The sequence below is a fragment of the Ralstonia sp. R-29 genome (assembly GCF_049913345.1).
Taxonomy (GTDB): Bacteria; Pseudomonadota; Gammaproteobacteria; order Burkholderiales; family Burkholderiaceae; genus Ralstonia.
Genome location: NZ_CP184377.1, coordinates 3,183,696 through 3,295,673, shown reverse-complemented (window position 1 = coordinate 3,295,673; position 111,978 = coordinate 3,183,696). Strand labels below are relative to the sequence as shown.

Sequence of the window (111,978 nt, the reverse complement as noted above, 5' to 3'; positions counted from 1 at the left end):
ACGTGGATGTGGGCGAGGGCGGGCGGGCGCTGATCAACCTGTTTCGTGGCCAGCCGCGCGCGCTGCCGTTCGAGGTGAAGATGCTGGAGCGCCACCCGCGTGGCAGCCAGGCGTTCATTCCGCTGAACGACAAGCCGTACCTCGTGGTGGTGGCGCCTGCCGGTGAGTTGGATCCGTCCAAGCTGCGCGCATTTGTCTCGCGCGGCTGGCAGGGCGTGAACTACGCGCGCGGCGTGTGGCACCACCCGCTGCTGGCGCTGGGCGAGGTGAGCGATTTCATCGTCGTCGACCGTGGCGGCGAAGGCCATAACTGCGATGAGCAGGACTTGCCCGAATCGGTGTGGTTGACCGACGAGGCCATGCAAGCCGCCAAGTAACCCGACACTTCATCGGTGCCAACCCTGGGCCCCCGCACAACGGGGGCTCAGTCACTTTCGAACCCCTTCCAACAACAACCCGGGAGACATCGACATGACGCAGGCTCAACTCACCACCGCCGGCATCGACGCAGACATCCGCGCGTTTGTCGCGGCCGTGCATCCGCAGCAAATCGCGTTTCTGCGCGAGCTGGTGAAGGTGCCGTCGGACAACCCGTCTGGCGACTGCGCCCCGCATGCGGCACGTGCCAAGGCGCTGCTGGAAGCGCTGGGCCTGACGGTTGAGGCGCACGTCGTACCGGAAGCGCAGGTGCGTGCTGCCGGCATGATCAGCGCCACCAACCTGATCGTGCGCCACACGTTCGGCAGCGGCGGCCCGACCGTGGCCATGAATGCGCACGGCGATGTGGTTCCGCCCGGCCTGGGCTGGACGCACGACCCATACGGCGGCGAGATCGTCGAGACCGAACACGGCCCCACCATGTTTGGCCGTGGCGTGGCGGTCTCCAAGTCGGACTTCGCAACGTACACGTGGGCGCTGCTCGCGTTGATCGACGCTGAAAAGCGCGGCGCCAAGCTCAACGGCACGGTCGAACTGCACTTCACGTACGACGAGGAAACCGGCGGCGACATCGGCCCGAAGTGGCTGCTGGATCAAGGCCTGAGCAAGCCGGATTACGCCATCTCGGCGGGGTTTGCGTACGGCATCACCTCGGCGCACAACGGTTGTCTGCACGTGCAGGCGACGGTGCGCGGTAAGCAGGGGCACGCTGCGATGCCTCACACCGGCATCGACGCGATTGAAGCGGCCACGCATATCCTGCAGGCCGTGTATGCGTATCGCGCAGAACTGGCGACGCGCAAATCGGCAGTGCCGGGCATCGACCATGCGACGTTGAACGTCGGTTTGATCCAGGGTGGCATCAACACCAACGTGGTGCCTGATCTAGCGACTTTCCGCATCGACCGCCGGATGATTCCCGAAGAAGCGGGGCGTGATGCCGAAGGCGAGCTGCGCGCCGTGATCGAACGCGCTGCCGCCGAACGGCCGGGCATTGCCGTGTCGGTCGAGCGCATTCTGCTGGCCGAGCCGTTGGCCGAGTTGCCAGGTGTGCAGACGCTGATCGGCGCACTGCGTCGCAACGCGTTGGCCGTGTTTGGCGGCGAGGTGCCCGTGCACGGCGTGCCGCTGTATACCGATGCGCGCCATTACACGGCGAAGGGCGTGCCCACGGTGCTGTACGGGGCCGGCCCGCGCACGTTGATGGAAGCGCGCGGCCACAACACCGATGAGAACCTGCGCCTGAACGATCTGCGCGGTGCCACGGTGGTGGTGGGTTGTGCCGTGGCGGAGTTGCTCGGCGGCGCTTGAACCTCGTCGTCAATGCATGGGAAAGGGCTGGCGTTGCCGGCCCTTTTGCGTCTGCAGTTGCAGTGCCATTGCGACGAATCCCCTCTTAGCGAGAGGCGAAATCCTCCACCGCACCAACCCATTAAGATGGCACCCCCAAGCACCCGTCAGCCATCTCGACCATGCAGATCTATCACAACCCACGCTGCTCCAAATCGCGCACCGCGCTTGAACAGGCTGAGGCCTTTGCGGCAAAGCAGGGCGAATCGCTCGAAGTCATCGAGTACCTGAAGACGCCGCCCACGCTGGCCGAGTTGAAGACCCTCGCCAAGCAGCTCGACACCCCGTTGCGCAGTCTGGTGCGTGAAAACGAAGACGAATACGCGCAACTCAACCTGGCCGCCGCCTCGGATGACGCGCTGCTCAAGGCGATTGCCGAGCACCCGAAGCTGCTGCAGCGCCCGGTGCTCGTGCGCGATGGCAAGGCCACCATCGGCCGGTCGCCCGAAGCGCTCGACGCGTTCCTGAAGTAACGCAAACACCCGCGCCCCAAAAGTTGAACGGCCTGCCGATTTCCATCGGACAGGCCGTTCAGGGTTGGCCGTGTCGCCTTGCGCGAGGGCCGGGGCTGCGTCCGTCAAGACGCGCACGGGCACTGGTCTATTCCAGGCCCATCAATCGGGCCATTTCTGACCCGAATCCGATTGCCAGCAGGGCGGCAAGCACCACTGCCAGCGCCACCGCAGTCGACACCACGGTGACTTTCATCACTTCCGCCTCGTCGCTCTCGCTGCTGTGCGGACGATGCAACTGCGCGCGCATGCTCAGCGGAACGGCCTTCGCGGACGATTTGCGATGCCAATGCAAGCGCTCCGTCATCGCTCGCAAGTGTTGCGTATCAAACGCGTCACGGGAAAAGCGCATCGCGGTACCTCCCGTCGTTGGCTAGCGAATAGCCGACGCCGGCACGCACCGGCGTCGGGGGTACGTGCGGCCCGAAAACGATACGGCAAGCAAATGGCGTATGCGAGTGGCTTTGCTTGTCGGCGCCGGGTGGCGCAGTCGTCTGGTCGCCTCGCACAAGCCCAGCGTAGACGCGGGTTTGCAGTGCCGCAAGTTGCGTTGCGTCATGGTGCGCGGATCACGCGGGCAAGACGCAAACGGTATGCGGCTCTTCGCGAAATGCGTGATGCCTTCGACGCCCCACCAGACGTCCAATCCGGCGCTCAATCCTGAGCGGTTTGGTCGGACACTTGCGCGGCGCGCGCGGCGGCCTGTTGCGCTTCGCGCTCAGTTGCCCGTTTATGCAACTCGGCGAGCATGTTGCAGAAGAGGGCGCCCTGCTCCTTCGCGTCATCCAGGGCGATGTGCGTGTGGGGCAGCGGGTCGTGCCATTGCGCAGGGAAGGCCGCCTTGACGTTGCGTCGATACGGCAAGCCCGTCAGCGCAAAGGCCAGCGTCTTGATGTCGAGCGCCGCCCAGCCAAACGGCGAGCGCCCGGCAAACCGCATCATGTACCAGAACATGTACGTGAAATCGAACCCCGCCGGAAATGCCACGAACACCGGCTTGCCCGGCAGGCTCTCAACCCACTCCACGTAGCGCGGCAAGGCCACTTCCGGGGCTTCGAGGTTGCTGCGGCACGCGGCCCAGGCTTCGGGCTGCGTTTGCCACCATTGCATCTGGACGGGGTGGCCCTCTGCGCCGGGCAGCGTTTCCAGGTTCGCTTCAAAGGTGCCGACGAGGGTCTTGTCCGCCAGATACGCCGCGCTCGCAAAGCTCAGCATCGAATGCGGGCCCGGGATGGGGCCGTCGGCTTCGACGTCGGTGCTGACGTAGATTTCGGGCCGTGTGTCCGGCGGCTGGTTACCGCGTTTGCGGCGCGGTTTGTCTGCCGGTGCGGGCGCGGTAGGTGCGGTGTCGGCGAAGGGGTCGTCGCTGTCGCTCGTATCGCTGGGGGTGTCGCTCATGATGTGCCTTCGTTGGCGAACAGCCGATCGGCAACGTACGGATTGGTCGCGCGCTCATCGCCGAAGGTCGACACGGGCCCGTGCCCCGGCACAAACGTGACATCGTCGCCGAGCGGCCACAGCTTGGTGCGGATCGCGTGGATCAGGTCCGCATGGTTGCCACGCGGGAAATCCGTGCGGCCAATCGAGCCGGCAAACAGCACATCGCCGACGATCGCCACGCGGTCTTCCGCGCTGAAGAAGACGACGTGGCCGGGCGTGTGGCCAGGGCAGTGAAAGACCTGCAGCGTACGGCCGGCAGCCTCCACGGTGTCGCCATCTTCCAGCCAACGGTCGGGCACGAACGCCTTGGCCGGCGGAAAACCGAAGCGCTGACTTTGCGTGGGCAGTTGGTCGATCCAGAACGCCTCATCCTTCTGCGGGCCCTCGATCGGCACGCCGAGCTGCGTGCGCAGCGCATCGGCGGCGGCGCAGTGGTCGACATGGCCATGCGTGAGGAGGATTTTTTCGATGCGCGCGCCGTGTTGCTCGGCAGCCGCCAGGATGCGATCGATATCGCCGCCCGGATCGGTGACGGCGGCCGCGCCATCGTCGCCGATCAGCAGTGTGCAGTTCTGTTCAAACGGCGTAACGGGAATGACGACGACTTTCATGTGATGTTTCGCGCATGTATCGCGTAAGAGAGGATGGGCAATTGTATCGGCCCAAGCCCGCGCCAGCATTGGGCTGGCGGCGTTTGCCGTTACACCAGAAAGAAAATATTACAAAAATGACGCCAGATGCCCGCATGATGCGGTCGTTTTAATAGGAAATGTAAATAGTCGGCGGAATCTTGCGTGGTAGACTCGCGCCCATGCCAAAGTTGACCCACCCGTTCTCCCGCCTGCCGGCTGGCCGCACGCTGCGTGCCTGGCTGGCGCACGGCACCGCTCTGCTGGTGCTGGCGGGCTGTGCCGCCGTCCCCGGCGAGCCGCCCACGACGGGGCACACTGGCCCGCAGGCCAACAAGCCCACCGCCAAGCTGGCGGACCCGCGCGACAACCCCGATGCCTGGGGCACGCTGTCGTTCCGCGGCGTACCGGAATCCAGCGGCCTGAAGCTGGAAGACGCCAATACCGAGCCCGGCCTGCGCGCCGATCTCGGCACGTTCGAGCAGCGCGGCGTCGCCTCGTGGTACGGCCGTGGGTTCCATGGCCGCCGCACCGCCAGCGGCGAGCGCTTCGATATGAACGCCTTCACCGTGGCGCACCCCTCGCTGCCGCTGCAGAGCTGGGTGCTGGTGCGCAATCTGTCCAACGACCGCGTCGTCGTCGCCAAGGTGACGGATCGCGGCCCGTACCACGGCAAGCGCATCCTCGATATGTCGTATGCCGCTGCCAAGCGGCTCGACTTCGTCAAGCGCGGCTCGACGCAGGTGGAGATCCGCCGACTGTCGCGCGCAGAGGTCGATGCCCTGCGCCCGGAACTCACGCAAACGGATCTCGCCAGCAATGACGGCGACGCCGACGTAGGCGCCGACGAACCGGCACCGGTCAAGAAAAAAGCCGTCAAGCGCCGCGCCAAAGCCCGCCGCTAATCCTTCCCCTCGTTCTTGAGCGCCAGCGCGCTTTGATACAGCGCGTCGACGGGTGCCCCCGTAATGGCCCCGGCCAGCTTGGCCGCCCGCTTGGCGGGCAACTCGGCCAGCAGTAGGCGCAACACCTGGTCAGCCGCCATAGCGGTCGGCGCTGCATCCTGTGCACCCGCGCCTTCCACCACCAGCACAAACTCGCCCTTGGCGTGCGTTGCATCGGCAGCCAGCCACGCAGGCGCCTCGGCGGCCGGCAACACGACGATCTGCTCAAACAGCTTGGTCAGCTCGCGGCCGATCAGAATGCGCCGCGCGGGCAAGTGTTCGGCCAGTGCCGCCAGCGTGGCATCGATCCGATGCGGCGCTTCGTACAGCACCCATGCCGGCCCATGTGCGGCCCACTGGCGGATGGCCGTATCGCGCGCGCCCGCCTTGGGGGGCAGAAAGCCGACAAAGGTGAATTGCCCATCGGACGTCGCGAGCAGCTCGCCGGCAGCGGAGAGCGCCGTCACCACCGCGCTCGCCCCCGGCAGCGGGATCACGCGATGGCCCGCCGCACGCACGGCCTCGACAATGCGCGCGCCCGGGTCCGACACGCCCGGCGTGCCCGCATCAGACACATAGGCGATACGCTCGCCCTGCGCCAGACGCGCGACGATGCGCTCGGCAGCTTCGCGCTCGTTGTGTTCGTGCGCGGCCAGCATCGGCCGAGACAGGCCCAGGCGATTGAGCAACTGCCCGGTGTTGCGCGTGTCTTCGCAGGCCACCGCATCGACCAGGCCGAGCACATGGCGCGCGCGCAGGGACACGTCGGCGGCGTTCCCGATGGGGGTGGCCACCACATATAATGCGCCGGCGGGATAGTGCTGGTCGTGCGCCAGCAGGGTCCAGTCAGGATCACTCACGAGAACTTCTCTTAGTCAGTCGGTTCAAACCGCCAATGCACGCGCCGCAGCCCGTACCTCCCCAGCCCACCACCGCCGCCGCCACTGGCGAGGCCGGTGAAGACCGCGCGCTGCGGTATCTGCAGGCACGGGGGTTGGGTCTGGTCAGCCGCAATTATCGCTGCAAGGGCGGCGAGATCGATCTGGTAATGCGCGACACCGCCGGCGTGCTGGTGTTCATTGAGGTGCGTGCCCGCGTGGCGCGCTCCACGCAACGCTTCGGTGGTGCCGCCGCCAGTGTCACGCCCGCCAAGCAGCGCCGCCTGATTGCCGCGGCCGAAGATTTTCTTGCACGGCAGGCCGACGATGTGCCTGCCTGCCGTTTTGACGTCATCGCCATCGACGGCAACCGCATCGAATGGATGCGCGATGCCTTCGGTGTCGAAGCATGAACTTGGCATGAGCGCGGCATGAACCTCGCTCTTCGCTCTTCTCTCTTCCGGACTTCATTGAAGGACAGCATGAAACTCTCGTCCCCCACGTCTGCCCGTATCAAGCGCACCGTTGTGCTGGCCGCCCTGGCTAGCATCACCGCCACGCAGTTGACCGCGTGCTTCCCGCTGTTTGCCGGCGCCGTGGCCGGCGGCGTGGCACTGGCCACCGACCGCCGCCCGACCGCCACGCAGACCATCGACCGCGGCTTGCAGATGGAAGCCGAAAACACGCTGATCTCGCGCTACGACGGTCGCGCGCACGTCAACGTGACGGTCTACAACCGCAAGGTGCTGCTGACCGGCGAAGCCGGCACCGAGCAGACCAAGCAGGAGATCGGCCAGTACGCGCAGAAACTGCAGAACGCGCGTGAGGTCGTCAACGAGATCGTGGTGACGCCGATGTCGAGCACCTTCGGCTCGCGCACCAACGACACCTACATCACCACCAAGGTGAAGAGCGTGCTGGCCGGCACGGAGGGCGTGCCCTGGAACTCCATCAAGGTGACGACCGAAGCGCAGACCGTCTTCCTGATGGGCGTGGTGACCGAGGCCGAAGGCAACAAGGCCACCGAAGCGGTGCGTACCGTGGGCGGCGTGAACAAGGTGGTGAAGGTGTTCGACTACGTGAGCGAAGACGAACGCAAACGCCTGGACACCAACGCCACGTCGACCAACCCCTCGACGGCGACCGATGCATCGCAAGGTACGCCGGCGCCGGTACAAGGTACGCCGACAGCCACGCAGGCACCCGCCCCCGTGACCTCGGCGTCGCCAGGCGTAACGGTGTCGCCGACGACCTCGCCGGCGCTACCGCCGGGCAAGCAACTGCCCTGAGTCAGCGGCACAACGACGCAAAGAACGCAGCCACCGCGCTGCGTTTTTTGTTGGCCGCGCGGGCGTGGTAGCGTATGCCGCTCTCACGACTTCGCAGCCCCCCAATGCCCGTCGTCCATCGTTTGATTGCCGCCGCCTGGCTTGCGGCGTTCTCCATCGCCCATGTGGCGCATGCCGCCGAGGCACCCCCGTCCAACGCGCAAGCGCGCACCTGGGCCGCATCCTGCGCGAGCTGCCACCACGCAGACACGGCGCCCGGCACCAAGCTCACTGCGCAGACCTTGCCCCCGCTCGCGGGCCGCTCCCAGGCGGAGCTGATCGACACGCTGCAAGCCTTCCGCAACGGCACGCGCCCCTCCACGGTGATGGGGCAGATCGCACGCGGTTACGACGACGCGCAGATCGCCGCCATTGCCGGCTGGCTGTCGCGCCAACCGCAGGAGGCGCCATGAGCGAATCGCAACTGCACACGAATCGGCGCGCGATGCTGCGCGCGCTGGGCGCCACCGCGCTGGTGGGCCCGCTGGCCGCATGCGCATCGCTCTCCGGCGTGCGCAATGCGCGTGTGGTGGTGGTCGGCGGTGGTTATGGAGGCGCAACGGCGGCGAAATACGTGCGGGTGTTTTCCGGCGGCCGTGTCGACGTGACGCTGGTCGAGCCCAACGCGGCGTTCGTCTCGTGCCCGCTGTCGAATCTCGTGCTGTCGGGCGACCGTGATATGGCGTCGATCACCGTGCCGTATGACGCGCTGGTCGAACGCCACGGCGTGCGCTGGGTGCGTGACCGCGCCTCGGCCATCGACCTCGACGCCAAGCAGGTGCGACTGGCCGGCGGCGGCACGCTGGAGTACGACCGGCTGATCCTCTCGCCCGGCATTGATGTTGTGCCGGGGGCGATTCCCGGTCTCTCCAACGCGGCCACCGCCGCGCAGGCGCCGCACGCCTGGAAGGCCGGCGCACAGACGCTCGCGCTGCGCCATCGGCTTGAAGCCATGCCCAATGGCGGCACGGTGGCGATCAGCATTCCGCTGGCGCCGTACCGCTGCCCACCCGCGCCGTACGAGCGCGCGTGCCTGATCGCCCACTGGCTGCAACACGCCAAGCCGGATTCACGCGTGCTGATCCTCGATGCGAATGACGACGTGACCTCCAAGGGCGCGCTGTTCAAGCGCGTGTGGGCGGAACGTTATCCACAGCACATCGAATATCGCCCGCAATACAACGCCGTCGATATCGACGCCACGGGCCGCGTGCTCAAGTTCGACGTGCAGGACGACGTGCAGGCGGATGTGGTCAACCTGATTCCGCCGCAGCGCGCCGGGGCCATTGCCGTGCAGGCCGGGTTGGCGACGGCCAATGGTCGCTGGTGCGAGGTGGATTTCCTGTCATTCGAATCGAAGGTGGCGCCCGGCGTGCATGTGATTGGCGATGCCATCCAGACCGCGCCGCTGATGCCCAAATCCGGCCACATGGCCAACCAGCACGGCAAGGTGGCCGCCGCCGCCGTGGTGACGATGCTTGCCGGCCACGCGCCCGATGCCTCGCCGCTGTACGCCAACACCTGCTACAGCTTCACCACGCCCGACGAGGCGATGCATGTAGCGACCGTCCACCGCTACGACGCGGCCGAGCACACCATGGTGACCGTGCCGGGTGCCGGCGGGCTCTCCGATGCGCCTTCCGCGGCCGAGGGCGCGCTGGCACAGGGCTGGAGCCGGGCGATCTGGTCGGACATGCTGGGCTAGGCACACGGTCCTGCGCGGCACGAACAATGCGCAAGATTGTGCAAGTCGTGCGGCCCGCACGCGCCTAGAGTGCATCACAAGGCCGCGCGGGCGGCCGCCTGACTTTGCCAATCATCATGTCTCCCAAGGATCTGCTGCTGGCCCTGACCGTCGTGCTGGTGTGGGGCGTCAACTTCGTCGTCATCAAGGTGGGCCTGCATGGCGTGCCACCCATGCTGCTGGGTGCGCTGCGCTTTGCGCTGGTCGCGTTCCCGGCGGTGCTGTTCGTGCCGCGCCCGAAGATTCCGCTCAAGTGGCTGCTGGCTTACGGCGCCACGATCAGCTTTGGGCAGTTCGCGTTCCTGTTCTCGGCCATGTACGTGGGCATGCCGGCGGGGCTGGCGTCGCTGGTGCTGCAGTCGCAGGCGTTCTTTACGCTGGCGATCGCGGCCATCGTGCTGCGCGAGCCGATCCGCTGGTTCCACCTGGCGGGCATGGCGGTGGCGGCCTGCGGGCTGGGCGTCATCGGCATGGCCGGCAATGCTTCGGCCACGGGCATGACCACGGCCGGCTTCCTGCTGACGCTGTGCGCGGCACTCTCGTGGGCCAGCGGCAACATCGTCACCAAACGCGTGGGGCCGGTGAATGTGGTGAGCCTGGTGGTGTGGGGCGCGGTCATCCCGCCGATTCCGTTTGCGTTGCTGTCGCTCTGGCTGGAGGGGCCGGAGCAGATCGCGCATAGCCTGGCGAACATCAGCGCGTCGAGTATCGGGGCGATCGTCTACCTGTCGTTTGGCGCCACCATCTTCGGCTACAGCCTGTGGAGCAAGTTGCTGGCGCGCTATGCGGCCAGCCGGGTGGCGCCGCTGTCGCTGCTGGTGCCCGTGGTGGGGCTGGTGTCGGCCGCCGTGCTGTTGGGCGAGCGGCTGGCACCCGCGCAGTGGCTGGGCGGCGTCGTGGTGATGGCCGGCCTGCTGCTGAACGTCTTCGGCGGCCGGCTGGCGGTGCGCCGGGCAATGGCCTGAGTCAAAGCGCCAGCGTTGGACCTAAAAGGTCCAGCGATGTCCCTCAAAGGTCCGCCGTCGAACCTAAAACCTCCGGCGTTGGACCTAAAACACGCAACGTTGACCCTCGCAGGGTTCATGTATGCCCCAAATAGGGGCATCGTTGATGAAAAAAGCATCAACGTCGGAGCACAAAGACGCATTGATGAGTCCCTCGGGCTTCAACGCTGCTGCTTTTTTCAGCAGCGATGCCGCTTTTTTATGCACCCACGACTGTCCAAGCCTCGGCGTTGATGCTTTTTGCCTCAACGCCGGGGCTTTTTGCTTGGCACGTGACTGGCTGACCGGCACAGGCGCGCCTAGCCGAAGCGCTTCGGGCACAATATCGGCGCAAGCGGCCCGCAACGACATGCGGGCCGCCCCTTTTTCCGGAGACCCCATGAAGTTCGCCCCCACGCTCGCCGCCGGCGCGGTGCTGGCCGGCCTGGCGCTGTCCGCCGTGCCTGCACAGGCCGCCGTTGATGCCGCCCGCGCGCAATCCCTCGCCAACCAGAACGCCTGCATGGGCTGTCACGCCGTCGACCGCAAGCTCGTCGGCCCGGCGTACCAGGATGTCGCCGCCAAGTACAAGGGCGATGCCGGCGCGCAAGCCAAGCTCATCAAGAAAGTGCGCGAAGGCGGCATGGGCAACTGGGGCCAGATCCCGATGCCGGCCAACCCGAAGATCGCCGATGCCGATCTGAAAACCGTGATCGACTGGGTGCTCGCGGGCGCCCCGGCCAAGTGAGGGATGCGATGACGGATGCCGTGAACCTTTCCCGCCGGGATGTGCTGCGCGCGGGCGCGATGATGGCGCTGCTGGTGTCCGCCGGCATTGCCACGCCCGCCCAGGCCGCCGAGTGGAACAAGACCGCCTTCAGCATCAAGGGCGTGAACGACGTGCTCAAGCAACTGGGCGGCGGCGCGGTCGACAAGGGTGGCGCAGGCGTGCACCTGACCGCCCCGGACATCGCCGAGAACGGTGCCGTGGTGCCGTTGGTGGTGACCAGCACGCTGCCGGGCACCGACATGATCGCCATCCTGGTGGAGAAGAACCCGAACACGCTGGCCGCGTCGTTCGGCATTCCCGCCGGCACGGAGCCCTTCGTGAGCACGCGCGTGAAGATGGGCGAGACCTCGGTGGTCTACGCGGCCGTGCGCGCCAACGGCAAGTGGGTGCTGGCGAGCAAGGAAGTGAAGGTCACCCTCGGCGGCTGCGGCGGTTGAACATCAGGATCGGATAAGGAGCACACCATGGCAGACCCGATGCGCATTCGCGCAATGGAAAACGGCGGCACGACCGACGTGAAGATCCTGATGAAGCACGACATGGAAACCGGCCAGCGCAAGGATGCGTCCGGCAAGCTGGTGCCGGCCTGGCACATCACCAACGTGACGGTGCAGCACAACGGCAAGACGGTGTTGGACGCGCAGTTCGGCACCGCTGTGTCGAAGGATCCGTTCCTCAATTTCAAGTTCAAGGGCGCCGCCAAGGGCGACAAGGTGAGCGTCACCTGGGTCGACAACCACGGCGACAAGCGCACCGACGAAACCACGATTCAATAAGCCCCGGAGGCCGAAATGCGACGCAGCTTCTTCCGCGTGACCGCCGCGCTGGCGGCACTGGGCGTGGCCGGCAAGGCCGCTGCACAGAACGCCCCCCGCGCTGGCGGCGCCGGTGCTCGCTACAAAGTCGTCTATCAGTTGAGCGAGGGCATCGACCAGGCCGTGCGCGCCATCGGCAACCTGCGCAACCACCTCAACGGTGCTCCCGGCACGAAGATCGTGGTGGTGGCGTTCGGGCATGGCATCGACTTCCTCGTCGAAGGGGCCAAGGACGCGCAGGGCCGTACGTTTGATGCGCCGGTGGCTGCGCTGGCCAGCATGGGCGTGGAGTTTCGCGTGTGCCACAACTCGCTGATGGCCTTCAAGGTGCCGGAAGACAAGCTACTGCTCGAAGCCAAGGTGGTGCCGGCCGGCGTGGTGGAAGTCACCCGCTTGCAGCAGGAAGAAGGTTTCGCTTACCTCAAACCGTAAGCGGCCCACGGAGGGGATGGTGAAACGTACCAAACGAATCGTCGCGCTGGCCTCGGCACTCCTTGCCGGAGTCGCCCTGGTAGCCAATGCGCAAGACGCCAAGGATCAGAAGGACAGCACCGCCGCCGGTATCGCGCAGTACCGCGAAATGCTGGCCGATGGCAACCCGGCCGAGCTCTGGGAAGCCGCCGGCGAAGAACTCTGGAAGAAGCCCGCCGGCCCGAAGCAGGCGTCGCTCGAAGCGTGCGACCTGGGCCTCGGCCCCGGCGTGGTGAAGGGCGCGTACGCCAAGCTGCCGCGCTTCTTCAAAGACACCGGCCGCGTGATGGACGCAGAACAGCGCCTCATGTATTGCCGTATGACCCTGCAGGGGCTGACGAAGGAACAGGCCTCGGCCAATCCGTTCTCGTCGCCGGGCAAGCCGTCGGACATTGAACGGCTGATGGCGTACATCACCTCGGAATCGCGCGGTGCGGCCATTGATATTCCGCTCGCCCATCCCGAAGAAAAGCGCACGTACGAACTCGGCCGCCGTATGTTCTTCTACCGAGGCGGCGCGTACGACTTTGCGTGTGCCACGTGCCACGCGCAGCCGGGCCAACGCATCCGCTTGCAGGAACTGCCCGACTTGCTGACGGCCGACGGTGCGCGCTTTGCGTATTCCACGTGGCCCGGCTATCGCGTTTCGCAAGGCGAGGTGCGCACCATGCAGCACCGCCTGTACGACTGCCTGCGCCAGCAACGCTTTCCGGAACCGCTCTATGGCAGCGAGGTGATCACCGCGCTGGAGCTGTTCCTCGCCCGCAACGCCAACGGCGGCAAGATGGACGCGCCGTCGATCAAACGCTGAGGTCAACCGACCATGCCACACATGATCCGACTGACCCTCATTGCGTTGGCACTCATTGCCGGCACCGCACACGCTGCGGATGCCGCCAAGGCCATCACCGCACCCAAGCCCGAGGCGAAGGCCGACGCCGCACTCGCCAAGGTCATTCACGAGAGCTTCGTCTCTAAGGGCCCGGCCACCGTGGAAGGTGTGACCGAGCGCGACGACGTGCAGAAGACCTGCAGCCAGTACGCCGACCGCAACGCCGTGCCCGCCGCCATCGCCAAGCCGCTGGAAGATGCGCAGATGAAGACCATTCGTTATCCACAGGATGGCAAATGGTTGGGCGACTGGAAGGAAGGCGAGAAGACCGCGCAGAGCGGCCGCGGCATGCAGTTCTCCGATCCGGCGGGCGGGGCCAACGGTGCTAATTGCTATGCGTGCCACCGCTTGTCGAAAGACGAGGTGTCGTACGGCACCATCGGCCCGTCGCTGTATCAGTACGGCAAGCTGCGCGGCGATTCCGAGGCGATCCTGCGTTACACGTGGGGCAAGATCTATAACTCCAACGCGTATGCCGCGTGCTCGAACATGCCGCGCTTTGGGCACAAGGGCATCCTCACCGAGCAGCAGATCCGCGATGTGATGGCGCTGTTGTTGGACCCGGCCTCACCAGTCAATCAATAACGCCATGCATACGATTCGACGGTTCCTGATGTGGGCAGCAGCGGCGATGGTGCTCGCTGCAGCGCAGTTCACCAATCAGGCACAGGCCGTCGAAGTCGGCGATGTGGTGACAATGCCCGATGTGCAACTGCTCGACGGCACCCGCGTGCCAGGCGAGTCGTGGCGCGGGCATCCGGCCATCATCGCGACGTGGGCATCGTGGTGCCCGTTCTGCGCGCTGCAGAACCCGCGCCTGCAAAAGCTGGTCGACGCCACGCGCGGCACCGACTTGCGCATCCTCACCATCAGCATCGACGCCAACCCGCAGCTCGCCCGCGACTACGTCGCCAAGCGCGGCTTCACCTTCCCGGTGACGATGGAATCTGACGCCCTGTGCGCCGCCACCGGCCCGCGCAAGGGTTTGCCGGAACTGCTCGTGCTCGACGCCAATGGCCGTGTGGTGCGCAAGGAAGTCGGCGAAATGCTCGAAGACGACGTGGCGGACTTGGCTCAGTACGCCCACCCGGCCCACCGCACCAAACCATGAACCGCCGCGAATTCGTCCAAGCCCTGGCGATTGCCGCAGCCGCCGGCCTGCGCCTGACCGACGCCCACGCCGAGTCCATCGCCTACAACGTGCCGCATTTCGGCAACGTCCACCTGCTGCATTTCACCGACTGCCACGCGCAGTTGCTGCCCATCGAATACCGCGAGCCCAACGTCAACCTGGGCGTGGGGCAATGGGCCGGGCAGCCGCCGCATCTGGTGGGCAACGCGCTGCTCAAGCGTTACGGCATCGCACCGGGCTCGCGCACGGCGCACGCGTTCACCTCACTCGACTTCACCGAAGCCGCGCGCCGCTACGGCCGCATGGGCGGCTTTGCGCATCTGGCCACACTCATCAAGCACCTGCGCGCCACGCGCCCGAACGCGTTGCTGCTCGACGGCGGCGACACGTGGCAGGGCTCGGCCACATCGTTGTGGACCAACGGGCAGGACATGGTCGACGCGGCTCTCACGCTCGGCGTCGATGTGATGACCCCGCACTGGGAGATGACCTACGGCGCCGACCGCGTGCGTCACGTGGTCGACCACGACTTCAAGAACAAGGTCGCCTTCGTCGCGCAGAACATCCAGACGGCGGATTTCGGTGACCCGGTGTTCGACCCTTACGTGCTGCGCGAGTTGAACGGCGTGCCGGTCGCCATCATCGGCCAGGCGTTTCCGTACACGCCCGTCGCGCACCCGGCGGACTTCACGCCGGATTGGACCTTCGGCATTCAGGAAGAGCGGCTGCAGAAGATGATCGACGAGGCGCGCGGCAAGGGCGCCAAGGTGGTCGTGCTGCTGTCGCACAACGGCATGGATGTCGACCTGAAGCTGGCCTCGCGCGTGCGCGGGTTGGATGCCATCCTCGGCGGCCACACGCACGATGCGGTGCCGGCACCGATCAAGGTCAGCAACCCGGGCGGCGTGACGCTCGTCACCAACGCGGGCGCCAACGGCAAGTTCGTCGGCGTGCTGGACCTGGACGTACGCGGCGGCACCGTGCAGGACATCCGCTACACGCTGCTGCCCGTGTTCGCCGATCTGCTGCCGCCTGACCCGACCATGACCGCGCTCATCGAACGTACGCGCGCGCCGTACAGAGACAGGCTCGGCGAGGCGCTCGCCACGAACCGTGGCCTGCTGTACCGGCGCGGCAACTTCAACGGCACGTTCGACCAGCTCATCGTCGATGGTCTGATGCAGGCGCAGGGCGCCGAGATCGCGTTCTCGCCCGGCTTCCGCTGGGGCACCACGCTGCTGCCTGGCGAGGCCGTCACCATGGAAGCGCTGATGGCGCAAACCGCCATCACGTACCCGGCCACCACGCTCACCGAGATGACCGGGGCGACCATCAAGACCGTGCTCGAAGACGTGGCCGACAACCTGTTCAATCCCGACCCGTACTACCAGCAAGGCGGCGACATGGTGCGCACCGGCGGCCTGCGTTACACCATCGACCCGATGAAACCGATGGGCCAGCGCATCACCGACATGCGCCTGGGCGACAAACCGATCGACGCCGATCGACGCTACAAGGTAGCCGGCTGGGCCGCCGTGTCGCCCGAGGCACGCAAGGCCGGCGGCCGCCCGGTGTGGGATGTGCTGGCCGACTGGCTGCGCGACCAGCGCGAAGTGACCGCGCGGCCGCTGAATACCCCGCGCATCGTGGGCATGGCGGACAACCCCGGCATGGAGTTGGGGCCGGGTTGACCCGCGATTGAAGACGCGCCGGGACTTCGGGTAGACTTATTTTTCACGGGCCGATAGCTCAGCTGGGAGAGCGCCGCGTTCGCAATGCGGAGGTCGGGAGTTCGATCCTCCTTCGGTCCACCAACTTACCGGCAAAGCTTGTCCAGCGATGCCAAAAAAACCCGCGATGCTGCAAAGCCTCGCGGGTTTTTTATTGCCGGCATTGCCCTGGTTTTACCGTTGACCCCGAGGCACCTCCCGCTCGGAGAACCGTGTCACATCAAGTGCGAGTCATGGAGACGCCACCCTCGACGAGCAGCGTCGTACCCGTCACGAAGCTCGACAGATCGGACGCAAGATACAGCGCCGACTTGGCGATCTCTTCTGGATGGGCCATCCGTTTTAGCGCGTGGATGCTTTCGACAAATGCTTTCTGCTCGGGCGTGCTGGTTGCCTCACGCCCCATCTCGGTGTCGGTACCGCCCGGCATCAGCACGTTGACGCGCAAACCGGACGGACCGTACTCGGCGGCGAGCGTGCGCGTCAGGCCCACGAGGGCAGCCTTGCTTGCGGAATACGCAGCCATCCCGGGAAAGCCAACCGTGTAGCCGACGAACGACGACGTGAAAATCAGCGAGCCGTGCTGGCGCGCGAGCAGCGCTGGAATCTGATATTTCGCACCGAGGAAAGCGCTCGTCAGGTTGGTCTCGAGCGTGTCGCGCCAGCCGTCCAGCGTGATGTCGGTGACGCTACCGAGCGCTCCCATCGTCGCGGCGTTGTTGAACGCCACGTCAAGCCCGCCGAAACGGCCGACGGCCAACTCAACAGCATTCTTCGCGCAACGCTCGTCCCGCACGTCGCCTGCGAGTGCCACCGCCTTGCCACCGCAGTCGGCAATCTCGTCGACCAGCGTGTCGAGCAGCGCCGCACGGCGCGCAACTAGAACGACGCTCGCGCCTTCCTTCGCAAACATCTTTGCCACCTCACGGCCGATGCCTGAGCTGGCGCCCGTCACGATCGCAGTCTTGTCAGTGAGAAGAGCCATGTCCATTTCATTTTGATGATCCGAGCGGCAGCGTAGGCGTCGGTGCGCCGTCCAACACTCCGATTCTTGCGACTCAAATCCATGCGGTGCGTTGGCGTTGACGGCGCGAAGGCAAGGAGAGCGCGGCACGCCATGGAACGTGCCGCAGCCGATCAAACCGTCACGACGATCTTGCCGAACTGCGTGTTCGATTCAAGAAAGCGGTGCGCGTCGACGATCTCGTCAAACGCAAATGTCCTGGCGATTACCGGTCGCAGCGCTCCCGACGCCAGTCCATCGAGGATGAACGCCTTCGCAGCCTCGAGCTTGACTGGGTTGCCGGTGATCTCGTGCACGAGATAGCCACGCAGCGTCAGGGTCTTGCTCAGCACAGCAAACAAGGGGAAAGGCGTCGGCTCCGGGCTCAGGCCACCGTATTCGATGAGGATTCCGCCACGCGACATGGCTGCCGTGAGCGGCTCGAAGATCGGGCCGCCGATCGAGTCCAGCACCACCCGCACACCTGCCGCCCCTGCAATCTGCTGCAGCCGGGCCGCGAGATCCACCTCCTCGGTCGCAACCACGTGGGCGGCACCCGCAGCGAGCAGGGCGGGGGCCTTTGCCGACGTCCGGGTGATGGCAATGGGTGTCGCGCCGACGGTGTTCGCGATCTGGATTGCAGCCAATCCGACACTGCTGGATGCCGCCGTCACAGCCACAAAGTCGCCTGGGCCAAGCTTGGCGATGCCGATCAGCGCACCGTAGGCAGTGAGATACGGCATCCAGACCGCAGCCGCTGCCTCCCAACTGAGCAACGGTGGATGCTTGACGACCAGCGCGGCAGGAAACGTGACCAGCTCGCCGTATGCAGGCCAGCGGACCATCGACTGCGGCGGCACGATGCTGACGGCATCGCCCGGCGCAAACGCCGTCACACCGGCACCCACCGCCTCGACAACACCCGCTGCCTCCAACCCAAGCCCGGAAGGGAACGTCGGCTTCTCGATATACGCCCCCGCGCGCAGCAGCGCTTCGGCCCGATTGAGCCCCAGCGCCTTGACGCGCATCTGCACCTCGCCCTGGCCCGGCGGCAGCACATCGACGTGTTCAATGTGCAAGACCTCCGGACCCCCATGCTGATGAAAACGGACAACGCGTGCCATATAGCCCCCAGTCGAAACTCAATAAAGTTAATCCACTGTAGCTGCGCACTTTTTTTCGATAAATGGTCGATAATCGATGAGAGTAGAAACCAATGGTTTTTAATATGGACCGTCTGACCAGCATGGCCGTGTTTGTGAAAGCCGTCGACCTCGGCTCGTTTGCGGCCGCCGCAGACGTGCTCGGCCTATCCGGCCCGATGGTCGGCAAGCATGTGCTCTCGCTGGAAACGCGCCTGGGTGTGCGCTTGCTCATTCGCACCACGCGGCGCCAGAGGCTGACCGACTTCGGGCAGGCCTACTACGAGCGCTGCAAGGTCGTGCTGGCCGAGGCGGAAACGGCAGATGCGCTCGCGGCCGATCAACTTGGTGAACCGCGCGGGAGGTTGCGCGTCACCATGCCCGTGCACTTTGGCCGGCGTTGCGTGGCCCCCGTGCTGCTGCGGCTCGTGCAGCAATACCCGGCGCTGGAGTTGGATCTCTCGTTCAACGACCGTTTCGTCGATCTGGCCGAAGGCGACTACGACATCGCCATCCGCACCGGCAGTCTGGAGGACAAGGCAGGTGTGATCGCGCGTCGTGTGGCCCGGCAGCGCATGATCGTCTGCGCATCGCCCGCGTATCTCAATGTGCATGGGTATCCCACGACCGTCGACACACTTGGTCAGCACCAGGCCATCGTGTACCGCCGGTCTGGCCGCATCAGCCCCTGGCTCTTTCCGAGTGACGGGCATCCACCGGAGGAGATCATTCCGCTCAATCGGATGCGGATGGATGATCTCGACGCGATTGCCGATGCCGCGGCCCTCGGCATGGGGCTCGCATGGCTTCCGTCCTGGCTGGTCAGCGATCGCATCCAGACAGGCGCGCTGGTTGCGCTATTGCCCGACCGCCCTGCGTTTCTCTATGACGCCTACGCACTGTGGCTGCAGACGCCGCACTTGCCGCGCAAAGTCCGCATCGCCGTTGATGCGCTTGCCGAGGCACTGCCCGCGCTGATGACGTAAGCAGCGCCCGTGTTGTGATGTGGATAACCCCCACCTCCCTTTGTGGATAACTTGTCGGACAAGCGTGTTGGTTTTGCGGGGGTGGAATGTCGATGGTGCGCGAACAACTTGTCCACACGCAGAGGGCCGTGGATGCGAGTGACCCCACTCATCCACACCGGCGCACATTCGGTCCGATGGGTTGTGCGTGCTGCAAACCATTGACGCTAAAGGGCTTTTTTGGGATATCCACAGAAACTATCCACCGTTATCTACTACTACTATCTTTATATATACAAAGACGTAAACAGAAACAGACAGCAGGCAGCAGGCAGCAGGCAGATTTGGGCCGCCGCATTTTGAAGCACGGCCGAATCGCCATCATGTCATCTCACGTCATGTCACGGCAGCGGCCATCGCTTGGGCGCTGATCACGAGGTTGCGTCCGGCGGCCTTGGCTTGGTAGAGCGCGGCGTCGGCGGTTTCGATCAGCATGTCGGTGCTGACGGGCTCCACGCCGGGCATCACCGTGGCACAGCCGGCGCTGACGGTGACGTAGCGCGACGGCGCGGCGGTTTCGATGCGCAAGCGGAGTACGGCTTCGCGGGCACGTTCGGCGAGCGACTGCGCGTCGGTTGCGTTGGTTTCCGGTAGAACGATGACGAACTCTTCACCGCCGTAGCGCGCGATGAAGTCCGCCGGCCGACGCACCACGCCAGCCAGCGCAGCGGCCACCGCCACGAGGCTGGCATCACCGCGCAGGTGACCGAAGGCGTCGTTGTAGCGCTTGAAGTGGTCCACATCCATCATCACCAGCGAAAGCGGGCGTCCGCTGCGTTGCGCGGCACGCAGGTGGGTGCCGATCCGCTCGTTGAAGACGCTGCGGTTGTACACGCCGGTCAGGGGATCGTGCATGGACGTCTGCCGCAACGACACGTGCGCCTCGAACAGCTGCCGGTACAGCATGGTGACTTGCCACACCAGCACGCAGACCAACACCCCGGGCGCGAACATGCTGAACAGGCGCGCGACATACCAGCCGACGGTAAAGCGGTCGGGGCTGAGCAGGTTCAGGGTGGTGTCCGTGAGGCAGGCGAGTGCGGCAATGGCCAGCCAGACATCAAGCACGGCGCGCAAGCGGCCGCTGGCCACGACGGCCAGCACGGCGATGACGTTGATTGTCCACAGGGCGGCGGCCACCGGGTTGCCGGCATTGGTTTGGCCCAGCGGAGGCGGCAGGTTGGCCACCAACGCCACGCCGCACAGCAACGCGCCCACGGCCACCGGCCCGCCAATCAGCAGCCAGGCCCATTGGTAGATCTGGCCTGCGCGAATGGCGTCTTGCGACACCCGCTCGCGCACCAGCACGGCCACGATCACGAACCACGGAAAGCCGCCGTGCCAGAAGACCCACATCCACACCGCGCTGGTAGGCCGTGCGCCCAACAGGCCGGTGGGCGAGAACAGGCCCGGAAACATCAGCAGTTGCAGGGCAACGGCCAGCGCCGTAAAGGCATAGGCCCCGCCGAGCGCCGCCAGCATCGGCTGCCGCGTCACGGTGAATTGCGCGCCCAGCAAGAATGCTGCGATGACGGCCGTGGTGAAGACGGTCAACGCGCACATCGGCATGAACGGCGGGATGGCGGGCCAGGGCAGACTGGCATTCGGCGCACTGAGCCCCAGCGTCAGCAGGATCAGAAGCGCGACGGTGCCGGCCAGGACGAACTGCGCGCGCGTCGTCGGCTGGATCAGCAAGCTTTCCATCTCCACCCCCCGGGGCTCGTTGTGGTCTTGCGTGTGCGATTCGCCAAGGGGCTGCTGTGACTCCGGCAGCGCCCGGTCACGCCATGTTGGGCGCCCTGGCGGCGCGTTGACGTGTCTCCATCATAGGCAGCCGCTGGCGAGGGGAAAAGCCTAGGCAGGGATCAGGGTCGCTGTGCCCCGCCTAAGTCTGGCGGCATAGGCTTGCGCGCAGTCCGGCTCCAAGGCAATTGAAGGGAACACCCGGTACGGTGCACCGGACAAATCGCCGTCAATGAACGCCGCACATGAAATCACGCCAGCCGCTGGCCTACGTTGTATGGAATCGCTGAATCACACCTTGTTTCTCTGGATCAACGCGCCGGCGGACCCGTCGCCCGCCATCGTCTGGCTGGCCATGGCGTTTGCTGAATACGCCATCTGGCTGGTGCCGCTCACCCTCGTGGCGGGCTGGCTATGGGGCGAGCCGACCACGCGCCGGCAAGCCTTGCAGACCGGGGTGGCCGCGGCGCTGGCGTTGCTCGTCAACGTGGGCCTGGGTCTGCTGTGGTATCACCCGCGCCCGTTCGCGATCGGCCTGGGTACGAACCTGTTGCCGCACGCGCCGGACTCATCCTTCCCCAGTGATCACCTGACGGCGTTGTGGACGGTGGCGTTCAGCCTGATGTGGAACGCGCGTCTGCGCCCCGTGGGCGTATTGCTGGCGCTGCTGGGTTTGCCGATGGCGTGGGCGCGTGTCTACCTGGGCGTGCACTATCCGTTCGACATGGTGGGCGCGGCGGCCGTGTCGGCGTTCTGCGCGTGGCTGTGCAGCGGGCGCGTGGCGCATACGCTGTCGGAGCCGTTGCATCGCCTCGGGCTGGCAGTGCATGGCGTGGTACTGGCGCCGTGCGTGCGGCGCGGCTGGGTGCGCCGGTAGCGTTGGGCGTTCACCCATGCCGGCGCCAGGCGCGCCAGAACAGCACGAGGGCGACCACCGTGGCCGCCACGTTGTACAGCATCGCCAGGGCAAAGGCATGGTCGTAGTGCGCGGCGTGGCTGGCAGCGTCGATGCCGTCCGCGCCCTCCACATGGCCAAGCAGCGAGAACAGCAGCACACCCACCACCGTCACGCCCACTGCATTGCCGACCGCCTGCATGGTGGTGACCGTGCCGGCGCCCATGCCGGCCTGGGCGGTTTCCACACTGCTCAGGATGGTGTTGAGCGACAGCGGCAGCACCATGCCCTGACCAAAACCGCCAATCACCAGTGGCACGAGCAGCCATGCATGGCTTGCACCGGCCTGTGCCATCGTTGCCAGCAGCGCGAGGCCCCCGGCGAACAGCGCCATCCCGAGCCATAACGCGCGCTGCCCGATGCGCTCGGCCAGGCGGGGCGCGATCAGCGAGCCGGAAAAATAGGCAACTGCCGCCGGCGTAAACACCAGCCCCGCCATCAACGGCGACAACCCACGCCCAAACTGCAGCAGGATCGTCAGCGCCAGAAAATACGAGCTGATGGCCGTGTAGAACAGAAAGATCGCCAGCACGCCCAGCACGAAGCTGCGGTTGCGGAACAAGGCCATCTCAATGATCGGCACGCCGCCCGCGGCCGACAGCGCGCGCTCCACCCGGACAAAGTACCGGAACACCACCAGCGAGGCCAGTGGCACGGCCCAGGACCACCACGGCCAACCGGATTCGCGACCCTGCATGATGGGCACCAGCAGCATGCCCAGCGCCGCCGCGCCGGCCACCGCACCGTGCACATCGAGCCGCGCCGCCACCGGCGCCCGCGACTCCGCAACAAAGGCACGCGCTGCCAGCAATGCCGCAATACCGATCGGCACATTCACCAGGAACACCGCCCGCCAGCCGGCAGCATGCGCGGCCAGCGGATGCGCGATCAGCAAGCCCCCGATAATCTGCGAGACCGATGCCGCCACGCCTTGCACCGCGCCCATGGTGCCGAACGCGCGGCGGCGCGCATCGCCATCAAACAGCACGCGTACCGAGGCCATCACCTGCGGCATCAGGATCGCGGCGCCCAAGCCCTGGCCGACGCGCATGGCAATCAGGATCCACGGTGTCGTTGCCAGCCCGCACAGCGCCGAGGCCAGCGTGAACAGCGCCATGCCCACCAGGAACATGCGCTTGCGCCCGAACAGGTCGCCCAGGCGCGCACCGTTGAGCAGGAACACCCCATACGCCGCGCTGTAGCCCACCATCACGAGTTGGATTTGCGCAAAGCTGGCGTGCAGGCTCGCGCGGATGTCCGGGATCGCCACGTTGACGATGAACAGGTCGAGGATGGTGACGAAGTTGCCAGTCAGCAGCGCGGCCAGTGCCGGCCAATGCCGTGTAGCAGCAGGCGCGGCGACGCGGCCGCCTGCAAGGGAGTCCGTTGACATAGCGGGGCTCGATAATTAATATACGGTCGTACGTATACTAAAGGTGAATCGGCTTACGTCAAGGACCGATTGCGGAGGCCCCACTTGTCCACAGGGTATTTGCCATGAATGAAACCGACGGCCGGCGCCTGCGTGGCGAACGCGCGCGCGCCCAGGTGCTCGAACACGCCACCACCATCGCCTCCACCGACGGGCTAGAGGGGTTGACCATCGGCCGCGTGGCCACGGATGCCGGCGTGGGCAAGGGCAACATCCAGGCGCTCTTCGGCGACAAGGAAACGCTGCAGCTCGCCACGCTCAATGCCGGTGTCGAGCATTACTTCACAACAGTGGTAGAACCGGCGTTGGCGCTGGAGAGCCCGCTGGCCCGCCTGCGCGCGCTCACGGAGGGCTGGTTCGACTACGTGGCCAGCGGGCAGTCGCCGGGCGGGTGCTTTGTCTGCGCGGCCAGCTACGAATACCGCGCACGCCCCGGCGCCATCCAGGATCGCGTGCGCAGTTACCGCCAAACGGTGCGTGCGCGTTTTCGTGACGTGATTACGGCGGGCATGGCCGCGGGCGAATTGCGCGCGGATCTGGATATCGACCAACTCATCTTTGAAATCGAGTCGTTTCGCTCCAACGCCAACGTCGCATTTTTGATGGACGACATGACGGTGTTTGAACGCGCCCGCCGCAGCACGCAAGCGCGCATCAACGCCGCCGTCGCTTAAACCGGCTCGGTCGCCGGGGCCGCCCCGCATAGCGGCGAACACCCGCACCGCATCGTGGGGTACGGAACGTTATGGCCACGGCCCTCTCTATGTCCGGGGTGGCCACAACACTCGGTACCTATTTTGTTGCGTTCAGCACAGTCCACAAAGCCATTAATATGCGGCCTTTTCCGATGCGCTGAATGTACGAGCGGCGTGATACCGGAGTGCCTGCGCTATCTGACCTAAAATGTGTGCCGCAACGTTAATTTTTGCGGCGACGTTGTGGCACATTGGAGCCAGTTTTATTTGCAGCCGTCTCAAAACAAGTCGAATAGGAACCTGCCAACATGAACTGGACCGCGACCCGACCGATCCGCGTGGTCGTGCTCGATGACCATGCCGTCGTCCGTCACGGCCTGGCTGCGCGCCTGAAGCAGGAGGCCGACATCGAGGTGACCGGGATGTTCGCGTCGGGCCGGGAAATCGTGCAGGCCCTCAAGGACAACACGGTCGAAGTGGATGTCCTGTTGATGGACTATTCGCTGGGTCCGGCGGAAATCGATGGGCTCAACCTGATCCGTCTGATCCGCGTGCGGTATCCGGACTTGAAGATCCTGGTGGCCTCGGCACACCACAACAAGGCGACGGTCGGCATGGTGATGCATGCGGGCACCCGTGGGTTTGTCGGCAAGGAAGAGGAGTTGTCGGAGCTGGTCCGGGCGATCCGGACCGTGGCGGCCGGCGGCAAGCGCCTGAACGCCGCATTGGCGGCAGAGATGGGGCACGATGCGCTGGCTGACACGCCGGCGGCCGCGCCGGCCACAGATGCCGCAAAACTTTCCGCTCTCGTTGACCGCCCCGAACTGAGCCCGCGCGAGCGCGAGGTGCTGCGCTGCTGCCTCGACGGCATGTCGGTGACGGACATCGCTGAAAAGTTTGCACGCAGCATCAAGACCATCAGCTCGCAGAAGCGATCGGCCTATCGCAAGCTGGGCATCGAAAACGATATCGAGCTCTTCAAGATCAAGCAAGAGCTGGAGGGGCAGTGAGCGCCAGCGGGTCTGCGCGACCCCGCCCGCGCGTGTTGGTCGTCGATGACCAACCGGCCAATCTGCTGATCCTCGAATACCAACTGCGTGCGCTCGACTGCGATGTCGAATTGGCTGCCGATGGGGCCCAGGCACTGCAGAAAGCGGCGGCGGAGTCGTTTCACCTCGTCCTGCTGGACTGCCAATTGCCCGATATTGACGGCTACACCGTGGCCGAGCGCATCCGCACGCGTGAATCCGGCACGGGCGCTCACACGCCCATCCTCGCGATTTCCTCCACCACAGACGATGAGCACCAGCAGCGCGTGATGGCCAGTGGCATGGACGGCATGCTGACCAAGCCGATTCACGACGATGTGCTGCACGACCTGATCGCGCTGTGGTGTGACAACGGTGATGCCTCGCCCGCACCGATGCCGGTTGCCGTCGATGCAGGGCAGGATCTGTGGCGCGTCTATCTGGATTCGCTCGATGACGATCTGGACCGCCTGGCCCGCGCGATGGCCACGCACGATCTGGAGGCGACCCGCCACGCGGCGCATCGCCTCAAGGGGGCGGCTCTGGCGGTAGAGCAAGGCGCGATCGCGCAGCGTGCCGCCGCATTGGAGGCGGCGCTGAAGCAGACCGCCGCCATCCCTGCCGACGCGCAGGACACGCTGGCCGAACTGCGCCGCCAGCGCGACGCATTGCACGCCGGCAGCACCGCCGGCTGACCGCCACTGAACGCCTGAGCAGCTCAGGCGTTGTGCAGCACACGCAGCAGCAGGTTCTCCAACTGCTTGACCTCGGCTTGCGAGAACCCGCGCAGCAAATGGTTCAGCACGTCGATGATCAAGGGCCGGATCTCCGGATACAGCGCACGCCCTTGCTCGGTCAGTGAGACCACCACCGAGCGGCGGTCCGCATCACTGGGCGCGCGCTTGACGATGTTCTTCTTCTCGAGCCGATCGATCAGCCGCGTCATCGCGCCCGGATCGTAGTGCAGCAGGCGCGAGAGTTCGGCCGGTGTGGTGGCCAGGTCTTCGGCCAGGTAGATGACCACCGTCCACTGCGCGGCGGTCAAATCCAACGACGCCAGGGCGCTGTCGATGTTCGTCACCAACGCATGCCGGACCCGGTGCACGAGCCGGCCGATGTTGGTGTCGCGATCCATGGTGTCAAGCTGGTAGGCGCCCTCGGTAATGGTGCTCGCGGTGGCGGCTTCAGGTGGTGCTTGTACGTCAATACTCATGATGGTGCTCCCCGTTCTGCCGGTGATCCGGCTTGTCAGGCGCGCCTTGCGTTCCCTGTCTGCCCCGGTTGCGCGGGCGTGCTCCATTGCACACTAATCTTCGCTTGCCCAGGCCGTCAAGCCGGGATCGACACCAACGCGCATCATCAAATTTCATTGGATACCGCACCAAAACGATTGCGGTTACCAAGGGGTGGGCGGCTTCGTATCATGGTTGAAACGTCGCGGCCGCACGCGGTGCGAACCATGTGGCGCGACGTGCCTTTCCTCCTCCAAATTCCCTTTTTCAGTGCCATGAACCTCCACCTTCAGAACAAGCTCGCCCTCGTCAGCGGGTCCACCAAGGGCATCGGCTATGCCATTGCTGTAGCACTGGCTGCCGAAGGCACCCGCGTCATCGTCAATGGGCGCACCGAAGCGTCCGTGAGCGACGCCGTCGCACGCGTGCAGGCCGATGTGCCCGATGCGCAAGTCGAAGCGTTTGCCGGCGATTTGTCCGACCCGGCCCAGGTCGATGCCCTGGTCAGCCGCTTTCCCAAGGTCGACATCCTCATCAACAACCTCGGCATCTTTGACCCGCTACCGTTCGAAGCCATCGACGATGCGCAGTGGCTGCACTTCTTCAACGTGAACGTAATGAGCGGCGTGCGCCTGTCCCGCGCGTACCTGCCCGGTATGCGTGCGCAGAACTGGGGCCGCATCGTGTTTCTCAGCAGCGAGAGCGGCGTGCAGATCCCGGCCGAGATGATCCATTACGGCGTGACGAAGACCGCGCTGCTGGGCCTCTCGCGCGGGCTGGCGGAAGTGACCGCCGGCACGGCCATCACAGTGAACGCCGTGTTGCCGGGGCCAACGCGTTCGGAAGGCGTCGATGAGTTTGTCGGCAAGCTCTCGGGTGGCCAGAGTTTTGAGGCCTTCGAGAAGACCTTCTTCGAGACCGCCCGGCCGACCTCGCTCATCAAGCGCTTTGCCACGCCGCAGGAAGTGGCCAATCTGGTGGCGTATGTGGCGAGCCCGCTGTCGTCAGCGACCACGGGCGCTGCGCTGCGGGTGGACGGCGGGGTGGTGAAATCGGCGTTCTAGGTGCACCGAGGTTGGCTCAGTGCCCGCCAGGCATTGCAATTGGCTGCCTGACCGGCACAATGCGAGCCTGAACGGCTTTTGAGGACCCTGATGCAACGGCGTTGGACGATGTGGTGGCTGGCGGCAGCAGCGCTGGCGCTGGTGGGCTTACCTGCGCAGGCTCAGCCAGCCGCCCCCGAGGTGGAACCGCAAATCGGGTTCTACTACGGGCGAGATGTGCCGGTTCCCGAACTGCAAGCGTTCGACTGGGTTGTGCTGGACCCGGCCAGTGCCGGTGCGTTTGACCCGAAGCAGCCATCGCCCACCGCATGGTTCGCGCGGGTCGATCTTGCACAGCAGGCCGATGCAATGCGCAGGGCCAATTGGCCTGCCGACGTGCTCGATGCGGTGTTTGCTCCGCTGCTGGTGCAGGGCTACCAGGGCTTCCTGCTCGACGGGCTCGATACGCTGCAGCGTGCTACCCCCGATGCCGGCAACGCTGTGGCGGCCTTGCTGCAGGCGCTGCACAGTCGCGCGCCTCAGACGAAGGTGCTGGCCGGTGGCACCGCATGGCTGGATCGGCTTGCCCCGCAACTAGCGGGCGTGGTCACCCCGGGGCTCGTACGCGAGCGGGTGGGCGACACGAGTTTGCGGGATGTGTCCGAGGCCGATCGCGCTGCCCGCGTCGCCGCGCTGCGCAGCATCGGCACGCAGTATCACCTGCCCGCTGTCGCGCTCGATTACTGCGCCAGCTACACCCGCGCGTGCTTGCGCGACACCGCCAACGTGGCGCGCTCAGCGGGCGTCACCGCCTACGCCACCACACCCGCTGTCGATGTCATCGGGATCGGCCGTCTGGAGGTGATGCCGCGTCGCGTGCTGCTGGTCGAGCCGCAAGAGCCGGGCACCAGCACCAATACGCTGCCCTCGGTGCTGTACCTGGCCATGCCCCTCAACTACCTCGGCTACCGGGTCGAGGTGGCCGATGCGTACCAGCCGCTGCCCACCGTCACGCCGGATCGCTACGCCGGCGTCGTCACCTGGTTTGATGCCAATGCACCGCACCCTGGTGCCTGGGCTGCGTGGCTCAGGAGCGTGGTCGGTGCCGGCGTGCGCGTCGCAATGTTCAATCAGTTTGGTCTGCGCATGGATGCCGCCATGGCGCAGACGCTGGGCCTGGAGGTGGTGCCTGGGACGCCGTCGGAGGCGCTGTCGATCGTCTCGCGTGATCCCATGGTCGGGTTCGAGCTGCAACCGCACCCCGACCGACGCAGCACCGTGGGCGTCAAGGTGGGCCGGGGCACGCCGGGCGCGAAATCGCTGTTGCGCTTGTCGGCGGGAAGCTATGTGGTGGACGCGGCGGCCATCATGCCGTGGGGCGGCTACGTGCTGCAGCCCTTTGGCGTGTTCCGCATGCCCGATGTGGACCAGGCGCGCTGGGTGATCCAGCCATTGGCATTTCTGCGCGAGGCGCTGGCATTGCCCGCCATGCCCATCCCCGACACCACCACCGAAAACGGCCGCCGCCTGATGACGGTGCATATCGATGGCGACGGTTTTGCCTCGCGCACGGAGTTTCCGCCAGGCGAGTTTTCGGGGCAGGCGCTGCAGCGCGAGATCTTTGCGCGCTACAAGGTGCCGACCACGGTCTCCATCATCGAAGGGGAGGTGGCGGCCAACGGTATGTACCCCAAGCTCACGCCTCAGCTGGAGCCGATTGCGCGCAGCATCTTTGCGCTGCCGTATGTTGAGCTGGCGAGTCACACGTTCTCGCACCCCTTCAACTGGCTGCGGACGGTCAATCCACCCGAAGAGGCGGTCACGCCCACGGCCGGCGCCGCCGATTCCTTCTCGCTCAGGATTCCCAACTACCGCTTCAACCTCGACCGCGAGGTGGCCGGCTCGATCGACTACATCAACACGCGCCTGGCCCCGCCGGACAAGCGCGTGAAGGTGCTGCTGTGGAGCGGCAACGGCCAGGTGCCGCCGGCTGCCGTGCAAGCGGCCAACCAGGCCGGCGTACTCAGCATGAACGGCGGCGACACGTACATCACGCGTTCCAACCCCAGTTGGACGGCGGTGGCGCCGTTGGGTGTCGACAAGGGGGGTGGCCTGTTCCAGGTCTTCGCTCCCGCGCAGAACGAGAACATCTACACCAACCTCTGGCAGGGCCCGTATTACGGCTTCAGGCGTGCCGTCGAGACCTTCGAGCTGACCGACAAGCCCTATCGCTTCAAGCCGATCGGCATCTACTACCACATGTATTCGGGCACCAAGCTGGCATCGTTGACGGCGCTGCGGCAGGTGTACGACTGGGCACTCGCGCAACCGGTCATGCCGGTGTACGCGTCGGACTACATCCGCAAGGTGCTCGACTTCCGTAGCGTGGCCGTCGCCCGTGATGGTGACGCCTGGGTTGTCCGGGGCGCAGGCGACTTGCGTACCGTACGTTGGAGCGCCGACGGCGTGCCACACCTGGCCGACGCGCGTGACGTGGCTGGTTATCAGCCGGGCCCCGGAGGCACGTACATCCACCTGACGAGCGGCGCCGCACGCTTCTCGATCGACAGTGCCCCACAGGCGTTGCCCTATGTGCGCGAGGCCAGCGGACGATTGTCCAACTGGCACCGTGCGAGCGATGGCCGTTCGCTGTCGGTGGAAGTGGCCGGCTATGTGCACCCGTTCATCCGCTTCGCCAACGCACAGGGGTGCCGGGCCACCGTGGACGGCCGCGATGCCGGCACCGCGACGGGCGCAGATTGGCGCCTCGATCTGGGCCCGGGTGACCCGGCGAAACCGATACCCAGGCACGTAGAGTTGCGCTGCAGCCGCTGATGCAGCGGCGAAATGCTCAGAAAAAAGCGCAGATAAACGTTTGCGCTCAAGCTTTTCCCAGGCGATCCGTTGTTAACCCGACTGACCCTGAGGAGCAAGCATGCGAGCGTCTGCGCCCCAACGCCAATCTTCTGAACGCACCACGAGTCTGGGCACGCGGCTGGCCGTGATCGGCCTGGCTGCGCTGGTGCTCGTGTTCGGCCTCTTTGCACTGGCGATTTCGCAATCGAGCCTGCGCACGCTCGAAGCCAACATGCAGTCGGCCATGCACGACCAAGAGGCCGCCATGCGCGACATGATCGCGCTGTTCGACGGCACCATGCGCACCGAAGCCGATCGCTTCCTCACTGCCTTTGCCGATGCGGCGCCGGGCCCGTACACGGTTGACCCGGCGCAGACCGTGGAGGTGGCCGGCAAGCCCACGCCCACGTTCAAAAGCGGCGACACGGTGTTGAACCTCAACTTCACCGTGCCGGACAAGTTCTTCGCGCGCACCGGCGGCACCATCGCCACCGTGTTCGCTCGCACCGGCGACGATTTCGTGCGCGTGACCACCTCGCTCAAAAAGGAAAACGGCGAACGCGCCATCGGCACGCTGCTCGATCGCGCCCACCCGAGCTACAAGGCGCTGATGGCCGGCGAGCCGTTCCGCGGCCTGGCGTGGCTGTTTGGCGTGCCCTACATGAGCAAGTACGAGCCGGTACGTGATGCGTCCGGCAAGGTGATCGGCGCGCTGTACGTGGGCGTGGATGTGCGTTCGGAACTGGCGCTGCTCAAGGACAAGATCCGCGCGCACGGCATCGGCCAGAGCGGCGGCTACTTCGTCATCGACGGCAAGCCGGGCGCGGACCAGGGCAAGGTGCTGATCGACCGCAACACCGCGCGCGAAGGCAAGAACCTGCTCGACACCAAAGACGCCGATGGCCTGGCCTGGGTGCGCGAGATGATCGACCGCAAGGACGGCACGCTGCGCCATACGCTCGCCGACACCGATGGCGGTACCACGCGTGAACGCTTCACCGTGTTCACGCAATACCCGGATTGGAAGCTGGTGATTGCCGGCACGGCCTATGTGGATGAACTGGAAGCCGACCTGGTTTCCGCGCGCAACCGCTTCCTGCTCCTGGGCTTGGCTCTGGGCGCACTGCTGGCTGGCGGCCTGTACTGGATGCTGCGTCGCGCCGTGAGCACGCCGCTGGCCGAAGTGGTGAACGTGGCCCAGCGCGTGGCCGCTGGCGATCTCACGCATCGCCTGCCTGCCACCCGCCGCGACGAAATCGGCCAGCTCATGCGCGCCGTGAATGGTGTCGGCGATGGCCTCACGGGCATCGTCGACAAGGTCCGCGCCAGCGCCTCCACCATCGCGTCGAGCACCGGCCAGATCGCCGCCGGCAATGCTGACTTGTCTGCCCGCACGGAAGCCCAGGCCGGCAGCCTGGAGCGCACCGCATCGAGCATCGAAGAATTGGCCGCCACCGTGCGCCAGAACGCCGACAGCGCCCAGCACGCGCACGACATGGTGCAGTCCGCCAGCGAGGCGGCTAACGCTGGCGGGCAAACCGTCGAGCGGCTGGTCGGCACCATGTCGGGCATCCACGCCACAGCGCAGAAAATTGCCGATATCACCGGCATCATCGACGGCATCGCCTTCCAGACCAACATCCTCGCGTTGAATGCCGCGGTGGAAGCCGCGCGTGCCGGCGAGCAGGGCCGCGGCTTTGCGGTCGTGGCCGGCGAAGTGCGCAGCCTTGCCCAGCGCAGCGCGGCAGCCGCCAAGGAGATCAAGGAACTGATCAACCGCTCGGTGGAGGAAGTGCGGGCCGGCAACGAAGCCGCACGCGGCGCGGGCGACGCCATGCAGGACATCGTCACGCGTGTGGAGCGCATCGCCGGCCTGATGGGCGAGATCAGTCACGCCTCGCGCGAGCAGTCGCAGGGCATTGAAGAGGTCAATCGCGCGGTGACGTCGATGGACGAAGTGACGCAGCAGAACGCCGCGCTGGTCGAAGAAGCGGCTGCTGCCGCAGAGAGCCTGCGTCAGCAAGCCCAGGAATTGCGCGGCGCGGTGGATGTCTTCCGACTCACATGAGCGTGGCGGAAGGGCCTGGATGGGTGACACTCTGTTGCAATCGGCGCCGATCTGACGACCGATCTGTGCAAAGCTGTACCGCGCGGAACCGCAGCGGTGCCGTGGCGCTCGCAACAGGCTATCCGCCGGTTCTTTTTGCAACGGAACGTGGCGGCAGACCCATCAGCCCAAGCGCCAACGTCCATGTCAGCCATCGGTCACGCCTTCCATTCCGTCGTCGCCATTGACGATCACCCCATTGTTCTGGAATCCATCCAGGCGTTGCTTGCGGGTTCACCACACCTGCAACTCGTCGCCACCGCCGCCGATGGCGCGCAGGGCCTGCAACTGATCCGCTCGGCGCGGCCCAAGCTGGCCATCGTCGACATGAACCTGCCGGGCCTCGATGGCCTTGAACTGGTGCGCCGCGTGCGCGCCCAGCAGCAGGACATCGGCCTGGTGATGACCTCCGCCGAGACCACCGGCAACGAGGCGCGGCTCGCCTTCCTCGCCGGCGCCAACGCTTACGTTCCCAAATCCGAAGCGACGTCCGTGCTGACCGCAGCGCTCCTGCTGGCCGCGCGCGGCTACCTGTCCTTCCCGACTTCCGCGATGGGCGCGTCGGAAGGCGCGGGCCTGGCCACGCTCACCAAGCGCGAAATGCGCGTGAACCAGCTCGTCGCGGAAGGCCATCGGAACACCGAGATCGCCAAGCGCCTGGGCATCTCGCCCAAGACGGTCTCCACCTTCAAGCACCGCATCACCAAGAAGATCGGCCACTCCGCCTGATCGACAGGCGTTTGCGCAAAAAAAAGGACCGCTGTTGGGCGGCCCTTTAAAGTCGATATGAAGCTGTGAAACTGTCATTCAAGCTTCGGCCAGAATCATAAGCGAAAACCGTGATTCCTCAAGTCTTTAATTTTTATCATCATCTGGATTATTTTAATGAGCATGTGGCTTACAACCTGTAATCCATTGGATTTCAAGTTCGTGGGGCAGGCTTACGTGGATCATGGGCGGCGTTGTAAGTATTTGATTTGTTTTGGTAATTTATAAGAGGTGGATTAGGTTTCATATTTACCACAGAATGACTTCACTCATTGTTTGATCAATGGTCTCGGCATACATAATGGCCATCGATCGCAAATCCTTGCGATAGTGTTTTTCAAGGAAAACGATATGAAGATCAAGCTGTTTGCGGCTGCTGCCGCAGCCCTGGTTTCCGCAGGCGCATTTGCACAATCGAGCGTGTCCCTGTACGGCGTGGCTGACGCCGGCGTTGAGTGGGTGAACAAGGCCCCGGGCAATGGCGACTCGCGCGTGGCAATGCAGTCGGGCAACATGTCGGGTTCGCGTTGGGGCCTGCGTGGTGTTGAAGACCTGGGCGGCGGCCTGAAGGGCATCTTCAACCTGGAAAGCGGTTTCAACATTGACACCGGTACGTCGGGCCAACCGGATGCAAACGGCAATGGTCGTCTGTTCGGCCGTGCCGCTTACGTTGGTCTGCAAGGCCAGTGGGGCCAGCTGACCTTGGGCCGTCAGACGAACCTGCTGTACGACTTCGCGCTGAACTACGATCCGATGGCCATCGCTTCGCGCTACTCGATCGCCTCGCAAGACGCCGCCCTGGCTGGCCGTGCTGACAACGCCGTGAAGTACATCGGCACGTTCGGTGGCCTGACGGCTTCGGCGCTGTACTCGACGCGCAATGATGGTCAAGAGGTCGCCGGCAACAACAAGCTGGGCCGTGAATGGAGCGCCGGCCTGAACTACGCCAGCGGCCCGTTCGCAGTTGGTGCGGTGTATGACCAAATGAACAGCAACACGACCGGTCTCCTGGCGGACGTCAAGACGCAACGCGCCACCGTCGCCGGCACATATGCATTTGGTCCTGCCAAGCTGTACGCAGGCTATCGTTGGGCCCATGCAACCGGCCTGCCTGTCGACTCTGCTCGTTCCAACCTGTACTGGCTGGGCGCCGGCTACCAAGCTACGCCGGCTCTGACTCTGACGGGCACCGCCTACTACCAGAACTTCAAGACCACCGGTGCGGGTAACCCGTGGCTGTTCGTGGTGGGCAGCGACTACGCGCTGTCCAAGCGCACCGATGCATACTTGAACTTGGCTTACGCCAAGAACAGCAGCAACGCAGCGCTGCCGCTGGGCGTGAATGGTATCGGCGACGTGTTCACGAGTGCCGACGGCAGCACCAACAACCAAATGGGCGCTGTGGTCGGTATCCGCCACAAGTTCTGATCGACCTAGATCGGTTGCTTGAATGAGAAACCCGGGCTTTGGCCCGGGTTTTTTATTGGCTATTGCGTGCGGCGGTCTAGTGCAGGATCACCCGCCGCACCAGCGCCACCAGCGGCGGACGGATCGACCGCTCCAGCCCCGGGCGCAGCCGCAGCGGCTTGAGCAGCATCTTGGCCGCCATGTCGATCGGCAGGTGCGCCCGCACCATGGCGCTCACGCGGGAATTGAGTGCACGCACATCGGCTTCGGGCACGTCGTCCTCGCCGCGCTCGATCCGTAGTACGTTGCGCAGGGCGATCATCGAGTCTTCGTTCTTGATCTCACGCAGGCGCGAGGCGAGTGCCTTGAGTACCCGCATCCGGCCGACGCCTTCGCGCGCGTTGCAGGCGTTGAAGAAGCGGAAGAAGTGTTTGTAATGCCGGACTTCGTCGGCGGAGATGCGGCTGGCAAGATCGCGCAGCACGGGTTCGTCGGCTTCGGCGGCGGCCTGGGCGATGGCGCGGTAGAAGGTGGCGGTGCCCATCTCGACCACGCAGCGCGCCACCATTTCCAGCGCTTGCGTGGGCTCGAACTGGTCGACCGAACAGGTGACGGAGTATTCCTCGAAGAAGCGGGCGTAGCCGTGTTCCCAATCGAACTCCGGCCAGACGGTTTCGACGTAGCGGCGCAGCGCGCGGCCATGCTGCAACTCTTCGCGCTCCCAGTGGTGCGTCAACCAGTGTGCGGCTTCGGGCTGGTCGGCGTAGTACTGGGCGAGGTTGCCGGCGTAGAGGTCGGAGCCGCTTTCCACAAACGAAGCACAGACCACCAGGTAGAACAGCGTGCGGTTCTCGCGCACGCGCGCGACGTTGATGCCGCCGTAGTTGATTTCCTGCATCGACCACGGCATCGGCTGGCTTGCGGATGATGTTGCTTGATGAGCCTGTGACACGGCGCGTCCTCCGTTGGCGGTGCAGCAAAAAGCGGGCCGCTTCTAACATGAGAATGAAACATCACGTCTCGTGTTTCAATGACAGATTCGCGTCAACAAAGGTTCCTAACAGTAATCTCCTGCGGTTTAAGTGACGACATCGTCATGGCGTCGGCGTCGCTTCGGCGGGCTGTGCACCATCCAGCGCCGTACGCGTGTGCGCGTGCCGGAGCCCATACGTGAAGGCGCACAGGGCGACGAGCGCGCAGGCCACCATCGCCCGTTCCACAGCTGCGTAGCCGCCCGTCGCTTTCCACAGCAGCGCGCCGAGCCATGGCGCACTGGCCTGGGCCAGCAGCACGGGCGTCATCATCAGGCCGTTGAGGGTGGCGTACTGGTTGCGCGACACCAGTTCTGGCATGGCGATCGCGCGCAGCATGGTGTTGATGCCGTTGGCCGCCCCGTAGATGAGTGCGAAGGCTAACAGCAGGGGACCGCTGGAGAGCGCCAGCAGAACGAGCGCCACGGCCATGGCCGCGTACGTGGCCGGGGCGACGCGAACGGGATGCGCCAGGCGAAAGCGCATCATCGCCAGCCGGCCGAGCACTTGCGCCGGCCCAATGAGGGCCGCAATGAGCAATTGGCGGCCCGTTGGTACGCCCTTTTCGGAGAGCAGCGGGATCAGATGGGCGCCGAGCACCGTGGCGATCAGGCTGACGGCCACGAAGGCCAGCACCACGGCCCAGAACACGGGCAGGCGCAGCACCATGCGCCATGCCGAGGTGTGGATCGGCGCGGCGTCGTCGACTGTGCTCGCCGGCGCTGTCTGGGGCGGCCGCACGCGCAGTCGCAGATGCACTGGCAGGCAGATCAGCACCTGCACCAGTGCAAACGCCTGCAGCGTATGCCGCCAGCCGATGTGCTCCACGCCCCATTGCGCTAGCGGAATACAGATCGTGCTGGAGAACCCGGCGATCAGCGTGAGCCCGATGATGGGCCGCTGATATGCATCGCCAAACGCCTGGCGCAGCACGACAAACGCCGGGTCGTACAGCGTGGTGGCCATGGCCACGCCCATCGGCAGCCAGAGCAATAGGAACGCGGTTTGATTGGAGACTAGCGACCACGTCAGCAGGCTCCCCGCCGCCAGCATCGTGCCTGTGCCCATCACGCGGCGCGCGGGCCAGCGGTCCAGCGCGCGCCCCACCCAGAACGAGCACAGTGCCCACACCAGCAGCCCCAGCGAGAACCCGCCCGCCAGAAACGGCCGCGCCCAGCCGAGCGTGTCATGCATCGGCGCCAGGAAGACGGTGAAGGTGAAATACAGGGTGCCCCACGAGACCGTTTGCGCGAGGCCAAGCAGCAACACAAGGCGCCGACCTTCGGGCGAGGCTGGCGAGAGCGGGGAGGTCATGGAGGTGGAAGCGAAGGGGCGATGGGCCTGCGTAGCGTGTGGGAAATTCTAGCGGCGCGTACTGAATCGCGCGTGCCCCGATCGACGGGGTGGCTCGGCTAGTGGCTGCCCGCCAGCGCGCGCAGCGCCGGCGTATCGACAATTTCCACCGTTCTGTAATGGCAGCGAATCCACCCGGCGCGCTGCCACGCCTGTAAGTATTTGGAGATGGTTTGCCGCGAGCGCGCCAGCATGCGGCCCAGCTCTTCATTGCTGGCAGCCACGGTGCGGCCGTCACCGGCGCGGGCCAGTTGCAGCAGGCGCTGGGCCAGGCGCGCATCGGCGGGCATTTCGCTGGCGTGCTCGAACTCGTCGAAGATCAGCCGGATACGCTGGCAGAGCTGCTGCATCAGCGCCCACATGCCGGCCGGATAGGCAGACACCACGCGCGCAAATGCCGCACTGCCCAGCAGGATGAGGGTGGTCGGCCCTTGGGCGTGGGCACTGTGCGTGCGGCCGCCGCCGTCGATGAGGGCGATCTCACCAAACCATTCGCCCGCGCGCAGCACGCCGTAGACGAGTTCGCTGCCGCCGTCCGTCGTCCGGCTGATGCGCACGCGACCCCGCACGATCAGGAACATGCCCTGCGCGGGGCCGCCGTGGGGGTGGATGCATTCGCCGTCGGGGTAGGTGATGAGGCGCGCGGTGGGGGCAATCTCGGCCAGCAACGCGGCAGGGGCATCGCGCAGCCAGCCCTGGGCCAGTTGCCCCGGCGTGGGGGCGGAAGCGGTATGGGAGGCGTCTGGGGGCATGACGGCAGGATGCGGCAAGGGCGGTCCGACCATTGTCAAACGCTTGACAGTCTGCCGGCAAGGCCGGGCAGACAATGGCCCAGCGTTATCCACAATGGTTATCCACAGTAGTTGTCCACAGTGGTTATCCACAGCAGTCATCCACACCAAGCTGCGCACCCATGACGCGGCATTCCAGACCCGTTCAGGCGACGAAGGAGACACCCCATGACGCACGACACCGCCTCGCGCGCGACGTTTTCCCACATGGAGCATGGCACCCGCGAGGACTGGGCCGCCATTTCGGCCGAATTCATGCCCTATGCCCGCGCGTTGCCGGACCGCGTGCTCGCGCATCTGAAGTTGCTCGATGGCGATTGCGGCGGTTTCCCGATCGACCGCCTCGCGCATTCCCTGCAGACCGCCACGCTGGCCCACCGCGACGGCCGCGACGAGGAATACGTCGTCTGCGCGCTGCTGCACGACATTGGCGACACGCTGGGCAGCTTCAACCACCCGGACATCGCTGCGGCCATCCTCAAGCCGTTCGTGAGCCCCGAAAACCTGTGGATGGTCGAGAAGCACGGCATCTTTCAGGGCTACTACTTCTTCCACCACCTGGGCCTGGACCGCAACCTGCGCGAGCAATACCGCAGCCAGCCCGAGCTGTTCGAACGCACCGCCGAGTTCTGCGCCAAGTACGACGCCGCCGCCTTCATGGCCGATTACGACAATCTGCCGCTTGCCTTCTTTGAGCCGATGGTGCACCGCGTGCTGGCCAAGCCGCGCAACTCCATCTACGTGAAGGAAGGCGAGAGCGAACTGTCCAAGCCGAAAGCCGAGGCGGCGTAAAGACCTAGGGCTTTACCACGTTCACGGGCGCGCCGGCCGCCCACGCTGCCACGTTGGCGAGCGTCGTATCCGCGATGCCCGCCAGCGCCTCGCGCGTAAAGAACGCCTGGTGCGCGGTGACGATGACGTTGGGGAACGTCAGCAGCCGCGCGAACACGTCGTCCTGCAGCACATCGGCGGAGCGGTCTTCGAAGAACAGATCCGCTTCTTCCTCGTACACATCCAGCCCGAGGTGGCCGAGGTGGCCGGACTTGAGCGCATCGATCAGCGCGGGACTGTCGATCAGGCCGCCGCGGCTCGTGTTGATGAGCATCGCGCCCGTCTTCATGCTGGCGATCGCGCCGGCGTCGATCAGGTGGTGCGTATCCGCGTTGAGGGGGCAATGCAGGCTGACGATGTCGGACTGCGCCAGCAACGCTGGCAGCGGTAGATACGTCACCCCAGAGGCCGTCAGCGCGGCCTGCGGAAACGGATCGAACGCCAGCACCCGGCAGCCGAAGCCTGCCATGATGCGCGCAAACACCTGCCCGATCTGCCCGGTGCCGACCACGCCGACGGTTTTGCCGTGCAGGTCGAAGCCGAGCAGCCCATCCAGCGAGAAATCGCCCTCGCGTGTGCGATTGCAGGCGCGGTGCAGGCGCCGGTTGAGCGTGAGGATCATGCCGACCGCGTGTTCCGCCACAGCGTGCGGGGAATACGCCGGCACGCGCACCACCGTCAGCCCCAGGCGCTGTGCGGCGGCCAGGTCGACATGGTTGAAGCCCGCCGAGCGCAGCGCGATCAGCCGCGTACCGCCGGCCGCCAGGGCGGCCAGCACATCCGCGTCCAGGCAATCGTTGACGAACGGGCAGACCACCTCGAACCCGGCCGCGAGCGGCGCGGTGTGCACGTCTAGATGGGCACGCTGAAACACCAGGTCCAGCGTGTGTGCGCCACGCGCCAGGGCGGCGCGGAAGCTGTCTTCGTCGTAACGGTGGCTGCTGAAGAAAAGGATGCGCATGGCGGCGGAGCGAGAAGGGGATGCAGACAGCTTACTCGCCCCGCCGGGCGGCGCACACGGTCCTCAGAGCGTCAAGACGATGCGGCCGTCCACCTTGCCGGCCTTCAGGTCAGCCAGGACCTGGTTGATGTTGTCGAGCTTGTCGCGGTGGATGTGGGCGCGCACCTGGCCTTCAGCGGCAAACTGCAGCGATTCCTGCAGATCACGCCGCGTGCCGACGATGGAGCCGCGCACCGTGATGCCATTGAGCACCGTGGAGAAGATCGGCAGCGGAAAATCCCCCGGCGGCAGCCCATTGAGCGAGATCGTGCCGCCACGCCGCACCATACCCAACGCCTGCGCAAATGCGCTGCGCGACACCGCCGTCACCAGCACGCCGTGCACGCCGCCAATCTCTTTCTGAATGACAGCGGCCGGGTCTTGCTGGGTGGCATCCACGACGAGCTTGGCGCCCAGGTCGCGCGCCAGTGCCAGCTTCTCGGGCGCCACATCCACGGCCACCACATGCAAGCCCATGGCGATCGCGTATTGAACGGCCACATGCCCCAGCCCGCCAATGCCTGAGATGGCAATCCACTGGCCGGGCCGCGTATCGGTCATGCGGATGCCCTTGTAGACCGTAACCCCCGCGCACAGGATGGGCGCGATCTCTTCAAAACTGACTTGCGCCGGCAGATGGCCGACGTAGTTCGGGTCGGCCAATACGTATTCGGCATACCCGCCGTTGACGGAGTAGCCGGTGTTCTGCTGTTCGTGGCAGAGGGTTTCCCAGCCGGAGAGGCAGTGCTCGCAATGGCCGCACGCGGTGTAGAGCCAGGGCACGCCCACGCGGTCGCCTTCCTTGACGGCGGTCACGCCTTCGCCCACTGCCGCCACGAAGCCGACGCCCTCGTGGCCGGGAATGAACGGCAGGCGCGGCTTGACGGGCCAGTCGCCGTCGGCAGCGTGCAGGTCGGTATGGCAGACGCCGGAGGCTTCCACCTTGACCAGGATCTGGCCGCGCCCAGGTGTCGGAACGGGCACTTCCTCAATGCGCAGGGGTTCACCAAACGCGTGGACAACTGCGGCTTTCATCGACTGGGCCATGGAACATCTCCTGGTTGGGGGAAATACCAGTCTGGTCGACGCGCGGCCGGTGCGGGTTGACGTGCGTCAACGGTGCCGGCAAGGCTGTTAGCATGCCGGCATCTTTTGGCTTTTCAGCGAGCAGTCCCTTGCCCGTCACCCCAACTTTCCTCTGGCACGACTATGAAACCTTCGGCGCCGTGCCACGCCGCGACCGCCCGGCGCAGTTCGCGGGCATCCGCACCGATGCCGAACTCAACGAGATCGGCGAGCCCGTCGAGCTGTTCTGCCAGCCGTCCAACGACTGGCTGCCCGATCCGGTGTCGTGCCTCATCACCGGCATCACGCCGCAGCAGTGCGCCAAGCAGGGCATCCCTGAATACCGCTTCGCGCAGGCCATCGAGCGCGAACTGGGTATGCCCGGCACCATCGGCGTCGGCTACAACACCATCCGCTTTGACGACGAGGTCACGCGCCACCTGTTCTGGCGCAACCTGATCGACCCGTATGCGCGCGAGTGGCAGAACGAGTGCGGGCGGTGGGATTTGCTCGACGTGGTGCGCACCACGTGGGCGCTGCGCCCCGAGGGCATCCAGTGGCCGAAACACGAAGATGGCAAGCCGAGCTTCAAGCTGGAGCACCTCTCGCAAGCCAACGGCCTGGTGCATGAGGCCGCGCACGATGCCGTATCCGACGTGCGCGCGACGATTGCGCTGGCGCGCCTGATCCGCAACGCCCAGCCGCGCCTGTTCGACTTCTGCCTGGCACTACGCAAGAAGGACCGTGTGATCGCCGAGATTGGCAATGCGCCGCGCCCGCTGCTGCATATCTCCGGCATGTACGGCGTGGAGCGCGGCTGCATGGCGGTCGTCTGGCCGCTGGGCGGGCACCCGACCAACAAGAACGAGCTGATCGTGTGGGACCTGGCGTTCGACCCGACCGAGCTGTTCGACATGGATGTCGCCACCATCCGCGAGCGCATGTTCACGCGCACCGCCGATCTGGCCGAAGGCACGACGCGCCTGCCGATCAAGTCGATCCACATCAACAAGTCGCCCATCGTCATCAGCAACATGAAGACGCTGCAGCCCGCACAGGCTGAACGCTGGGGCATCGACTTCGCAACCGTCGAACGCCATGCCGCCATCGCCCAGGGCGCGCCGGACATGCGCGAAACGTGGCGCCGGGTCTACGCCCGCGAGTTGGAGCCGATTGCCGACGTGGACCAGAACCTGTACGGCGGCTTCGTCAGCAACGACGATCGCCGCACGCTCAACGAACTGCGCACGCTCAGCGGCGAGCAGCTCGCGCAACTGCACCCCGATTTCGCAGACGAGCGCCTGCCCGAGCTGCTGTTCCACTACCGCGCGCGCAACTTCCCCGATACGTTGAGTGAAGAGGAATACGAGCAGTGGGAGCAGTTGCGCGCCGAGCGGCTGTTTGAAGGCGTCGGCGGCTATCTCACCTTCGAAGCCTTCGGCGAGCGGCTGCAGCAATTGGGCGCCGAAGCCACGGAGAAAGGCGACACCCGCGCGCAGCACATCCTGCAAGACCTGTACGACTACGCGCAGCAGATCGTGCCGGGTTAATGACCCACATGCACAAAGAAAAACGGAGGCCGAAGCCTCCGTTTCTTCATGGCGATGCCGACGCGATCAGGCCGCGCGCTGCGCCGCTGCCGGATCACGCCATTGCGCGAGCAGCTTGTTCCAGCGGATACGTGCGGCGGCCAGGTTGGCCTCCTTCACGTGGCCGAAGCCGCGGATGTCTTCCGGCAGGCGCGCCAGTTCCACGGCCTGTGCCAGCTTTTGCGCCGACAGCCCCTTCACCAGTTCCTCCACCAGCGCACGGTATTCGCCGATCAGCGCGCGCTCGGTGCGGCGCTCTTCGGTCTTGCCAAACACGTCGAATGCCGTGCCGCGCAGGCCCTTGAGCTTGGCGAGCACCTTGAAGATGCGCATCGTGTTCGGGCCGAAGCGCTGCTTCACCAGATGGTCCTTCTCGTCGCGCTTGGCCAGCATGGGCGGCGCGAGCCAGAAGTTGAGCTGGTAGTCGCGGCCGGGTTCGCCTTCGAACTGCGCGCGCAGCTTGTCGAGGAAGGCTGGATCGGTGTACAGGCGGGCGACTTCATATTCGTCCTTGTACGCCATCAGCTTCGACAGGTTGCGCACCACGGCTTCCGTGAGCGCCAGCGGTTGGCCGGCGCCAACCACCGCCGTTTCTGCTGCACGCACACGCTCAACAACGGCGCGGAATTCCGCAGCATACGCAGCGTTCTGGTACGCGGTCAGCAGATCGACGCGGCGGGCGATCAGCGTGTCCAGCGAGGGCAGGGCGATCACATCCGCCTTGGCGCGAGGTGCATCGTCGGCCAGCTTCAGCACCGCATCACGATCCTGCGCGAGGTGGCGGCCCCATTCGAACGCGGTCTTGTTCTTCTCGACCGCCACACCGTTGAGTTCGATGGCGCGGAGGATGGCGTCGTACGTCAGCGGCAGCCAGCCCTTTTGCCACGCAAAGCCCAGCACCAACGGGTTGGTGTAGATTGCGTCGCCCAGCAGGCGCACGGCCAGCGTGTTGGCGTCTTCAAACGCGCAGGCGTCGCCGACGGCCGCACGGATGTCCGCCTCGGCCGAGCTGCCCGGGAAGCGCCAGTTCGGGTTCTTGATGAAATCCGCCGTGGGGGAGGCGGTGCTGTTGACGATGGCGCGCGTCTGGCCATGCTGCACCTTCGACAGCACTTCGTCCGACGCCGAGACAATCGCATCGCAGCCGATGACGAGATCCGCCTCGCCCATGGCGATGCGCGTGGCGTGGATGGAATCCGGGCGCTCGCCGATCTGCACGTGCGAGAGCACCGCGCCACCCTTCTGCGCCAGGCCGGCCATGTCGAGCACGGTCACGCCCTTGCCCTCGATGTGCGCGGCCATGCCGAGCAGGCCACCGATGGTCACCACGCCCGTGCCGCCCACGCCGGTCACCAGCACGCCGTACGCGCGCTGGATGGCGGGCAGTTCAGGGTGCGGCAGCAGCGGCAGGCTGTCCATTGCAATGCCGCGCGATTCCGGCTTGCGCACTTGCGCGCCTTCCGCCGTCACAAAGCTCGGGCAGAAGCCGTTCACGCACGAGAAATCCTTGTTGCACGACGACTGGTTGATCTTGCGCTTGGTGCCCAGCTCCGTTTCCAGCGGCTCGACCGACAGGCAGTTCGACTTGACCGAGCAGTCGCCGCAGCCTTCGCACACGGCGTCGTTGATGAACGCACGGCGTGCCGGATCGGCCATCGTGCCGCGCTTGCGGCGGCGGCGCTTTTCGGTCGCACAGGTCTGGTCGTAGATCAGCACGCTGGTGCCTTGCACCTCGCGCAGTTCGCGCTGGATCGCGTCCAGGCGATCGCGGTGGTGCACGGTCACGCCTTCGGGCAGCTTGATGGCGGCGTTGTACTTCTCCGGCTCGTCCGTAACGATGACGATGCGCGACGTACCTTCGGCATGCACCTGCGCGGCAATCTGCGGCACGGAGAGCGGGCCGTCCACCGGCTGGCCGCCAGTCATGGCCACGGCATCGTTGTAGAGGATCTTGTAGGTGATGTTCACCTTGGCCGCGATGGACGCGCGAATCGCCAGCAGGCCCGAGTGGTAGTACGTGCCGTCGCCCAGGTTGGCGAACACGTGCTGGTCGCCCGAGAACGGCATCTGGCCGATCCACGCCACGCCTTCGCCGCCCATCTGGCTGAAGGTGTCGGTGCGGCGGTCCATCCACACGGTCATGTAATGGCAGCCGATGCCGGCCAGCGCACGCGAGCCTTCCGGCACGTTGGTCGACGTGTTGTGCGGGCAGCCCGAGCAGAACCACGGCTTGCGCTCGGCGGTGATGCGCGGCTTGGCGAGCGCCTTTTCCTTGGCGTCGATGATGGCCAGGCGCGCTTCGATGCGCGAGCGCACATCCGACGGCAGCTCGAACTTCTCCAGCCGCGTGGCGATGGCGCGGGCGATCAGCGCGGGCGAGAGCTCGTAGTGCGCCGGCAGCAGCCAGTTGGCCATCGGCACCGACCATTCGCCGCCAGCGTTGTCGCGCTCATCAAACTTGCCGTACACGCGCGGGCGGACGTCGTCGCGGTAGTTGTACAGCTCTTCCTTGAGTTGGTATTCGAGAATCTGGCGCTTCTCTTCCACCACCAGAATCTCTTGCAGCCCTTCGGCAAACGCGCGCGCGCCATGCGCTTCGAGCGGCCACACGCAGCCGACCTTGTACAGGCGGATGCCGATGCGGCGGCAGGTGTCTTCGTCGAGGCCGAGGTCGACCAGCGCCTGACGCACGTCCAGGTAGGCCTTGCCGGCGGTCATGATGCCAAAGCGCGCCTGCGGCGAATCGAGCACCACGCGGTCGAGCTTGTTGGCACGCACGTACGACAGGCCGGCGTACCACTTGTAGTCGAGCAGCCGGGCTTCCTGCACCAGCGGCGGATCGGGCCAGCGGATGTTCAGGCCGCCCTGCGGCATGATGAAATCTTCCGGCAGGATGATCTCGGCACGGTGCGGATCGACGTCCACCGAGGCGGACGATTCCACCACGTCCGTCACGCATTTCATCGACACCCACAGGCCGGAGTAGCGGCTCATCGCCCAGCCGTGCAGGCCGTAGTCGAGGTATTCCTGCACGTTGGACGGATACAGCACCGGAATGCCGGCGGCCTTGAAGACGTGCTCCGACTGGTGCGCCAGCGTGGACGACTTGGCGGCGTGGTCATCGCCCGCCAGCACCAGCACGCCGCCGTGTGCAGACGAGCCGGCCGAGTTGGCGTGCTTGAACACGTCGATGGTGCGGTCCACACCCGGACCCTTGCCGTACCACATGCCGAACACGCCGCTGAACTTGGCGTTCGGATACAGATTGACCTGCTGCGAGCCCCAGACCGCCGTGGCGGCCAGATCTTCATTGAGCCCCGCCTGGAAGACGATGTTGTGCCCCGCCAGATGCTTCTTGGCCTTCCACAGGGCTTGGTCCAGCGCCCCCAGCGGCGAGCCGCGATAGCCGGAGATGAAGCCTGCCGTATTGAGCCCAGCGGCGCGGTCGCGCTCCTGCTGCAGCATCGGCAGACGCACCAGTGCCTGCGTGCCGCTGATGTAGATGCGGCCACGCTCAAGCGTGTACTTGTCGTCCAGGGAAACGGTTTCGAGCGCGCGGCGTAGCGCGTCGTTCAGAGGGGCATTCATGCGTGCTCCGGGTGGGGTGTGTCGGGATCACCGACAGCAGGTCTCTTTTGATGCCGCCCGCGCCGCTTCTTGTGGAAACTGGCAGACAGCCATGGGTCGGGGCATCGTAGCATCGCGTGACATTCCGAACACCGTGCAACGCAGCAAGAATGGGGGTGGGTTTTCCCGAGGTTGTAGCGTCTCGTGCACGCGTGCGTCGCGTCGGCGTGTCTGTGGGCGAAAGTTGTGCGGTGCATGCAACGTTGACGGCCGAATCGGCAAACTTGCGTCAACAAGCCAAGGTTGGAGCACTCGGCGGCTGGACATTGCCGCACCATGCCGCCATCCTCCGCGGTTACGTCTGCATTTCCCTCATTCGCGATCCGCATCATGTTCGGCACCACTTCCCTCCACGCACAGCCTCGGCACCCGCTGCCGGCCGGCTGCACGCGCGTGTGCAGCGGGGTGTCGCATGACATGCCCGGCGCCCACGTAGCCCTCCGGCACTTCCTGCTCGCCCGGCTTTCGTAAGCCGTGCGGGGCGCCGCCCATCTGGCGCCTCTGCCCCGTACGGCCACTTCCACTCAGTCTCATCTCTTAACGCTGGTTCGGCACCACCCGTGTCGGCACCAGTCCGTCCGCCATCTGCTGGTTGATCGCTGATCGTTGATCGCCAAGTTGCCGGGCGCAGGAACTGCCATGGAACTCACACAGAACTTCATCAAGGCCAAACAGCCTTGCGCGGCTGGCTATCGCTGGTACATCCGCAACCGCCACAACGGCACCGACTACCAACACCTGCTCGACAGCCTCGTGCGCGAAGGCCGCATCACCGACGCGATCTGGTTGCTCGACAACTTTGGCCCCACCGATGCCGTGCTCGAAGCCGATGCCATCGAGGCCGATGCGCTCGTCTTTGCCGGCACCATCGTCGTGCGCGGCGGCATCCATGTGGATGGCGTGTTGCGCGCGGGCCAAGCCATCCGTGCAGGTGGTGGCGTGCGCGCCGGCGAATCGGTTACCGCTGGCGGCGATCTGGAAGCCAAGGCTGGCCTCTACTGCGACGGCCCCGTCCATGTTGGCGGCGACTTGCGCGTCGGCTGGAGCGTGACTGCCACTGGCGCGGTGCATGTCGGCGGCGTCGCACGTGTGCATCGCGACCTGCATTGCGATGCCGATATCGATGTGGCCGACGATTTGCTGATCGGCGAAGCGCTGGCTGCGCGCGGCAACGTGCGCTGTGGCAAAGGGCTGCGTGCGGGTGCTGATGTCGTCGGTGAGGCATCCGTCGTGGCCGGGCACGGCATCCTGGTCGGCGCCGATCTGCGCGTGGGAACGCATCTGGAAGCGGGTTGGGGCATCAAGGCCTGGGGCGATATCGAAGCCGGTGGCGCCATCCGCGCAGGCGAGGGCGTCGAGGCGGGCGGTGCCATCGCCGCCGGGCCGGGCTATGGCATCCACGCTGGCCTGAACGTGCGCATGGACGACTGGCCCGCAAGTGCGCGCATCCGTGCGGCGGAACCGCCAGCGCGGCTCATCAGCGGCTACTGGGCGGAGGCAGCATGAGCGCTGCGCTGACCCTGCACATGCCGCCACCGGCCTTGCCAACGTTGGCATCGATGGTGCAATCGCTGCGTCGGTGGGTTGCGCCGCTCGGCCTGCGCACTGATGTCGACTTCAACAACGAAGACATCGAACGCGAACTCGACGCGCTGTATGAACGCATGCAAACGCCCGGCACGCCGCTGTATGGCATGACGTTGGACGACGGCACCTTGCCGGGCTTTCGCATTCACACGCGCGAAGCCGATGGCGAGATCTACGTCTATGTCGAAGACGTGGCGGCGCGGCGCCTGGCCGGCTACACGGTCTTCAACCGCTTGATCGAGCTGGACAAGCGCGCAGATTGCTATTTGCGTTCGCCGCACTCGAAGTACGCGTTGGCGTACCAGCGGCGCGGGTTGGCCTCGACCGTCTTCCGGCGCGCGCTCGACGGTGGGATGTGCTTGATGAGCGGCGCGCGTCAGTCCGTTGGTGTGCATGGCGTGTGGCAGTCGCTCGCCCGGCACTACCCATCGGGGTATGTGGAGGTGCGTGACAAGCGTTTGCGCTACCTGGGCGAGCACGTGGGCGATGTCGCGCTGCTGGAGGACTTGCACACGCGGCGCGTGCTGGTGGGAGCGGGCTGGAGCCTGGCCGAACTGGCCGCCGCCACCAAGATGGCCATCTGATCAGCCGGTCAGGGTTTCGATGACGTTGCGGATGCGCACGACCAGCTCGTCCATCATGCTGGCCGGCACGTTGCCATAGCCGAGCACGAGGCCGTTGTACTGCGGGGTGAATGTGCCCGGCAGGCAGAAACGCGACAGCGGCCGCAGCACCATCCCGCGCGTGCGGGCGGCGGTGCTCACATCCACGTCGGACACCGGCGCATCGAGCCGTGCGGAGAGGTGCATGCCACCCGCACCGCCGGAGACCGTCACCACCCCACCCAGGTGACGCTCGATGGCGGCTTGCAGTGCGTCGCGGCGCTCGCCATACAGACGCCGCATGCGCCGCAGGTGCCGCGTGAAATGCCCCGCCTCGATGAACTCCGCCAGCGCCAACTGCTCGGCGACACGCCCGCGCAGCATCATCGCGCCGGCTGCCTTGCGCAGCACGGGCGCCAGGGCTGGCGGCACGACCATGTAGCCGAGCCGCAGCGCCGGAAACAGCATCTTGCTGAACGTGCCCAGGTAGATGACGGGCGCATCCTCGGTCAGCCCCTGCACGGCCGATAGCGGCGCACCGGTGTGGCGGAATTCGCTGTCGTAGTCGTCTTCGATGATCCATGCCCCGGCTGTGCGTGCTTGCTGAATCAATGCAAGGCGACGCTCCAGACTCATCACCGCACCGAGCGGGTACTGGTGTGATGGCGTGATGTAGATGAGTTTCGGTGGCCGCTCGCACCAGTCGTCTGCGCTTGGGGCGAGGCCATCGGCATCCACGCCGATTGGCACGAGGCGCAGATCTGCCGCTTGCAGGGCCGCGCGCGCGCCGTAGTAGCCGGGGTTCTCGATCCAGGCGGTGTCGCCCGCATCGGCCAGCGCGCGGGCGCACAGGTCGAGGCTGTTCTGCGTGCCGTCAGTGATGAACACCTGCGCCGCGTCACAACGTACGCCGCGTGACACGCGCAGGTACTCGGCCACCGCCTGACGCAGCGCCACGTTGCCTTCCACCGGGCCGTAGCCCATCTGGCCCGGGCCGATGCGGCGCCAGCCGTGCTCCACACAACGGCGCCATTGCGCCAGCGGAAACTCATCCAATGCGGGCGTGCCGGGCAGGAAGGGCAGCAGGTCGCTCATCTCGCCGCTGGGTCGCTCCAGTCCGGTAACGCGGCGGGATAGCACCGGCGCGGGTTGCGGTGCCAGCGCCGGCGTTTGCTGCAGGCCGACACGCGCCACCACCGTGCCTTGCCGACGGCTCACCACAAAGCCTTCGGCCGCGAGTTGCTCATAGGCGTATAGCACCGAGTTGCGCGCGATGCCCAGTTCTTCAGCCAGCGAGCGCGTCGGTGCCAGTTGTGTGCCTTCTTCAATCTGACCGCTCAGGATGGCCGTGCGCAGGCAGGCGTAGAGGCGATGTTGCTGCGAGGCACGTGCACCCGCTTCGCGCGCAGCTGTGCGCTCGTAGTTCGATAGCAAGACGCCATAGTCCATCCTGGCTCCAAGATTGTGTGAATTGGTGGGTCTACGCATGGTGCCACGGTTTTTCTATCGTCGGCACGTTGATCGCCCATCTGGAGCCTTGCATGTCCACCGCTGACGCCACCTCGTCCACCGACCGCACCCGTGTCCGCCGCGTCGCGCACCGGGCCCACTACGACCGCACCACGCTGCACGCCATCCTCGACGAGGCCTACGTCTGCCACATCGCCTTCGCCGATGAGCACGGCGTGCACTGCATTCCCACCGCGTGCTGGCGCGAGGGCAATCACCTGTATATCCATGGCTCCAATGGCAGTCGCATGCTCAAGCTGGCCGCCAGCGGCGCGCAGGTGTGCGTGACCGTTACCCACCTCGACGGGTTGGTGCTCGCGCGCTCGGCGTTCAACCATTCGATGAACTACCGTTCGGCTGTCATCTACGGCGCGTTTGAGGTGGTGCCAGATGAACAGAAGCCCGCTGTGTTGGATGCCTTCATGGAAGTGCTCGCGCCCGGTCGTTCGCGGCAGGCGCGCCCAGGCAACGCCAAGGAGCTCGCTGCGACGACGGTGCTGCGCATTCCGCTGGACGAAGCCGCGTGCAAGGTCCGCGTGGGTGGGCCGAAGGATGATGCTGAAGATCTCGATCTGCCGGTGTGGGCTGGGGTGCTGCCGATGGCGTTGTTGCCGCTGGCGCCGGTGGTTGAAGCTGCGCCTGCTGGTACGCCGGATTATGTGCAGGAGTGGAGGGATAGTGTTCGGGTTGCCGCCGATGAGGCGGTAACGCTGTGAGCACGTGTATCAGCGGTGCTGTTGTTTGATGTTGTTGGTCCATCCCCGTATCGTCCCCTGCCGGGGCCGACTCACTTTTCTTTGTCTTGCCAAAGAAAAGTAAGCAAAAGAAAGGCGCGCCCGAGATGGCGACACCCTCCTTGGATTTTCGTAACCGGGCGGAGACGGGGAAAACTCGCTGCGCTCAAACAGTTCCCCGTCTTTTTTCCGCCCGCTTACAAAAATCCAAGGCGCCATCAAGGGCTCAACGTCAAAAGAAAAAGGCCAACCCATCGTGAGGTTGGCCTTGTCGTTTGGGCTGGTGCCCTGAGGGTTTGGCTTTGTCTTTTGACTTTCCTGCCCTATGCGGCGCCTTGAATTTCTGTTGCAAGGAGGAAAAAGAGGGGAGGCTTGTCTGAGCGAAGCGAGTTTGCCTCCCCTCCCTCCTTGCGACATAAATTCAAGGAGGTTGTCGCCGCATCGGGCGCGCCTTTCTTTGCTTACTTTCTTTGGCAAGACAAAGAAAGTGAGTCAGCCCCGGCAGGGGATGAAACAAGGGATGCACCACCAGAACAGAATCAATGCACGAGTTGGTTAATCTCGATGATCGGCATCAACACAGCCAACACGATGAGCAACACAACCACACCCATCGTCAGAATCAGCGCCGGTTCCAAGAGCCCAGTCAGAAACAGCGTGCGCCGCTCCAGCTCTTGTGCTTCACCTTGAGCCGCGCGTTCCAGCATCGCAGGCAGATTGCCGGTCGCCTCGCCAGAGCGAATCAAATGCACCAGCACCGGCGGAAACTGGTTCTGCGCCGCCAATGCCCGCGCCAGCGACGTCCCTTCGCGCACGCGTGTGGAGGCATCCTCCACGTTGGTTTTGAGCGCGACGTTGTTCAAGGTTTCCCCCGCGGCCTGCAACCCGCGCAGAATCGGCACACCCGCGCTGGTCAAAATCGCCAGCGTGCTGGCAAACCGTGCGGTGTTGTAGCCGCGCACGAGCTTGCCAAACAGCGGCGCCGTCAACAGCCACTTGTGCCACGATAGCCGCAACGCCGGCTGCTTGAGCAGATTGCGGATCAGCAAGCCCAACGCAACCAGCACGATCGCCGCCAGCCACCCCCAGTTCCGCACAAAATCCGACAGCCACAGCATGATGATCGTGAGCGTCGGCAGCTTCTGCTTGGTGTTGGCAAACACGCTCACCACCTGCGGCACCACGTACGACAGTAGGAAGATCACGATGGCAAACGCCACCACCGTCACGATGGCGGGGTACGTGAACGCCAGCTTGATCTTGGAGGTGAGCGCGTTGCGGCTCTCGATGTAGTCGGCCAGGCGCGTGAGCACGAGGCCAAGATTGCCTGAGTGCTCACCGGCGGAAACCAGCGCGCGATAGATGTCCGGGAAATCCTTCGGATGCTGCGCGAGCGCCACCGACAGCGAGCTGCCGCCCACCACTTCCGCGCGGATGGCGGCAAGGAGTTCGCCCACGTACGGGCGTTCGGCCTGATCAGCCAGTGCGGCGAGCGCTTCATCGAGCGGCAGGCCTGCCACCAACAAGCTGGCAAGCTGGCGCGTAACGAGCGCGTTCTCCTGTGCGGAGAGCCGCTTGCTGAAGCTCGAACCACCGCGCTTGGTGGCCTGCGCCCCGAGCGCGTCGACTATCAGCGGCGTCAGCCCACGTGCCCGCAGGACGGTACGCGCCTGGCGTGCGCTGTCGGCTTCGATGACGCCCTTGTCGGTCTTGCCGGTGGCGTCGGCGGCTTCGTAGCGGAAGGCTGGCATGCGTTATTTGATTCGTCGCGGCTCAGTCGCGCGTCACGCGCAACACTTCTTCCAGCGACGTCGCGCCCGTGTCGATCCAGCGCTGTGCATCCATGCGCATGGTCTGCATGCCCTGGCCGATGGCGAACGCCTTGATCTCGGATTCGGCGGCCTGGCGGTGGATCATGGTTTGGATTTCCGGCGTGACGGTCAGCAGTTCGTACACGCCCGTGCGGCCTTGATAGCCGGAGTTGCTGCAACGCTCGCAGCCGACGTGATGCCACACCGATTTGCGTGCCGGGGTGGCTGGCGCTACGCCTTCGGCAGCTGCCGGCATGCCGGCCACGGCCTCGACTTCAGCGGGCGTGAGTTCCAGCACTTCCTCGCGGCGGCAATGCACGCACAGGCGGCGTACCAGCCGCTGCGCCAGCACCCCCAGCAGCGACGACGACAGCAGGAACGGCTCGATCCCCATGTCGATCAGCCGCGTCACGGCGGAAGCGGAGTCGTTCGTGTGCAGCGTCGCCAGCACCAGGTGACCGGTCAGCGAGGCCTGCACGGCAATCTGCGCGGTTTCCAGGTCGCGGATTTCCCCGATCATCACCACGTCCGGGTCCTGGCGCAGGATGGCGCGCAGGGCCTTGGCGAAGGTCATGTCGATCTTCGGGTTGACCTGGGTCTGGCCGATGCCGTCCAGGTCATATTCGATCGGGTCTTCCACCGTCATGATGTTGGTGGACGCCGCATCCAATCGCGACAGCGCCGCGTACAGCGTGGTCGTCTTACCGGAACCCGTCGGGCCGGTGACAAGCACGATGCCGTGCGGCTGGTTGATCAGGTGATCAAAGCGCGCCAGCGTGCCGGCGCCCATGCCGAGCTTGCCGAGGTCGAGCCGGCCGGCTTCCTTGTCGAGCAGACGCAGCACCGCGCGTTCACCATGGCCGGTGGGCAGCGTGCTCACACGCACGTCCACCGGGCGGCCGCCGACACGCAGCGTGATGCGGCCGTCTTGCGGCAGGCGTTTCTCGGCGATGTCGAGCTGCGCCATGATTTTGATACGCGAGATCAGGGCGCCGTGCAGTGCCTTCTTCGGGCGCACCACGTCGCGCAGCGTACCGTCCACGCGGAAGCGCACGACGGACGCATTCTCAAACGGCTCGATGTGGATATCCGATGCACCTTCGCGCGCGGCCTGCGTGAGCAGCGCGTTGATCATGCGGATGATCGGCGCGTCGTCTTCGGATTCGAGCAGGTCTTCCACGGCGGGAATGTCCTGCATCAGGCGCGAGAGATCGACTTCGCCTTCCACTTCACCCACGACCTGGGCGGCGCTGCCGTCCTGCGCGTTGTAGGCGGTTTGCGTGGCGGTGGACAGCGCTGCCGTGTCGAGCGTGACCAGCTCCAGTGCGCCGAACACGCGGCCGAGTTCGGCCAGCGCCGTGCGCGAAGTTTCGGGGCAGACCCACACTTCCAGCGTATCGACGTCCTGACGGGCGACGAGCAGCTTGGCGTCGCGCGCGAACGCGTACGGCACTAGGCGCACGGCCGACTGCGAGGGGGCCTCGAGCGTGCGGGCGTCGGCGATGGGGGCTTGCGTCGTGGCCATGGGTCTTTAACCGCCCTTGCGCGGCGCGTTGCTGTCGTAGCCGCCGGAAGTGGGCGGCGCGAACTCTTGCTGGCGCGGCTGGCTGCGCGTGGTCGATTGGGGCATCGGCATCGGGGCGCCCGGGGGCACCTGCACGCCTGCGGGGCCCTTCGGCACGATCGACACGTCGCCGTAGTTGTCGGCCGGGCGCACGGTGTTCGGCGACGGCAGTACCGGCGTGTCCTTGTCGTAGGTGCTCGGCAGCATGTTCGGCGAGACAAAGCCCTGCTGCGTATCGCGCATGTAGTTGTAGCGGTTGTCCGACAGCGCGCCGGTGGCATCGGCCGTGCGCAGGATGATCGGGCGCAGGAACACCAGCAGGTTGGTCTTCACACGCGTCTTGTTCTCCGAGCGGAACAGCGCACCCAGGATGGGGATGTCGCCCAGGCCCGGCACCTTCTGTTCGCCGTCCTGATAGTTGTCTTCCAGCAGGCCCCCCAGCACGACGACTTGGCCGTCGTTGGCCAGCACATTCGTTTCGATGGATCGCACGTTGGTGGTCGGGCCTTGCGTCGCATTCTGCGTGCCAGGCACCACCGCCGACGATTCCTGGAAGATCTGCAGCTTCACCAGCCCACCGTCGGTGATCTGCGGCTTGACGCGCAGCGTGATACCGACGTCCTTGCGGTCGAACGTCTGGAATGGCGTGACGGAAGCTGCCGTGCCGGTCTGCGCGTACGAGCCGGTGGTGATCGGCACGTTCTGGCCGATCAGGATCTTGGCTTCTTCGTTGTCCAGCGTGATCAGGTTAGGTGTCGAGAGCACGTTGACCGAGCCGTCCGACCCCAGCGCCGAGAGCAGCACGCCCAGGCCAGAGGCCTTGTTGAACACGCCGAACTGGCCACCGTTGAGCTGGCCCACGTTCAAGCTGCCCAGCGCCGTCTGTGCCGCCGTGCTGCCGATGCCGCCCGAGGTGATGGTGGCAATGGTGCCGGCCAGCGTAAGCAGGTTGCCCGAGCCCGTGCCGAAGTTGGTACCGCCGCCACCGTACGTATTCGGGCCGCCCGCGCCCACCATCCACTGGATGCCGAGCTGCGACGCCTTGGTGGCCGTCACTTCCACGATCATCGATTCGATGTAGACCTGGGCGCGGCGTGCGTCGAGGTCGTCGATCACGGCGCGCAGATTGCGGTAGACCGGCTCGCTGGCGGTGATGATGAGCGCGTTGGTGGCCGGGTCGGCCTGGATGATGCCGCCGGTCGTCGGCGTGTTGTTCTGCCCGAATGAGGCGCGGAACGACGAGCTGCCGCTACCCGAGCCACTGCCCGAGCCAGAGCCGCTGCCGTAATTGGTGTTCTGCGTGTTCTGGTTGAACTGCGAGCCCGCTGCACCGCCCGCCGGTTGCGAGGTGGCGCCTTGCGCCGCGCTCTGGCCGCCCGGGCCGGTAGATTGCGCGGCGGACAGCGTGGCATCCGCCGCCACGATCGCGCGCAGCGTGGTGGCCAGCTGCACAGCGTTGGCGTTCTTGAGCGGCACCACCCAGATGTTGCCGGGCCGCGCGTTGGGCACGTCCAGCTTGGCGATCAGTTGCTTGGCCTGCGCCAGACGCGCAGCGCTCGACGCGCGCACCATCACACTGTTCGAGCGCGGCTCCGCCACCACGGAGGTCCGCAGGCTTGGGTCCGACAGCGCCGCCCCGGCACCCGCGCCTGCCGCACCGCCGCCCGACGGGTCCATCAGTTTTTGCAGCGTGGCGGCCACGTCAATGGCCACAGCGTTCTTCAGCGGAATCAACTCCGTCTCACCCGCTGCCGGGGTGTCGATCGACGCGATGATGCGGCCGATGCGGCGCAGGTTGTCGGCGTAGTCGGTAATGACCAGCGTGTTGTTGGCAGGGTACGCGGTGATGGTGTTGTTGGGCGCAATCATCGGCCGCAACACCGGCACCAGGTTGTTGGCCGATTCATGCTGCAGGCGGAAGACCTGCGTGACGACCTGCTCGCCGCCACGCGCACCCGCCGCGCCAACGCTCGTCGGCGAGCCTTGCAGCTTGGCGTCGGCTTCCGGCACCACCTTGGTAAAGCCGTTGCCCTCGACGATCGCATAGCCCTGCATGCGCAGGATCGAACCCAGCGATTCCAGTGCCTGCGAGCGCGTGACCGGCTTCTCGGTGACGAGGTTGACGGTGCCCTTCACGCGCGGGTCGACGATGAAGTTCTTGCCGGTGGCCTGGCCGACGGCCTTCACCACGGACTCAAGATCGGCATTGACGAAATTGAGCGAGACCTCGTCCCCCGGATTACCGCTCTGGGCGGACGTTGCGCTAGGCGGGGCGGCAAGGGCTGACGTCGCGGACATCGAGCCGGCCACCATTGCTGCGCAGCATGCCAGGACGATGGCGCGAACGGTGAGTCGGGAAGCGGCGTTTTGCATGGTCTCGTTCATGGTTGTCGGCGCGCTGGCTCGCGCACCGGCTGGAAATCAAAAGCGTAGTCGATGGTGCGACCCGTCACGCGGGCCCAGCAGGCTCAACAGGCCAATCAATTGTGGTTCCGACTCCGGCGTGGCACTCGCCACCCCGTCAAAATGCGCGCCCTGGCCGAGGGTGCCCTGGCCTTGCAGCGTCAACGGCCCGGCCAGCGTCGACAAGGCCAGTTGGGCCGTTGGTCGATCATTCGCGCCACCCGCACCGCCAAACGACACGACGGCCTGATAGCTGCCCAGCGGCCGCACCCGGCTGAGGCTGGATGATACCTGCTCAAGCATGACGGTCAGCGCGCCCTGGACGGTGCCCGGACGGCCCTGGCCGTGCCCAAAATCCCCCGACAGCGGCGTCCACCGCGCGCTCAGCCGGCCGTCCAGCTTGAGCGTGTTGAACGGCGCGCCAATGCCCTCCAGCAACGAGGCCGGCAACGTCATCGCACCGGGCTCGGCTTGCCAGCGCGCCGGCGACACCGTCAGCGTGACCGGCTGTTCGAGCGCGCGGTCATGCGTGACGTGCGCGCGCAGCGTGCCCGTCAGCAGCGGCAGGACATCCACCGACCACGACAGCCGCCCCGGCAGCACGGTCGCATCGGCCCCGCCCGTGCCGGCCGTGAGTGCCAGCGTGGCGCTGCCATGCCAGATACTGCCCTGGCTATCAGCCAGCAGCACGCGGTGTCCCGTCGCCTGCGCGATGCGCTCTGCGGCCCAGGCGGCCGGATATTGCGATACCACCGTCACGCCCACCGCCAGCAACGCTACAACACACCACAGCACACGCCGGCCGATGCTGGGCCGTTCGTCGGCATCGGCACGACGGCGCAGGCGCAGCGGCGGCAGTGATTCAATCCCGATCGGCACGGCGCGGTCCCGTCAATGGCCAGTGGCGGCGGGGCCTTGCAGCGTCGCCGTCACGTTGACCAGGGCGGTGGCGCCCACGTACTTGATGCTCGCGTCAATCACCTTCATGCGCTGGGCTTGTCGCACTTCCTGCAGCCATTCGGCCACGGCGCCAAAGGGCACCTTGTCCAGTTGCACTTGCACGCTTTCGCCCGACATCGCCATCCGTGTGGCTTTCAGGCCGTGGTTGGTGAGGCTCGTGGTCAGCGCCTGTTGCAGTTCGGCGCCGCGCGGCACGGGGGCGGCCGCAATGGCGGACAGCCCGCGCGCCTCCTGACCCAGCGTTTCCATTTCGGCCAGTTGGGTGCGCATCTGGGGCAGGGCTTTTTCGATGCGGCGTTGGCCCTCGAACGCCGGCTCCCACAGCAGCAGGTACACGATCACGAGCAGCAGGATCACGCCGCCGCCGGCCAGGATGCGCCGTTCACGCGGTTCGCGCTGCATCCAGAACGTGGTGGCCGCATCGCGTACCGAATCCGGCACGCCGATGCGCGGCAAGCGGCGTGATGCGGATGCGCTCGAAGCGGAGGAGGGAGAAGTCGCCATGTCGAATGCGTTATTGGGCGATGGAGACCGTCCAGCGCGAGCCAGGTACGGTGGTTTCAGCGCCGCGCGGGGCTTCGGCGGTGTCCATGTTCAGGCCGATGTTGCGGGCGGCCGTGCGCAGGGCCGCGGTGTCGGTGCCGTCCTTGAGCGTGATCGTCAACGCGCGGCCGTGGTAATCGAGCGCGAGCAGCGCATCGGGCGCGAGACCCGTGGCGGCCTGGGCAAAGCGATCGGCCAGCGGCAGGAAATCTTCGGGCGCCGATTTGCCGGCAGCCAGGCGCAGCTGCTCGACCTGGCGGCGCATCTGCGCGGGCGGGTCGAGGATCACCGGCGTGTTCGGGAAGGCCGTCTGCAGTTGCATGCGCATGGCGGCATCGAGCCGCTTCTGCTCGGCACGCAGCGTGAGCCAGCGCGCGTTCATGCCGATGAGCTGCACCACCACGATCAGCACCGCCAGTGCGATCGGCAGGCGCCAGCGCCGCCAGTCCACGCCGGCCATGCCGCCGTTGGCGAAATCGAACTGGCACAGATCGGCTTCGCCGGATGCCAGCGCGGTGCGCGCGCCCGCGGCCCAGGTGGTCCAATCCAGCGTGGCAGCGGCTGGGTCGGTCGACAGGGGTGGCGCCAATTCGCGCAACGCGGGGGAGACCATCAGCGTGGCCGGTGCCGGGGCAATGGCCAGCCAGTTGCCGACGTTGGCCGGCATCAGGCGCAGACCGTAGCCATCGGCTGGGCCGGTGCGCACGGTGATGTCAACGGCAGCGGGCGCGTCCGGGTCGGACGGCGGCGCGGCGTCGAGTGCGATGGTGGCGGCAGCCACGGCCGTTTCTGCCACTGCCACCGCAGGTTCGGCCGGCGCATCGAGTGAGGGCTCGGCACGCTCCGCGTCGTTGGCGGCTTCCGCTTGCAGCACGGCAGTCGCTGGCGTTTCAAACGGCAGGCAAAGCTGGGCCGGCAGCAGGTGACAGGTGCGGTGTTTGTGCGCGCCAAAGGTGTCCAGGATGAAGCGGACCCACGCGCGGTCGGCAATCATCAGCGCGCGCGATTGCGGCTCGCGCGGGGCACGCCAGCCACGGGCCGGCGCAGCACCCAGGCGCGGCCCCAGGGCGATATGGCATTGCTGCGCGTCCTGCACGAGGCGGTCTTCCACCAGGTTCGGCAGGGCCAGACGCAGCTTGGGCAACGCCAGCGGCGGCACGTTGGCCGGCACCAGCAGCACATCGGCGGCGGGCAGCAGGAGGATGAGGCGATCGGCGGCCGGCAGCTCGTCAGTGCGCGACGTGCCTTCACGCAGAATGCGTTGCGACCCTTGCGCGCCTTCCTCGCGCACCAGCGCAAACGGCACGGAGGCGAGCGCACCCGCCTGCCAGCGCTCGGGCGATTGAATGGGCCGGTGCGGCAGGCGCACGTACAGGGAGGTCGTCAAACCGCTCCTCTATTGATATAGGTCTTCAGAGTGTGGATGCGCTTGCTGCCAACGGAAGCGCCGGATTGCGCAAAACCCGCGATGCTGAACGATGCGGATGACAATACGGCGAAGGCTGGGGTCTGTCTACTTGCGGAACCTCCGCATAGGCAGGGGTGTTGCGGCGCCGTCATGACGGAATCGCATCCGCGCGGCGGACCCAGACGATGCGGGTGGCGTTATTGTTGACCGGATCGCCACGTGAAACAAGCGCCACTTCGCCGATCCGCGCCCGCTCATGGCGGGCCATGCCGTAGACCAGGAAGTAGTGCGTTTGCACGTCCAGCAGGTTGGCGGCGGCGGTGGTATCCGCCCCCGGCGCGATGCCCCGCAACTGATTGGTGACGTCGCCGATGTTGCGGAAGTACGCCCGGTCGCGCGCCTGCACCAGCGCGCGGGCGCGGTCCAGGCTCAAGTTGGGGATGACGGCGGCCAGCACCTCGGCGCTGGCGGTGTTGGCGTTGATCTGCGTGCGGGTGGGCAGCACGATCACGTAGGGGCGCAGCTTGGTGATGGTGTCGGCGGTGTAGCCAGGGACGGTGAGCAGGCTGTCGACGTCGTCCAGCGGGCGAGGGCTGTTGCCGCTGCCGCCAGCGCTGCCACCGGCGCCGCCGGTATCTTGGCTGCCGCCTTGGCTACCCTCGGCTGACTGGAACCCGCCCAGCATCTGCGCCAGGTACGTGGCCGTGACGTTGGCCAGGCTCGGGTCGAGGTTGAGCGATTGCAGCAGCAGGCCGTAGGCCTTGATGCCGTCCTTGTCGCGGCCGGTGACGATGGTGCGCGAGCCCAGGGTCTGCATCGTCAGCAGGTTCATCAGGTTGAAGCGTGCCTGGGCATCGAAGATCCGGCCTGATAGATACGACTCCTCGCCGGCAGCATCCGTGCGCAAGGAGCTGCCGAGAAAATCCGACAGCTTGGTCTCTTGGATCGGCACGGCCCAGATTTCGCCCAGGTGGTCGACGGCACCCGTGCGGCGCTGGTCATCGCGCAGGATCAGGCGCGCCCAGTCGACGCCGGCGCGCGCGATCCACGAGGCCTGTGCCTTGAGCCGCTGGTTTTCCACCGCGCGAATCTCCACCTGCTGGCGCCACAGCATGCCCGAGACGATCACCACCGCCAGGGTCACCACCAGCAGCGCCATGATGATGGCTGCACCACGCTGGCGCGCAGTACGTTGAGCGAGGGGACGGGAGCATCGCGCCATGTCAGAGCCCCGTCATGCAGATGCGCGTGAAGCGCTGCGGCGCGCCCTGCGGCGTCATGCGCACGAGCAGGGCCAGTTCCACCGCGCGCACCGAGGCCGCCGGCACCACTACGCCAGTGTTGGCCGCCACGCCCGAGGCGGCGGGTGTGGATGCAGCGGCCGGCAGGTCCGTCAGCGTGGTCGTATTGCTGCCGGCGGGAAACAGCGCTGCCGAAAGGGCGCCGGCGTTGTCCATCCATCCGCCCGGTTCGATCCAGGCCCGCGCGCTGATGCCGTCGACGTTGCTCGCGAGCAGGTAGCGCGCTGCAGTGCCGCCACCCTGGCGCAGGTTGTCCAGCGCGTTGCGCAGGTCGCTGCGGTTGGTGATGGGCGGGCTCTGCAGGCGCTCCAGGCGGCCATCGATGGTGCGATACAGCACCACTTGCCATGCTGGTGGTTGGCCATCATCGCGGCGGTCGCGCACCAGCAGCACGCGGTTGGCATCCACCTCCACGGGGGAGCGCGACAGCGTGTTCGGATCGGCCAGTTGGGTGCAGTCGGCGTCGAACTGGGCGTAGGCCGTTTTGAGCGCTTCGATGCGTTCGTCGCGCTGGGCTAGCGCTTCGTGCGTGCGCGTCATGCTGTCGAGCCCGCGCCAGGCGATGACGGCCAGGATGGCCAGCAGCGTGATCGCCACTAGCAGCTCGAGCAGGGTGAAGCCGCGCGCGCGGTGCTTAGAAGACATTGCGCGCATCGTTGGGGAGCAGGGTGACGAGCCAGGCTAGGCGCACGGATTTGGTGGCGTCCGGATAGACCGCCACCTCTACACGGCGAAACACCGGGTTGGGTGTGCTGGCGATGGTCTCTTCGCACCAGAGCTGCGTATCGCCCTGCGGACACGCAAAGCCACGCGAGCCCGGGTCGGGGAAGGTGCGTGCGAGCCGGAGGTTGGCCAAGTGGTTCTCGGCACTCCAGGTGGCGATCATGCGGGTTTGCAAGGAGTCGCTGGCAGTGGTCATGCCGCCCATGGCGCGCATGGTGGCGGTGAGCGCCACGGCCACGATGGTCAGCGCCACCAGCACTTCGAGCAGGGTGAACCCTCGGGCGCGTGCGCGCGGCAGAGAGCGGGCCGGGCTCATTGCAATTCCGTCAGCACGCGCGGGCCGCCGTCGGATAGCACATCCACGCGCGACCCCTGCGAGGACAGCGCCACGCGCCACGGCAGTCCGATCGCCTCGCGGCCAAAGATCAGCCGCTGCGGCGCCCCAGGGGCCGCGGCTGCACCGGCGACGATCTGCACGTTGTCCATGCCCTGGCGCCAGTGGCCCGGCGCCAGTACGTCACGGTTGAGCAGGCGCCAGCCGTTGGGCGTCGATTCGTAGAAGCGCCAGCCCTGCGTGTCGCCTTCCCATGCGACGGGCAGCGAGGTCAGTTGCGCCTCTTCCTGCGCGAGTTCGATCAGGCGGGCCAGCTTTTGCGCATCGTCAGCCAGTTGCGAGCGCGGGTTGGGCGTGGCGTTCACAGCCACCACGCCCAGCACGATGCCGATGATGACCACCACCACGAGCAGTTCCAGCAGCGTAAAGCCGCGCAGGTGCCGGCGATGGCGAGGTTGGCCGAGCATGGCGAGCGGGATGCAGGTGGCCTGAGGCTTAGTTGTCCCAGTTGCCGATGTCGGCGTCGTTGCCCGTGCCGCCGGCTTGGCCATCCGCGCCAAAGCTGAAGATGTCCACTTCACCGCGTACGCCCGGGTTCAGATATTGGTACGGGTGGCCCCACGGGTCTTTGGGCAGGCGTTCCAGATAGCCGCCGGCCTTCCAGTTGTTGGGGATGGGCTCGGTGGTCGGCTTGGCGACCAGCGCGCCGATGCCCTGCTCCGTGGTCGGGTAGCGGCCGTTGTCGAGGCGATAGAGCTTGAGCGCCTGCGAGATCGAGGCGATGTCCTGCTTCGCGGCGATGATGCGCGCCTCGTCGGGGCGGCTCATGATCTTCGGCACCACCAGCGCGGCAAGAATGCCCAGGATCACCACCACCACCATGATTTCGATCAGCGTAAAGCCGCGCGCCGCATGGCGACCCAGTGCGCGTTGCCGGAAAGATGAGCGGAGTTGGCCTTGCATCATGGCGAGAGAGTTGGCAATAAGAGGAAGGAACACAGTATATCTGTGACATATGACCATAGAACGCGCGCCGGGGTCGTGCGGCTTCGGCGTATAGATGTGGCCGTCCACGCGCTTCACCGAAACGGCATGAAGGACGGATAGAATCGACGAATTCCTCCGGTGTATCGCCAATATTCATGAATGCTCAACAGTCGTCTCGCCTGCTCAGTCTTGTACTGTTTGCTGCCCTGTGTGCGCTGTTGACGCATTGGGTGCTGACGCTGTCGTCGCTGCGCTCGCTGAGCGTGCCGCGTGAGGCGCGCGTGGCGCAGACGGATGCGCTGGAAACCGGCGCCGCCGTCACGTTGTTTGGCGGTGGCCCGCAGAGCGGTCCGCGCGACGTGCAGGTGATGGGCGTAGTGGCGGACCTGACGGACGGCTCCGGCGCAGCGATCGTTTCCGTTGATGGTGGCCCGCCGCAGGCTGTGCGCGCTGGCAAGTCGCTGTCGTCCAACTTGAAGCTGGTGGAAATCAAGGCGCGCTCGGTGGTGATCGAACGCAATGGCGCGCGCCAGGAGATTCCGCTGCCGGCGAGTGCCATCGCCGGGGTGTCCCAAGCCGGTCGCAATGCGCCGCCGTCCATGCCGTTGCCGCCTTCCGGTGCAGCAGCCCCGCTGGCCACCCCGGCGATGCCGCCCCCGGCCGTGCCTAACAACCCTGCCAACACGGCCATGCCGGGCGCCATGCTGCCCATCGCACCGCCGCAGATCAACACGGGAGATGAGGCTGCCCCCGCTCAAGGCGGTGGTATCGCCGGCCCGCGTCATCGGGCCGCTGCGGCCGCACGCAAGGGCGACGTCGCCCCGCAGCCGTCTCAGGAGTAAGCCCCCGCCCATTGTGACGTGCGGGCCGATATTACAGAGCATGTCATTGGGGTAACAGCGTGTAAAACACGGCAACATGCCGGCATTGTCGGGTTCTAATCGGCATCACAGTCCTGTGAGTCCATGTGAAAAGGAGCTGACCATGACCAACAAACGTGCTGTCCACGCCTTCCTCGCCACCTCGGCCCTGTTTCTGGCCATGTCGGGCATGAACGCCCGCGCGCAGGATGCCAGCGCACCCGCTGTCCAGGCGCCCACGACAGCGCCCGCCGCGCTGAATGGCCCTCGCGCCGGCAAGCCCGGCCACCACGGCGGTTTCAAGGCCCTAGATACCAACGGTGACGGCCAGATCTCCCGCGACGAGGCCAAGGGCCACGCCTGGCTGGAAAAGAACTTCGACCAGATTGATACCAACCACGACGGCCAACTCAGCAAGGATGAACTGGCCGCCTGGCACAAGGCGCACAAGGGCGAAATGCGCGAAAAGATGGCGGAACGCTTCGACGCCAAGTTCAAGGCCGCTGACAAGGACGGCGACGGCGCCCTGACCAAGGAAGAAGCGCAAGCCGGCATGCCGCACTTGGCCAAGAAGTTCGACCAGATCGACGCCAACCACGACGGCAAGGTTACGGAAGACGAGATCCGCGCCTACATGAAGGCCCGCCACGACGCGCGCAAGGCGCAGAAGAACACCCCGGCAGCTGCAGCCATGCCGGGCGGTCCGTCCGCCACCAAGGGCGAATAAGCCTCAGAGCCCTGCCGCAGTTGCAACGCACGGCGCCTTCGGGCGCCGTTTTTCATGCGCGCAAAAAAACACCCCGATGGCGAACCACCGGGGTGCGGGTACAGCACGCCTGAAGTTTGAGGGTCTTCAGGCCGGCTGATCGTCGGCCTTGAGCACGCCACGGCGCATCTGGTCGAGCTCGATCGACTCGAACAGCGCCTTGAAGTTGCCCTCGCCAAAACCTTGGTTGCCCTTGCGCTGGATGAACTCGAAGAAGATCGGGCCGAGTTGGTTCTCGGAGAAGATCTGCAGCAGCAGGTCACCCGGGGCACCGTCGATCAGAATCTTGCGCTTCTTCAGTTCCGCCACGTTTTCGCCGTGGCCGGGGATGCGCTTGTCGACCAGTTCGTAATACGTGTCGATGGTGTCGAGCAGCTTGATGCCGCTGGCGCGCAGCGCGTCCACCGTGGCGGACAGATTGGTCGAACCCAGCGCGATGTGCTGGATGCCCTCGCCGTGGTACATGTCCAGGTATTCCTGGATCTGGCCGGCCTTCTCCGTCCCTTCCTCGTTGATGGGGATGCGGATGTTGCCGCACGGGCTCGTCATCGCCTTGCTCTTCACGCCCGTGACCTGGCCTTCGATGTCGAAGTAGCGCACTTCACGGAAGTTGAAGAAGCGTTCGTAAAACTCAGCCCATTCCTTCATGCGGCCACGGTAGACGTTGTGCGTCAGGTGGTCGATGTAGGTCAGGCCGTGCCCGGTGGGGTTCGGGTTGGCGCCCGCGATGGGCACGAAATCCACGTCGTAGATGCTGATGTTGCCGATGTCGCCGGCCTTGGCGTCGTTCTTGCCGGTCCAGCGGTCCACCAGGTAGATCAGCGAATCGCCGATGCCTTTGATGGCCGGAATGTTCAGCTCCATCGGGCCGCTGTGGGTGTCGAAACCCCAGGCGCCCAGCTCCAGCGCGCGCTTGTAGGCAAACGCGGCGTCTTGCACGCGGAACGCGATCGCGCAGATCGACGGACCATGCAGACGTGCAAAACGCTGCGCGAACGAATCCGGCTCGGCGTTGATGATGAAGTTGATCTCGCCCTGGCGATACAGCGTCACGTTCTTGTGGCGGTGCTTCGCAATGGCGGTAAAGCCCATGTTCTCGAACAGCTTGCCCATGGCAACGGGATCCGGCGCGGCGTATTCGATGAACTCGAAACCGGCGGTGCCCATCGGGTTTTCCCAAGGCGTGAATTGCATAGCGATCTCCTGCAGGGCGGGCGCCGCGTGGAGTAGTCCGGGCGCTCAGGTCTTTGACGATCCTCGCAGTGTAGAAGTGTCACGCAAAGCAAAAATTGCGAAGTTGTGCCCGTCTTGCTAAATTTGCGCAAGAAAATTGCCGAATTAATTGGTGCGGAGCAACAAAATGAGCAAGGTGGAACTCGACAAGATCGACCGCAAGATCCTGGAAGTCCTCCAGAACAACGGCCGCCTCACCAACCTGGAAGTCGCCGAGCGGGTGAACCTGTCACCCAGCCCGTGTTTGCGACGCATCCGCCGCCTGGAGGAGAGCGGCGTGATCCGCCAGTACGCCGCGCTGCTCGACCCGACCAAGATCGGGCTGGGGTTGTCGGCGTACATCAATGTGCGGCTGGAAAAGCAGGGCGGGGCGCCCAAGGGCAAGGGGCCGTCAGACATCTTCCGCGCCGCCGTGGCGACGTGGCCCGAGGTGGTCACCTGCTATGCCATGACTGGCGAGATGGACTACCTGCTCAAGGTGTTCGTGGAAGACATGGAGCACTTCGCGCGCTTCATCCGCGACCAACTGCTCGCGCATCCGGCGGTGATTGATGTGAAGAGCAGTTTTGCGCTGGAGCGGATTAAGGATACGACGGCGTTGCCAGTGGTGGTTTGAGGGGGGGTTATGCCGGGTGGCATTCCACTGAGTGAGCGTCGAATCGCAGGGGCTCTCGCTCATGAGGTTCTCACGCCCTAAGCGCTGCGCCCAGGCGGTTGATTTCCGCAGCCTCAACTGAAACGGCAAAGCGGGCTGCCTCGCGGTTCAGCCGATCACCGCGCTTCTCATAGTCGATCTCTAGTGCCGTTGCGCCAGCGCCGTTCACCACAAACGCGCGGATAGCCAGCCAGAGATTGGTGTTGTCGCCCTTGGCGCCTCTTTCGAACGTTGCCTCGTCGCTGATGCTGGCCGGGAACGCCGCCAATCGTGCGCCCCACGCTGTCACGCTGGGCGCGTAATCATAGAAGTCGACTGAGACGGATTGCGTAGCGCTCTGGAGTGATAGCCGTAGTTCGAGCATGCCGTCATCGGGGTCGCGCCAGAGTCGTTCGAGAGAGAGTTGCATGAGGGAATGGGTCTAGGTCGACGTCAGGTGCTCTACCCAAACGGGTTCGCCTGGATGATGTTCCGCAATCGTATCGACTGCATCTTGAAGAGCTTCGGTCGATGCGCCGCCCAGTGGGTAAACAAACCGCGAGACGTTGCGTCCAGCGAGTTTGCTGTAGTCGGCATCGGATACGGCATCCGATCCGCACCAGATCGGCAGACCGGTATCACCTGCCAGTTGTAGCGCACGCTGCAAACCTTCCGGAGTGATGGCTAAGAAGACCATGCTCATGCCTCAGCCTCAGCCATCACCAAATTCGCATCCCGCACCAACCGCCACTTCCCATCCGCCTCCTTGCGCAAGATGGTGAGCGTCTGCCCAGACCGCCTCGTCACCTTCCCATCCGGCATCGTCATCGTGATGCGCAGCAGATTGCGCAGATACGCAATCTCACCAAACACCTGCACCTCCTGAATATCGCTCGTGCCGTCGACGTGCACGTCCTTCATGCCATCGGACATCTTGGCGAAGGCTTCCTTGCCGAAAGGCGCTTGGCCGGGCGTGAGGAAGAGCACGTCATCGCTCATCAGGCCCAGCACGGTATCTAGGTCGCCCGCCTTGCTGGCAGCGATCCAGGTCTCTACCACGTTGCGGATGGCGCGTTCGTCGTCAGTCATGGCGATATGGGAGGCAGTGAAAGCGGGGGCGTTCACTCTACTACGCGCTACGCGGGTTCGACCGGCGTTGTCGCGCGACGCTTGATGAAGACGGCGGGAGCCAACACGGGAATGTGCCGCGCGCGCAGCGTCACCAGCCAGTCGCCGGCGGCGTCCTTGCAGGTGAGGCGAAATTGATTCGCGTCGATCCATTCCACATCGTCCAGCCAGAACGTGTAGTACGCCGCGCCGATGGTGCCGGTGCTGATGACGCGTGACAGGTCGGGCGCGACGAGCGAGATGGAGACGGCCTCTTCAAACGGGCAGTCGTACTCGGTGATGAGCACGAAGCCGAGGTCGGTCTGGTATTGCCGCAGCAGCCCATAGCCGGGGATGGCGAGCGTGGGGTGCGGCACGCCATCGACGATCACGCGGGTGCGCGCCGGCCACCGTTCATACGGGCCGCTGTGTTTCTCCAGGGCGAAGCGTTGGAGCGGCTGCATGGCGGTAATGGGGGCGGCGCTGGGTTATTCCTTGCGCATGCCGCACAGGGCGACCTGCCGCGCAGGGTCGGCTGCGTCCTTCCAGCCGGGTTCTTCGCGCTTCTCGTATGCCTCTAGGGTTGGATAACCCTTCACGTTCCAGAACGTATCGTTGTAGCGGTAGACCTCGATGACCGCTAGGCCGCAGCGCTTGCGGCGGTCGTCAATCTTGAAGGCTGCGCGTGGTTTGTCGCCTGCAAGGTTTTGCTCGACCACCTTGTACCGCGCCGGGCCGCATTTGAAGAAGCTGGCGTTCCACTCAATCGTCTCGGGGCGGACAAAGAGCGCACCAAAGCAGGCACGGCCATCGCCATGATAGGTACCGATGAGCGTGTCAGCGGCCATGGCCGAGTGAGCGCCGAGCAATGACAGGACGATAGCGATGCGGCTGACTTGCATGCGGCGGTTCCGACGTTCGGGATGAGCGTGAGTATGTCGTCCAGTTTTCGGGTGTAGGCGGCATTGCCGGAGTTTTGTACGACACGGCATGTCTTGTGTGCTCACGGACCGCCAACCGGAGATGGTCCTTCGCATGGCTGCCGTGCGGGCGGATTCGGCTTTGGTGACCATGTGCCCCTCCGTGGTTGTTTCACCTGTAGAGGGGCATGGTAGCCAGCGCTTGGCAGCGGCGTGTTAAGGGCTGTTGATGTAGCTTGCCAGCCGGCGGTTTCACTGCGTGGCCGTCGGATCATCCTTCGGATCGACGTACTTCACATCCAGCGGCCCTGTGCCATGAATCTGCACCACGGTCGCCGTCTTCGTGAAGGCGTAGTGGTGCATGCCTCCGGGCAGGTTGTGGAACCCGCCGGTTTTCAGCGCGTGTGCGGCGCCCATGTCCATGGTGTCGCCGCTGCCCAGGTAGAGCGTGCCCGAGATCACCGTGAGATTCTCGGTTTGCGTGTGCCAGTGCGGCGGCACCTTGTAGCCGCCCGGTGCTTTCAGGCGGATGACGTAGGGGCCATCCTTGCCCGGGTCGCCGTAGAGCACGGCGAGCTTCACGCCCTTGGGCAGACCCGGCGGCGCGTCGACCCATTTGAGATCAGCCGGATTAGCCATCGTCATGTCGGCCATGGCGCTGTCCTGGGGTTTGTCCTGAGCGTTGGCGGGCAGGTTGCCCAGGCACAGCAGCACGGCGGTCGCGAGCACAGGCCATTGCGCGGAGGGTGTCTTCATCGTGGTCTCCTTCTTGCCGCGGCACGGGCTCGCGGGCGACGCGGATGGCCGCCACTGGAAGGCGAGCGGTGCCTCAACCTCATCGTAGGGAAGGCACCCGTACGGCTGACAAGCGCGCAATTGCTCTAGACGGGCTAGTCCGCGACTTCAAATGCTGCCGGGTCAGGCAGTGCCTCCAGCCGATGCGGCGATGCGCTTGCGCTAGTGGCGGCCGTCGTGGCTTGCAACATGAGGCGCTCGCGCACGCTGGCCAGGAAGTCGGCGCGGTGGCGGCGCAGGACGAAGTCTCGGTAATTGTCGGCTTCCAGCGCACGCCATGCCGCTTGGCGGCCGGCTTCGGAGCGCGTGCGCGCGGCTTCCAGTGCATCGGTTTCGATGTGGGCATCGGCGGCCGTCAGCGGCGCATAGCCGTAGCGGGCCATGTCGTCGCGCGCCAAGGTTTCGATGAGCGTGATTTCGTCCAGCGAAAGCTGCTGGTGGAACTTGTCGATGTTGGCGGTGACGGGCGCAAAGCAGTTGGACGTCCACAGCGCCGAGAGCTGCGAGATCTGCCGCGCCTCGGCCGAGCGCGATACGTCCAGCATCTGCGGCAGGAAGTCGATCTCCAGGAAGGTGCACACGCGGCGCAGCGTGGTCTCCTGATCGATCAGGAAGTCTTCATAGCGGAGCGTGAACGTGCGCTCGGGATACTGCGCGATGAGCGCATTGGCGGCGCGGTGTGCGGCCACCCAGGTTTGCGTGTTCAGCAGCGTGTCGAAATCGTGGATGATCGCGCGGTTCATCGACGCGACCTGCGCGCGCGGGTCGCGCACCACGTTCAGGAAGCGCATGTCCGGGAACAGCGCCATCAGCTCGGCCGCGTAGTGCACGCTGTCGAGCGATTTGTCCATGACCACGCGCGCGCCGCGCTGGGCGCCGGCACGCAGCAACAGCTCCCACACCACGCGGTGCACGCTGCGGGGCTGATCGCGCAGGGCCTCGAACACGTCCACCGGGTCAAACACCGCACCGGGCCACTTCACCATGCTGGCGGCTTGCAGACCGATCACGTCGGTCACGAGACGGAAGTAGGCGTGATCGTCCTGCAGGTTGCCGTACAGCGGCACCAGCGGCATGAAATCGACAATGTGCAGTGGATATGGCGCGTAGAACGCGGGGTTGAAGTTCAGGCGCAGGCGCAGCGCGTGGCTGCCGCAGCGGCGCAGCGGAATCATCAAAACGGGGCGTGCAGGGGCGGTCATCGAACGGTCTCCGGTTGACGGCTGTCCAGCCAGGCAGACAGGTGGGCGTGCAGCGCAGCCGTGGCGGCCACCAGCGGTATGGCGCCGGTGTCGAGCCGCAACGACGGCGCCGCCGGGGCCTCATACGGCGACGACACGCCGGTGAATTGCGGGATCAGCCCGCCACGCGCACGGGCATAGAGGCCTTTCGGATCGCGCGCCTCGCACACGTCGAGCGCGGTACAGACATGGACTTCGACGAACCGGTCGGCGCCGATGATCTCGCGTGCCATGTCGCGGTCGGCGCGCAGCGGCGAGATGAACGCGGTGATGACAATCAGGCCGACGTCGTTCATGAGCCGCGCGACTTCGGCGGCGCGGCGCAGGTTCTCGGTGCGGTCGGCCTCGGTAAAGCCGAGATCGTGGTTCAGGTGGTGGCGCAGGTTGTCGCCGTCGAGCACGGCGCAGCGCTGCCGCGCGTCGTACAAACGTGTCTCCAGCGCATAGGCGAGGGTGGATTTGCCCGCGCCGCTCAGGCCCGTGAGCCACAGCGTGAGTGGTGCGTGGCCGAACTGGCGCGCGCGTGCTTCGTCGGCCACGGTGCCAGCGTGCCAGTAGACGTTGCGGGCGGCGGGGCCGGATAGGGCGGCGGTGTTCATCGCAGCATCCTCCACATCAGGCTGGCAGCAGTGCGGGCTGGCGATAGCCGATGCGCGGCGCTGGTGCGGTCGCGAGCGTCGGGTTCGCCAGCTTGAATACGCTCACGACATCCACCAGTCGGCACGACTGTTCGCGCATGGACTCGGCCGCCGCTGCGGCTTCTTCCACCAACGCGGCGTTCTGCTGCGTGACTTCGTCCATCTGCGTGATGGCGCGGTGGATCTGGTCGATGCCGCCAGCCTGTTCGTCCGTTGCGCCCATGATCTCGGTCACGATGGCGGTCACGCGGTGAATGCTGGTCACCACGTCCTGCATGGTCGTGCCGGCCTGTTCCACCAGCAGGTTGCCGGCGTCCACGTGGTTGACCGAATCACTGATCAACAGCTTGATCTCTTTGGCTGCCGATGCCGAGCGCTGCGCCAGCCCGCGCACCTCGCTGGCGACCACGGCAAAGCCGCGTCCTTGTTCGCCCGCCCGCGCCGCTTCCACCGCGGCATTGAGCGCGAGGATGTTGGTCTGGAACGCAATGCTGTCGATCACGCCGATGATCTCGCTCACCTTGCGCGCCGATGCGCTGATCGCGGCCATGGTGTCGACCACGCGTGCCACCACCGTGCCGCCTTGCGTAGCCACGTCGGCCGCCGTGGTGGCGAGCTCGTTGGCCTGCCGCGCGTGGTCGGCGTTCTGCTTGACGGTGGCGTTGAGCTCTTCCATCGACGCGGCGCATTCCTCCAGGGCGGAGGCCTGCTCCTGCGTGCGGGTCGACAGATCGAAGTTGCCGGTGGCGATCTGCTCCGATGCGGTCGCCAGCGTGTCGGTGCTGGTGTGCACCTGTTCGGCAATCGTGGCCAGGCTGTCGCGCATGCGTTTCATGGCGTGCATGAGGCTCGCCTGGTTGTCGCTGCGCGTGTGGATAACCACGGCCAGGTTGCCGCCGGCGATCTGGCCGGCGATCTCGGCCACCGTGCTGGGCTCGCCACCGAGCTTGCGCAGCAACCCGCGCGTGATGAGCACGCTGGCGGCCAGGCTGACCAGCAGCGCCAGTCCGCCGAGCGTCAGCAGCCAGTTGCGGCTGTCGGTGTAGCTCGCCTTGGCCTTGACGGTGTTCTCGTCGTTGAGCTTGTCTTCAAAGACCTGCAGCTTGGCGAGCTGATCCCACCAGGCGCGCTGCACCGGGCGGAACTCGAAGCGCAGCACCTTGTAGGCATCGTCCTTATGCCCGGCCGCGATCAGCGCCTTGACGCGCGAGATGAACGGCGCGGCCAGTTCAGCCTGCTGCCGGATCTGCGCAAACAGGGCCTTCTCGTCGGTCGTCGTGTCGCCCAGGGTGTCGAACATGCGGCCGAGTCGCTGCTCGGCGTCGCTGTAGAGGCGTTCCTGCTTCTCGATGCGGCCAAGCTCGACGTCGATTTCCTCACGCAGATCCAGCAGCACGATATTCCGATAGGCGAGGGCGCGCTCCGTTACGCTGGCGTACATTTTGGCGGCCAGTTTGGCTTCGACGGCGTTGATTTCCGTGGTCTCTTCCATCAACCGCCGAAAATCGGCCATGCGCAGCAGGCTGAATACCATCAGGAGCACAAGAAGCCCCATCGTCAGACCGAACCCCCACGCAAGTTGGGTGGCCACTTTCATTTGCGAAAATCGCATGATCGTCCCCGTCGTTAATCGATAACGACTGCTCTAACGAACGGGCTGGCAGGAGCTTGAGCGATTTAAATCGAATTACTGCAAATGCGTAAACGTACGTTGAATTACCGTCACAAAATAGTCGATTGGATAATCACGACGTTTTTTACAGAGTTCATTTTCTTGAAATGACTTGCATTGAATTGCATGCAATAAGAGCGCGTCACGCAAACAAAAACGCCCGGTCAGAGCCGGGCGTTTTCATGTGAGCGGTGCGATCAGACCGTGCGCTTTTGCGGCACCAGTGAGCGCCAGAAGCGCTGGCCGAAGCGGCGCACGTCGCGCAGGTTGCGCTTGAGCATGTAGTCGAGATCGGCGACCTGCTCGTCGATGGCTTCGGTCAGCAAGCTCATCGTGTCGGCGGGTGGCAGTTCGAGGTAGGCATCGGCCTCGCCGTAGGCGTACTGCACGCGCATGCCGGCCTTCTTGGCGATGTGCATCATGGCCGCGTTGCGCGACAGGCAGTGCATGTACAACGTGCGCACCTTGGTGTTCTGGCCGTGCATGGCGGCGCGTTGGAACAGCGCACTGCCCACGCCCTTGCCACGGGCCGATTCCGACACCGACACGCCAAACTCCGCCACACGCCCTTGCGGGTTGTCGCGCAGATAGGCGAGGTGGCCGACGCCGACCAGCTCCAGGCGATCGTTATAGACGCCGAAGACCTTGTCGTGGTCGAAGTCGATGCTGTCGACGTACGCTTCGATGACGTGATCGCCCACCACCTGACCAAAACGCAGCAGGCGGTCTTCCTGGCCCAGGGCCAACAAGTGTTTGAGCAGGCGCGACCGGTGGTGCGCGGCAAGCTCGCGCACCAGCACGGTGGAGCGCGGCGCGCCTTGCGCCGCCTCGGTCTTGTCAATGTCGTCCTGAGTGACGACGCCGATGGCCTTGCTCAGTTCGAGCGGGTTCACGACAACGTTTCCTATGCGGTTTGCCCCCGTTCATGCGCGGGCAAAAGTGATCGGATGCAGAGGCGGATAGCGCCTGCTGAGGCACACAGTCGGATGCAACTGGGTGTTGTGCAATGCACCATGCTATTGTAGGGCAATCAGGGATTTCCCGTAAGGCTGACGTCAGCGTCGTGCCGGAATTTCTCGTCAAATCATTGATTTACCGCAGTGGGACGCGCCCTTCGGGTTTGTGGCACATCAACAACGCACGTTGTTGCGTTGCGCAAAAAGAGGCGCCGGCATCGCCTGCTTTGCGCAAATGCCGCATGCGGCATACGACGAACGGTGCGGCTGCTGTAACGCTGCTCCACATTAGCCGTGCGAAGATGCGCGTTCAAGCGGCCCCGCCTCCTGATTTTCCCTTTCTCGTCCATGACGCCTTCGCGCATTCTTGTGATCTACGCGCATCCCGCGCCGCGCCGTTCGCGCGCCAACAAGCCGCTGGCGCGTGCGCTGGCCAGCCTGCCCGGCGTGGCCATGCACGATCTGTATTGGCATTACCCGGATTTCGACATCGACGTGCGTTTGGAGCAGGAGGCGGTGGAGGCGGCTGAGTTGATCGTCTTCCAGTTTCCGGTGCAGTGGTACGCCACGCCGTCGCTGCTCAAGGAGTGGATCGACGTGGTGCTGGAGATGGGCTGGGCGTACGGCCCGGGCGGCACGGCGCTGCGCGGCAAGCACATGATGGTGCTGGCCACTACCGGTGGCCGCGCCCACGCCTACAGCCAGGACGGCACCCACGGCCACACGTTCGACATGTTCCTGCTGCCGCTGCAGCAGACCGCCGCGTTGTGCGGCATGCAATGGGAGCCGCCGCACGTGCTGCACGACGCCGACGACGCCACGCCCGAGATGATCGCTGCCCATATCGACGGCATCCGCGCTGCTCTGCAGCCTTGGCTGCCGGTTGAACCTGACTGATCCGCCTTCGTTCATGCAATCCCACGACCTGCTCGTCAATTTCGTCATCTACCTGGCTGCGGCCGTGGCGGCGGTGCCGCTGGCGCGGCGGCTGGGGTTGGGTTCGGTGCTCGGCTATCTGCTGGCCGGGGTGATCGTCGGGCCGTGGGGGCTGCGGCTCATTACCAATGTGCAGTCGATCCTGGATTTCTCGGAGTTCGGCGTCGTGCTGATGATGTTCGTGATCGGGCTGGAGTTGGAACCGGCGCGGCTATGGTCGCTCCGGCGCAGCATCTTCGGTTACGGCGGGCTGCAGCTGGTGGTGTGCGCGCTGATGGTCGGGCTGGCGGTGATGGCGGTGGGCCATCCGTGGCGGGCGGCTGTTGTGGCGGGGTTGGGGCTGGCGCTTTCCTCCACGGCGATCGCGCTGGCCACGCTCTCGGAGCGCAACCTGATGCGCACGCCGGCGGGCACGGCCAGCTTCGGCATCCTGCTGTTCCAGGACATTGCGGCCATCCCGATGATCGCGCTGCTGCCGCTGCTCGCAACCGACGCAAGTGACACCTCCGGTGGCCATCACTGGATGGCGGCGGCCAAGGCGGTGGGCGTGGTGGCAGGGGTCATCTTTGGCGGGCGGACGTTGCTGCGGCCCGTGCTGCGCGCCATTGCCCGCACCAACATGCGCGAGATGTTCACCTCGTTCTCGCTGCTGCTGGTGGTGGGCATTGCGCTGCTGATGCACAGCGTGGGCCTGTCGATGGCGCTGGGCGCCTTCATTGCCGGCGTGCTGCTGGCCGATTCCGAATACCGCCACGCGCTGGAAACCGACATCGAGCCGTTCAAGGGCCTGCTGCTCGGGCTGTTTTTCCTGGCCGTCGGCATGTCGATCGACTTTGGCGTGCTGATGCGTCAGCCGCTGGCGGTGATCGGCCTGGTGGCCGTGTTCCTAGCGGTGAAGATCGGCGCGCTGCGCCTGCTGGCGACGCGCTTTGGCATTGCGCGCGGGCAGGCCTGGCTGTTTGCATTCCTGCTCTCGCAGGGCGGTGAGTTTGCGTTTGTGGTGTTCGGCCCCGGCGTGGCGGGCGATGTGCTCGGCGCAGAAACGGCCGCCGCGCTGAACTTGGTGGTGGCGCTATCGATGGCGGCCACGCCATTGCTGCTGCTCTTCCACGACAAGGTGCTCGTGCCGCGCCTGATGGACGGCAAGAAGCGCGCGCCGGACGCTATTGATCCGCAGGACAACCAAGTCATCATCGCCGGCTTTGGTCGCTTCGGGCAGATCGTCGGTCGCATGCTCTACAGCCAGGGCTACAGCGCCACGGTGCTCGACCACGACCCTGACCAGATCGACATGCTGCGCCGCTTCGGCTTCAAGGTCTTCTACGGCGACGCCACGCGCATGGATCTGCTGGAAACGGCCGGCGCCGACAAGGCCCGCATGATGGTCGTCGCCATCGACGACATGGAAACCAGCCTGGAAGTGGTCGACCGCGTGCGCGAGCGTTTCCCGCACCTGACGCTGTACGTGCGGGCGCGCAACGTGTCGCACGTGTACCAATTGCGGGACCGCGGCGTGGAGGTGATCGAGCGGGAGATGTTCGAGGGCTCGCTCATGCTCGGCCGCCGTGTGCTGGAGGGGCTGGGCAAGGAGCCGTACGAGGCGCACCGCATCGCCCAGACGTTCCGCCGTCATACGCTCAACTCCATGGAGCAGGTCTACCCCGTCTACCGCGATCAGAAGAAGCTTGTCTCGCTCGCGCAGCAAGGTCGGGATGAGTTGGCCGAGATGTTCCAGCGCGACCGCACGCAGCGTAAACGCCTGCGAGAATCCGGTCTGCCGTGGGGCGAGGGCGAGATGGGCAACGGCGGGCACAGCGACGCCGAAAATGCGCAGCCCGATGCTGGTCTCGCCAACGAAGTCGATGGTGGGGAACCCGGCACGCCTATTGACTGCCCGGCACGCGCCGGCATTCGCCGCGAAAGCTGAAGCGGCAGCATGAAATAAAAAAGGAGCGCTCGGGCGCTCCTTTTTGCTGGATGCGAGTACGGCGCTAGACCGCCACGCTCACATTCCGCCGCAGCTCGCACGTACTGAGCGAATCGGCCTCGCCGCGCAGCAGCAGTTGGCCGTTGCCAACCAACTCGCGGCAGCGCCAGAACACGAACCAGTCGCTGGCGAGCAGCCCATCGATGGCGCCCATGATGCTGCCGACCACGTCGCGGGCGCTGGCCCAATCTGTCGGCACGTGCTCGAGGATCACCTCATCGACGGTGCCGTACGACACCGGCACCAGCGTGTTGCCCTTCCATAGCCGCACGTCGGCGTTCTCGCGCACGGTCTGCTGCCATTCGTACGCCAAGCGACCGATACGTAACACCGACACCGGCGCGATGGTCGAAAACCGCCGTGCCAGCCGCGCGCCCGAGTACATGCCGACGGTCGTGAGCGGGCCCTGGCCGTTGGGTGCCTCAAGTTCACGCACATCCATGCCGACTTCATTGATGCGCTGGGGCGACTGGTGCAGGTGAAAGGCGACCCGGCGCAGCATGAGCTGATCCGATGCGCTCTGGCCGTGCCAGATGGCCACTTCAGTTGTGGCATCTCGCAGGTCGGCCAGCGAGGCCAGGCCGTTGCGCATTTCGGCGGCGAAGTCGATGTTGCTGTTCGGGGCGACACGCTGCCAGAAGCCCGAGCGCGCCATCGCCACGCTGTCGACGTCGGCCAGCGGCCCGACGGCGAGATCGTCGCGCAGGATGACTACGGAATCGGGGCGGCCAGCCTGTGCGAGCGCCTGCTTGAGCGTGGCGCCGGCAACATCGCCGTTGACGACATGGATGTATTGCATGGCAGCAATTGTAGCGAGAGTGTCGGCGGTGTGCTCTCGTTTTGCGCACCTCTGTCGGGATTCCTTTGCGTTGCGTCATGGCGCCCGGCGCGACGGAGAAATGGGATGCAGGCAATGCTCAGATGCCCATGCGAAAATCGCCGCTTTGCTGCAAGCCATAACGAAAAACAGGTGAGGAAACAGGTATGAGAGCCCAATCGTTTGCCCGGGGAACACGACCGGCAGCGCTGGCCGTGCTGGCCATGGTTGGCGCGCTGGTAGCGGGTCAGGCCGCCGCCGTGCCGCCCGCGGAAATCTACAAGCGCGCTCAGCAGGAAAAACCGGCGCTGATCGACACCATGAAGACGCTGGTGTCAATCGAGTCTGGCAGCAAGGACATCGAAGGCCTAGACAAGATTGCCGGCGTGATTGCCGACCGCCTGCGCACCCTGGGCGGCGACGTCAAGCTGATTGACCCGAGCGACCACGCCTACCGCATGGCCGACACGCCCGAGAAGGTCGGCAAGATGGTGCTCGCGCGCTTCAAGGGCGAGGGCAAGCGCAACATCATGCTGATCGCGCACATGGACACCGTCTATCTGAAGGGCATGCTCGCGCAGCAGCCGTTCCGTATCGACGGGGACCGTGCCTACGGCCTGGGCATTGCCGACGACAAGAACGGTGTGGCGGTCATTCTGCACACGGTGTCGATTCTGCAGGCCGTCAATTTCAAGCAGTACGGCACGCTCACGGTGCTGATCAACGGCGATGAAGAGATCAGCTCGCCGGGCGCGCGCGCCATGCAGGCCAAGCTGGGCGCCGAGCAGGACGCCGTGTTCTCGTGCGAAGGCACGCGCGTGACGTCGGACAAGCTGTCGCTGGCGACCAGCGGCATCGGCGCGATCCTGCTGGATGTGAAGGGCAAGGCGTCGCACGCCGGCGGCGCGCCGGAGCAGGGCCGCAACGCGCTATACGAGTTGTCGCACCAAGTACTGCAGATGCGTGATCTGTCCAAGCCGGAAACCGGCCTGAAGGTGAACTGGACGGTGGCGCAGGCGGGCACCAACCGCAACGTGATCCCCGCCGTGGCCAGCGCCCAGGCGGATGTGCGCCTGCTGCGCGCAACGGACGCTGACAAGCTGGAAGAGACCATCAACGAGCGCATCAAGAACAAGCTGATTCCAGATACGCAGGTCACGGCCAAGTTCGAGCGCCGCCGGCCGCCGCTGGAAGCCACGCCGGCGTCGCGCGTGCTGGCCGAACACGCCCAGAAGATCTACGGCGAACTCGGCAAGACGCTGGAGATTGACGACAAGGCCGAAGGCGGCGGCACCGATGCCGCCTTTGCTGCGTCGAAGACCAAGGCACCCGTGCTCGAGCGCTTTGGCCTGGCGAGCTTTGGCGCGCACTCGAACGATGCGGAGTACGTCGACCTGAACTCGATCGTGCCGCGCCTGTATCTGCTCACGCGCATGGTCATGGATGTGTCGCGCGACCGCGTCGGCACGGCCAAGTAACCGCACTGCAACGCGGCGCGTAAGCCTTACACGCGCCGCAACCAATCTCCTACGCGAGGCCGCCGTTCGGTGGCTTCCGGCTGCCCGGGTGCCGGGTATTCCGCTTGCTTTCCCCTGACGCATGTCCCCTCGTTTTCCCGTTGCGGCCACGTGGCCGGTGGAGCATGCGTGATGTCAGAAGAGCGTTCCGAACCTTTCACCGCTGCAGCGGGTGGTTCCGATCATGGATCGGACGGGTCGCCCGCACGACCGAGCCGGCGCGGTTTTCTGCAGAGCGCAGCGGCGGCGGCGACGGCATTGGCGCTGCCGCATGAGGCGGCCGGTGCCTCGGCTTCCGCCTACACACCCGCGCGTCCGGCTGCCGTGGCGCCAGCGCGGCCCGTGTCGCTCAACATCAATGGCAAGCCGTATGCGTTGTCCCTGGAGCCGCGTGTGACGCTGCTCGATGCGTTGCGCGAGGTGCTGGGCCTGACGGGCACCAAGAAAGGGTGCGACCGCGGCCAGTGCGGCGCGTGCACTGTCCTCGTCAACGGCCGGCGTATCAACAGTTGCCTGACCCTGGCGATCATGCACGAGGGCGACGCCATTACCACCGTGGAAGGGCTGGCCCACGGGCATGACGGCGTAATCGACCGCGCCGCGCTGCACCCGATGCAGGCAGCGTTTCTGGAGCACGACGCCTTTCAGTGCGGGTATTGCACGCCGGGGCAGATCTGCTCTGCGGTGGCGGTGCTCGACGAAGCCCGGCGGGGCATGCCGAGTACGGTCACCCCGCCCGCGGCGCTGGGCAACGATGGCCCGGTTGCGCTGACTGAAGATGAGATCCGCGAACGCATGAGCGGCAACCTCTGTCGTTGCGGTGCGTACCCCAACATCGTGGCGGCGATTCGTGTGGTGGCTGCCAAGTCGGGCAACACCGTCTAAGGAGCCGCCATGCAATCGATTGCCTATGACCGTGCCTCTTCCGTTGAGGTCGCCGTGCGCCTGGGCCGCGAGCCGGGCGCGCGTTATATCGGCGGCGGGACGAACCTGCTGGACCTGATGAAGGGTGGCGTCGAACAGCCTCTGCGGTTGGTGGATGTGAGCCGACTACCGTTGGCAGAGATCCGCGCGTTGCCCGACGGCGGCCTGCGCCTGGGTGCGATGGCGCGCAATGCCGATACGGCGGCGCATCCGCTGGTCCGCTCGCGCTATCCGTTACTGACGGAGGCGATTGTCTCGGGCGCCTCGGGCCAGTTGCGCAACATGGCCACCAACGGCGGCAACCTGATGCAGCGCACGCGCTGTCATTACTTCTACGACACCGCGTACCCGGCCTGCAATAAGCGGCAGCCCGGCTCCGGCTGCGCGGCGCGCGAGGGGTTCAATCGCATGCACGCCATCCTTGGTGCGAGCGAGGCTTGCGTGGCGACGCATCCGTCGGACATGGCCGTCGCACTGGCCGCGCTGGATGCCACCGTGGTGGTACACGGCGCACATGGCGAGCGGCGCATTCCGATCGAGGCGTTTCATCGGCTGCCGGAAGCGCATCCCGATGTCGATACGACGCTGGCGCCCGGCGAGTTGATCGTCGCGATTGATTTGCCGCCGCCCGCATTCGGCATGCACGTGCACTACCTGAAGGTGCGTGATCGCGCGAGCTATGCGTTTGCGTTGGTGTCGGTAGCGGCGGCGCTGGCGTTGCAGGCGGATGGCCGGACGATTCGCGAGGCGCGCATCGCGCTGGGCGGCGTGGCGCACAAACCTTGGCGCGCGCATGCGGCGGAACAGATGTTGGCGGGGCAGGCGGCGGATGCGCAGTTGTTTGCCCAGGCCGGTGCGCTGGCCGTGCAGGGCGCGCAGCCGCTGCGCGACAACGGTTTCAAAGTGCCGCTCGCCCAGCGCGCGGTGGCGCGGGCGCTGGCCATGGCCGCCAGACCGGCAAAGGAAGCGACAGGAGGTGTGGCATGAGCAACGTTGGTCAACCGTTGGATCGCACCGATGGTCTGCTCAAGGTCACGGGGCAGGCGCGCTATGCGGCCGAGTTTCAGGTGCCGCATCTGGCGCACGCCGTGCTGGTGCAGAGCGCAGTGCCCGCTGGACGCATTACACGCGTTGACACGCATGTCGCGCAGGCCATGCCCGGCGTGCTGCTGGTGATGACGCACGAGAACGCGCCGCGCCTGCCCAACGGCGGCAAGCCCGCGCTGGAGCCGCCGGCCGGGCGCGCGCTGTCGTTGTTGCAGGACGATCAGGTGCACTACAACGGCCAGCCGGTCGCGCTGGTGGTGGGCGATACGCTGGAGCACGCCCAGGCCGCCGCGCGCATGGTGCGATTGGAGGTCACGCAGCAGCCGGCACGGCTCGATTTCGAGACCGCCCGGGCGGATGCGCATTCGCCCGGCAAGGTGCAGACGCAATCAGCCGACACCACACGCGGCGATGTGGCCGCCGGCATGGCGCAAGCCGCGCAGCGCGTCGAGGCTGTGTACGGCACGCCCATGGAAACGCATAACCCCATGGAGCCGCACGCTACCGTCGCCGTGTGGGATGGCGATGCGCTCACGCTGTACGACAGCACGCAGTACGTGTCCGGGGTGCGCCGCACGGTGGCCAAGACGCTGGGCATGTCGCCCGACAAGCTGCGCGTGGTGTGCCCGTTCGTTGGCGGCGGGTTTGGCTGCAAGGGCTCGGTGTGGTCGCACGTGGTGCTGGCAGCGATGGCAGCGCGGCAGGTTGGCCGCCCGGTGAAGCTCGTGCTGGAGCGCCCGCAGATGTTCGGCCCCGTCGGTGGCCGCCCGCGTACCGAGCAGCGCATCGCCTTGGGTGTCACCCGCGACGGCCGCTTCACCGCCATCTCGCACGATTCACTGACCACCACGTCGATGATCGAAGACTGGACCGAGCCCTGCGCCATCGTCACGCGCATGCTCTACGACACGCCCAACCAGCGGACCACGCACCGGCTGGCGCGGCTCAATGTGGGCACGCCAACGTTCCAGCGCGCACCGGGCGAGGCCACCGGCAGCTTCGCGCTGGAAGTCGCGCTAGATGAGATGGCCTACGCGCTCGGCATGGACCCGGTGGAGCTGCGCCTGCGCAACGACGCCGCGCAAGACCCGGAAAAGCGCATCCCCTGGTCGAGCAAATCGCTGGCCCAGTGCTACCGCACCGGCGCCGAACGCTTTGGCTGGGCGCGCCGCAATCCGCAGCCGGGAAGCATGCGCGAGGGCAATACGCGTATCGGCTGGGGCATGGCAACGGCCACGTACCCCGCCAACCGCAGCCCCGCCGCCGCCGCCGCGCGCTATCTGCCCGACGGCACTGTGCAGGTCGAATCCGGCTCGCAAGACCTGGGCACCGGCACCTACACGGTGATGACGCAGGTGGCGGCCGACGCCATGGGCGTGCCCGTCGAGCGCGTGCACTTCAGCCTGGGCGATACGCGCATGCCGGAGGCGCCGGTCTCGGGCGGCTCGCAGAGCGCCGCCAGTGTGTCGTCCGCCGTGCAGGCCGCCGGCGCCCAGGCGCGCGATGCGTTGATTGCCGCGGCCATTGCCGACACCAGCTCACCGCTGCACGGACTGGCTGCGGGCGACATCACCGTTGCCGAAGGTTTTTTGAGCGCACGCAGCGGTGCGCGCGAGCCGGTGGCGGCGGTCGTTGCACGCCACGGCCGGCCCATTGAAGCCACCGCCAAGGTGCAGCCCGGCGAAGAGAAGCAGAAGTTCTCGATGCATTCATTCGGCGCGGTGTTTGCCGAAGTGCATGTCGATGCGGACCTGGGCGTGATCCGCGTCTCGCGCATCGTGGGCAGTTATGGGGTGGGGCGGCTGCTCAATGCCAAGACGGGGCGTAGCCAGCTCCTGGGCGGCATCGTCTGGGGCATGGGCATGGCGTTATTCGAAGACAGCCTGCTCGACCCGCGCTACGGGCGCATCGTCAACAACAACCTGGCGGAGTACCACGTGCCCGTCAACGCCGATGTGCCCGACATCGACATCCTCGTGCTCGACGAGGTCGACCCGCATATCAACCCGCTGGGCGCCAAGGGCATTGGCGAGATCGGTATCACCGGTGTGCCGGCGGCGATCGCCAACGCGGTCTATCACGCCACCGGCCGGCGCGTGCGCGAACTGCCGATCACGCTCGACAAGCTCATCTGACCGTAAAGCCGATCGCATGAAAAAGCCCCGCTGGCGCAATACCAGCGGGGCCTGAGGGGCCAAAGGCGGGAACGGAGGATGCCTGGAGACCGGCCCTTAATCGGAACACTGCACGAAAGATTGCGCGGAAAACCGAGGTTGCCTGGGTTAGCGCTTCAATTCGGCACCGGATACCCGGTAGACCGTGCCGCCGCCTTCACGCGCGGCCGGCTGGGTTACTTACTGCGCATGCCTTCCGCGTACGGATCAAACCGCCCGCTGCGTGCGCCTTCTGTATACGTGTCGAAACGTCCGGTGCGGGCGCCGTCGCTATACACGTCAAAACGTTCGGCCCGTGCCGCCTGGCCGAACACTTCCACGCGGCTGGCCTGCGCCCAAGCGCCGCCCGCCGCCAGAGCGCCTGCCGCCAAAAGCGCGGCCATTCCAATCTGCTTGAGTCGCATGGCGAACTCCTTCTTCAACTGATTTTCGGTGCTGTTTTTTTAAGCGTGGTCTTGTGATGTCCTGCCACGGTCTACAGCCTAGGTCAGGGGGCATGGCGTATCCACGGTGGTGCGACGAACGGTTTGTTGTGGGCGCCGAAATGATGCGAGCCAGCGTGAATCGCGCCAGAAAACGCTTCACTGGCGTAATGGCGCGGCCCGCCGTTCCACCTTTTTGCTTAATCAGCGGGGTGTTTGGGGCGCTACCCCCAGTATTGATGCACCACAGCAGGGCGCAACGAGCCGGCAAGCCTTGCCGGAGGCCACTTTGGTGCGGTGCACGAAAAGCGATGCGCGCTTACCACACTTCGCAGAATGATTCTGTGAATTGCTTTGCCCGCCATAAGGGCTTTTGTTAAATTTGCGCGGCACTTCCGACACGGAAGTAAAGGAACGGAGGAGCCCAACCTCATGCACACGGGGGCGGGCGGTTTGAGACAACTTTTTATTTACGAGCCCACATGAAAAAGTCTGCCATTCTGGTTGCAGTCGGCGCCCTGTTCGCAGGTTCGGCCTACGCCCAATCGAGCGTGACGCTGTACGGTATTGTCGATACCAGCATTCACTACATCAACAACGCGAACCAAGCTGGCAACAGCGTGACCCAGATGGAAAGCGGTGCTGTGTCGAACAGCCGCTGGGGCCTGAAGGGCTCGGAAGACCTGGGCGGTGGTAACAAGGCGCTGTTCGTGCTGGAAAGCGGCTTCAACTCCGACACCGGCCGTCAAAGCAGCTCGGGCGTGCTGTTCAATCGTCAGTCGTTCGTGGGCCTGTCCAACAAGGACCTGGGCACCATCACGCTGGGCCGTCAATACAACTTCGGCTTCACGACCGGTGGCAACTTCGACCCGCTGGGCGTGGGCAACTACGACGGCAACTCGTGGATGTACTACGGCCTGACCGGCCTGCGTGAATCCAACATGCTGAAGTACGAAGGCAAGTGGAGCGGTCTGTCGGTTGGCCTGGCCTATGGCTTCGGCGAAGTGGCAGGCAGCACGAGCCAAAACTCGTACGTTGGCGGCACGGTGGCCTATGAATTCGGCCCGGCCTACATCGGCGCCTTCGCACAGCAGCACAAGGACGTTGCTGGCAACAAGCAAACCGTGTGGGGTATCGGCGGTAACTACACCATCGCCGCAGCCAAGCTGTTCGCAGGCTACATCGACAGCAGCGACGCCACGGGTTGCGTGAACAGCTCGTCGAACTGCGTTGGTGGCAGCGCCTTCGGCCTGAACATCTACGGCAACGCCACCACGGGCGCTGGCCTGACCCCGGGCGCCACGAAGCGTCGTGACCACGTCGGCATCCTGGGTGTGACGTACAACGTTACGCCGGCACTGGCTCTGACGGGCGCGTTCTACTACGACAGCATCAGCAACGCTGCACTGACCGCCGGCAACGACGGCAAGCGCTACACCGGCGTTCTGCTGGCCGAGTACGCCCTGTCCAAGCGCACGCAAGTGTATGGCACGGTCGACTACAACAAGGTCAAGGACGCAGCTCTGCCGGAACTGTCGGGCGGCGGCAACACGACCGGCACTGGCAAGTCGAACCAGACCAGCGTTGGCGTGGGTATCCGCCACATCTTCTAATCGACGCAGTCACTCGATTGGGAACGGAAAGGCGCCTTCGGGCGCCTTTTCTTTTGTCTGCGAGCTTGCCTGGGCATCCGCCTACAATGTCAGCATCTGTGTCTTCCCTGACTGCTGAGCCATGCGTTTTGCACGTACTTCCCGCCGCGCGCTGATTGCCGTTGCCGCGCTACTGACTGTGGGTTTCCTCCCTGCCCAGGCGCAGGACTACCCTGCCAAGCCGATCCACATCATCGTCGCGTACCCGACCGGCGGCATTTCCGACAACGTGGCACGCGCGCTGGGCGAGAAGCTTTCTGCTCAACTCGGCCAGCCGGTGGTGGTGGAAAATCGCGCGGGTGCCGGTGGCAGCATCGGCATGGATGCAGTGGCCAAGGCGGCGCCCGATGGCTACACGCTGGGCTTTTCTTCCGTCAGCCCGCTCACGCTCAACCCGTATTTCGGCAAGCTGCCATACGACCCGCTCAAGGACATCGCACCCGTGGCCAACGTCATGTACGCGCCGATGATCCTGCTGGGTACACCGTCATTCACGGGGAAGAGCTTTGCCGACATGCTGAGCCAGTCGCGCACCAAGCCGGGTTCGATCCGCTGGTCGACGTCGGGCGTTGGCACGGTGGGGCACCTGGCGCTGGAGCAGGTCAAAGCGCAGGCGCGTGTGGACATCACGCTGATCCCGTATAAGGGCGGTGGTCAGCAACTGACCGATGCGCTGGGCGGGCAGGTGGAGGTGATGTCGACCAACGTCGGCCCCACGCTGATGCAGCACATCACCAGTGGCAAGCTGCGCCCGCTGGCGGTGGGCGCGCCGCACCAGCTGGACGCGCTGCCCAATGTGCCAACCTTTACCGAACTGGGTTACGCCAAGGCGAACATGGCGTCGACGTTCGGTGTATTCGCGCCGGCCAAGACGCCCGCGCCCGTCATCGCTCGGTTGAACGCAGAGATCAACAAGGCGCTGTCCGCGCCTGACTTGCGCGACCGCCTCACGCAGGCCGCCGTGGTGCCGGTGGGCGGCACACCGCAGCAGTTCGCCGCCGCCATCCGCGCGGAATACGACAGCAACGGCCGTATCGTGCGCGCCGCTGGTATCAAGGAGCAGTGAGCCGCGCTTGCGTTGGTTTAAGCAGTGAAGCGGTAGCCGACGCCGACTTCGGTCAGCAGATGCTCCGGCCGCGCCGGATCGCGCTCAAGCTTGTGGCGTAGATGGCCCATGTAGATGCGCAGATAGTGGCTGCTGTCGGAATGCGCGGGGCCCCAGACTTCGCGCAGCAATTCGCGGTGCGTCATCACCGTGCCGCGTCGGCCGAGCAGTACAGCCAGCAGCCGATACTCGATGGGCGTGAGGTGGACCGCCTCGCCGTTGCGCATCACTAAGCGGCGCGCCAGGTCGACTTCCACCTCGCCAAAGCGGATGACGCTGCCGCCGTCTTCGCCGCGCTTGGCGTGTCGCCGCAGCAGGACGCGCAGGCGCGCAATCAGCTCGCCCACGCCGAAGGGCTTGGTGAGGTAATCGTCTGCGCCGGCATCGAGGGCGGCGATCTTGTCGCGCTCGTCCACGCGGGCGGAGAGCACCAGCACCGGCACCTCCGTCCACGTGCGCAACTCGCGGATCAGCTGCATGCCGTCGCCATCGGGCAGGCCAAGGTCGAGGATGACCGCATCGGGCTGGCGCGTGCCGGCTTCGATCAGGCCGCGCTCGACGCGATCGGCTTCATGGACTTCGCAGCCTTCTGCCTCCAGCGCAGCGCGGACGAAGCGGCGGATGTGCGGCTCGTCGTCGATGACGAGGACGGTGGGCGTGAATGTGAACGGCATGGCACGCATTGTAGAGCGAGCGCCCATGAAAAACGGACCCCTTGGGGTCCGTTCTGCTTGGTGCGAAGCCCAGTATCGCTTAGGCCTTCTTCGCCCAGGCGCTGCACCAGCCCTTGTTGGCGACGTCCTTACCGGCGAACAGCGGGCAGCCGCCCTGTGCTGCCGTACCACCCTGGTACAGGGCGCAATTGCCGCAGTGCTGATCCGGCGTGTGCTTGGGGAACTTGGCCTTGTCGGCCTTGGCGGTGTCGGCCACGTAGCCCAGGGCTTTGGCTTGCGGGTCGCTTTCAGCAACCAGCGGAGCTGCCAGTGCCAGATCCGACATCGACATGACGGCGCCTGCGGCGGCCACGATGGGGATGCTCTTCAGGAATTGACGACGATTGGACATGCTGATTCCTTTTGTGGGAGTGTGTTGTGTGGCGTCCCGTGCCGCGCCCGTGCCAAACACTGGCTCGCCCTGGGGGACTGCGGACGGCGTCGGCGCGCCGCTTTCCGCTCGTGCATTCTGGCACAGCAATCGCCCGCCAGCATCTGCGCACGGTCAATGTTCCCCATACCTGGATGCAGCAATCACTCACTTTCGGTGGAGGCAAGCCGCGTGCGGTCGCGCTGGCCACTCCCCATCCCGCTAGCAGCCGATGACAATTTGCCGCAGGGTCAGGCCAGCAGCGTGCGCAGCGCCCCAATCAACGCGTCGCATTCGTCATCGGTCCCGACGGTGATGCGCAAATGCTGGTCGATGCGCGGCAGCTTGAAGTGGCGCACGAAGATCTCCTGCGCTTTGATCTGTGCCGCCAGCGTGGCCGCGTCGTGTGCTGGATGTCGGGCGAAGATGAAGTTGGCCGCCGATGGCACGACGTCGAATCCGAGGGTCTGGAGGGCTTGCGTCAGCCGCTCGCGGGTGGCACCGACACGCTGGCACGTGGCACGGAAGTATGCGTCGTCTTCGTAAGCGGCCTGGGCGGCCACCTGGGCGAGGCGATCCAGCGGATACGAGTTGAAGCTGTCCTTCACCCGGTTGAGCGCCTCAATGAGCGCTGCATGACCAAACGCAAAGCCCACCCGCATCCCTGCAAGCGAGCGCGACTTGGACGTCGTGTGCACGACGAGCAGGTTCGGGTAGCGGTCAATCAGGGTGATGGCCGACTGCGCGCCGAAATCGACGTACGCCTCGTCGATCACGACCACCGACGACGGATTGGCCGCGACGATGCGCTCGATGTCCGCCAGGGGCAGGGCGCGCCCGGTGGGGGCATTCGGGTTGGGAAACAGCACGCCGCCCGCATCGCCCAAGTAATCGTCGGCGTGGATGGAGAAGTCGTCTGCCAGCGGCACCACGTCACACTGCACGCCGTACAGGCGCGCGTAGGTTGGATAGAAGCTATACGAGATGTCGGGAAAGCGCAGCGGCTTGTCGTGCTTGAGCAGCGCCTGGAACACGTGTGCCAGCACTTCGTCGGAGCCATTGCCGGCAAAGACCTGCTCGGGCTTCAACCCATGATGAGCGGCCACCGTTTCGCGCAACCGGCGCGACAGCGGGTCGGGATAGCGGCGCAGGCTGTCGCCGGCGGTGCCCAATTCATGCGTAATCGCCTCGGCCACGCGCGGCGACGGGGGATACGGGTTCTCGTTGGTGTTCAGCTTGATGGGGTGTGCGAGCGCCGGCTGTTCGCCCGGGATATACGGGACGAGTTGCTGAACGATATCGCTCCAGTAACGGCTCACGGTTTGGCTCCAGAGGGGGTGAATTTCTCGCGCGCCGAGACCGAGGCATCGGTGGGGCGGTATATGGGCGTGAAATAGGCTCTTTACAAATCAACGTCTCGCGCAACTCGCAGCGAGCAAGACCAAGGTCGTTCAAGGCTGGGCAACCCGAATCCGGTTCACGCCAGGTGAATTCTAGCGACAGTCGACCGTACCTCGACAGGGGCTGGGGCACTCCATATCAACGCGGTTTAGTCCTTCCGAAATACCTCTGTGAAACTGTCGGCTTGACGCAGTCTCGACAATGCGGAAAAGAGCGACTTTGGCGGAAGCTCCTTAAGCAATTCCGCCACTGCACACTTTGCGGCTTGATAGTTCCGGATATTTTGAGCTTTGTCGGTACTCCAGAAATCCTGCGGCCTTTCCAGAGACTTGACCCGCTGTATTTCGTCCTGGCCAATGGTGGTGCAATCATTCAGATACTGAGGACGTCGATCCACCTGCAACGCAACGCCTTCGTCAAACCATGTAGGTAGCTTTCTGATCCTTGCCCAGTACCCCAGTCTCTCGGCCAATTCGGCATGCATCAACTCATGGGCCGTTACGTCGAGGCTGAACCGTTCCATGTTCAAGACCACATGGGTTGCTGTGAGCGAAACGAACGCTGTTCCAGGGACATCGGTGACACCGAACTTCGCCGCTTCCTCCGCACTGGCCGCAATGATCGTCACCGGTTTTGCGATAGGGGCGCCATATAACGCGGTGACCCGATCACGCGCCATCTGCAACCCCGACAGGGCGCGCTGTCGCTCAACGTCGGAAAGCGTTGGGTCGACATAAACCCCATCTTCGAGCTTCTTGTAATCAGACCAGCCGACGAAGACGCGATTGAGCAGAGGCGAACAAAACGCACTTGCCGGGGCCATGAGAGCCAGCACGAGTAGGACGCACGTAGACAGTTTTCTCATACGGCGATGCTTGAGGGGGCAGCGGGAATTCGATCGCCAGAAGTGCTGCGGGGCAGTCAGCGATCCTGCAACATTTCTCGATACGACTGGTCTGCAGGGTCGCTTGACTCCACAAGGGGAGGGTGCTGCGAAGTGTTGTCAGACTTGGCGCGCCCGGCTGGGATCGAACCAGCAACCCCTGCCTTCGGAGGGCAGTACTCTATCCATTGAGCTACGGGCGCACGTCGGCACAGAACATGCCGAAAGGCAGCCACGCAGAATAGCGTATTTGGCGGCGGGCGTCCATCGCACCCAGGTGAAGGCGCGTGGCGCAACGCCGTTTTCAGGGGTTTTTGACCCAGGTCGAAAAGCGCTGCCTAGGGCTCTCCCGCGTGTCAATGGCCTGGGCAATACGGCTATAATCGCCCGACATTTGCCAAGAAATAATGCGGGGACAGGTCTGTTTGGGCCAATCGGCAATCAGCGAAGCGGCGATTGCCAGGGTCTTCCTGCCCTCATCGTGACCCAACGCGGCCCCACGCACTGTCGGCAGAGCTCGTGACTCATGCCGGTGGCGCTCTGAGGCCTCCGAGAGCGGTTCCACCATCCTGAGAGTTGAGCATGAGCGACGCGCAACACGACGAACACGAGCCCCTGATCAAGACCCCTAAGCAGTTGATCATCGCGGTGGTTGCCGCGTTTGCCGTTCCGATTCTCGTCATCATTTTGCTGGCCAACTATGTTGGCCTGGGCGCCAAGGAAGGCGCCGGCAGTTCCAGCACATCGGAAGAGGCCGCCAACGACCGTATCAAGCCGGTTGCGCACCTCGAGCTGAAAGACCCGAATGCGCCGCGCGTCTTCAAGACTGGCGAGCAACTCTATAAAGAAGTCTGCGCAACCTGCCACGCGGCCGGTGTGGCTGGCGCGCCCAAGTTTGGCGACGCGGCAAGCTGGGGCCCGCGTCTGTCGCAAGGTCTGGACGGCATGACCAAGGTGGCGCTGGCCGGCAAGGGCGGCATGCCCGCGCGTGGCGGCACGTCGCCGGATGACGTGAGCGACTACGAAATCCAACGTGCCATCGTCTACATGGCGAACTCTGGCGGCGCCAAGTTCCAGGAGCCTGCCACGCCCGCAGGGGGTGCTGCGGCACCGGCACCCGCAACGGAAGCCGCTGCGCCTGCTGCTGCCCCGGCCGCTGCTGCTGCTCCGGCAGCAGCAGCTCCGGCAGCGCCTGCCGCTGCTGCTGCTCCGCAGGCCTCCACGGGCGATGTCGGCAAGAAGGTCTATGACTCGACTTGCCAGATGTGTCATGCCGCTGGCGTGGCCGGCGCGCCCAAGTTTGGCGACAAGGCCGCCTGGGCGCCACGCATTGCCGAAGGCAAAGCCAAGATGTACGACATCGCGTTGCACGGCAAGGGCGCGATGCCGCCCAAGGGCACCTACGCCGGTTCGGACGATGATGTCAAAGCCGCCGTCGACTACATGGCAGCTGCCGCCAAGTAAGTCGTCACGCCCCGCCTGAAGAAGCCCGCCCCGTGCGGGCTTTTTGCTGCCTGCTCACGCAACGTCGCCACTGCGGCATGCCGATTGCTACTCCGTTTTTTGATGTGCGGAACACGATGCAGCGGTGCTGTATTCGCCCGCACGTGCCCAGGATGATGCGAACCGGAGGTAGCCATGCGAAGGAATCGAACAACAGTGGCCAATTGGGCAGCCGGCGGGGTGATATGCGCCCTGATGACATGCAGTGCAGCGGCCCTGGCCGCCGACAACTGGGTGAAGCTGACCCCCTTGGCCGACAACGCTGGCACGCTCTACTTGGACAAGGATTCCATCGAGCGGAACAACGACGGCACCGTGCGCGCCACCTCGCGCGACGCCTACGACGTGCCCCGCAAACTCGCCGATGGCAAGGCGTATCAATACGATTCACGCACGTCGGTTTACGACTGCAAGAACGATCGCATCCTGCCGGTCAGCGCGCTGATCCAGGACAGCCAGCACGCCACGCTGCTGGCTCGCAACATCGACGGCCCGCGTTGGGAAGGCGTGGTGCCGAATTCCGAGGGCGAGGCCGTATTGCGCGCGGTCTGCCAGAAGTAGGGCGGCTGCGTTACTGCACGGCGGCGGCCGGGGCGAGGTCCACCCGCAGCGTGCCGTCCACATCCATGCGCGTGGTGCCGCGCGCGGCGGCTTCACGGTAGTGGTAGAGGTCGAAACGCAGCGGCCCGTTCGTCGATGTGTCCGTCACGAGCACGCGGCTGTTGGTGACCAGCACGTTGTACATCTTCAGATCGCCCGACTGGATCCAGATGCGGCTGGCGGCAGTGGTCGGGGCGGGCGCACACGCCGCCGGCGCGGGGCCGAAACCGAGCACCAGTCCATCGGGCGTCACACGCGCCGTCTTCATGTTGCCGACTAGGCGCGGCGGCGGGAACACCGTGTATTGGTCCAGCACCATGTCGTTGCCTGCGAGCTTGGCGCCAGGGCGATCCAGCGGCGCGAGCTGCGAGAGCTGCAGCCCCATCGCCTTAAGCAGCGCAAGCGTCTGGATGCCCATGACGCGTGCCTCGGTGGGGGTGTAGACGAGATAGCGCGACTCCTTGAGTTGAAGCGTGCCGCGCATGCCGAACGGCAGCCATACGCCCGGAAAGTGGTTGCGCAGCTTGAGCCCGCCCGACACATCCAGCACGCCGTCGCCCGGCGTGAGCGACAGCGCATTGAGGGAGCGAGGCGAGTAGTCCAGCAGATACGTGTTGAAGAGCGCATCCAGCGAATCCTTCGGTACGGTGACTTCGCCGCCGAGGATGCGGATGTCGAACTGGCTGGGGTCGTCCATGTCGACAGCTTGGCCGGGCGTATGCGGCACGAGCTGCGCCGTGAGCTGGTGAACGTGGAAGCCGATGCTGCCGGTGATGCGGAAATCCACCTCGCGCATCTGCACCACAGGCGGCGCGGTACCGGAGTTGCGCGGCGTGGCGGTATCACTGGCGTTGGCGGTGCCAGAGCTTGGGTCGCAGCGTTGCGTCCACTGCTGGCGGACGGTGCTCAACGCCTTGCGCTGGGCGCCCGCCATCGGCGGTTCGGCGGCGCGGGACAGCGCACTGGCCATGAGGCCAGCCAACCCCAGCGCCACCATCGCGAGGCGAAGCACGAACGCGGCAAATGCGAGGGCGGGGGCGATCATGGCGCGGTCCTCTTGGCGAGTTGCGCGGTGGGCTTGGCAGTCTTGACAGCGGTCAGCGTGTTGAACGACGGCATCAGCACGCGGATACCGCCATCGGGCGAGAAGCGTAGCGACCCCGCCACGAGCTGATCCCGATAGCGGTAGAGGTTGAACACGAACGGCCGGGCCGGATCGGCCACGACGATATCGATGCGCGCATTCATCGGCATCGAGCGCATGAAGCGGATGTCACCGCCACGGAAGAGGATGTACGGGCGCTGCGCGTCGGCGGCGTTGGCCAGCGGCGGCATTTGCGGGGCACCATCCCCAATCTGCATGAACAGCCCATCGCGCGTGACCCGGATGGCTGAGAGCTTTAAATCCAGCGCGGGCGGTGGAAACAGCTTGGGCACCTGCATGACGATCTCGCTGCCGGCCAACTGCACGGCGGGCGTGGACACGGGCAGCAAGTCGGCCAGTTCGATATGTGCCGCGCCCATCAACGCACTGGCGTTCTGGCCCTGCACCTTGACCACGTTCGGACGGAACACAATCGTCTGCGGATCGCGCAGCACCAGCGGGCCACGCAGCTCGATCGGCACCCACGCCCCGCGCCGCCGCATCTCAGCGCGCATATCGAGCGTGCCATCGTCGAGCGAAAAGCTGAAGTTGCGCAGTGGCGGATCGTTGCCCGGCCCGCGCGCAAACACCACGGTGTTGAACAGCGCGGCCATGCTCTCGGCCGTCACGCGCACGTTGCCGCTCACCGGTTGCAGCGTGTACGACGACACATCGTCCAGCCACACCGGATCGCCCGGTGCACGCGGCACCATGCGCAGCGCCAACTGATCGATCACAAAGCCGACGCCGCCATCAAAGCGAAAGTCGACATGCCGCAGATATGAGATGGCATCAGCCTGCCCCGAATCGCGCAGCGTGGCGGGCCGCACCTCGCGCGTGGAGAGGTTGCCCGACTGGAACGGCGCACGCGCCCGTGCTCGCGCATCTTCCAGCTGCTTCGCCTTCTCAGCCTCGATGGCACCGTGCCCGTCCCCCGCGGTGGCACAGCTTTGCAGCAACAATGCCGCCGTCAATACTCCAGCGGCGCGAAGCCATAGCGCCCCCGCACGCACCCCGACGGTTTGGCCGTACCTTGCCCTAGATGGCGCCTTGAATTTCTGTTGCAGAGAGGAAAAAGGAAGGGAAACTGTTTGAGCGAAGCGAGTTTTTCCCTTCCCCTCTCTGCGACATAAATTCAAGGGGAAGTCGCCATCTCGGGCGCGCCTTTCTTTGCTTACCTTTCTTTGGCAAGACAAAGAAAGTAAGTCGGCCCCGACAGGGGACGAAACCCTGGTCCTGTGACGAGCCATTGCCTGCACGCAAGCCAAAATCGATTCCCACATCGACGTGTCTCCTCGTCGTGAGTACCGGAACGGTTCCGGGAAGTGGCGCGGTCATGTCGGTCAGCCCGCCTGCCGCGCTCGTGTAAAATTTTTTCATGTCCGCCCGCAAACCAACCGGCGACGCCGGTCCGCCTGCCGCTCCTTCCGCCCGCGAGTTCACGATCGACGAACTCGCGCGCGCGGCCGACACCACCGTCCGCAACGTCCGCTCCTACCAGGACCGCGGCCTGATCGACCCACCCGAGCGGCGCGGTCGCGTCGGCATCTACACGCAGGCGCATCTCGGCCGGCTCAAGCTCATCAGTCATCTGCTGGGGCGCGGCTACACGCTCGCCAACATCCAGGAACTGCTCAAGGCCATCGTCGAAGGCCACGATCTGCGCTCCATCCTCGGGCTGGAATCCGCCATCAGCAGCCCGTGGTCGGATGAGCAGCCCAAGCACTTCTCGCTGCTGGCACTGGCCAAGCTGTTCGGCCGCTCCATGTCGCGCCAGGCGCTGGCACGGGCCATTTCGCTTGGCCTGCTCGAACCCGATGGTCTCGGCTATCTGGCCCGCAGCCCGAAAGCGCTGATGGCCGGCGCGCAGATGGCGAAAGCCGGTTTCCCGCTGGTGGAAGTGCTCGACATCCTCGAGCGTGCCCGGCCGCATACGCAGGCGGTGGCCGACGATCTGGTCTCCATGGTCGTGCGCGAACTCGACAAATACGGCGAAGGCCAGCTCCCGCCGGTCGAGGACGTGCCGCGTCTCGTTGACGTGATCTGGCGCATCCGCCCGCTGGCGCTGGTGGCGGTCGAAGCCGAGCTGATGCGTGCGCTCGAGATCGCCGCCAACAAGTACCTGGGCGACCGCGTGGCACAGGTCATCGAGCATCTGCACGAACCGTCGAATCCTTCGAACTCGCCGGACAAAGGCTAATGTCTCCTGGCGCACCCATATGTGGGGCGCGCCTCATTGATTTCTCGTTCTCTATTGCACTGCCGAACCGGCCGCGGCGGCTGGTGTTTGGAGCACCCGCTCAGGAACCGGCCGCGCCTGCCGTCGACAGCTTGCGGCGGATTGACGGCGACGGCGCTTCGCCATTGGCGGCTGCGTAGGCCTCAATCTCCGAGATCAGCTTGGGCAGGCGCTCCAACGCCGCGCGGTTGTCTTCATCCCACGGATGGAATGACGGCCGGAAAAAATCGAAGAACTCCGGAATGATCTTGCGCAGCGGCGCCGGGTAGATCCACAGGTAGTGGAACACCTTGCCCAGCCCCAGGAATTTGCGCTTGCAGGTGCGGTCGGCAAAGATCAGCCGAAGGTGCACGTAGAACACCATCGACCAGAACAGCACCGTGGTGGTCAGCATCACGGAGGTGCGCAGGATGTAGCGGCGCAGCCCCGGTTTGACGGCGAGATTCCACACGTCGTAGCTCACCGCCTTGTGCTCGGTCTCTTCCATCGCGTGCCACAGCCAGACCTGGCGGTAGCCGGGTTGGGAGTTGCGGCCCAGGCCGTCTTCGTGGCTCAGCACCTGGTTGGCCAGCATGGCGGTGTAATGCTCCAGCGCTACCGTCACCGCCAGCTGGTGCGACTTGGGTGTCCACTTGCGCAGCACGTTGAGGAACTTGCCGACAAAGCGGTCGATGCGCGTGGCGGGCAGGCCGGCGCGATCGAGCAGGTCGTTGTAGAGCACATGCTCGCGCGTGTGCATGGCTTCCTGGCCGATAAAGCCGGCCACGGCCTGCTTGAGTTCGGGGTCGGTCACCAGATGGCGGTAGTTGCGCACGCTGTCCATGAAGAAGCGCTCGCCGGTCGGGAAGAAGATCGACAGCGCGTTCAGGAAGTGGGTGACGTGGTTCCCTCGCTCGTGCCAGTTGCTGATGCGATCAGCCGGCAGGTGAGGATGCACGTCGCGGCGGACTGGCATCATGGGCGGTTCTCCTGGGATGTGGTTTCTGTAAGACGTGTCGCGGCACGCCCGTGATCGAGGAAGGCGCAGAGGTCCGTGCCCACGCGCACGGGGTCTTCTTCCATCGGGATATGGCCGAGCGCCGGATACATGCGCAGCGTGGCGCCGGGAATGCGGCGGGCAAACTCACCGGCATGCACGGGCGGGATCCACCGGTCGCGCTGGCCCCACAAAATGAGCGTCGGCACGCGGATGGCGGCCAGTCCGCTCGTATCGACATCGTCGAATCGGAACTTCGGCACCATCTTGCCGATGGCCTGGCGGGCACCGTCGGCGTAGAAGAAATCGGTGTAGCGGCGCAGCGTGGGTTCGGACACGCGCGACGGGTCGCCGTACACATCGCGCGTGGCGGCGCGGATGATGCCTTCGGGCAGCATCCATGGAGATGTCAGCCGCACGGCGAGGTGGTTGAACAGATCGATGTAGATCGGCAACTGCATCGGGAAGCCGGCCGAGTCGATCAGCACGAGCTTCTCCACACGGCCCGGGTGCCGCACGGCAAAGTCCCACGACACCATGCCGCCGAGCGAGTTGCCGATCAGCGTGAGCTTCGACAGGCCCAGCGTGTCGACAAACGCGTCGATGAAGTCGCGGTACAGCGGCAGCTCCATCGTGCGCGGGCGGCCTTGCGTATCGCGCAGCGGGCCGGTGATGCCGAACGGCGGCAGGTCAAGCCGGATCACGCGGTAGCGGCGCGTGAGCTGCGGCAGCACGCCGTCCCACGTGTGCAGCGAGGCGCCAAAGCCGTGGATCAGCAGCAGTGTGCCTTCCGCGTTGGCGGCGCCTTCATCGGTGTAATGCACGCGCGTGCCCATCAGCGGCAGGTAGCGCGATTGCGGCTTGGCGTATCGGGCGATCAGCACGTCGCGCCCGATGCTGCGCAGGCCGAGGCGGCCCGGGCGCAGCATGGCGCGTGCGACGTTCAGCAGGTTCGCGCGCGGGGGGCTGGCGAATGGTTCAAGTTCAGCGGTGGTGGCCGGGTTCATGCTGGGCCTCCTACTTGGCGCGGGCGGTAGCGGGCGCGGTGTCTTCGCGCAGGGCCTTCTTGCGCGTGCGGCGCGCTTCGCGCACGACCAGTGCCTGATAGGCGGCGGGCAGCAGGCGGGCCATCACATCGGCGGCGTGGGCGTCGGGGCCGATCAGCACGCGGCGCTTGTTCTTGCGCACGCCGTCGAGGATCACCTCGGCCGCCTTTTCGGCGCTGGTGATGAAGAACTTCTCGAACTCGGCCTTGCCTTGCTGTTCGTCGCGGACCAGGAAGCCGTTCATGCTGGGCGACACGCGGCTCGACTTGGCGATGTTGGTCTTGATGCCGCCGGGGTGCACGCACGTGGCCGACACGCCGCAGTTCATCAGGTCCAGCTCCTGGCGCAGCGCTTCGGTGTAGCCGCGCACGGCGTACTTGCTGGCGTTGTAGGCGCCCATGCCGGGCTGCGCGAAGATGCCGAAGATGCTCGACGTGTTGATGATGTGCCCATCGCCTGAAGCCTTGAGCAGCGGCAGGAAGGCCTTGGTGCCGTGCACGACGCCCCAGAAGTTGATGTTCATGATCCAGGCGAGTTCGTCGTCGTCCATGCCTTCGATCGTGCTGGAGAGCGCCACGCCGGCGTTGTTGAAGATCAGGTTGACCTTGCCGTGCGCGGCGGCGGCTTCTTCGGCCCAGCGGTAGACGGCGGCGCGGTCGGCTACGTCGACGGCGTGGGTGGTGACGCGGATGCGGTCGCCTTCATGTGCACGTACCAGTTGCAGCGTCTGCGCGAGGGCGGCTTCGTTGCGATCGGCCAGGGCGAGGTGGCAGCCTTCGCGTGCCAACTGGAGCGCCAGCGCGCGGCCCATGCCCGATGCGGCGCCGGTGATGGCGGCGACCTGGTTGTTGAAGGACTTCATGGCGGGGTCTCCTGATTTTCTGGCTTGTCTTGTATGGGCTGGTGGTGCATCTCTTGTTTCATCCCCTGCCGGGGCGGGCTCTTGTGGTCCATCCCCCTTTCACCCCCTGCCGGGGGCGACTCACTTTCTTTGTCTTGCCAAAGAAAGTAAGCAAAGAAAGGCGCGCCCGAGATGGCGACCCATCCCTTGAATTTCTGTCGCAGGGAGGGAAGGGAGGCAAACTCGCTGCGCTCAAACAGGCCTCCCTTCTTTTTCCTCCCTGCAACAGAAATTCAAGGCGCCATCTAGGGCAGGGTACGGCCACACCGTCTGGGCGCTGGCGTTGGCTGTGAGGCGTGGACGTGGTCTTACACACGGTCGAGCGCTTCTTCGTTGGCGGTGTTCTGCGCGGGGGCGGGCACCGTGCGCGCGGGCACCCGCGATGGCACACCCTTGGGCACGGGCATCGGGCGCGTACGGTAATCCGCCAGACGGAAATGCGCGGTGGCACGGCGGAACTGCCACGTGAATCCCGGCCACAACGTGGTGTTCTTGCCGGTCTTTGGATCGAGGTACCAGCTCACGCAGCCGCCGGCGGACCAGATCGCGTTCGACAGCCGCTTTTGGATGCCGTCGTTGAAGCGGCGCTGCACGTCGGGGCGCACGTCGATGGCGGCCACGTTATGCGCGCGCATCGACTTAAGCGCGTCAACGATGTACGCCACCTGCGACTCGATCATGAACACCATCGACGAGTGGCCGAGCCCCGTGTTTGGGCCCACCACCATGAAGAAGTTCGGGAAGCCCGCCACCGTGGTGCCGAGATAGGCCTCGGCACCGCGCTTGTCCCACGCGTCGACGATGTCCGCGCCTTGGGCGCCGAGCAGCACGCCGCGCGGGAACGGGTCGGTGGCGTGGAAGCCCGTGCCGAAGATCAGGCAATCGACTTCGCGCCGCGTGCCGTCGGTGGTGACGATGGCGTTGGGCTCGACCCGTGCGATACCGGTGGTGATCACATCCACGTTCTCGCGCGTGAGCGCCGGGTAGTAGTCGTTCGAGATCAGGATGCGCTTGCAGCCGATGGTGTAGTCGGGCGTGACCTTCTGGCGCAGTACCGGGTCGGCTATGCGGCGCTTGATGTGGCTGCGCGCCATGCGCTCGACGGCCTTCATTAGCTTGGGGTGCACGACAAAGCCCAGCACGCGCGATTCGAGCATCCAGTAGATGCTGGTGCGCATCAGCTTTTGCGTGAAGGGCAGATGGCGGAACAGCCAGTGCTCGGCGCGCGAGACCTTGCGGTCGGGTTTGGGCAGGATCCACGGCGGGGTGCGCTGGTACAGGTCGACGCGGCCGGCCTTGGGCGCGATCTGCGGGACGAACTGGATGGCCGACGCGCCCGTGCCGATCACGGCGACGCGTTTGCCGCGCAGGTCGTAGTCGTGTTCCCACAGTTGCGAGTGGAAGGCCTTGCCTTCGAACGTTTCGATGCCGGGAATGTTGGGCCACGCCGGGCGGCTCAGGCCGCCCATGCCGGAGATGAGCACACGGGCGCGGTAGCGGCGGCCGTCGACCATGTCGAGGTTCCACACGCCAGCGGCATCGTCGAACGCCGCCCGCGCGAGCTCATGGTGGAAGCGCACGTGCGGGCGCACGCCAAATTCATCCGTGCAGCGCTCCAGATAGGCGCGGATCTCCGGCTGCGGCGAATACATGCGCGACCAGTCCGGGTTGGGCGCGAACGAAAACGAGTACAGGTGCGATTGCACGTCGCACGCGCAGCCCGGGTAGTGGTTGTCGCGCCACGTGCCGCCCACCGAACCGGCCTTCTCGAAGACGAGGAAGTTGTCGATGCCGTGCTGCTTGAGCTGGATGGCCATGCCCAGGCCGGCAAAGCCCGTCCCGATGATGGCGACATCGATCAGGGTGGGGGCCTCGATGCTTGGGTCGGGGCGATGGAACTCGGACCGTGCGTTCACGTGGCGTCTCCGTGGGCACCACATGATGGGCGCCTCTTAATGTGACATTGATCAATGTCATCGTAGGAGGCACCGCCCGAGCGAGTCAATCGCCCGATTGGAGTCGAAGTTCTAGAAGCGGCGCATGCACCGCTTGAAACGGATTTCCCTTACGAATCCGCGACTTGCGTGCGGTGCACAACGCTCTCGCACGTCGCTTTGAGGGCACTCAGCAGCCGCCGGATGTGCGCGAGCAGACGAGCGACTTGGGCACCAGCGGTGCGGATGTCGCTGTCCGTACCGCCGTGGATGGCATGGCGGAAGGCTTCCGTTTCGGCATCCACAGCAGCGCTGCGCAGCAACGCCAGGGCGCCGCTGGTTCGGTGTGCCCATTTGCGCAGGGCAGGGCGGTCGAGGCTATCGAGCAGCGGGCGCAGCCGGTCGGCATCGTCGTCCAGCGAGGACAGGAACACCTGCGCCAGGCTTGCGGCCGCAGGGCCGGTGCCCAGGGTGCGGCGCAGGTCTTCGAGCGAGAGCGGGAAGGCGTTGTCATCGGTTGTAGTGATATCGGGAGCCGCGCCGGGCGGCGGTGCCATGGTCCACAACCCCGACAGCGCTTCTTGGAGTGTGGCCAGGGTGGTCGGCTTGAGCAGGCAGGCGTCCATGCCGACGGCCCGGGCGCGGGCGTGTTCCTCGGCCAGCGTGGTGGCGGTGATGGCAACGATGGGCAAGCGGCGGCCACCCGTCTGCTCTTGCTGGCGAATCTGCTGAGCCAGGTCGAAGCCGTCCATGCGCGGCATGTGGCAGTCGGTGAGCAGGGCGTCGAAGCGGCCCTCGCGCAGGCGTTCGAGCGCGACGACACCGTCTTCGGCCAGTGTGACGCGGTAGCCGAGCAACCGCAGTTGCTTGGCGATCAGCTCGCGGTTGATGGGGTGGTCTTCCGCCACCAGGATGTGTGCGCCCAGCGCTTCGCCGGCAGGCGCGGGCACGACGGGGCGCGACGGTGCGCTCGGTGCCTCGACGGCTTCCGGCCGCGGCAGGGCACGCTCGCAGGCGCGCACGAAGGCGTACCAGCTCAGCGGGTTGGTGCTCAACGCGGCGCCGCGCTCGGCGTAGCTCACTTCGCTGGTGACGTGGATGGCGCCGGGGTGTTTGCGTGCTGCGGTGGTGAAGACCAGGTCAGCATCGTCCCCCGAAGCCGCGCGCAACCCGGCTGCCATGGCGAACTGGGTGAGGCTGTGCCGGTCTGCCGCATCATCCACCAGGATGGCGACACTGCGCCCTGCCAGCTGCGGCAGCGCGTAACGCGCATGGATGATCGGTACAGGCAGCCGCAGCGTGATGGTCGTGCCCATGCCAGGCGCGCTGTCCATCGAAAGCGTGCCGCCCATCAGGCCGGCGAGCTGGCGCGAGATGGCCAGCCCGAGCCCGGTGCCGCCGTAGCGGCGCGTCGTGGAGCGCTCGGCCTGCACGAACGGCGCGAACAGCGTCTTCTGCACATCCGACGCGATGCCGATGCCCGTATCGCTGACCTCAATGGCCAACTGAGCTGTGTCGCCGTCGATGGCGCTGCATTCCGCCGTGACGCGCACGCTGCCACGCTCGGTGAACTTGATCGCGTTGGAGAGCAGGTTGAACAGAATCTGCCGCACACGCACGCTATCCACCGACACGATGGCCGGCACGTCGGCGGCCACGTCCACGCGCACCGCGAGCGACTTTTCATGCGCGCGACTGGCCAGCAGCCCCACCGTGCCGTCGAACAGTTCCCGCAGATCGGTATCCACGGGGGAAATGTCCAGGCGCCCGGCTTCGATCTTCGCGTAGTCCAGGATGTCGTCGAGGATATGCAGCAGCGCCCGGCCGGAGTCCTGCACCAGCGACACCATCTGCTTCTGCTCGCCCTCCAGCCGCGTTTGCTGCAGGAGTTCAACCAGGCCCAGCACGCCGTTCATGGGCGTGCGGATTTCATGGCTCATCATCGCCAAGAAGCGATCCTTGGCCAGCAGCGCCGATTCCGCCGCGTTCTTGGCCGCTTCCAGCGCGTCGGCCTGCTCGCGCTCCACGGTGGCGTCGCTCAGGTAGCCGTTCCAGACGGTGCGGCCGTCTGATGCGCGTTGCGGAATCGAGCGCGCGTGCAGCCAGCGGATCGAGCCGTCGTCGCACAGATGCCGGAACTGCTGATCAAACGGCGTCAATTGTGCGGCAGAGACGCGCACCGCTTCGAGCACGCGTTCGCGGTCGTCTTCGTGGATCAGCCGCTCGGGCGTGGATAGATATGTCAGCAGATCGTCGGGTTGCCCGCCCAGGGTTTCGTGCGCCTTGCCGGCCACGTAGGTCATCCGACCCAGCGCTTGACCAGGAAGCAGCTCAAACTGATAGACCAGCGCCGGCAACGATTCGGTGACTTGGCGCAGGCGTTGTTCCAGGCGTTCGGCACGCGCTTGCGCTTCGCGGATCTCGCTGATGTCGACCAGCGATGCCACGGTACCAGCCGGTTGCCCATCGGGCAGGTGGAACGGCTCGATCCAGTACAGCACGTTGCGTGCTTGCCCGTCGGGCGTGACGATGTGCAGCTCTTCCCGCGTGCTTTCGCTCAGGTCCACCGCATGCTGGTTAACCTCCGACAGGTGCGCGACGTTGTCTGCCGAAAACAGCCCCAGCTCTTGCGGCGTACGGCCCAGCAGCGACTTGCGCGACAGGCCGAACATATTGCAGAACGCGGCATTCACGGCCATGTAGCGGTGCTCGGCATCCTTGGCGACCAGCGGGAACGGCACGGCCTCCATCAACGCGCGTTGAAAGCTCAACTGCTGCGCCAGCGTTTGTTCTGCCAGCCGCCGCTGATGGTTCTCGCGACGTAGCTGCATCTGCTTGATGAACAGCGCCACCAGCGCCACCAGCACCAGCGCCGCCGCCGGCCCAAACTTCGTGAGCACTGCCGAGGCCGTCGGCCCCAACTGATAGCTGACCGACAGCCACTTGTTACGGATGCTGACCTGCTCACCTTCCGGCATGGCGAAGAGTGCCCGGTTGATGAGGGGCACCAACGCGGCATACTGCGCCGACACGCCCACGCCGATGCTCTCAACCGTATTGGCCGAACCCGTGACCTTCAACTCCCCCGGAAAGTGATGACGAATCAGCGCGTCGGCCACCGGCAGGTTGGTGATGGTGAAGTCGGCGTCTCCGCGCGCCACCATGGCCAGCGCTTCGTTGACCGACATGGCCGACAGGATGCGGATCTTCGGTACGTTCTGGTGCAGCAGGCTGGTGAGCGAATCGCTCGTCGCCAGCGCCACCGTCTTGCCGGAAAGCTCGGATAACGACGCCACCGTGATCGCATCGCTGCGCCCCACGATCACCATGGGCGTGGCATCGATCGGTTGACTGAGTGTGAAACCAGGCGGCCGCGAATCTTGGTCGGACATGCCGAGCAGGATGTCGAGTTCACCAGTGCGGGCCTTTGCAAGCGCGTCGGACCAGTCGTGCACGTTCACGCGCGCGAAGTGCAGGCCCAGCGTGCGGGAAAGATAGCTCTGGTACTCCGGCAGGATGCCGAGCACCTCGCCGCGCGTCCCGTTGAAGGTGTACGGCATGTAGTCGGGGTCGGCAGCGTAGCGCAGTGGAGGCAGCGATGCCAGCATGGCGCGCTCTTTGGCGGAGAGCTGCAGACCGACGCTGCTTGCGCCACCTTGCGTGATCCAGCGCGCGCGCAGTTCGCTCATGGTGGCGTCGGGCAACTGCGCGAGGTGCCGGTCGAGGTAACGGATGAGCATGGCGCGATCGCGCGGTGCGGCAAAGTGCAGCGCGTCGACCTGCTGGTTCACCAGTTGCACGATCGAGAGGCGCAGATAGCGCGACTGCGCCAGCAACTCGCGTGTGGGGTAGGTCACGCCCACGTAGGCATCCGCGGTGTCCTGCAGCACCGCGTCCAGTGCATCGGCGGGCGTGGGAAAGCTGACCACGCGAATGGTGGGGTACTGGTGCGCCAGTTCTTCTTCCAGCGAGGAGCCTTGCTCCACCGCGATGTGCATGCCCGAGGCAAACGGGTTCTGGGCTATCCGCGCGTTGTCGCTACGCGCGACCACTGCGGTGGGGCGCTCGAGGTAAGGCGCGGAATATTCAAGGCAGCGCTCGTATTGCGAGCGCGGCGCCACGCTCATCACGATGTCGACCTCGCCCCGGCAAGCGGCCTTGAGCAGTTCATCACGGCGCGTGAACACACGCGGCACGATGCGCACTTGGTCTTGTGGAATCAGGTGCCTGAGCAGATCGCCCGAGAAGCCGCTGAGCCGGTTGGCCTCCACGCCTTCGAGCGGCATCATCGCGTCGCCGATCACGCCCACGGTCAGTTGGGCCGGCAGCGATGTCATGCGCTGGACGGTGCTCGCGGCGTCTTCCGCATCGGCGTTGCGCGTGCCGGCCAGCCAGGCCAGGATCGCCACGCAGACCAGCAAGCCTGTGCCGATGCCGATGCGCAGGCGGGCCCGGGTGGAGAGCGTAACGCGCGCTTTCATCGCCTCAGACCTCGCTATGGCCGAGCAGCCCGTGTCGCACGGCAAAGTCGAACAGCGCGGCTTCGGTATCGAGCTTGAGCTTGCGCATGGCGGCTTGCTTTTGCGCGCTGATGGTCTTGACGCTGCGGTTGAGCTGCACCGCGATCTCGCTGACCGTCTTGCCGGTGACGTATATGCGCAGGACTTCGAGCTCACGCTTGCCGAGCAGGCGGATAGGGTCGTTTTCATCGGGCTCGGGCGCTTCGATGCGACGGATCAGCTTGGCGTCGAGCTGCGGTGACAGATAGATGCGGTTGTTCAGCGCCGCCTGCACGCCCTCCAGAATGTGCTGCGGCTCGTCCGACTTGCTGACGATGACCTTGACCCCCGCACGCAAGATGTTGCTCATCAGCGCGCGCGTCTCGAGCATGGTCAGCACCATGACGCGCAGGTCAGGGTGACGGCGCATGAGGAACTCGAGCATGACGATGCCGTCGCCATAGCGGCTGCCGGGCATGGCGTAGTCGGTGATGGCGATGTCGCAGCGCACGCGGCCAAGCAGGGCGAGCAGCTCGTCGGCGTCACCGGCCTCGCCCACCACTTCAAAGCCGTCGACCGCCGAGACGAGGTGGCGCACGGCGGCCACCACACCGGGGTGATCATCCGCAATGACGAGTTGAATGGGGGGCTGCATGTCGACGGGTCTCCGGAAGCGCGTAACGTGCGGCAACCTGTTTGCCGCATTGCTGAGAATCGCCGATGCCGCAAGCGTCGAAAATCGGAAAAGTCTTATTAATAGGCGGTTATCTGCGCTCTTCTGGTGCAAATTTGTCCAAACATGTTGCCCCCGTCGTGCCGCGTCCGAAATCGGGGCCGACATGACCGCGTGGCACAATGCTGGCGATTTCCTGCGTGCCCATCTCCATGACCTCCCACCAGCCCATCGCTTCTTCCGTTGCCACGCGCCAGCAGAGCGCCGAGCGCTCCACGCTTGTGAGCGCGGGCGTCAATTGCGTGTTGTCCGTGGGGCAGATCGCGGCGGGGGTGTGGTCGCATTCGCAGGGTCTGGTGGCCGACGGGCTGCATACGCTTTCGGACTTGATTGCCGATGGCATCGTCTTCATTGCCAACCGCAACAGTCACAAGGGGCCGGACGAAGATCACCAGTACGGCCACGCGCGTTATGAGAACGCCGCGTCGCTTGGCCTGGGGCTGCTGCTGATCGGCGCAGGCGCCGGCATGATCTGGGCCGCGGTGGAAAGCCTGCGCTCGCCGCAAGGGCCGACACCGGTGCACGGCCTGGCACTGGTGGTGGCGCTGATCGCGCTGGTGGCCAAGGAAGGCCTGTTCCGCTACATGCTGGCGGTGGCCAAGCGCATCGGCTCGCGCATGCTGATCGCCAATGCGTGGCATGCGCGTTCGGACGCGATTTCATCGTTGGTGGCGGCCGTGGGTGTGGCCGGCAATCTGATGGGCTATCACTGGCTGGACCCGGTGGCCGCCTGCGTGGTGGGCGCGATGATCGGCCGCGTGGGCCTGCGCTTCGGCTGGGAGGCGCTCAACGATTTGATGGACCGCGCGCTGCCGCCGTCGCAGGTGCAGGCCATTCGCGCGAGCCTGGCTGGCACGCCGGGCGTGATCAGCGTGCATGACCTGCGCACGCGCGTCACGGGCGACCAAGCCCTTGTCGATGCGCATATCGAGGTGGACCCGCGTGTATCCGTGAGCGAAGGCCATGCGATTGCGGTGCGCGCCCGTGCCAACGCGTTGGCCGCGCATACGGCGATGGCGGTGCTCGACGTGCAGATCCACGTGGACCCAAACGAGCGGATCGCCACCGATCCGCTACCGCTGCCCGACCGCGATGCGCTGGTGGCGGTGCTCACTCCGCTGCTGCCGACCGGCACGCCGCTGGATGCACGCCACTGCGTGCTGCATTACGTGGACGGCGTGGTCGAGATGGACCTGATTCTGCCGGCCGCGCTGGCTGCTGAACCTGCGCGTATTACCGACGCCATCCACGCAAAGTGGAATGGCCTGGTGCGCCTGCGCGTGCTGGCTTCCGGCGCGTGAGGCCCTAGCGGCACTGATCGGCCGTAGTGGCCGGCTGGGCCTTCTCGGGGTCGAAGCGTAGCGGTTCCAATCCTTTTTCCGTCAGCGACAACCAATCGAGCGCGCCCGACGTGCGCAGCAAGCCGACGCTGCCCACTGGGCGCCAGCGCACCGGTTTCCCCTCGGTGTTCATCAGCGTGCCGGACAGCGCGAGGGAGTCCGGGCCCGCCTGCAGTTGCAGCAGGCGGCCATCGGCGGCGGGGGTGTAGGCCGTGCGCTGGTTGACGGCGATACCCGCCTCACGCACGGTGGCCGGCATGCACGGGATGGACGCGCGCACGTTGCCCGCACTGTCGATTAGGTCGGCAAAGCCGTTGCCCTTTGCCACACCCACCAGCAGAAAGCGCTCCACTGCCGGCAGCCACGCCACGCTGTAGGTGTAGTACTGCAGATGCTTGTGCAGGACCTGCTCGCCGGTGATGCGGCCACTCACCGGGTCGAAGATGGCGATCTTCAGGTTGGCCTCCGTCTGCCCCGGCACGAACTGCTGCCAGACGAGCAGCGCCTGCGTGGCACCGCCCGCCACGAGCGGCCACCACTCGCGGCGTTCATGCGCTACGTCGACACTGCGCAGCAGTTTGCCGCGCCCGTCGTACACCTTCACGTAGACGCCGTTGCCGCTGCCCAGGTTGTCGACCCCGCCGCCGTTGACCCAGCCATCGGAATAGAACACCACGAAGCGATCGCCCACGGCCGTGATGTGGCCGGAGTGCCCGCCCGATTCCACCTGCTGCGGATACGGCTTGATGGGCCGCAGCGCAGCGTCGTAGATGCCATAGCGCTGCGTGACGTTTTCCGGCGCATTCCAGCCATCTTCAAACGACACCATCACCTGACCCGCACGGTTGCGCGCCACCGTCACCGGCTCCTGGGCCTCGGGCTTCTGGATGAAGAGGCGCGGGGCGTCGAGCGTGCCGGTGTCCGCATGCCATTGCGCCACGTACACATCGTGCGGCCAGCTGCCGCTGCGGTCGGCGCCCTTCGGCGGCAGCCCCGAGGCACTGAAGAACACGTTGAACGTGTTGACTGCCGTGGCGGGCACCGCACCGATGCCATGCATGTACTGGCGCGGGTCAGGCCCGCCCGCCGTGGCGATGGCCGGTGCGGCCAGCGTGTAGACGACTGCACAGGCCAGTGTCAGAAAGGGTGGGCGCAGGAAGGACGATCGGGCCACGCAATGCTCCATCTTGGTGTCAGTTCCGGAACCGATTGGGCCACATGCGCGCGCTGAAGTTGCTACGCGAATGGGGGAGGCCGTTTGGTGGAGGCCGGGGACGGGCCCTAGAGGTTTACCCCCCGTCGCGGCAATCAAGTTTCGGTGCCGTGTGCCGTTCTCCATCAACAAGAGCGGAAGCCATTCCGCCGAACCCCTTCCCAGCGCGGCCAGAGCGGGCACAAGCCTGCCGACCCTCCGTGCCCGACCCAGACCGATAACAACATGAACCAGCGACTCGACGCCCGATGGCGCAGCGAAGTGACGGAGGCTCTACGTACCGTGGAGGCGCAGTTTGGCGTGGCACCGCAAAGCCTGCCGCGTGACGCACTGCTCGCCGCCCTGACGGATGCCATCTGGGCGCAGCGCGCTGCCTATGCGCGCGTGCGTCAGACGCTGGCGGTGTCGCCCGAACTGGCCGACGAATCCATGTAAGGCGCGATGTGTGGTGCGCGAGTACCCGTGCCGCGCCAATGTTTTTTTGAAGGTGATGTGATGCGGTACTGCGGTTCGCTCGATCTGGAACATCTGCTGCACCAGCCGTTTGCCGAACTCGGCCGGCTCGTGCGTGATCAAGCCACGGGGCAGGCCTTGCCGCCCGTTGAAGTGGCCGCGCGCGCGGTGCTGCTGCGCGCCGCCGGCTACGAAGTGATGCCGATGTGCGGGCATCACGACCCACGCGGCTTCTGCCTGGGCCACGCAGACGAGATCATCGGGATGTAAGCGCCACGCCTACGACGCGCAATTCACCTGCGCGCAGGGCAGCGCACACACCGTTGCGATGGCGCATCACACGTAGGAAAAGCATGCTCGCCGCGTGAGGTCTTCAGCACCTGCAAAGCGTTGATTGGCGCACCTTTCCGGGCGATTCGTTGCCAAAAAGCAAACGGTAAAAATGACTTACATTCCCGTGCTTTTTCGACCCATGGTTCTGGTGCATCCTGAACCAAGATAGGTCGTACGGAAGGCCTGTCGCGCGATGTTGGAGCGGATGTCAGACCGGACGTTGGAAGCGAGTTAGGCGAGTCAAGCGAGCCGGCGGCGAGTGCACACCTGGGGTCAGGGGAAAGAACATGAAAACGCAATATCTCAGCAAACAAGAAATCTACGATGGTGCGGTTCGCCATCTGTTCGACCAGGGCGGCGCAGCCATCCTGCCGCGTGGCGGTGCGGCGTACCACGGCCAGGGCGGCCGCTGCTGCCCGATCGGCAACCTGATCGGCGTGCGTGACTACACCACGTCGATGGAAAGCGTGCCGGTGCGCTACATCCTCAAGCCCGCCAACGAGATCCCGCGCTACATGGATGCCGGCGTGATCGCACTGCGCCGCGCGCTCAAGAAGGCCCGCATCGACGTGGACGACCAGGACACCGTCGAACTGCTCTCCAAGCTGCAGAACGCACACGACGTATTCGGCACCTGGGAGTGGAAAGAGCGTCTGCACTCGATCGCCCGCCAGTTCGGCCTGAACGGCGCGGTTGTCGATACGTTCTAAGCCGCCGATTGAACAGATCACCAACGATAAGGTGACGCTATGGAAGGGAAGGGGACGTTCCTCGCCATCGAGGACATTTTTGACCGCGTGCGCACGCACCTGCTTGCGCAGCACTGCCGCTCCGAAGACGCCGACGGCGAGCCGCGTTATCGCGGGTTGGACAACCGCCGCTGCGGTGTCGGTATTCTCATCAACGACGCGTGTTACAGCGCAGACATCGAGCGCCTGGGCGTGAGCCTGCTGCGCGTGCCTGGCGACGATGCGCTGGCGCGTGCGCTGCGCTGCTCCGGCGTCAATGTCGATGACGATCGTGTGGTCGACTTGCTGATCGACCTGCAGGACATTCACGACTTGGCGGCCATCGAAAGCTGGCCGACCGCGCTGGAAGACATCCGGCAACGACTTCCCGCCTGACTCGTACGTCTGCATCCTGCCCAGACCCGGCCTTGCGCCGGGTTTGTCATTTCAGCGCATCCAGTTCTGGATAGTGTCGGAAGATGCCCATGGTGTTGAAGGGAATGCGGCGCGGCGACTGCAGATACGCGGCGATGTTCGGCAGCGCGGCCACGCGATCATGCAACGCGGCCAAGTGGGGAAGCTCACGCTCGTAACGCTGCATGTGATGCGGAAACGCATAGCGCAGCCCGGCTACGATCTGGAACAGCGATAAGTCCACATACGTCAGCGCATCGCGCACCGCCCAGGTGGGGCCGGCCAGGTTGCGATCGAGCACGCGCTCGAAATAGCGCAGGAACTTGGGCGCACGGTGTGCGAGGAAATCCTGCGTGCGCCGTTTGGCTTCGGCCAACTGGTCTTCGTAGTATTCGCCCGAGGCAATGGGGTGGTGCGTGTCGTGAATCTCCACCACGAAATCGGCAATCGTGAGTTGCAGGCCATGCGTCCACAGCCCGCCGGCTTCGTCGCTGGGTGCCAGACCGTAGTGCTGCCCGAGGTAGAGCAGGATGTTGGCCGTCTGCGGAATCACCAATTTGCCGGCTATCAGAAACGGCGGCGCGAACGGCGGCGTGGTGATGCCAGCGTCGTCGAGAAACGCTTCGATGGCAGCCGCATCTTCGCGGCCGAGGTCGGTGTAGGGCACGGCGGCCTGCTCAAGCGCGAGGCGGACGAACTCGCCGCGCCCTTGGATTTCGGGCCAGTAGTAGAGCGTGGTCTGCATGATGGAGGCGGAGGGGGAATGTGTACGGCGACGCAAGACCGGTGCCGCGCGGCGCACCACAGCAGGCACGGCGGCTGCGAACGATAATAGGCGGCCTCCTCCGAACCGCCAGCCGTGAACGCTGTGTCCACTTCCGTACCCATTGCCTCCATTGAACCTGCCGACCCTGCGCACTGGCTGGTGCGCGGCTCTCCGGGCTATCTGCGCGCCAATCTGGCGCTGTTTGCGGCCGGCTTTTCCACCTTCTCGCTGCTGTATTGCGTGCAGCCCCTGATGCCGCTGCTGGCGCACGACTTTGGCCTCACGCCCGCGCAGACGAGCCTCGTGCTGTCGGTATCCACGCTGCTGCTGGCCTTTGCGATTCTGTTTGCGGGGCTGCTGTCGGAGTCGATCCATCGCAAGACGCTGATGGGCGTGTCGCTGGTGTTGTCGTCAGCGCTCACGCTGGCGGCGGCGGTGCTGCCGGGCTGGCATGGGCTGCTGGCCACGCGGGCGTTGCTGGGCATCGTCCTGGGTGGGGTGCCGGCGGTGGCGATGGCGTATCTGGCCGAAGAGGTGCATCCGCAGGGCTTGGGGCTAGCGATGGGTTTGTACATCGGCGGCACTGCCTTTGGCGGCATGGCGGGGCGGGTGCTGACCGGCGCCGTGGCCGACCACGTTGGCTGGCGAGCGGCCATTGGCGTGACCGGCGCGCTGGGCTTGCTGGCGGCGTTGGCCTTTCTGTGGCTGCTGCCGCCGTCGCGCCGCTTTGTGCCGCGCAAGGGCGTGGCGTTGAGCGATCTGTTCGACACGCTGGGCGCGCATCTGCGCGAGCCGGGCTTGCGGGCGCTCTTCGCCATGGGCTTCTTGCTGATGGGGGGCTTCGTCACCGTCTACAACTACGCCAGCTTTCATCTGCTCGATGCGCCGTATGCGCTCAGCCAGACGGCGGTGGGCGGCATCTTCATGGTGTATCTGGTCGGCATTGGCGCTTCCGCATGGTTTGGCCGACTGGCGGATCGCCATGGCCGGGGCCGCATGCTGCTGCTGGGCACGGCATTGATGTCGGCGGGGGTGCTGTTGACCCTGGCCGCGCCACTGGCGCTGGTGATTGGTGGCATTGCGTTGCTGACCTTCGGGTTCTTTGGCGCGCATGCGGTGGCCAGCGGCTGGGTCGGGCGTCGCGCGCAGCGTGCCAAGGGGCAAGCCGCGGCGCTGTATCTGCTGGCGTACTACCTGGGCTCCAGCCTGGTCGGCACCACGGGCGGCAAGCTCTATGCGCCGTGGGGCTGGCCCGGCGTGGTGGCGCTGGTGATGGCGTGCATGGTGTGCGCACTGGGTACGGCGGCCTGGCTGTGGCGCCGCGCGCCGCTGCCTGCGGGCGCCAAGCGCTGAGGTCGGCCGCTCCACGAAATCGCCCCCACGGGAATTCGCCCCCCACGGGAATTCGCGTATCGTGCCGTGATCGCTTTTTGCACGATCGCTTTCCCGTCATGCGTACTCGTTCCTTCTTCTGGATGCGGCGGCTGTGGCCGGTTGCGTGGTTCTTGCTGATGTTGGGCATCGCCCATCTGGCGGAGGCCGCGCCGGTGTCGTTTGCCAAACTGGCCGGGCTGCCGTCGTCCACTGCCAGCGCATCGGCGCCGGCCGCCACGCCCGCACAGACGCGCCAATCGCTCGACGCCGTCATCACGTTGCTCGACAACGACCAGCAACGCGCCGCGCTCGTCACCGAACTCAAGCAGTTGCGCGATGGCGTGGCCGCGCAGCAAACCGCGCAAGCCGAGCAGGCGCCCGGTTTGCTCGGCGCGGTGGCTTCGCTCATCGAGCACGGTTCCGTCGAAGCCGACGTGGAAGCCGGTGCCCCGCGCTACTGGCTGCGTCGCCTCGATGCCGCCATCGACAACGCCAGCCTGCTCACCGCGCCGGACAAGCGCATGCCGCTGGCGGCCGATTTTGCGAGCACTGTTGCCATCTGGGCGGCGATTGCCGGCGGGCTGCTCGGCCTCGGCTGGTTGTTCCGGCGCGTGTTCGGCCTCAAGGCCGGGCTCGGACCCCATCCGACCACACGTGCGCTCTTTATCGATGCGCTGCGCAAAATCGGCCCGTGGGCCGTGTCGTTTGCCGTGATCATGCGCGTCTCGCACGACGCCACGCCCGGCT

At 65.5% G+C, this 111,978-nt stretch carries 107 protein-coding genes, 2 tRNA genes and 1 pseudogene (2 of these 110 running past the window's edge); 54 read left to right on the top strand and 56 right to left on the bottom strand.

All coding sequences use genetic code 11. The features are described from left to right. The 3 genes from ACN9M1_RS15545 to arsC form a co-directional block, all read left to right on the top strand. On the top strand, positions 1-377 hold the 3' portion of the coding sequence (locus tag ACN9M1_RS15545) for an ureidoglycolate lyase (protein ID WP_426395734.1). 163 nt of this gene lie to the left of the window's left edge; the window shows 377 of its 540 coding nt (coding positions 164-540); the start codon falls outside the window, past its left edge; it ends in the stop codon at positions 375-377. Between the two features lie 94 nt (positions 378-471). Continuing rightward, positions 472-1,749: a M20/M25/M40 family metallo-hydrolase gene (locus ACN9M1_RS15540; RefSeq protein WP_426395732.1), complete on the top strand. Its 1,278-nt coding sequence runs from the start codon at positions 472-474 to the stop codon at positions 1,747-1,749. Positions 1,750-1,910: 161 nt separating this feature from the next. After that, entirely contained in the window at positions 1,911-2,261 is a 351-nt protein-coding gene (gene arsC, locus ACN9M1_RS15535; RefSeq protein WP_426395730.1) for an arsenate reductase (glutaredoxin), read from the top strand. A 127-nt stretch (positions 2,262-2,388) separates the two neighbouring features. Here arsC and ACN9M1_RS15530 read toward each other — a convergent pair whose 3' ends face one another. The 3 genes from ACN9M1_RS15530 to ACN9M1_RS15520 form a co-directional block, all read right to left on the bottom strand. After that, the gene (locus ACN9M1_RS15530) at positions 2,389-2,652 is read right to left on the bottom strand and encodes a hypothetical protein (protein WP_426395728.1); all 264 of its coding nucleotides are present in this window, start codon (positions 2,650-2,652) and stop codon (positions 2,389-2,391) included. Positions 2,653-2,954: 302 nt separating this feature from the next. Beyond that, entirely contained in the window at positions 2,955-3,698 is a 744-nt protein-coding gene (locus ACN9M1_RS15525) for an exonuclease (protein ID WP_426395726.1), read from the bottom strand. Continuing rightward, positions 3,695-4,351 carry an MBL fold metallo-hydrolase gene (locus ACN9M1_RS15520; RefSeq protein WP_426395724.1) on the bottom strand — a complete coding sequence of 219 codons (657 nt, stop codon included), beginning with the start codon at positions 4,349-4,351 and terminating at the stop codon, positions 3,695-3,697. The genes ACN9M1_RS15525 and ACN9M1_RS15520 overlap by 4 nt, the downstream gene beginning before the upstream one ends. A 200-nt stretch (positions 4,352-4,551) precedes the next feature. Here ACN9M1_RS15520 and ACN9M1_RS15515 point away from each other — a divergent pair, with 200 nt between their 5' ends. After that, the gene (locus ACN9M1_RS15515; protein ID WP_426395722.1) at positions 4,552-5,274 is read left to right on the top strand and encodes a septal ring lytic transglycosylase RlpA family protein; all 723 of its coding nucleotides are present in this window, start codon (positions 4,552-4,554) and stop codon (positions 5,272-5,274) included. Here the strand turns inward: ACN9M1_RS15515 and rsmI are convergent. Then, positions 5,271-6,173, bottom strand: a complete 903-nt coding sequence (rsmI, locus tag ACN9M1_RS15510) for a 16S rRNA (cytidine(1402)-2'-O)-methyltransferase (protein WP_426395720.1) — start codon at positions 6,171-6,173, stop codon at positions 5,271-5,273. The two genes, ACN9M1_RS15515 and rsmI, sit on opposite strands and share 4 nt — an antisense overlap. 35 nt (positions 6,174-6,208) lie before the next feature. Here rsmI and ACN9M1_RS15505 point away from each other — a divergent pair, with 35 nt between their 5' ends. From ACN9M1_RS15505 to ACN9M1_RS15485, 5 genes are all read left to right on the top strand, one after another. Next, positions 6,209-6,604, top strand: a complete 396-nt coding sequence (locus ACN9M1_RS15505; RefSeq protein WP_426395718.1) for a YraN family protein — start codon at positions 6,209-6,211, stop codon at positions 6,602-6,604. Between the two features lie 69 nt (positions 6,605-6,673). Further along, entirely contained in the window at positions 6,674-7,480 is an 807-nt protein-coding gene (locus tag ACN9M1_RS15500; RefSeq protein WP_426395716.1) for a BON domain-containing protein, read from the top strand. A gap of 104 nt (positions 7,481-7,584) precedes the next feature. After that, positions 7,585-7,932: a c-type cytochrome gene (locus ACN9M1_RS15495; protein ID WP_426395714.1), complete on the top strand. Its 348-nt coding sequence runs from the start codon at positions 7,585-7,587 to the stop codon at positions 7,930-7,932. Then, entirely contained in the window at positions 7,929-9,224 is a 1,296-nt protein-coding gene (locus tag ACN9M1_RS15490; RefSeq protein WP_426395712.1) for an FCSD flavin-binding domain-containing protein, read from the top strand. The genes ACN9M1_RS15495 and ACN9M1_RS15490 overlap by 4 nt, the downstream gene beginning before the upstream one ends. A 116-nt stretch (positions 9,225-9,340) precedes the next feature. Then, positions 9,341-10,228, top strand: a complete 888-nt coding sequence (locus ACN9M1_RS15485) for an EamA family transporter (RefSeq protein ID WP_426395710.1) — start codon at positions 9,341-9,343, stop codon at positions 10,226-10,228. 84 nt (positions 10,229-10,312) lie between these two features. Here ACN9M1_RS15485 and ACN9M1_RS15480 read toward each other — a convergent pair whose 3' ends face one another. Beyond that, positions 10,313-10,648 (bottom strand): hypothetical protein, encoded by a 336-nt coding sequence (locus ACN9M1_RS15480; protein ID WP_426395708.1) that lies wholly within the window; start codon positions 10,646-10,648, stop codon positions 10,313-10,315. Between ACN9M1_RS15480 and ACN9M1_RS15475 the strand changes: the two genes are divergently transcribed. The 9 genes from ACN9M1_RS15475 to ACN9M1_RS15435 all read left to right on the top strand — a co-directional run bounded on the left by ACN9M1_RS15475 (position 10,647) and on the right by ACN9M1_RS15435 (position 16,160). After that, positions 10,647-10,994: a c-type cytochrome gene (locus ACN9M1_RS15475; RefSeq protein WP_426395706.1), complete on the top strand. Its 348-nt coding sequence runs from the start codon at positions 10,647-10,649 to the stop codon at positions 10,992-10,994. The genes ACN9M1_RS15480 and ACN9M1_RS15475 overlap by 2 nt on opposite strands. Before the next feature lie 8 nt (positions 10,995-11,002). Then, positions 11,003-11,473, top strand: coding sequence for a thiosulfate oxidation carrier protein SoxY (gene soxY, locus ACN9M1_RS15470; protein WP_426395704.1), 471 nt, complete (start codon positions 11,003-11,005; stop codon positions 11,471-11,473). Between the two features lie 27 nt (positions 11,474-11,500). Continuing rightward, positions 11,501-11,812, top strand: a complete 312-nt coding sequence (gene soxZ, locus ACN9M1_RS15465) for a thiosulfate oxidation carrier complex protein SoxZ (RefSeq protein ID WP_426395702.1) — start codon at positions 11,501-11,503, stop codon at positions 11,810-11,812. A 15-nt stretch (positions 11,813-11,827) separates the two neighbouring features. Further along, positions 11,828-12,283, top strand: a complete 456-nt coding sequence (locus ACN9M1_RS15460) for a DsrE family protein (protein WP_426395700.1) — start codon at positions 11,828-11,830, stop codon at positions 12,281-12,283. 16 nt (positions 12,284-12,299) lie between these two features. Further along, the gene (gene soxA, locus ACN9M1_RS15455) at positions 12,300-13,133 is read left to right on the top strand and encodes a sulfur oxidation c-type cytochrome SoxA (RefSeq protein ID WP_426395699.1); all 834 of its coding nucleotides are present in this window, start codon (positions 12,300-12,302) and stop codon (positions 13,131-13,133) included. Positions 13,134-13,154: 21 nt separating this feature from the next. Next, on the top strand, positions 13,155-13,799 hold the full coding sequence (soxX, locus tag ACN9M1_RS15450) for a sulfur oxidation c-type cytochrome SoxX (protein WP_426395697.1): 645 nt from the start codon (positions 13,155-13,157) through the stop codon (positions 13,797-13,799). 4 nt (positions 13,800-13,803) lie between these two features. Continuing rightward, complete coding sequence (locus tag ACN9M1_RS15445; RefSeq protein WP_426395695.1) at positions 13,804-14,325, top strand: TlpA family protein disulfide reductase; 522 nt, start codon at positions 13,804-13,806, stop codon at positions 14,323-14,325. Beyond that, on the top strand, positions 14,322-16,037 hold the full coding sequence (soxB, locus tag ACN9M1_RS15440) for a thiosulfohydrolase SoxB (RefSeq protein WP_426395693.1): 1,716 nt from the start codon (positions 14,322-14,324) through the stop codon (positions 16,035-16,037). The genes ACN9M1_RS15445 and soxB overlap by 4 nt, the downstream gene beginning before the upstream one ends. Before the next feature lie 47 nt (positions 16,038-16,084). Beyond that, positions 16,085-16,160 (top strand) — tRNA-Ala (locus ACN9M1_RS15435). 136 nt (positions 16,161-16,296) lie between these two features. On the opposite strand, the gene ACN9M1_RS15430 is transcribed toward ACN9M1_RS15435, so the two are convergent. Both ACN9M1_RS15430 and ACN9M1_RS15425 read right to left on the bottom strand, forming a co-directional pair. Next, the gene (locus tag ACN9M1_RS15430; RefSeq protein ID WP_426395691.1) at positions 16,297-17,061 is read right to left on the bottom strand and encodes an SDR family oxidoreductase; all 765 of its coding nucleotides are present in this window, start codon (positions 17,059-17,061) and stop codon (positions 16,297-16,299) included. 152 nt (positions 17,062-17,213) lie between these two features. Beyond that, on the bottom strand, positions 17,214-18,203 hold the full coding sequence (locus ACN9M1_RS15425; protein WP_426395689.1) for a zinc-dependent alcohol dehydrogenase family protein: 990 nt from the start codon (positions 18,201-18,203) through the stop codon (positions 17,214-17,216). A 104-nt stretch (positions 18,204-18,307) separates the two neighbouring features. On the opposite strand from ACN9M1_RS15425, the gene ACN9M1_RS15420 reads away from it, so the two are divergent. Next, positions 18,308-19,207 carry a LysR family transcriptional regulator gene (locus tag ACN9M1_RS15420; protein WP_426395687.1) on the top strand — a complete coding sequence of 300 codons (900 nt, stop codon included), beginning with the start codon at positions 18,308-18,310 and terminating at the stop codon, positions 19,205-19,207. A gap of 375 nt (positions 19,208-19,582) precedes the next feature. Here the strand turns inward: ACN9M1_RS15420 and ACN9M1_RS15415 are convergent, their stop codons facing one another. Continuing rightward, entirely contained in the window at positions 19,583-20,950 is a 1,368-nt protein-coding gene (locus ACN9M1_RS15415) for a sensor domain-containing diguanylate cyclase (RefSeq protein WP_426395685.1), read from the bottom strand. A 316-nt stretch (positions 20,951-21,266) separates the two neighbouring features. On the opposite strand from ACN9M1_RS15415, the gene ACN9M1_RS15410 reads away from it, so the two are divergent. Then, on the top strand, positions 21,267-21,866 hold the full coding sequence (locus tag ACN9M1_RS15410; RefSeq protein ID WP_426395683.1) for an undecaprenyl-diphosphatase: 600 nt from the start codon (positions 21,267-21,269) through the stop codon (positions 21,864-21,866). 10 nt (positions 21,867-21,876) lie between these two features. Here ACN9M1_RS15410 and ACN9M1_RS15405 read toward each other — a convergent pair whose 3' ends face one another. Continuing rightward, a complete protein-coding gene (locus ACN9M1_RS15405) occupies positions 21,877-23,337 on the bottom strand; it encodes an MFS transporter (protein ID WP_426395681.1) in 1,461 nt (486 codons plus the stop codon). A gap of 104 nt (positions 23,338-23,441) precedes the next feature. Between ACN9M1_RS15405 and ACN9M1_RS15400 the strand changes: the two genes are divergently transcribed. The 3 genes from ACN9M1_RS15400 (at position 23,442) to ACN9M1_RS15390 (ending at position 25,794) form a co-directional block, all read left to right on the top strand. Further along, positions 23,442-24,050, top strand: coding sequence for a TetR/AcrR family transcriptional regulator (locus tag ACN9M1_RS15400; RefSeq protein ID WP_426395679.1), 609 nt, complete (start codon positions 23,442-23,444; stop codon positions 24,048-24,050). 329 nt (positions 24,051-24,379) lie between these two features. Next, positions 24,380-25,081 carry a response regulator gene (locus tag ACN9M1_RS15395; protein ID WP_426395677.1) on the top strand — a complete coding sequence of 234 codons (702 nt, stop codon included), beginning with the start codon at positions 24,380-24,382 and terminating at the stop codon, positions 25,079-25,081. Continuing rightward, positions 25,078-25,794, top strand: a complete 717-nt coding sequence (locus ACN9M1_RS15390) for a response regulator (protein WP_426395675.1) — start codon at positions 25,078-25,080, stop codon at positions 25,792-25,794. The genes ACN9M1_RS15395 and ACN9M1_RS15390 overlap by 4 nt, the downstream gene beginning before the upstream one ends. A 23-nt stretch (positions 25,795-25,817) precedes the next feature. Here ACN9M1_RS15390 and ACN9M1_RS15385 read toward each other — a convergent pair whose 3' ends face one another. Continuing rightward, entirely contained in the window at positions 25,818-26,312 is a 495-nt protein-coding gene (locus ACN9M1_RS15385) for a MarR family winged helix-turn-helix transcriptional regulator (RefSeq protein WP_426395673.1), read from the bottom strand. Positions 26,313-26,606: 294 nt separating this feature from the next. Here ACN9M1_RS15385 and ACN9M1_RS15380 point away from each other — a divergent pair, with 294 nt between their 5' ends. The 5 genes from ACN9M1_RS15380 (at position 26,607) to ACN9M1_RS15360 (ending at position 34,533) form a co-directional block, all read left to right on the top strand. Then, positions 26,607-27,395, top strand: coding sequence for an SDR family NAD(P)-dependent oxidoreductase (locus tag ACN9M1_RS15380; protein ID WP_426395671.1), 789 nt, complete (start codon positions 26,607-26,609; stop codon positions 27,393-27,395). Between the two features lie 90 nt (positions 27,396-27,485). Continuing rightward, complete coding sequence (locus ACN9M1_RS15375) at positions 27,486-30,209, top strand: hypothetical protein (protein WP_426395669.1); 2,724 nt, start codon at positions 27,486-27,488, stop codon at positions 30,207-30,209. Positions 30,210-30,309: 100 nt separating this feature from the next. Beyond that, a complete protein-coding gene (locus tag ACN9M1_RS15370; RefSeq protein ID WP_426395667.1) occupies positions 30,310-32,298 on the top strand; it encodes a methyl-accepting chemotaxis protein in 1,989 nt (662 codons plus the stop codon). A 183-nt stretch (positions 32,299-32,481) separates the two neighbouring features. Then, positions 32,482-33,066, top strand: coding sequence for a response regulator (locus tag ACN9M1_RS15365; RefSeq protein WP_426395665.1), 585 nt, complete (start codon positions 32,482-32,484; stop codon positions 33,064-33,066). A gap of 390 nt (positions 33,067-33,456) precedes the next feature. Further along, positions 33,457-34,533, top strand: coding sequence for a porin (locus ACN9M1_RS15360; RefSeq protein WP_426395663.1), 1,077 nt, complete (start codon positions 33,457-33,459; stop codon positions 34,531-34,533). 76 nt (positions 34,534-34,609) lie between these two features. Here ACN9M1_RS15360 and ACN9M1_RS15355 read toward each other — a convergent pair whose 3' ends face one another. The 3 genes from ACN9M1_RS15355 to ACN9M1_RS15345 all read right to left on the bottom strand — a co-directional run bounded on the left by ACN9M1_RS15355 (position 34,610) and on the right by ACN9M1_RS15345 (position 37,648). Beyond that, positions 34,610-35,422, bottom strand: a complete 813-nt coding sequence (locus ACN9M1_RS15355; protein WP_426395661.1) for a ferritin-like domain-containing protein — start codon at positions 35,420-35,422, stop codon at positions 34,610-34,612. A gap of 184 nt (positions 35,423-35,606) precedes the next feature. After that, complete coding sequence (locus ACN9M1_RS15350; protein WP_426395659.1) at positions 35,607-36,857, bottom strand: MFS transporter; 1,251 nt, start codon at positions 36,855-36,857, stop codon at positions 35,607-35,609. Between the two features lie 98 nt (positions 36,858-36,955). Then, positions 36,956-37,648 carry a Crp/Fnr family transcriptional regulator gene (locus tag ACN9M1_RS15345; RefSeq protein ID WP_426395657.1) on the bottom strand — a complete coding sequence of 231 codons (693 nt, stop codon included), beginning with the start codon at positions 37,646-37,648 and terminating at the stop codon, positions 36,956-36,958. 207 nt (positions 37,649-37,855) lie between these two features. Here ACN9M1_RS15345 and ACN9M1_RS15340 point away from each other — a divergent pair, with 207 nt between their 5' ends. Further along, complete coding sequence (locus ACN9M1_RS15340; RefSeq protein WP_426395655.1) at positions 37,856-38,479, top strand: HD domain-containing protein; 624 nt, start codon at positions 37,856-37,858, stop codon at positions 38,477-38,479. A gap of 4 nt (positions 38,480-38,483) precedes the next feature. Here ACN9M1_RS15340 and ACN9M1_RS15335 read toward each other — a convergent pair whose 3' ends face one another. Together ACN9M1_RS15335 and adhP are read right to left on the bottom strand one after the other, a co-directional pair. Further along, entirely contained in the window at positions 38,484-39,479 is a 996-nt protein-coding gene (locus ACN9M1_RS15335) for a 2-hydroxyacid dehydrogenase (RefSeq protein WP_426395653.1), read from the bottom strand. A 63-nt stretch (positions 39,480-39,542) separates the two neighbouring features. Beyond that, positions 39,543-40,565: an alcohol dehydrogenase AdhP gene (adhP, locus tag ACN9M1_RS15330; RefSeq protein ID WP_426395651.1), complete on the bottom strand. Its 1,023-nt coding sequence runs from the start codon at positions 40,563-40,565 to the stop codon at positions 39,543-39,545. 128 nt (positions 40,566-40,693) lie between these two features. Between adhP and sbcB the strand changes: the two genes are divergently transcribed. Next, positions 40,694-42,133: an exodeoxyribonuclease I gene (sbcB, locus tag ACN9M1_RS15325; RefSeq protein WP_426395650.1), complete on the top strand. Its 1,440-nt coding sequence runs from the start codon at positions 40,694-40,696 to the stop codon at positions 42,131-42,133. A 66-nt stretch (positions 42,134-42,199) separates the two neighbouring features. Here the strand turns inward: sbcB and ACN9M1_RS15320 are convergent, their stop codons facing one another. Then, on the bottom strand, positions 42,200-45,760 hold the full coding sequence (locus ACN9M1_RS15320) for an indolepyruvate ferredoxin oxidoreductase family protein (protein WP_426395649.1): 3,561 nt from the start codon (positions 45,758-45,760) through the stop codon (positions 42,200-42,202). 678 nt (positions 45,761-46,438) lie between these two features. Here ACN9M1_RS15320 and ACN9M1_RS15315 point away from each other — a divergent pair. Continuing rightward, complete coding sequence (locus tag ACN9M1_RS15315) at positions 46,439-47,305, top strand: hypothetical protein (RefSeq protein WP_426395648.1); 867 nt, start codon at positions 46,439-46,441, stop codon at positions 47,303-47,305. After that, a complete protein-coding gene (locus ACN9M1_RS15310) occupies positions 47,302-47,970 on the top strand; it encodes an N-acetyltransferase (protein WP_426395646.1) in 669 nt (222 codons plus the stop codon). The genes ACN9M1_RS15315 and ACN9M1_RS15310 overlap by 4 nt, the downstream gene beginning before the upstream one ends. On the opposite strand, the gene ACN9M1_RS15305 is transcribed toward ACN9M1_RS15310, so the two are convergent. Next, the gene (locus ACN9M1_RS15305; protein WP_426395644.1) at positions 47,971-49,437 is read right to left on the bottom strand and encodes a PLP-dependent aminotransferase family protein; all 1,467 of its coding nucleotides are present in this window, start codon (positions 49,435-49,437) and stop codon (positions 47,971-47,973) included. Positions 49,438-49,529: 92 nt separating this feature from the next. Between ACN9M1_RS15305 and ACN9M1_RS15300 the strand changes: the two genes are divergently transcribed. Then, entirely contained in the window at positions 49,530-50,213 is a 684-nt protein-coding gene (locus ACN9M1_RS15300) for a pyridoxamine 5'-phosphate oxidase family protein (protein ID WP_426395642.1), read from the top strand. Positions 50,214-50,770: 557 nt separating this feature from the next. Here ACN9M1_RS15300 and gspF read toward each other — a convergent pair. The 11 genes from gspF to gspG form a co-directional block, all read right to left on the bottom strand. Next, a complete protein-coding gene (gspF, locus tag ACN9M1_RS15295) occupies positions 50,771-51,982 on the bottom strand; it encodes a type II secretion system inner membrane protein GspF (protein ID WP_426395641.1) in 1,212 nt (403 codons plus the stop codon). A gap of 22 nt (positions 51,983-52,004) precedes the next feature. Continuing rightward, positions 52,005-53,567 (bottom strand): type II secretion system ATPase GspE, encoded by a 1,563-nt coding sequence (gene gspE, locus ACN9M1_RS15290; RefSeq protein ID WP_426395639.1) that lies wholly within the window; start codon positions 53,565-53,567, stop codon positions 52,005-52,007. 6 nt (positions 53,568-53,573) lie between these two features. Then, the gene (gene gspD, locus ACN9M1_RS15285; RefSeq protein WP_426395637.1) at positions 53,574-55,991 is read right to left on the bottom strand and encodes a type II secretion system secretin GspD; all 2,418 of its coding nucleotides are present in this window, start codon (positions 55,989-55,991) and stop codon (positions 53,574-53,576) included. Positions 55,992-56,027: 36 nt separating this feature from the next. Continuing rightward, positions 56,028-56,888 (bottom strand): type II secretion system protein N, encoded by an 861-nt coding sequence (locus ACN9M1_RS15280; RefSeq protein ID WP_426395635.1) that lies wholly within the window; start codon positions 56,886-56,888, stop codon positions 56,028-56,030. A gap of 12 nt (positions 56,889-56,900) precedes the next feature. After that, positions 56,901-57,473: a type II secretion system protein GspM gene (gene gspM, locus ACN9M1_RS15275; protein WP_426395633.1), complete on the bottom strand. Its 573-nt coding sequence runs from the start codon at positions 57,471-57,473 to the stop codon at positions 56,901-56,903. Between the two features lie 10 nt (positions 57,474-57,483). Beyond that, positions 57,484-58,899: a type II secretion system protein GspL gene (gene gspL / locus ACN9M1_RS15270; protein ID WP_426395631.1), complete on the bottom strand. Its 1,416-nt coding sequence runs from the start codon at positions 58,897-58,899 to the stop codon at positions 57,484-57,486. Positions 58,900-59,068: 169 nt separating this feature from the next. Beyond that, entirely contained in the window at positions 59,069-60,142 is a 1,074-nt protein-coding gene (gene gspK, locus ACN9M1_RS15265) for a type II secretion system minor pseudopilin GspK (protein WP_426395629.1), read from the bottom strand. Position 60,143: 1 nt separating this feature from the next. Next, positions 60,144-60,875, bottom strand: a complete 732-nt coding sequence (locus ACN9M1_RS15260) for a PulJ/GspJ family protein (RefSeq protein ID WP_426395627.1) — start codon at positions 60,873-60,875, stop codon at positions 60,144-60,146. Next, on the bottom strand, positions 60,856-61,260 hold the full coding sequence (gene gspI, locus ACN9M1_RS15255; protein ID WP_366170921.1) for a type II secretion system minor pseudopilin GspI: 405 nt from the start codon (positions 61,258-61,260) through the stop codon (positions 60,856-60,858). The genes ACN9M1_RS15260 and gspI overlap by 20 nt, the downstream gene beginning before the upstream one ends. Further along, positions 61,257-61,745, bottom strand: coding sequence for a GspH/FimT family pseudopilin (locus tag ACN9M1_RS15250; RefSeq protein WP_426395625.1), 489 nt, complete (start codon positions 61,743-61,745; stop codon positions 61,257-61,259). Before ACN9M1_RS15250 ends, gspI begins: the two co-directional genes overlap by 4 nt. Positions 61,746-61,773: 28 nt before the next feature. Beyond that, complete coding sequence (gspG, locus tag ACN9M1_RS15245; RefSeq protein WP_426395624.1) at positions 61,774-62,244, bottom strand: type II secretion system major pseudopilin GspG; 471 nt, start codon at positions 62,242-62,244, stop codon at positions 61,774-61,776. A gap of 176 nt (positions 62,245-62,420) precedes the next feature. On the opposite strand from gspG, the gene ACN9M1_RS15240 reads away from it, so the two are divergent. Both ACN9M1_RS15240 and ACN9M1_RS15235 read left to right on the top strand, forming a co-directional pair. Beyond that, complete coding sequence (locus tag ACN9M1_RS15240) at positions 62,421-63,107, top strand: type II secretion system protein N (RefSeq protein ID WP_426395622.1); 687 nt, start codon at positions 62,421-62,423, stop codon at positions 63,105-63,107. A 142-nt stretch (positions 63,108-63,249) separates the two neighbouring features. Continuing rightward, complete coding sequence (locus ACN9M1_RS15235; RefSeq protein WP_426395620.1) at positions 63,250-63,852, top strand: EF-hand domain-containing protein; 603 nt, start codon at positions 63,250-63,252, stop codon at positions 63,850-63,852. 126 nt (positions 63,853-63,978) lie between these two features. On the opposite strand, the gene hppD is transcribed toward ACN9M1_RS15235, so the two are convergent. After that, positions 63,979-65,085 (bottom strand): 4-hydroxyphenylpyruvate dioxygenase, encoded by a 1,107-nt coding sequence (hppD, locus tag ACN9M1_RS15230; protein WP_426395619.1) that lies wholly within the window; start codon positions 65,083-65,085, stop codon positions 63,979-63,981. A 166-nt stretch (positions 65,086-65,251) separates the two neighbouring features. On the opposite strand from hppD, the gene ACN9M1_RS15225 reads away from it, so the two are divergent. Beyond that, positions 65,252-65,740 carry an Lrp/AsnC family transcriptional regulator gene (locus tag ACN9M1_RS15225; protein WP_366170931.1) on the top strand — a complete coding sequence of 163 codons (489 nt, stop codon included), beginning with the start codon at positions 65,252-65,254 and terminating at the stop codon, positions 65,738-65,740. Positions 65,741-65,810: 70 nt separating this feature from the next. Here the strand turns inward: ACN9M1_RS15225 and ACN9M1_RS15220 are convergent, their stop codons facing one another. From ACN9M1_RS15220 to ACN9M1_RS15175, 10 genes are all read right to left on the bottom strand, one after another. Beyond that, positions 65,811-66,188: a hypothetical protein gene (locus ACN9M1_RS15220; protein ID WP_426395616.1), complete on the bottom strand. Its 378-nt coding sequence runs from the start codon at positions 66,186-66,188 to the stop codon at positions 65,811-65,813. Between the two features lie 12 nt (positions 66,189-66,200). Continuing rightward, positions 66,201-66,461 (bottom strand): hypothetical protein, encoded by a 261-nt coding sequence (locus tag ACN9M1_RS15215; protein WP_426395615.1) that lies wholly within the window; start codon positions 66,459-66,461, stop codon positions 66,201-66,203. Continuing rightward, positions 66,458-66,847 carry an SgcJ/EcaC family oxidoreductase gene (locus tag ACN9M1_RS15210; protein WP_426395613.1) on the bottom strand — a complete coding sequence of 130 codons (390 nt, stop codon included), beginning with the start codon at positions 66,845-66,847 and terminating at the stop codon, positions 66,458-66,460. Before ACN9M1_RS15210 ends, ACN9M1_RS15215 begins: the two co-directional genes overlap by 4 nt. A gap of 47 nt (positions 66,848-66,894) precedes the next feature. Beyond that, positions 66,895-67,329, bottom strand: a complete 435-nt coding sequence (locus ACN9M1_RS15205; RefSeq protein ID WP_426395611.1) for a hypothetical protein — start codon at positions 67,327-67,329, stop codon at positions 66,895-66,897. A 24-nt stretch (positions 67,330-67,353) separates the two neighbouring features. Then, positions 67,354-67,767, bottom strand: a complete 414-nt coding sequence (locus ACN9M1_RS15200; protein ID WP_426395609.1) for a hypothetical protein — start codon at positions 67,765-67,767, stop codon at positions 67,354-67,356. A 270-nt stretch (positions 67,768-68,037) separates the two neighbouring features. Continuing rightward, on the bottom strand, positions 68,038-68,541 hold the full coding sequence (locus ACN9M1_RS15195) for a cupin domain-containing protein (RefSeq protein ID WP_426395607.1): 504 nt from the start codon (positions 68,539-68,541) through the stop codon (positions 68,038-68,040). Positions 68,542-68,675: 134 nt separating this feature from the next. Next, entirely contained in the window at positions 68,676-69,782 is a 1,107-nt protein-coding gene (locus ACN9M1_RS15190) for a sulfotransferase family protein (RefSeq protein WP_426395605.1), read from the bottom strand. Next, entirely contained in the window at positions 69,779-70,420 is a 642-nt protein-coding gene (gene cysC, locus ACN9M1_RS15185) for an adenylyl-sulfate kinase (RefSeq protein WP_426395604.1), read from the bottom strand. The genes ACN9M1_RS15190 and cysC overlap by 4 nt, the downstream gene beginning before the upstream one ends. A gap of 16 nt (positions 70,421-70,436) precedes the next feature. Further along, positions 70,437-72,071 carry a methyl-accepting chemotaxis protein gene (locus ACN9M1_RS15180; protein ID WP_426395602.1) on the bottom strand — a complete coding sequence of 545 codons (1,635 nt, stop codon included), beginning with the start codon at positions 72,069-72,071 and terminating at the stop codon, positions 70,437-70,439. 257 nt (positions 72,072-72,328) lie between these two features. Continuing rightward, entirely contained in the window at positions 72,329-73,024 is a 696-nt protein-coding gene (locus ACN9M1_RS15175) for a GNAT family N-acetyltransferase (RefSeq protein ID WP_426395600.1), read from the bottom strand. Between the two features lie 411 nt (positions 73,025-73,435). On the opposite strand from ACN9M1_RS15175, the gene ACN9M1_RS15170 reads away from it, so the two are divergent. Further along, positions 73,436-73,984, top strand: a complete 549-nt coding sequence (locus ACN9M1_RS15170; protein ID WP_426395598.1) for an NAD(P)H-dependent oxidoreductase — start codon at positions 73,436-73,438, stop codon at positions 73,982-73,984. Positions 73,985-73,997: 13 nt separating this feature from the next. Further along, entirely contained in the window at positions 73,998-75,950 is a 1,953-nt protein-coding gene (kefC, locus tag ACN9M1_RS15165) for a glutathione-regulated potassium-efflux system protein KefC (RefSeq protein WP_426395597.1), read from the top strand. 64 nt (positions 75,951-76,014) lie between these two features. On the opposite strand, the gene ACN9M1_RS15160 is transcribed toward kefC, so the two are convergent. Beyond that, positions 76,015-76,809 (bottom strand): DUF1835 domain-containing protein, encoded by a 795-nt coding sequence (locus tag ACN9M1_RS15160; RefSeq protein WP_426395595.1) that lies wholly within the window; start codon positions 76,807-76,809, stop codon positions 76,015-76,017. Between the two features lie 185 nt (positions 76,810-76,994). Here ACN9M1_RS15160 and ACN9M1_RS15155 point away from each other — a divergent pair, with 185 nt between their 5' ends. The 4 genes from ACN9M1_RS15155 (at position 76,995) to ACN9M1_RS15140 (ending at position 82,450) form a co-directional block, all read left to right on the top strand. Further along, entirely contained in the window at positions 76,995-78,305 is a 1,311-nt protein-coding gene (locus ACN9M1_RS15155) for a M20/M25/M40 family metallo-hydrolase (RefSeq protein ID WP_426395593.1), read from the top strand. 171 nt (positions 78,306-78,476) lie between these two features. Beyond that, positions 78,477-79,229: a 2Fe-2S iron-sulfur cluster-binding protein gene (locus ACN9M1_RS15150; RefSeq protein WP_426395591.1), complete on the top strand. Its 753-nt coding sequence runs from the start codon at positions 78,477-78,479 to the stop codon at positions 79,227-79,229. 9 nt (positions 79,230-79,238) lie between these two features. Continuing rightward, complete coding sequence (locus ACN9M1_RS15145) at positions 79,239-80,255, top strand: FAD binding domain-containing protein (protein ID WP_426395589.1); 1,017 nt, start codon at positions 79,239-79,241, stop codon at positions 80,253-80,255. Beyond that, positions 80,252-82,450 carry a xanthine dehydrogenase family protein molybdopterin-binding subunit gene (locus ACN9M1_RS15140; RefSeq protein WP_426395587.1) on the top strand — a complete coding sequence of 733 codons (2,199 nt, stop codon included), beginning with the start codon at positions 80,252-80,254 and terminating at the stop codon, positions 82,448-82,450. Before ACN9M1_RS15145 ends, ACN9M1_RS15140 begins: the two co-directional genes overlap by 4 nt. 155 nt (positions 82,451-82,605) lie before the next feature. On the opposite strand, the pseudogene ACN9M1_RS15135 reads toward ACN9M1_RS15140, so the two are convergent. Next, positions 82,606-82,893 (bottom strand): annotated as a pseudogene (locus tag ACN9M1_RS15135) (hypothetical protein). A 500-nt stretch (positions 82,894-83,393) separates the two neighbouring features. Between ACN9M1_RS15135 and ACN9M1_RS15130 the strand changes: the two are divergent. Together ACN9M1_RS15130 and ACN9M1_RS15125 are read left to right on the top strand one after the other, a co-directional pair. Continuing rightward, positions 83,394-84,524 (top strand): porin, encoded by a 1,131-nt coding sequence (locus ACN9M1_RS15130; protein WP_426395586.1) that lies wholly within the window; start codon positions 83,394-83,396, stop codon positions 84,522-84,524. Positions 84,525-84,645: 121 nt separating this feature from the next. Next, a complete protein-coding gene (locus tag ACN9M1_RS15125) occupies positions 84,646-85,629 on the top strand; it encodes a Bug family tripartite tricarboxylate transporter substrate binding protein (RefSeq protein ID WP_426395584.1) in 984 nt (327 codons plus the stop codon). 17 nt (positions 85,630-85,646) lie between these two features. Here the strand turns inward: ACN9M1_RS15125 and kdpE are convergent, their stop codons facing one another. The 5 genes from kdpE to ACN9M1_RS15100 form a co-directional block, all read right to left on the bottom strand. Continuing rightward, a complete protein-coding gene (kdpE, locus tag ACN9M1_RS15120; RefSeq protein ID WP_426398881.1) occupies positions 85,647-86,351 on the bottom strand; it encodes a two-component system response regulator KdpE in 705 nt (234 codons plus the stop codon). 70 nt (positions 86,352-86,421) lie between these two features. Next, positions 86,422-86,733, bottom strand: coding sequence for a high-potential iron-sulfur protein (locus tag ACN9M1_RS15115; protein WP_426395583.1), 312 nt, complete (start codon positions 86,731-86,733; stop codon positions 86,422-86,424). A 269-nt stretch (positions 86,734-87,002) separates the two neighbouring features. Then, positions 87,003-88,070, bottom strand: coding sequence for a histidinol-phosphate transaminase (gene hisC / locus ACN9M1_RS15110; protein WP_426395581.1), 1,068 nt, complete (start codon positions 88,068-88,070; stop codon positions 87,003-87,005). 230 nt (positions 88,071-88,300) lie between these two features. Continuing rightward, positions 88,301-88,987 (bottom strand): hypothetical protein, encoded by a 687-nt coding sequence (locus ACN9M1_RS15105; protein ID WP_426395579.1) that lies wholly within the window; start codon positions 88,985-88,987, stop codon positions 88,301-88,303. Between the two features lie 175 nt (positions 88,988-89,162). Next, positions 89,163-89,238 (bottom strand) — tRNA-Arg (locus tag ACN9M1_RS15100). A gap of 379 nt (positions 89,239-89,617) precedes the next feature. Here ACN9M1_RS15100 and ACN9M1_RS15095 point away from each other — a divergent pair. Both ACN9M1_RS15095 and ACN9M1_RS15090 read left to right on the top strand, forming a co-directional pair. Then, positions 89,618-90,499 carry a c-type cytochrome gene (locus ACN9M1_RS15095; RefSeq protein WP_426395577.1) on the top strand — a complete coding sequence of 294 codons (882 nt, stop codon included), beginning with the start codon at positions 89,618-89,620 and terminating at the stop codon, positions 90,497-90,499. A gap of 174 nt (positions 90,500-90,673) precedes the next feature. Next, the gene (locus ACN9M1_RS15090) at positions 90,674-91,099 is read left to right on the top strand and encodes a surface-adhesin E family protein (RefSeq protein WP_426395575.1); all 426 of its coding nucleotides are present in this window, start codon (positions 90,674-90,676) and stop codon (positions 91,097-91,099) included. A gap of 10 nt (positions 91,100-91,109) precedes the next feature. On the opposite strand, the gene ACN9M1_RS15085 is transcribed toward ACN9M1_RS15090, so the two are convergent. Both ACN9M1_RS15085 and ACN9M1_RS15080 read right to left on the bottom strand, forming a co-directional pair. After that, positions 91,110-92,183: a DUF2993 domain-containing protein gene (locus tag ACN9M1_RS15085; RefSeq protein ID WP_426395573.1), complete on the bottom strand. Its 1,074-nt coding sequence runs from the start codon at positions 92,181-92,183 to the stop codon at positions 91,110-91,112. After that, positions 92,180-93,241, bottom strand: a complete 1,062-nt coding sequence (locus tag ACN9M1_RS15080; RefSeq protein ID WP_426395571.1) for a hypothetical protein — start codon at positions 93,239-93,241, stop codon at positions 92,180-92,182. The genes ACN9M1_RS15085 and ACN9M1_RS15080 overlap by 4 nt, the downstream gene beginning before the upstream one ends. Positions 93,242-93,660: 419 nt before the next feature. Here ACN9M1_RS15080 and ACN9M1_RS15075 point away from each other — a divergent pair, with 419 nt between their 5' ends. Further along, a complete protein-coding gene (locus ACN9M1_RS15075; RefSeq protein ID WP_426395569.1) occupies positions 93,661-94,482 on the top strand; it encodes a MerR family transcriptional regulator in 822 nt (273 codons plus the stop codon). Between the two features lie 100 nt (positions 94,483-94,582). Here the strand turns inward: ACN9M1_RS15075 and ACN9M1_RS15070 are convergent, their stop codons facing one another. The 6 genes from ACN9M1_RS15070 to ACN9M1_RS15045 form a co-directional block, all read right to left on the bottom strand. Continuing rightward, the gene (locus tag ACN9M1_RS15070; protein ID WP_426395567.1) at positions 94,583-95,479 is read right to left on the bottom strand and encodes a metal-dependent hydrolase; all 897 of its coding nucleotides are present in this window, start codon (positions 95,477-95,479) and stop codon (positions 94,583-94,585) included. Continuing rightward, positions 95,476-96,504, bottom strand: a complete 1,029-nt coding sequence (locus ACN9M1_RS15065) for an alpha/beta fold hydrolase (protein ID WP_426395565.1) — start codon at positions 96,502-96,504, stop codon at positions 95,476-95,478. Before ACN9M1_RS15065 ends, ACN9M1_RS15070 begins: the two co-directional genes overlap by 4 nt. 10 nt (positions 96,505-96,514) lie before the next feature. Further along, the gene (locus ACN9M1_RS15060; protein WP_426395563.1) at positions 96,515-97,405 is read right to left on the bottom strand and encodes an SDR family NAD(P)-dependent oxidoreductase; all 891 of its coding nucleotides are present in this window, start codon (positions 97,403-97,405) and stop codon (positions 96,515-96,517) included. Between the two features lie 347 nt (positions 97,406-97,752). After that, positions 97,753-99,360 (bottom strand): flavin-containing monooxygenase, encoded by a 1,608-nt coding sequence (locus ACN9M1_RS15055; protein WP_426395561.1) that lies wholly within the window; start codon positions 99,358-99,360, stop codon positions 97,753-97,755. Positions 99,361-99,509: 149 nt separating this feature from the next. After that, positions 99,510-103,859, bottom strand: a complete 4,350-nt coding sequence (locus tag ACN9M1_RS15050; protein WP_426395559.1) for an ATP-binding protein — start codon at positions 103,857-103,859, stop codon at positions 99,510-99,512. A gap of 4 nt (positions 103,860-103,863) precedes the next feature. Then, positions 103,864-104,532 carry a response regulator gene (locus ACN9M1_RS15045; RefSeq protein WP_426395557.1) on the bottom strand — a complete coding sequence of 223 codons (669 nt, stop codon included), beginning with the start codon at positions 104,530-104,532 and terminating at the stop codon, positions 103,864-103,866. 230 nt (positions 104,533-104,762) lie between these two features. On the opposite strand from ACN9M1_RS15045, the gene ACN9M1_RS15040 reads away from it, so the two are divergent. Further along, positions 104,763-105,911, top strand: a complete 1,149-nt coding sequence (locus ACN9M1_RS15040) for a cation diffusion facilitator family transporter (protein ID WP_426395555.1) — start codon at positions 104,763-104,765, stop codon at positions 105,909-105,911. 4 nt (positions 105,912-105,915) lie between these two features. Here the strand turns inward: ACN9M1_RS15040 and ACN9M1_RS15035 are convergent, their stop codons facing one another. Further along, a complete protein-coding gene (locus ACN9M1_RS15035) occupies positions 105,916-107,124 on the bottom strand; it encodes a hypothetical protein (protein WP_426395554.1) in 1,209 nt (402 codons plus the stop codon). 264 nt (positions 107,125-107,388) lie between these two features. Here ACN9M1_RS15035 and ACN9M1_RS15030 point away from each other — a divergent pair, with 264 nt between their 5' ends. From ACN9M1_RS15030 to ACN9M1_RS15015, 4 genes are all read left to right on the top strand, one after another. Next, complete coding sequence (locus ACN9M1_RS15030; protein ID WP_426395552.1) at positions 107,389-107,598, top strand: hypothetical protein; 210 nt, start codon at positions 107,389-107,391, stop codon at positions 107,596-107,598. A 60-nt stretch (positions 107,599-107,658) separates the two neighbouring features. Then, positions 107,659-107,886 (top strand): hypothetical protein, encoded by a 228-nt coding sequence (locus ACN9M1_RS15025; protein WP_426395550.1) that lies wholly within the window; start codon positions 107,659-107,661, stop codon positions 107,884-107,886. A 350-nt stretch (positions 107,887-108,236) separates the two neighbouring features. Further along, a complete protein-coding gene (locus tag ACN9M1_RS15020) occupies positions 108,237-108,659 on the top strand; it encodes a hypothetical protein (protein ID WP_426395548.1) in 423 nt (140 codons plus the stop codon). 39 nt (positions 108,660-108,698) lie between these two features. Beyond that, positions 108,699-109,073 carry a hypothetical protein gene (locus tag ACN9M1_RS15015; RefSeq protein ID WP_426395547.1) on the top strand — a complete coding sequence of 125 codons (375 nt, stop codon included), beginning with the start codon at positions 108,699-108,701 and terminating at the stop codon, positions 109,071-109,073. A gap of 46 nt (positions 109,074-109,119) precedes the next feature. Here ACN9M1_RS15015 and ACN9M1_RS15010 read toward each other — a convergent pair whose 3' ends face one another. Further along, positions 109,120-109,836, bottom strand: coding sequence for a glutathione S-transferase (locus tag ACN9M1_RS15010; RefSeq protein WP_426395545.1), 717 nt, complete (start codon positions 109,834-109,836; stop codon positions 109,120-109,122). A 123-nt stretch (positions 109,837-109,959) separates the two neighbouring features. Between ACN9M1_RS15010 and ACN9M1_RS15005 the strand changes: the two genes are divergently transcribed. Together ACN9M1_RS15005 and ACN9M1_RS15000 are read left to right on the top strand one after the other, a co-directional pair. Further along, positions 109,960-111,210 carry an MFS transporter gene (locus tag ACN9M1_RS15005; RefSeq protein ID WP_426395544.1) on the top strand — a complete coding sequence of 417 codons (1,251 nt, stop codon included), beginning with the start codon at positions 109,960-109,962 and terminating at the stop codon, positions 111,208-111,210. A 98-nt stretch (positions 111,211-111,308) separates the two neighbouring features. Next, on the top strand, positions 111,309-111,978 hold the 5' end (the start) of the coding sequence (locus ACN9M1_RS15000; RefSeq protein ID WP_426395542.1) for a mechanosensitive ion channel family protein. The gene runs 1,601 nt beyond the window's last position; 670 of the gene's 2,271 nt are visible here — the first part of the coding sequence; its start codon is at positions 111,309-111,311; its stop codon lies off the right edge, out of view.

Excerpts from the sequence above, each read along its gene's own strand:
- ACN9M1_RS15540 (WP_426395732.1), top strand. The coding sequence starts at position 472 with ATGACGCAGGCTCAACTCACCACCGCCGGCATCGACGCAGACATCCGC.
- arsC (WP_426395730.1), top strand. The coding sequence starts at position 1,911 with ATGCAGATCTATCACAACCCACGCTGCTCCAAATCGCGCACCGCGCTT.
- ACN9M1_RS15530 (WP_426395728.1), bottom strand. The coding sequence starts at position 2,652 with ATGCGCTTTTCCCGTGACGCGTTTGATACGCAACACTTGCGAGCGATG.
- ACN9M1_RS15525 (WP_426395726.1), bottom strand. The coding sequence starts at position 3,698 with ATGAGCGACACCCCCAGCGATACGAGCGACAGCGACGACCCCTTCGCC.
- ACN9M1_RS15520 (WP_426395724.1), bottom strand. The coding sequence starts at position 4,351 with ATGAAAGTCGTCGTCATTCCCGTTACGCCGTTTGAACAGAACTGCACA.
- ACN9M1_RS15515 (WP_426395722.1), top strand. The coding sequence starts at position 4,552 with ATGCCAAAGTTGACCCACCCGTTCTCCCGCCTGCCGGCTGGCCGCACG.
- ACN9M1_RS15505 (WP_426395718.1), top strand. The coding sequence starts at position 6,209 with ATGCACGCGCCGCAGCCCGTACCTCCCCAGCCCACCACCGCCGCCGCC.
- ACN9M1_RS15500 (WP_426395716.1), top strand. The coding sequence starts at position 6,674 with ATGAAACTCTCGTCCCCCACGTCTGCCCGTATCAAGCGCACCGTTGTG.
- ACN9M1_RS15495 (WP_426395714.1), top strand. The coding sequence starts at position 7,585 with ATGCCCGTCGTCCATCGTTTGATTGCCGCCGCCTGGCTTGCGGCGTTC.
- ACN9M1_RS15490 (WP_426395712.1), top strand. The coding sequence starts at position 7,929 with ATGAGCGAATCGCAACTGCACACGAATCGGCGCGCGATGCTGCGCGCG.
- ACN9M1_RS15485 (WP_426395710.1), top strand. The coding sequence starts at position 9,341 with ATGTCTCCCAAGGATCTGCTGCTGGCCCTGACCGTCGTGCTGGTGTGG.
- ACN9M1_RS15475 (WP_426395706.1), top strand. The coding sequence starts at position 10,647 with ATGAAGTTCGCCCCCACGCTCGCCGCCGGCGCGGTGCTGGCCGGCCTG.
- ACN9M1_RS15480 (WP_426395708.1), bottom strand. The coding sequence starts at position 10,648 with ATGGGGTCTCCGGAAAAAGGGGCGGCCCGCATGTCGTTGCGGGCCGCT.
- soxY (WP_426395704.1), top strand. The coding sequence starts at position 11,003 with ATGACGGATGCCGTGAACCTTTCCCGCCGGGATGTGCTGCGCGCGGGC.
- soxZ (WP_426395702.1), top strand. The coding sequence starts at position 11,501 with ATGGCAGACCCGATGCGCATTCGCGCAATGGAAAACGGCGGCACGACC.
- ACN9M1_RS15460 (WP_426395700.1), top strand. The coding sequence starts at position 11,828 with ATGCGACGCAGCTTCTTCCGCGTGACCGCCGCGCTGGCGGCACTGGGC.
- soxA (WP_426395699.1), top strand. The coding sequence starts at position 12,300 with ATGGTGAAACGTACCAAACGAATCGTCGCGCTGGCCTCGGCACTCCTT.
- soxX (WP_426395697.1), top strand. The coding sequence starts at position 13,155 with ATGATCCGACTGACCCTCATTGCGTTGGCACTCATTGCCGGCACCGCA.
- ACN9M1_RS15445 (WP_426395695.1), top strand. The coding sequence starts at position 13,804 with ATGCATACGATTCGACGGTTCCTGATGTGGGCAGCAGCGGCGATGGTG.
- soxB (WP_426395693.1), top strand. The coding sequence starts at position 14,322 with ATGAACCGCCGCGAATTCGTCCAAGCCCTGGCGATTGCCGCAGCCGCC.
- ACN9M1_RS15430 (WP_426395691.1), bottom strand. The coding sequence starts at position 17,061 with ATGGCTCTTCTCACTGACAAGACTGCGATCGTGACGGGCGCCAGCTCA.
- ACN9M1_RS15425 (WP_426395689.1), bottom strand. The coding sequence starts at position 18,203 with ATGGCACGCGTTGTCCGTTTTCATCAGCATGGGGGTCCGGAGGTCTTG.
- ACN9M1_RS15420 (WP_426395687.1), top strand. The coding sequence starts at position 18,308 with ATGGACCGTCTGACCAGCATGGCCGTGTTTGTGAAAGCCGTCGACCTC.
- ACN9M1_RS15415 (WP_426395685.1), bottom strand. The coding sequence starts at position 20,950 with ATGGAAAGCTTGCTGATCCAGCCGACGACGCGCGCGCAGTTCGTCCTG.
- ACN9M1_RS15410 (WP_426395683.1), top strand. The coding sequence starts at position 21,267 with ATGGAATCGCTGAATCACACCTTGTTTCTCTGGATCAACGCGCCGGCG.
- ACN9M1_RS15405 (WP_426395681.1), bottom strand. The coding sequence starts at position 23,337 with ATGTCAACGGACTCCCTTGCAGGCGGCCGCGTCGCCGCGCCTGCTGCT.
- ACN9M1_RS15400 (WP_426395679.1), top strand. The coding sequence starts at position 23,442 with ATGAATGAAACCGACGGCCGGCGCCTGCGTGGCGAACGCGCGCGCGCC.
- ACN9M1_RS15395 (WP_426395677.1), top strand. The coding sequence starts at position 24,380 with ATGAACTGGACCGCGACCCGACCGATCCGCGTGGTCGTGCTCGATGAC.
- ACN9M1_RS15385 (WP_426395673.1), bottom strand. The coding sequence starts at position 26,312 with ATGAGTATTGACGTACAAGCACCACCTGAAGCCGCCACCGCGAGCACC.
- ACN9M1_RS15380 (WP_426395671.1), top strand. The coding sequence starts at position 26,607 with ATGAACCTCCACCTTCAGAACAAGCTCGCCCTCGTCAGCGGGTCCACC.
- ACN9M1_RS15375 (WP_426395669.1), top strand. The coding sequence starts at position 27,486 with ATGCAACGGCGTTGGACGATGTGGTGGCTGGCGGCAGCAGCGCTGGCG.
- ACN9M1_RS15370 (WP_426395667.1), top strand. The coding sequence starts at position 30,310 with ATGCGAGCGTCTGCGCCCCAACGCCAATCTTCTGAACGCACCACGAGT.
- ACN9M1_RS15365 (WP_426395665.1), top strand. The coding sequence starts at position 32,482 with ATGTCAGCCATCGGTCACGCCTTCCATTCCGTCGTCGCCATTGACGAT.
- ACN9M1_RS15360 (WP_426395663.1), top strand. The coding sequence starts at position 33,457 with ATGAAGATCAAGCTGTTTGCGGCTGCTGCCGCAGCCCTGGTTTCCGCA.
- ACN9M1_RS15355 (WP_426395661.1), bottom strand. The coding sequence starts at position 35,422 with ATGCCGTGGTCGATGCAGGAAATCAACTACGGCGGCATCAACGTCGCG.
- ACN9M1_RS15350 (WP_426395659.1), bottom strand. The coding sequence starts at position 36,857 with ATGACCTCCCCGCTCTCGCCAGCCTCGCCCGAAGGTCGGCGCCTTGTG.
- ACN9M1_RS15345 (WP_426395657.1), bottom strand. The coding sequence starts at position 37,648 with ATGCCCCCAGACGCCTCCCATACCGCTTCCGCCCCCACGCCGGGGCAA.
- ACN9M1_RS15340 (WP_426395655.1), top strand. The coding sequence starts at position 37,856 with ATGACGCACGACACCGCCTCGCGCGCGACGTTTTCCCACATGGAGCAT.
- ACN9M1_RS15335 (WP_426395653.1), bottom strand. The coding sequence starts at position 39,479 with ATGCGCATCCTTTTCTTCAGCAGCCACCGTTACGACGAAGACAGCTTC.
- adhP (WP_426395651.1), bottom strand. The coding sequence starts at position 40,565 with ATGGCCCAGTCGATGAAAGCCGCAGTTGTCCACGCGTTTGGTGAACCC.
- ACN9M1_RS15320 (WP_426395649.1), bottom strand. The coding sequence starts at position 45,760 with ATGAATGCCCCTCTGAACGACGCGCTACGCCGCGCGCTCGAAACCGTT.
- ACN9M1_RS15315 (WP_426395648.1), top strand. The coding sequence starts at position 46,439 with ATGGAACTCACACAGAACTTCATCAAGGCCAAACAGCCTTGCGCGGCT.
- ACN9M1_RS15310 (WP_426395646.1), top strand. The coding sequence starts at position 47,302 with ATGAGCGCTGCGCTGACCCTGCACATGCCGCCACCGGCCTTGCCAACG.
- ACN9M1_RS15305 (WP_426395644.1), bottom strand. The coding sequence starts at position 49,437 with ATGGACTATGGCGTCTTGCTATCGAACTACGAGCGCACAGCTGCGCGC.
- ACN9M1_RS15300 (WP_426395642.1), top strand. The coding sequence starts at position 49,530 with ATGTCCACCGCTGACGCCACCTCGTCCACCGACCGCACCCGTGTCCGC.
- gspF (WP_426395641.1), bottom strand. The coding sequence starts at position 51,982 with ATGCCAGCCTTCCGCTACGAAGCCGCCGACGCCACCGGCAAGACCGAC.
- gspE (WP_426395639.1), bottom strand. The coding sequence starts at position 53,567 with ATGGCCACGACGCAAGCCCCCATCGCCGACGCCCGCACGCTCGAGGCC.
- gspD (WP_426395637.1), bottom strand. The coding sequence starts at position 55,991 with ATGAACGAGACCATGCAAAACGCCGCTTCCCGACTCACCGTTCGCGCC.
- gspM (WP_426395633.1), bottom strand. The coding sequence starts at position 57,473 with ATGGCGACTTCTCCCTCCTCCGCTTCGAGCGCATCCGCATCACGCCGC.
- gspK (WP_426395629.1), bottom strand. The coding sequence starts at position 60,142 with ATGGCGCGATGCTCCCGTCCCCTCGCTCAACGTACTGCGCGCCAGCGT.
- ACN9M1_RS15260 (WP_426395627.1), bottom strand. The coding sequence starts at position 60,875 with ATGCGCGCAATGTCTTCTAAGCACCGCGCGCGCGGCTTCACCCTGCTC.
- gspI (WP_366170921.1), bottom strand. The coding sequence starts at position 61,260 with ATGAGCCCGGCCCGCTCTCTGCCGCGCGCACGCGCCCGAGGGTTCACC.
- ACN9M1_RS15250 (WP_426395625.1), bottom strand. The coding sequence starts at position 61,745 with ATGCTCGGCCAACCTCGCCATCGCCGGCACCTGCGCGGCTTTACGCTG.
- gspG (WP_426395624.1), bottom strand. The coding sequence starts at position 62,244 with ATGATGCAAGGCCAACTCCGCTCATCTTTCCGGCAACGCGCACTGGGT.
- ACN9M1_RS15240 (WP_426395622.1), top strand. The coding sequence starts at position 62,421 with ATGAATGCTCAACAGTCGTCTCGCCTGCTCAGTCTTGTACTGTTTGCT.
- ACN9M1_RS15235 (WP_426395620.1), top strand. The coding sequence starts at position 63,250 with ATGACCAACAAACGTGCTGTCCACGCCTTCCTCGCCACCTCGGCCCTG.
- hppD (WP_426395619.1), bottom strand. The coding sequence starts at position 65,085 with ATGCAATTCACGCCTTGGGAAAACCCGATGGGCACCGCCGGTTTCGAG.
- ACN9M1_RS15225 (WP_366170931.1), top strand. The coding sequence starts at position 65,252 with ATGAGCAAGGTGGAACTCGACAAGATCGACCGCAAGATCCTGGAAGTC.
- ACN9M1_RS15220 (WP_426395616.1), bottom strand. The coding sequence starts at position 66,188 with ATGCAACTCTCTCTCGAACGACTCTGGCGCGACCCCGATGACGGCATG.
- ACN9M1_RS15215 (WP_426395615.1), bottom strand. The coding sequence starts at position 66,461 with ATGAGCATGGTCTTCTTAGCCATCACTCCGGAAGGTTTGCAGCGTGCG.
- ACN9M1_RS15210 (WP_426395613.1), bottom strand. The coding sequence starts at position 66,847 with ATGACTGACGACGAACGCGCCATCCGCAACGTGGTAGAGACCTGGATC.
- ACN9M1_RS15205 (WP_426395611.1), bottom strand. The coding sequence starts at position 67,329 with ATGCAGCCGCTCCAACGCTTCGCCCTGGAGAAACACAGCGGCCCGTAT.
- ACN9M1_RS15200 (WP_426395609.1), bottom strand. The coding sequence starts at position 67,767 with ATGCAAGTCAGCCGCATCGCTATCGTCCTGTCATTGCTCGGCGCTCAC.
- ACN9M1_RS15195 (WP_426395607.1), bottom strand. The coding sequence starts at position 68,541 with ATGAAGACACCCTCCGCGCAATGGCCTGTGCTCGCGACCGCCGTGCTG.
- ACN9M1_RS15190 (WP_426395605.1), bottom strand. The coding sequence starts at position 69,782 with ATGACCGCCCCTGCACGCCCCGTTTTGATGATTCCGCTGCGCCGCTGC.
- cysC (WP_426395604.1), bottom strand. The coding sequence starts at position 70,420 with ATGAACACCGCCGCCCTATCCGGCCCCGCCGCCCGCAACGTCTACTGG.
- ACN9M1_RS15180 (WP_426395602.1), bottom strand. The coding sequence starts at position 72,071 with ATGCGATTTTCGCAAATGAAAGTGGCCACCCAACTTGCGTGGGGGTTC.
- ACN9M1_RS15170 (WP_426395598.1), top strand. The coding sequence starts at position 73,436 with ATGACGCCTTCGCGCATTCTTGTGATCTACGCGCATCCCGCGCCGCGC.
- kefC (WP_426395597.1), top strand. The coding sequence starts at position 73,998 with ATGCAATCCCACGACCTGCTCGTCAATTTCGTCATCTACCTGGCTGCG.
- ACN9M1_RS15160 (WP_426395595.1), bottom strand. The coding sequence starts at position 76,809 with ATGCAATACATCCATGTCGTCAACGGCGATGTTGCCGGCGCCACGCTC.
- ACN9M1_RS15155 (WP_426395593.1), top strand. The coding sequence starts at position 76,995 with ATGAGAGCCCAATCGTTTGCCCGGGGAACACGACCGGCAGCGCTGGCC.
- ACN9M1_RS15150 (WP_426395591.1), top strand. The coding sequence starts at position 78,477 with ATGTCAGAAGAGCGTTCCGAACCTTTCACCGCTGCAGCGGGTGGTTCC.
- ACN9M1_RS15145 (WP_426395589.1), top strand. The coding sequence starts at position 79,239 with ATGCAATCGATTGCCTATGACCGTGCCTCTTCCGTTGAGGTCGCCGTG.
- ACN9M1_RS15140 (WP_426395587.1), top strand. The coding sequence starts at position 80,252 with ATGAGCAACGTTGGTCAACCGTTGGATCGCACCGATGGTCTGCTCAAG.
- ACN9M1_RS15130 (WP_426395586.1), top strand. The coding sequence starts at position 83,394 with ATGAAAAAGTCTGCCATTCTGGTTGCAGTCGGCGCCCTGTTCGCAGGT.
- ACN9M1_RS15125 (WP_426395584.1), top strand. The coding sequence starts at position 84,646 with ATGCGTTTTGCACGTACTTCCCGCCGCGCGCTGATTGCCGTTGCCGCG.
- kdpE (WP_426398881.1), bottom strand. The coding sequence starts at position 86,351 with ATGCGTGCCATGCCGTTCACATTCACGCCCACCGTCCTCGTCATCGAC.
- ACN9M1_RS15115 (WP_426395583.1), bottom strand. The coding sequence starts at position 86,733 with ATGTCCAATCGTCGTCAATTCCTGAAGAGCATCCCCATCGTGGCCGCC.
- ACN9M1_RS15095 (WP_426395577.1), top strand. The coding sequence starts at position 89,618 with ATGAGCGACGCGCAACACGACGAACACGAGCCCCTGATCAAGACCCCT.
- ACN9M1_RS15090 (WP_426395575.1), top strand. The coding sequence starts at position 90,674 with ATGCGAAGGAATCGAACAACAGTGGCCAATTGGGCAGCCGGCGGGGTG.
- ACN9M1_RS15085 (WP_426395573.1), bottom strand. The coding sequence starts at position 92,183 with ATGATCGCCCCCGCCCTCGCATTTGCCGCGTTCGTGCTTCGCCTCGCG.
- ACN9M1_RS15075 (WP_426395569.1), top strand. The coding sequence starts at position 93,661 with ATGTCCGCCCGCAAACCAACCGGCGACGCCGGTCCGCCTGCCGCTCCT.
- ACN9M1_RS15070 (WP_426395567.1), bottom strand. The coding sequence starts at position 95,479 with ATGATGCCAGTCCGCCGCGACGTGCATCCTCACCTGCCGGCTGATCGC.
- ACN9M1_RS15065 (WP_426395565.1), bottom strand. The coding sequence starts at position 96,504 with ATGAACCCGGCCACCACCGCTGAACTTGAACCATTCGCCAGCCCCCCG.
- ACN9M1_RS15060 (WP_426395563.1), bottom strand. The coding sequence starts at position 97,405 with ATGAAGTCCTTCAACAACCAGGTCGCCGCCATCACCGGCGCCGCATCG.
- ACN9M1_RS15050 (WP_426395559.1), bottom strand. The coding sequence starts at position 103,859 with ATGAAAGCGCGCGTTACGCTCTCCACCCGGGCCCGCCTGCGCATCGGC.
- ACN9M1_RS15045 (WP_426395557.1), bottom strand. The coding sequence starts at position 104,532 with ATGCAGCCCCCCATTCAACTCGTCATTGCGGATGATCACCCCGGTGTG.
- ACN9M1_RS15040 (WP_426395555.1), top strand. The coding sequence starts at position 104,763 with ATGACCTCCCACCAGCCCATCGCTTCTTCCGTTGCCACGCGCCAGCAG.
- ACN9M1_RS15030 (WP_426395552.1), top strand. The coding sequence starts at position 107,389 with ATGAACCAGCGACTCGACGCCCGATGGCGCAGCGAAGTGACGGAGGCT.
- ACN9M1_RS15025 (WP_426395550.1), top strand. The coding sequence starts at position 107,659 with ATGCGGTACTGCGGTTCGCTCGATCTGGAACATCTGCTGCACCAGCCG.
- ACN9M1_RS15020 (WP_426395548.1), top strand. The coding sequence starts at position 108,237 with ATGAAAACGCAATATCTCAGCAAACAAGAAATCTACGATGGTGCGGTT.
- ACN9M1_RS15015 (WP_426395547.1), top strand. The coding sequence starts at position 108,699 with ATGGAAGGGAAGGGGACGTTCCTCGCCATCGAGGACATTTTTGACCGC.
- ACN9M1_RS15010 (WP_426395545.1), bottom strand. The coding sequence starts at position 109,836 with ATGCAGACCACGCTCTACTACTGGCCCGAAATCCAAGGGCGCGGCGAG.